This is a genomic window from Pseudomonas saxonica (assembly GCF_007858365.1).
Classification (GTDB): Bacteria; Pseudomonadota; Gammaproteobacteria; order Pseudomonadales; family Pseudomonadaceae; genus Aquipseudomonas; species Aquipseudomonas saxonica.
The window spans coordinates 741,418-855,335 of sequence record NZ_VFIO01000001.1 but is presented as its reverse complement, the minus strand read 5'-3'; the positions used below and the strand labels follow the sequence as shown (position 1 = coordinate 855,335).

Annotated in this window: 100 protein-coding genes, 4 tRNA genes, 1 pseudogene and 1 riboswitch (1 of these 106 running past the window's edge); of the genes and pseudogenes, 64 read left to right on the top strand and 41 right to left on the bottom strand. The window is 55.9% G+C overall.

Going from position 1 to position 113,918, the window contains the following annotated elements; all coding sequences use genetic code 11:
- Positions 1-180 precede the first annotated feature (180 nt).
- Positions 181-783, bottom strand: a complete 603-nt coding sequence (locus FJD38_RS03990) for a LysE/ArgO family amino acid transporter (protein WP_122784672.1) — start codon at positions 781-783, stop codon at positions 181-183.
- A 109-nt stretch (positions 784-892) separates the two neighbouring features.
- Here FJD38_RS03990 and FJD38_RS03985 point away from each other — a divergent pair, with 109 nt between their 5' ends.
- From FJD38_RS03985 to FJD38_RS03975, 3 genes are read left to right on the top strand one after another with little or no spacing between them, the layout of a single operon-like run.
- Positions 893-1,786, top strand: coding sequence for a LysR family transcriptional regulator ArgP (locus FJD38_RS03985; protein WP_146384017.1), 894 nt, complete (start codon positions 893-895; stop codon positions 1,784-1,786).
- Between the two features lie 51 nt (positions 1,787-1,837).
- Positions 1,838-2,836, top strand: coding sequence for an NAD-dependent epimerase/dehydratase family protein (locus FJD38_RS03980; RefSeq protein WP_146384015.1), 999 nt, complete (start codon positions 1,838-1,840; stop codon positions 2,834-2,836).
- 32 nt (positions 2,837-2,868) lie between these two features.
- Positions 2,869-3,684: an ATPase gene (locus tag FJD38_RS03975; RefSeq protein WP_146384013.1), complete on the top strand. Its 816-nt coding sequence runs from the start codon at positions 2,869-2,871 to the stop codon at positions 3,682-3,684.
- Between the two features lie 274 nt (positions 3,685-3,958).
- Here the strand turns inward: FJD38_RS03975 and FJD38_RS03970 are convergent, their stop codons facing one another.
- Positions 3,959-5,488: an MDR family MFS transporter gene (locus FJD38_RS03970; protein WP_146384011.1), complete on the bottom strand. Its 1,530-nt coding sequence runs from the start codon at positions 5,486-5,488 to the stop codon at positions 3,959-3,961.
- Between the two features lie 516 nt (positions 5,489-6,004).
- Here FJD38_RS03970 and FJD38_RS03965 point away from each other — a divergent pair.
- Positions 6,005-6,889 carry an MBL fold metallo-hydrolase gene (locus tag FJD38_RS03965; protein ID WP_122784667.1) on the top strand — a complete coding sequence of 295 codons (885 nt, stop codon included), beginning with the start codon at positions 6,005-6,007 and terminating at the stop codon, positions 6,887-6,889.
- A gap of 13 nt (positions 6,890-6,902) precedes the next feature.
- On the opposite strand, the gene FJD38_RS03960 is transcribed toward FJD38_RS03965, so the two are convergent.
- Positions 6,903-7,799 carry a LysR substrate-binding domain-containing protein gene (locus FJD38_RS03960; RefSeq protein ID WP_146384009.1) on the bottom strand — a complete coding sequence of 299 codons (897 nt, stop codon included), beginning with the start codon at positions 7,797-7,799 and terminating at the stop codon, positions 6,903-6,905.
- Between the two features lie 112 nt (positions 7,800-7,911).
- Between FJD38_RS03960 and FJD38_RS03955 the strand changes: the two genes are divergently transcribed.
- Positions 7,912-9,534 (top strand): 5-guanidino-2-oxopentanoate decarboxylase, encoded by a 1,623-nt coding sequence (locus FJD38_RS03955; RefSeq protein WP_146384007.1) that lies wholly within the window; start codon positions 7,912-7,914, stop codon positions 9,532-9,534.
- A gap of 62 nt (positions 9,535-9,596) precedes the next feature.
- Here the strand turns inward: FJD38_RS03955 and FJD38_RS03950 are convergent, their stop codons facing one another.
- The gene (locus FJD38_RS03950; protein WP_146384005.1) at positions 9,597-10,526 is read right to left on the bottom strand and encodes an AraC family transcriptional regulator; all 930 of its coding nucleotides are present in this window, start codon (positions 10,524-10,526) and stop codon (positions 9,597-9,599) included.
- 312 nt (positions 10,527-10,838) lie between these two features.
- Between FJD38_RS03950 and FJD38_RS03945 the strand changes: the two genes are divergently transcribed.
- Both FJD38_RS03945 and FJD38_RS03940 read left to right on the top strand, forming a co-directional pair.
- Positions 10,839-11,168 carry a putative quinol monooxygenase gene (locus FJD38_RS03945; RefSeq protein ID WP_122784892.1) on the top strand — a complete coding sequence of 110 codons (330 nt, stop codon included), beginning with the start codon at positions 10,839-10,841 and terminating at the stop codon, positions 11,166-11,168.
- A gap of 40 nt (positions 11,169-11,208) precedes the next feature.
- On the top strand, positions 11,209-11,442 hold the full coding sequence (locus FJD38_RS03940) for a hypothetical protein (protein WP_146384003.1): 234 nt from the start codon (positions 11,209-11,211) through the stop codon (positions 11,440-11,442).
- On the opposite strand, the gene FJD38_RS03935 is transcribed toward FJD38_RS03940, so the two are convergent.
- Together FJD38_RS03935 and FJD38_RS03930 are read right to left on the bottom strand one after the other, a co-directional pair.
- Positions 11,443-12,063 (bottom strand): flavin reductase family protein, encoded by a 621-nt coding sequence (locus FJD38_RS03935; protein ID WP_122784662.1) that lies wholly within the window; start codon positions 12,061-12,063, stop codon positions 11,443-11,445.
- A 228-nt stretch (positions 12,064-12,291) separates the two neighbouring features.
- Positions 12,292-12,549 (bottom strand): hypothetical protein, encoded by a 258-nt coding sequence (locus FJD38_RS03930; protein ID WP_122784661.1) that lies wholly within the window; start codon positions 12,547-12,549, stop codon positions 12,292-12,294.
- 375 nt (positions 12,550-12,924) lie between these two features.
- Here FJD38_RS03930 and FJD38_RS03925 point away from each other — a divergent pair, with 375 nt between their 5' ends.
- Positions 12,925-13,680, top strand: coding sequence for a COG4705 family protein (locus FJD38_RS03925; RefSeq protein ID WP_146384001.1), 756 nt, complete (start codon positions 12,925-12,927; stop codon positions 13,678-13,680).
- Between the two features lie 50 nt (positions 13,681-13,730).
- Here the strand turns inward: FJD38_RS03925 and FJD38_RS03920 are convergent, their stop codons facing one another.
- The 4 genes from FJD38_RS03920 to FJD38_RS03905 all read right to left on the bottom strand — a co-directional run bounded on the left by FJD38_RS03920 (position 13,731) and on the right by FJD38_RS03905 (position 19,368).
- Positions 13,731-15,053: an MFS transporter gene (locus FJD38_RS03920; RefSeq protein ID WP_122784659.1), complete on the bottom strand. Its 1,323-nt coding sequence runs from the start codon at positions 15,051-15,053 to the stop codon at positions 13,731-13,733.
- Between the two features lie 312 nt (positions 15,054-15,365).
- Entirely contained in the window at positions 15,366-16,700 is a 1,335-nt protein-coding gene (locus FJD38_RS03915; RefSeq protein WP_146383999.1) for a sigma-54-dependent transcriptional regulator, read from the bottom strand.
- Positions 16,701-16,703: 3 nt separating this feature from the next.
- Positions 16,704-18,458, bottom strand: coding sequence for an ATP-binding protein (locus tag FJD38_RS03910; protein WP_146383997.1), 1,755 nt, complete (start codon positions 18,456-18,458; stop codon positions 16,704-16,706).
- 175 nt (positions 18,459-18,633) lie between these two features.
- Positions 18,634-19,368, bottom strand: a complete 735-nt coding sequence (locus tag FJD38_RS03905; RefSeq protein ID WP_122784891.1) for a 4'-phosphopantetheinyl transferase family protein — start codon at positions 19,366-19,368, stop codon at positions 18,634-18,636.
- Between the two features lie 149 nt (positions 19,369-19,517).
- On the opposite strand from FJD38_RS03905, the gene FJD38_RS03900 reads away from it, so the two are divergent.
- From FJD38_RS03900 to FJD38_RS03890, 3 genes are all read left to right on the top strand, one after another.
- Positions 19,518-20,195 (top strand): response regulator, encoded by a 678-nt coding sequence (locus FJD38_RS03900; protein ID WP_122784656.1) that lies wholly within the window; start codon positions 19,518-19,520, stop codon positions 20,193-20,195.
- Complete coding sequence (locus FJD38_RS03895; protein WP_146383995.1) at positions 20,192-21,541, top strand: ATP-binding protein; 1,350 nt, start codon at positions 20,192-20,194, stop codon at positions 21,539-21,541. Before FJD38_RS03900 ends, FJD38_RS03895 begins: the two co-directional genes overlap by 4 nt.
- Before the next feature lie 340 nt (positions 21,542-21,881).
- The gene (locus tag FJD38_RS03890; RefSeq protein WP_146383993.1) at positions 21,882-23,216 is read left to right on the top strand and encodes a dicarboxylate/amino acid:cation symporter; all 1,335 of its coding nucleotides are present in this window, start codon (positions 21,882-21,884) and stop codon (positions 23,214-23,216) included.
- A gap of 49 nt (positions 23,217-23,265) precedes the next feature.
- Here FJD38_RS03890 and FJD38_RS03885 read toward each other — a convergent pair whose 3' ends face one another.
- The gene (locus tag FJD38_RS03885; RefSeq protein ID WP_146383991.1) at positions 23,266-23,760 is read right to left on the bottom strand and encodes a SprT family zinc-dependent metalloprotease; all 495 of its coding nucleotides are present in this window, start codon (positions 23,758-23,760) and stop codon (positions 23,266-23,268) included.
- Between the two features lie 73 nt (positions 23,761-23,833).
- On the bottom strand, positions 23,834-24,436 hold the full coding sequence (locus FJD38_RS03880) for a Yip1 family protein (RefSeq protein WP_122784652.1): 603 nt from the start codon (positions 24,434-24,436) through the stop codon (positions 23,834-23,836).
- 243 nt (positions 24,437-24,679) lie between these two features.
- On the opposite strand from FJD38_RS03880, the gene ttcA reads away from it, so the two are divergent.
- Together ttcA and FJD38_RS03870 are read left to right on the top strand one after the other, a co-directional pair.
- On the top strand, positions 24,680-25,507 hold the full coding sequence (ttcA, locus tag FJD38_RS03875; protein WP_122784651.1) for a tRNA 2-thiocytidine(32) synthetase TtcA: 828 nt from the start codon (positions 24,680-24,682) through the stop codon (positions 25,505-25,507).
- A gap of 16 nt (positions 25,508-25,523) precedes the next feature.
- Positions 25,524-26,195, top strand: a complete 672-nt coding sequence (locus tag FJD38_RS03870) for a DNA-3-methyladenine glycosylase I (RefSeq protein WP_122784650.1) — start codon at positions 25,524-25,526, stop codon at positions 26,193-26,195.
- Here the strand turns inward: FJD38_RS03870 and FJD38_RS03865 are convergent.
- From FJD38_RS03865 to arsC, 3 genes are read right to left on the bottom strand one after another with little or no spacing between them, the layout of a single operon-like run.
- Positions 26,179-26,610, bottom strand: a complete 432-nt coding sequence (locus FJD38_RS03865; protein ID WP_146383989.1) for a DUF2069 domain-containing protein — start codon at positions 26,608-26,610, stop codon at positions 26,179-26,181. The genes FJD38_RS03870 and FJD38_RS03865 overlap by 17 nt on opposite strands.
- Positions 26,603-27,208 carry an NAD(P)H:quinone oxidoreductase gene (gene wrbA / locus FJD38_RS03860; RefSeq protein ID WP_122784648.1) on the bottom strand — a complete coding sequence of 202 codons (606 nt, stop codon included), beginning with the start codon at positions 27,206-27,208 and terminating at the stop codon, positions 26,603-26,605. The genes FJD38_RS03865 and wrbA overlap by 8 nt, the downstream gene beginning before the upstream one ends.
- A complete protein-coding gene (arsC, locus tag FJD38_RS03855; RefSeq protein WP_146383987.1) occupies positions 27,205-27,558 on the bottom strand; it encodes an arsenate reductase (glutaredoxin) in 354 nt (117 codons plus the stop codon). Before arsC ends, wrbA begins: the two co-directional genes overlap by 4 nt.
- Positions 27,559-27,684: 126 nt before the next feature.
- Here arsC and FJD38_RS03850 point away from each other — a divergent pair, with 126 nt between their 5' ends.
- Positions 27,685-28,149, top strand: a complete 465-nt coding sequence (locus FJD38_RS03850; RefSeq protein WP_122784646.1) for a TlpA disulfide reductase family protein — start codon at positions 27,685-27,687, stop codon at positions 28,147-28,149.
- Positions 28,150-28,412: 263 nt separating this feature from the next.
- On the opposite strand, the gene FJD38_RS03845 is transcribed toward FJD38_RS03850, so the two are convergent.
- From FJD38_RS03845 to FJD38_RS03830, 4 genes are all read right to left on the bottom strand, one after another.
- Positions 28,413-28,811, bottom strand: a complete 399-nt coding sequence (locus FJD38_RS03845) for an META domain-containing protein (protein WP_122784645.1) — start codon at positions 28,809-28,811, stop codon at positions 28,413-28,415.
- Positions 28,808-29,245, bottom strand: coding sequence for a hypothetical protein (locus FJD38_RS03840; protein WP_122784644.1), 438 nt, complete (start codon positions 29,243-29,245; stop codon positions 28,808-28,810). Before FJD38_RS03840 ends, FJD38_RS03845 begins: the two co-directional genes overlap by 4 nt.
- Before the next feature lie 50 nt (positions 29,246-29,295).
- Positions 29,296-30,285, bottom strand: a complete 990-nt coding sequence (locus FJD38_RS03835; protein ID WP_146383985.1) for a 2-hydroxyacid dehydrogenase — start codon at positions 30,283-30,285, stop codon at positions 29,296-29,298.
- 62 nt (positions 30,286-30,347) lie between these two features.
- Positions 30,348-33,113 carry a response regulator gene (locus FJD38_RS03830; RefSeq protein ID WP_146383983.1) on the bottom strand — a complete coding sequence of 922 codons (2,766 nt, stop codon included), beginning with the start codon at positions 33,111-33,113 and terminating at the stop codon, positions 30,348-30,350.
- Between the two features lie 211 nt (positions 33,114-33,324).
- Between FJD38_RS03830 and FJD38_RS03825 the strand changes: the two genes are divergently transcribed.
- From FJD38_RS03825 to FJD38_RS03795, 7 genes are all read left to right on the top strand, one after another.
- A complete protein-coding gene (locus FJD38_RS03825; RefSeq protein ID WP_146383981.1) occupies positions 33,325-34,053 on the top strand; it encodes a response regulator transcription factor in 729 nt (242 codons plus the stop codon).
- Positions 34,043-35,398 carry a sensor histidine kinase gene (locus FJD38_RS03820; RefSeq protein ID WP_146383979.1) on the top strand — a complete coding sequence of 452 codons (1,356 nt, stop codon included), beginning with the start codon at positions 34,043-34,045 and terminating at the stop codon, positions 35,396-35,398. The genes FJD38_RS03825 and FJD38_RS03820 overlap by 11 nt, the downstream gene beginning before the upstream one ends.
- Positions 35,399-35,663: 265 nt before the next feature.
- A complete protein-coding gene (gene cysM / locus FJD38_RS03815) occupies positions 35,664-36,569 on the top strand; it encodes a cysteine synthase CysM (RefSeq protein ID WP_122784639.1) in 906 nt (301 codons plus the stop codon).
- Complete coding sequence (gene rlmD / locus FJD38_RS03810) at positions 36,569-37,921, top strand: 23S rRNA (uracil(1939)-C(5))-methyltransferase RlmD (protein ID WP_122784638.1); 1,353 nt, start codon at positions 36,569-36,571, stop codon at positions 37,919-37,921. The genes cysM and rlmD overlap by 1 nt, the downstream gene beginning before the upstream one ends.
- A 117-nt stretch (positions 37,922-38,038) precedes the next feature.
- Entirely contained in the window at positions 38,039-40,294 is a 2,256-nt protein-coding gene (gene relA, locus FJD38_RS03805) for a GTP diphosphokinase (protein ID WP_146383977.1), read from the top strand.
- 159 nt (positions 40,295-40,453) lie between these two features.
- Positions 40,454-41,287 (top strand): nucleoside triphosphate pyrophosphohydrolase, encoded by an 834-nt coding sequence (mazG, locus tag FJD38_RS03800; RefSeq protein WP_146383974.1) that lies wholly within the window; start codon positions 40,454-40,456, stop codon positions 41,285-41,287.
- 22 nt (positions 41,288-41,309) lie between these two features.
- The gene (locus FJD38_RS03795; RefSeq protein ID WP_016779855.1) at positions 41,310-41,855 is read left to right on the top strand and encodes a DUF2058 domain-containing protein; all 546 of its coding nucleotides are present in this window, start codon (positions 41,310-41,312) and stop codon (positions 41,853-41,855) included.
- 143 nt (positions 41,856-41,998) lie between these two features.
- Here FJD38_RS03795 and FJD38_RS03790 read toward each other — a convergent pair whose 3' ends face one another.
- The 4 genes from FJD38_RS03790 to purM all read right to left on the bottom strand — a co-directional run bounded on the left by FJD38_RS03790 (position 41,999) and on the right by purM (position 44,875).
- Positions 41,999-42,181, bottom strand: coding sequence for a hypothetical protein (locus FJD38_RS03790; RefSeq protein ID WP_019827733.1), 183 nt, complete (start codon positions 42,179-42,181; stop codon positions 41,999-42,001).
- A gap of 263 nt (positions 42,182-42,444) precedes the next feature.
- Positions 42,445-43,158, bottom strand: coding sequence for a DUF3108 domain-containing protein (locus tag FJD38_RS03785; protein ID WP_146383972.1), 714 nt, complete (start codon positions 43,156-43,158; stop codon positions 42,445-42,447).
- Positions 43,159-43,166: 8 nt separating this feature from the next.
- Positions 43,167-43,817 (bottom strand): phosphoribosylglycinamide formyltransferase, encoded by a 651-nt coding sequence (gene purN / locus FJD38_RS03780; protein ID WP_122784634.1) that lies wholly within the window; start codon positions 43,815-43,817, stop codon positions 43,167-43,169.
- Positions 43,817-44,875 (bottom strand): phosphoribosylformylglycinamidine cyclo-ligase, encoded by a 1,059-nt coding sequence (gene purM / locus FJD38_RS03775; protein ID WP_122784633.1) that lies wholly within the window; start codon positions 44,873-44,875, stop codon positions 43,817-43,819. Before purM ends, purN begins: the two co-directional genes overlap by 1 nt.
- 374 nt (positions 44,876-45,249) lie before the next feature.
- On the opposite strand from purM, the gene FJD38_RS03770 reads away from it, so the two are divergent.
- From FJD38_RS03770 to FJD38_RS03750, 5 genes are all read left to right on the top strand, one after another.
- Entirely contained in the window at positions 45,250-46,284 is a 1,035-nt protein-coding gene (locus FJD38_RS03770) for a DUF2066 domain-containing protein (protein WP_146383970.1), read from the top strand.
- Between the two features lie 30 nt (positions 46,285-46,314).
- Positions 46,315-47,388, top strand: a complete 1,074-nt coding sequence (locus FJD38_RS03765; protein WP_122784631.1) for an AI-2E family transporter — start codon at positions 46,315-46,317, stop codon at positions 47,386-47,388.
- A 221-nt stretch (positions 47,389-47,609) separates the two neighbouring features.
- Positions 47,610-48,314, top strand: coding sequence for a DnaA regulatory inactivator Hda (hda, locus tag FJD38_RS03760; RefSeq protein WP_122784630.1), 705 nt, complete (start codon positions 47,610-47,612; stop codon positions 48,312-48,314).
- Between the two features lie 203 nt (positions 48,315-48,517).
- Entirely contained in the window at positions 48,518-49,150 is a 633-nt protein-coding gene (locus tag FJD38_RS03755; RefSeq protein ID WP_146383968.1) for a C40 family peptidase, read from the top strand.
- Positions 49,151-49,293: 143 nt separating this feature from the next.
- The gene (locus tag FJD38_RS03750; protein WP_122784628.1) at positions 49,294-49,833 is read left to right on the top strand and encodes a C40 family peptidase; all 540 of its coding nucleotides are present in this window, start codon (positions 49,294-49,296) and stop codon (positions 49,831-49,833) included.
- 60 nt (positions 49,834-49,893) lie between these two features.
- Here the strand turns inward: FJD38_RS03750 and FJD38_RS03745 are convergent, their stop codons facing one another.
- Both FJD38_RS03745 and FJD38_RS03740 read right to left on the bottom strand, forming a co-directional pair.
- Positions 49,894-51,201 carry a PQQ-dependent sugar dehydrogenase gene (locus FJD38_RS03745; RefSeq protein WP_146383966.1) on the bottom strand — a complete coding sequence of 436 codons (1,308 nt, stop codon included), beginning with the start codon at positions 51,199-51,201 and terminating at the stop codon, positions 49,894-49,896.
- A 198-nt stretch (positions 51,202-51,399) separates the two neighbouring features.
- Complete coding sequence (locus FJD38_RS03740; RefSeq protein ID WP_146383963.1) at positions 51,400-58,365, bottom strand: hypothetical protein; 6,966 nt, start codon at positions 58,363-58,365, stop codon at positions 51,400-51,402.
- Between the two features lie 214 nt (positions 58,366-58,579).
- Positions 58,580-58,824, top strand: a riboswitch (cobalamin riboswitch).
- An 82-nt stretch (positions 58,825-58,906) separates the two neighbouring features.
- Here FJD38_RS03740 and cobO point away from each other — a divergent pair.
- The 14 genes from cobO to FJD38_RS03675 all read left to right on the top strand — a co-directional run bounded on the left by cobO (position 58,907) and on the right by FJD38_RS03675 (position 70,415).
- Positions 58,907-59,518 (top strand): cob(I)yrinic acid a,c-diamide adenosyltransferase, encoded by a 612-nt coding sequence (cobO, locus tag FJD38_RS03735; protein WP_122784625.1) that lies wholly within the window; start codon positions 58,907-58,909, stop codon positions 59,516-59,518.
- A 10-nt stretch (positions 59,519-59,528) separates the two neighbouring features.
- On the top strand, positions 59,529-60,842 hold the full coding sequence (locus FJD38_RS03730; protein WP_146383961.1) for a cobyrinic acid a,c-diamide synthase CobB: 1,314 nt from the start codon (positions 59,529-59,531) through the stop codon (positions 60,840-60,842).
- Positions 60,839-61,489, top strand: coding sequence for a 5,6-dimethylbenzimidazole synthase (gene bluB / locus FJD38_RS03725; RefSeq protein ID WP_146383959.1), 651 nt, complete (start codon positions 60,839-60,841; stop codon positions 61,487-61,489). Before FJD38_RS03730 ends, bluB begins: the two co-directional genes overlap by 4 nt.
- On the top strand, positions 61,486-62,394 hold the full coding sequence (cbiB, locus tag FJD38_RS03720) for an adenosylcobinamide-phosphate synthase CbiB (protein ID WP_146383957.1): 909 nt from the start codon (positions 61,486-61,488) through the stop codon (positions 62,392-62,394). Before bluB ends, cbiB begins: the two co-directional genes overlap by 4 nt.
- Positions 62,387-63,379, top strand: coding sequence for a threonine-phosphate decarboxylase CobD (gene cobD, locus FJD38_RS03715; protein ID WP_122784621.1), 993 nt, complete (start codon positions 62,387-62,389; stop codon positions 63,377-63,379). Before cbiB ends, cobD begins: the two co-directional genes overlap by 8 nt.
- The gene (locus FJD38_RS03710; protein WP_146383955.1) at positions 63,376-64,842 is read left to right on the top strand and encodes a cobyric acid synthase; all 1,467 of its coding nucleotides are present in this window, start codon (positions 63,376-63,378) and stop codon (positions 64,840-64,842) included. Before cobD ends, FJD38_RS03710 begins: the two co-directional genes overlap by 4 nt.
- 139 nt (positions 64,843-64,981) lie before the next feature.
- Positions 64,982-65,503: a bifunctional adenosylcobinamide kinase/adenosylcobinamide-phosphate guanylyltransferase gene (gene cobU / locus FJD38_RS03705; RefSeq protein WP_146383953.1), complete on the top strand. Its 522-nt coding sequence runs from the start codon at positions 64,982-64,984 to the stop codon at positions 65,501-65,503.
- The gene (gene cobT, locus FJD38_RS03700; protein WP_146383951.1) at positions 65,500-66,555 is read left to right on the top strand and encodes a nicotinate-nucleotide--dimethylbenzimidazole phosphoribosyltransferase; all 1,056 of its coding nucleotides are present in this window, start codon (positions 65,500-65,502) and stop codon (positions 66,553-66,555) included. Before cobU ends, cobT begins: the two co-directional genes overlap by 4 nt.
- The gene (gene cobC / locus FJD38_RS03695; protein WP_146383949.1) at positions 66,552-67,127 is read left to right on the top strand and encodes an alpha-ribazole phosphatase family protein; all 576 of its coding nucleotides are present in this window, start codon (positions 66,552-66,554) and stop codon (positions 67,125-67,127) included. Before cobT ends, cobC begins: the two co-directional genes overlap by 4 nt.
- A 1-nt stretch (position 67,128) precedes the next feature.
- On the top strand, positions 67,129-67,857 hold the full coding sequence (locus FJD38_RS03690) for an adenosylcobinamide-GDP ribazoletransferase (RefSeq protein ID WP_146383948.1): 729 nt from the start codon (positions 67,129-67,131) through the stop codon (positions 67,855-67,857).
- Between the two features lie 58 nt (positions 67,858-67,915).
- Positions 67,916-68,329: a MarR family winged helix-turn-helix transcriptional regulator gene (locus tag FJD38_RS03685; protein WP_122784615.1), complete on the top strand. Its 414-nt coding sequence runs from the start codon at positions 67,916-67,918 to the stop codon at positions 68,327-68,329.
- 53 nt (positions 68,330-68,382) lie between these two features.
- A complete protein-coding gene (locus FJD38_RS03680; protein ID WP_122784614.1) occupies positions 68,383-69,591 on the top strand; it encodes an MFS transporter in 1,209 nt (402 codons plus the stop codon).
- Entirely contained in the window at positions 69,588-69,710 is a 123-nt protein-coding gene (locus tag FJD38_RS24965) for a hypothetical protein (protein WP_267904032.1), read from the top strand. The genes FJD38_RS03680 and FJD38_RS24965 overlap by 4 nt, the downstream gene beginning before the upstream one ends.
- Before the next feature lie 153 nt (positions 69,711-69,863).
- Positions 69,864-70,415 carry a glutathione peroxidase gene (locus tag FJD38_RS03675; protein ID WP_146383945.1) on the top strand — a complete coding sequence of 184 codons (552 nt, stop codon included), beginning with the start codon at positions 69,864-69,866 and terminating at the stop codon, positions 70,413-70,415.
- A gap of 83 nt (positions 70,416-70,498) precedes the next feature.
- Here FJD38_RS03675 and FJD38_RS03670 read toward each other — a convergent pair whose 3' ends face one another.
- From FJD38_RS03670 to FJD38_RS03660, 3 genes are all read right to left on the bottom strand, one after another.
- A complete protein-coding gene (locus tag FJD38_RS03670; protein ID WP_122784612.1) occupies positions 70,499-71,779 on the bottom strand; it encodes an OmpP1/FadL family transporter in 1,281 nt (426 codons plus the stop codon).
- Positions 71,780-71,925: 146 nt separating this feature from the next.
- Positions 71,926-72,405 carry a hypothetical protein gene (locus FJD38_RS03665; RefSeq protein ID WP_122784611.1) on the bottom strand — a complete coding sequence of 160 codons (480 nt, stop codon included), beginning with the start codon at positions 72,403-72,405 and terminating at the stop codon, positions 71,926-71,928.
- A gap of 266 nt (positions 72,406-72,671) precedes the next feature.
- Positions 72,672-72,896: a hypothetical protein gene (locus FJD38_RS03660; protein ID WP_003214941.1), complete on the bottom strand. Its 225-nt coding sequence runs from the start codon at positions 72,894-72,896 to the stop codon at positions 72,672-72,674.
- A 976-nt stretch (positions 72,897-73,872) separates the two neighbouring features.
- Between FJD38_RS03660 and FJD38_RS03655 the strand changes: the two genes are divergently transcribed.
- Together FJD38_RS03655 and FJD38_RS03650 are read left to right on the top strand one after the other, a co-directional pair.
- Entirely contained in the window at positions 73,873-74,196 is a 324-nt protein-coding gene (locus tag FJD38_RS03655; RefSeq protein WP_122784610.1) for an SEL1-like repeat protein, read from the top strand.
- 172 nt (positions 74,197-74,368) lie between these two features.
- Positions 74,369-75,733 (top strand): DNA recombination protein RmuC, encoded by a 1,365-nt coding sequence (locus tag FJD38_RS03650; RefSeq protein ID WP_167654244.1) that lies wholly within the window; start codon positions 74,369-74,371, stop codon positions 75,731-75,733.
- Positions 75,734-75,794: 61 nt separating this feature from the next.
- On the opposite strand, the gene FJD38_RS03645 is transcribed toward FJD38_RS03650, so the two are convergent.
- The gene (locus FJD38_RS03645; RefSeq protein ID WP_122784608.1) at positions 75,795-79,265 is read right to left on the bottom strand and encodes a hybrid sensor histidine kinase/response regulator; all 3,471 of its coding nucleotides are present in this window, start codon (positions 79,263-79,265) and stop codon (positions 75,795-75,797) included.
- A 238-nt stretch (positions 79,266-79,503) separates the two neighbouring features.
- Here FJD38_RS03645 and FJD38_RS03640 point away from each other — a divergent pair, with 238 nt between their 5' ends.
- Together FJD38_RS03640 and FJD38_RS03635 are read left to right on the top strand one after the other, a co-directional pair.
- Complete coding sequence (locus FJD38_RS03640) at positions 79,504-80,655, top strand: TDT family transporter (RefSeq protein ID WP_122784607.1); 1,152 nt, start codon at positions 79,504-79,506, stop codon at positions 80,653-80,655.
- A 133-nt stretch (positions 80,656-80,788) separates the two neighbouring features.
- A complete protein-coding gene (locus tag FJD38_RS03635; RefSeq protein ID WP_146384610.1) occupies positions 80,789-82,663 on the top strand; it encodes an MFS transporter in 1,875 nt (624 codons plus the stop codon).
- A 97-nt stretch (positions 82,664-82,760) separates the two neighbouring features.
- On the opposite strand, the gene sugE is transcribed toward FJD38_RS03635, so the two are convergent.
- The 3 genes from sugE to rdgC all read right to left on the bottom strand — a co-directional run bounded on the left by sugE (position 82,761) and on the right by rdgC (position 85,224).
- Positions 82,761-83,075: a quaternary ammonium compound efflux SMR transporter SugE gene (sugE, locus tag FJD38_RS03630; protein WP_122784606.1), complete on the bottom strand. Its 315-nt coding sequence runs from the start codon at positions 83,073-83,075 to the stop codon at positions 82,761-82,763.
- 116 nt (positions 83,076-83,191) lie between these two features.
- On the bottom strand, positions 83,192-84,157 hold the full coding sequence (locus FJD38_RS03625) for a bile acid:sodium symporter family protein (RefSeq protein ID WP_146383941.1): 966 nt from the start codon (positions 84,155-84,157) through the stop codon (positions 83,192-83,194).
- Between the two features lie 146 nt (positions 84,158-84,303).
- A complete protein-coding gene (gene rdgC, locus FJD38_RS03620; RefSeq protein ID WP_122784604.1) occupies positions 84,304-85,224 on the bottom strand; it encodes a recombination-associated protein RdgC in 921 nt (306 codons plus the stop codon).
- 160 nt (positions 85,225-85,384) lie between these two features.
- Here rdgC and FJD38_RS03615 point away from each other — a divergent pair.
- The 4 genes from FJD38_RS03615 to FJD38_RS03600 all read left to right on the top strand — a co-directional run bounded on the left by FJD38_RS03615 (position 85,385) and on the right by FJD38_RS03600 (position 85,946).
- A tRNA-Val gene (locus FJD38_RS03615) sits at positions 85,385-85,460 on the top strand.
- Positions 85,461-85,479: 19 nt separating this feature from the next.
- Positions 85,480-85,556, top strand: a tRNA-Asp gene (locus tag FJD38_RS03610).
- Positions 85,557-85,774: 218 nt separating this feature from the next.
- Positions 85,775-85,850: transfer RNA gene (locus FJD38_RS03605), tRNA-Val, on the top strand.
- A 19-nt stretch (positions 85,851-85,869) separates the two neighbouring features.
- Positions 85,870-85,946 (top strand) — tRNA-Asp (locus tag FJD38_RS03600).
- A 175-nt stretch (positions 85,947-86,121) separates the two neighbouring features.
- Here the strand turns inward: FJD38_RS03600 and FJD38_RS03595 are convergent.
- The 8 genes from FJD38_RS03595 to rloA all read right to left on the bottom strand — a co-directional run bounded on the left by FJD38_RS03595 (position 86,122) and on the right by rloA (position 95,638).
- Positions 86,122-88,560, bottom strand: coding sequence for a TonB-dependent siderophore receptor (locus FJD38_RS03595; protein ID WP_146383939.1), 2,439 nt, complete (start codon positions 88,558-88,560; stop codon positions 86,122-86,124).
- 76 nt (positions 88,561-88,636) lie between these two features.
- Positions 88,637-89,614 carry a FecR family protein gene (locus tag FJD38_RS03590; protein ID WP_146383937.1) on the bottom strand — a complete coding sequence of 326 codons (978 nt, stop codon included), beginning with the start codon at positions 89,612-89,614 and terminating at the stop codon, positions 88,637-88,639.
- Positions 89,614-90,132 carry a sigma-70 family RNA polymerase sigma factor gene (locus tag FJD38_RS03585; protein WP_122784601.1) on the bottom strand — a complete coding sequence of 173 codons (519 nt, stop codon included), beginning with the start codon at positions 90,130-90,132 and terminating at the stop codon, positions 89,614-89,616. The genes FJD38_RS03590 and FJD38_RS03585 overlap by 1 nt, the downstream gene beginning before the upstream one ends.
- Positions 90,133-90,222: 90 nt before the next feature.
- Positions 90,223-90,957, bottom strand: coding sequence for a phosphoadenylyl-sulfate reductase (locus FJD38_RS03580; RefSeq protein ID WP_146383935.1), 735 nt, complete (start codon positions 90,955-90,957; stop codon positions 90,223-90,225).
- Between the two features lie 69 nt (positions 90,958-91,026).
- A complete protein-coding gene (gene pabB / locus FJD38_RS03575) occupies positions 91,027-92,370 on the bottom strand; it encodes an aminodeoxychorismate synthase component I (protein ID WP_146383934.1) in 1,344 nt (447 codons plus the stop codon).
- Between the two features lie 210 nt (positions 92,371-92,580).
- Entirely contained in the window at positions 92,581-93,564 is a 984-nt protein-coding gene (locus FJD38_RS03570) for an alpha-L-glutamate ligase-like protein (RefSeq protein ID WP_122784599.1), read from the bottom strand.
- Complete coding sequence (gene rloB / locus FJD38_RS03565) at positions 93,564-95,096, bottom strand: osmotic stress tolerance membrane protein RloB (protein ID WP_122784598.1); 1,533 nt, start codon at positions 95,094-95,096, stop codon at positions 93,564-93,566. The genes FJD38_RS03570 and rloB overlap by 1 nt, the downstream gene beginning before the upstream one ends.
- 5 nt (positions 95,097-95,101) lie before the next feature.
- On the bottom strand, positions 95,102-95,638 hold the full coding sequence (gene rloA, locus FJD38_RS03560) for a retropepsin-like aspartic peptidase RloA (RefSeq protein ID WP_122784597.1): 537 nt from the start codon (positions 95,636-95,638) through the stop codon (positions 95,102-95,104).
- 283 nt (positions 95,639-95,921) lie between these two features.
- On the opposite strand from rloA, the gene FJD38_RS03555 reads away from it, so the two are divergent.
- The 6 genes from FJD38_RS03555 (at position 95,922) to prpD (ending at position 104,532) form a co-directional block, all read left to right on the top strand.
- The gene (locus FJD38_RS03555; protein ID WP_122784596.1) at positions 95,922-96,644 is read left to right on the top strand and encodes a GntR family transcriptional regulator; all 723 of its coding nucleotides are present in this window, start codon (positions 95,922-95,924) and stop codon (positions 96,642-96,644) included.
- Positions 96,641-97,528, top strand: coding sequence for a methylisocitrate lyase (gene prpB, locus FJD38_RS03550; RefSeq protein ID WP_122784595.1), 888 nt, complete (start codon positions 96,641-96,643; stop codon positions 97,526-97,528). Before FJD38_RS03555 ends, prpB begins: the two co-directional genes overlap by 4 nt.
- Positions 97,529-97,737: 209 nt before the next feature.
- Entirely contained in the window at positions 97,738-98,865 is a 1,128-nt protein-coding gene (prpC, locus tag FJD38_RS03545; RefSeq protein WP_146383932.1) for a bifunctional 2-methylcitrate synthase/citrate synthase, read from the top strand.
- 70 nt (positions 98,866-98,935) lie between these two features.
- Positions 98,936-101,527 carry a Fe/S-dependent 2-methylisocitrate dehydratase AcnD gene (acnD, locus tag FJD38_RS03540; protein ID WP_122784593.1) on the top strand — a complete coding sequence of 864 codons (2,592 nt, stop codon included), beginning with the start codon at positions 98,936-98,938 and terminating at the stop codon, positions 101,525-101,527.
- A 45-nt stretch (positions 101,528-101,572) separates the two neighbouring features.
- On the top strand, positions 101,573-102,763 hold the full coding sequence (prpF, locus tag FJD38_RS03535; protein WP_122784592.1) for a 2-methylaconitate cis-trans isomerase PrpF: 1,191 nt from the start codon (positions 101,573-101,575) through the stop codon (positions 102,761-102,763).
- A gap of 284 nt (positions 102,764-103,047) precedes the next feature.
- Entirely contained in the window at positions 103,048-104,532 is a 1,485-nt protein-coding gene (gene prpD, locus FJD38_RS03530; protein WP_146383930.1) for a 2-methylcitrate dehydratase, read from the top strand.
- A gap of 84 nt (positions 104,533-104,616) precedes the next feature.
- Here prpD and ppsR read toward each other — a convergent pair whose 3' ends face one another.
- Complete coding sequence (gene ppsR / locus FJD38_RS03525; protein WP_122784590.1) at positions 104,617-105,435, bottom strand: posphoenolpyruvate synthetase regulatory kinase/phosphorylase PpsR; 819 nt, start codon at positions 105,433-105,435, stop codon at positions 104,617-104,619.
- A 176-nt stretch (positions 105,436-105,611) separates the two neighbouring features.
- On the opposite strand from ppsR, the gene ppsA reads away from it, so the two are divergent.
- From ppsA to FJD38_RS03480, 10 genes and pseudogenes are all read left to right on the top strand, one after another.
- Positions 105,612-107,987 (top strand): phosphoenolpyruvate synthase, encoded by a 2,376-nt coding sequence (gene ppsA / locus FJD38_RS03520; protein ID WP_122784589.1) that lies wholly within the window; start codon positions 105,612-105,614, stop codon positions 107,985-107,987.
- A gap of 105 nt (positions 107,988-108,092) precedes the next feature.
- Complete coding sequence (locus tag FJD38_RS03515) at positions 108,093-109,037, top strand: alpha/beta fold hydrolase (RefSeq protein WP_146383928.1); 945 nt, start codon at positions 108,093-108,095, stop codon at positions 109,035-109,037.
- Between the two features lie 254 nt (positions 109,038-109,291).
- Positions 109,292-109,783, top strand: coding sequence for a ribonuclease E activity regulator RraA (gene rraA, locus FJD38_RS03510; protein WP_122784587.1), 492 nt, complete (start codon positions 109,292-109,294; stop codon positions 109,781-109,783).
- Positions 109,784-109,807: 24 nt separating this feature from the next.
- Complete coding sequence (locus FJD38_RS03505) at positions 109,808-110,803, top strand: CorA family divalent cation transporter (RefSeq protein ID WP_122784586.1); 996 nt, start codon at positions 109,808-109,810, stop codon at positions 110,801-110,803.
- A 63-nt stretch (positions 110,804-110,866) separates the two neighbouring features.
- Positions 110,867-111,112 (top strand): CrfX protein, encoded by a 246-nt coding sequence (locus FJD38_RS03500; RefSeq protein ID WP_122784585.1) that lies wholly within the window; start codon positions 110,867-110,869, stop codon positions 111,110-111,112.
- A 2-nt stretch (positions 111,113-111,114) separates the two neighbouring features.
- On the top strand, positions 111,115-111,939 hold the full coding sequence (locus FJD38_RS03495; RefSeq protein ID WP_122784584.1) for a mechanosensitive ion channel family protein: 825 nt from the start codon (positions 111,115-111,117) through the stop codon (positions 111,937-111,939).
- A 90-nt stretch (positions 111,940-112,029) separates the two neighbouring features.
- Complete coding sequence (gene sigX / locus FJD38_RS03490; RefSeq protein ID WP_122784583.1) at positions 112,030-112,620, top strand: RNA polymerase sigma factor SigX; 591 nt, start codon at positions 112,030-112,032, stop codon at positions 112,618-112,620.
- Between the two features lie 106 nt (positions 112,621-112,726).
- Positions 112,727-113,266: pseudogene (locus tag FJD38_RS25110) on the top strand (OmpA family protein); the annotation flags it as partial.
- Positions 113,261-113,704, top strand: coding sequence for an OmpA family protein (locus FJD38_RS25105; protein ID WP_425281165.1), 444 nt, complete (start codon positions 113,261-113,263; stop codon positions 113,702-113,704). The pseudogene FJD38_RS25110 and the gene FJD38_RS25105, both read left to right, overlap by 6 nt.
- A 120-nt stretch (positions 113,705-113,824) precedes the next feature.
- Positions 113,825-113,918: the 5' end (the start) of a quinone-dependent dihydroorotate dehydrogenase gene (locus FJD38_RS03480; protein WP_122784581.1), read on the top strand. 932 nt of this gene lie beyond the right edge of the window; the window shows 94 of its 1,026 coding nt (coding positions 1-94); it begins with the start codon at positions 113,825-113,827; the stop codon falls past the right edge of the window.

Sequence of the window (113,918 nt, the reverse complement as noted above, 5' to 3'; positions counted from 1 at the left end):
CCGATCACGGGCGGCCAAACACGCGCCAGGGAGTTTTTACTCTTTGCGGCGCAGGCCAAGATCATAGCACCGGGGTGGCGGCATAACCACGCGACAACTGTGTGGAATAGACGTTTCAGCCGGGTTGATAAAAAATTGAGCGGTACGCGGCAGGTTATAAGCGTGAAGCTTGAAGCCATCTCATCCTGCCAGAATCAACTGTATTGCCACCGCATACATCATCACTGCCACTAACATATCCAGAATGCGCCATGTAGAGGGTCTTGCCAGCCAAGGCGCCAACCAAGCGGCTCCAATTGCCAGCGTAAAAAACCACAACAATGACGCACTGGCTGCACCCACCACATATGCGCCGGGAACACTTTGTTGCGCCCCAAGGGAGCCAATCAGCAACACGGTATCGAGATAGACATGCGGGTTGAGCAACGTCACCGCTAGTGCACTGAGCATGACGGCTTTGAGTGAACGCGCTGTCTGCCCGGCCGTCTGCTCAAGGCTTGAACTGGAAAATGCTCGACGCAGCGCCTGTGTGCCGTACCACAACAAAAATACCGCGCCACCCCAGCGTGCCGCACTGAGCAGCAGCGGGTTTTGCGCCAGAACAGTGGCCAGGCCAAAAACACCGGCAGCGACGAGCAATGCATCGCACACCACGCAAAATGCCGCCACTGGCAGGTGATGTTCCCGACGCAAGCTTTGCGCCAGTACGAAGGCATTCTGAGTGCCGATGGCCATGATCAGACCGAACGCGACCAACAGACCATTAAGATAGCTTTGCCACATAAAATTCACTCGTTGTACTGCAGCCGGAAAGAAGTTTGCTGCTGGCTATTGTCCTGTTCTTGGCTGTATAAGAAAAACCAATACTACTGATCGCTCATTAGGAAAACTGATGTTCGACTATAAATTGCTTTCTGCGCTGGCCGCAGTGGTAGAACAAGCGGGGTTTGAGCGGGCTGCGCAGGTATTGGGTCTGTCGCAATCGGCCGTTTCCCAACGCATCAAATTGCTCGAGGCGCGTATTGGCCAACCGGTGCTGATTCGCGCAACGCCGCCGAGCCCGACTGAGATAGGTCGACGCTTGCTTAACCATGTTCAGCAAGTGCGCTTGCTTGAGCGCGATTTGCAAAGTGCCGTACCGGCGCTGGATGACGAGGGGATGCCCGAGCGTCTGCGCATTGCCTTGAATGCAGACAGCCTGGCCACTTGGTGGGCGACGGCGGTCAGTGACTTCTGTGCCGAACAGCACCTGCTATTGGACTTGGTGGTAGAGGATCAGACGGTGGGGCTCAAACGCATGCGGGCAGGGGAAGTCGCCGCGTGCTTATGTGCCAGCGAACGCCCGGTAGCGGGTGCGCGCAGTGTTTTACTGGGGGCCATGCGTTATCGGGCACTCGCCAGCCCTGCGTTCGTTGCACGGCATTTTCCTGGTGGTGTTCGCGCCGAATTACTCCCTAAAACCCCCGCGCTGGTGTTCGGCCCGGATGATTTTCTGCAACACCGTTACTTGGCCGCCTTGGGTGTCGATGGCAGTTTCGAGCATCATCTGTGCCCGTCTTCCGAAGGTTTTATCCGCCTGACCGAAGCCGGACTGGGATGGGGGCTTGTACCGGAGTTACAGGTGCGTGAGCAGCTGGCAAATGGCGTATTAGTCGAGTTGCTGCCAGATAAACCCATCGACGTGCCACTGTACTGGCATCATTGGCGTAATGGTGGACAATTGCTGGGCCAGCTAACCGAACATTTATCGCGTTCGGCGCAGCGCTGGTTAGTGCCTTTGTTGTGACAAGTAGCGTTTAAACAGCAAGCAACAAGAATTACAGCATTGGAGCGATTGATGAAGATTCTGGTCACCGGCGCGAGCGGCTTTATTGGCGGACGCTTTGCGCGCTTTGCCTTGGAGCAGGGCTTTGACGTGCGGGTCAGCGGACGACGAGCCGAGGGTGTTGAACACCTGGTACGTCGTGGTGCTGAATTTATCCCGGGTGATTTGACCGATGGTCTGTTGGTGCGCGACTTGTGCGTCGATATCGATGCCGTGGTGCATTGTGCGGGCCACCGAGGTACTTGGGGTCGTTATCAGGACTTCCAGCGCGACAATGTGCTGGTCACCGAAAACGTGGTTGAAGCCTGTTTGAAACAGCGCGTTCGGCGGTTGGTGCATCTCTCGTCTGCCGCACTTTACTTCGACGGGCGCTCTCATGTCGGGCTGACAGAAGAGCAGGTGCCTCGACGATTTCGGCACCCTTATGCGGCTACCAAAAATCTGGCCGAGCAAAAGGTCTTTGGCGCCCAGGAGTTCGGGCTCGAAGTGATTGCCCTGCGCCCACGATGTGTAACCGGCGCGGGGGATATGAGTGTGTTTCCGCGCTTATTGAAAATGCAGCGCAAAGGTCGGTTGGCGATCGTCGGCAACGGTTTGAACAAGGTTGATTTCACCAGTGTGCAAAACCTCAGTGATGCGCTGCTGAGCAGCCTGCTGGCGAGCGGTTCTGCATTGGGCAAGGCCTACAACATCAGTAATGGGGCGCCGATTCCGTTGTGGGATGTGATTAATTATGTGATGCGTCAGATGAATATTGCGCAAGTGACCCGTCACCGTAGCTATGGTCTCGCTTACAGTATGGGGGCCTTGAGCGAGTTGGCGTGCAAGCTGTGGCCGGGCCAGCCAGAGCCTTCGCAATCACGTTTGGGGGCACAGTTCATGAGTAGGGACTTCACACTCGACATCAGCCGTGCCCGGCACTATCTCGACTACGACCCCAAAGTCACACTGTGGGCCGCGCTGGACGAATTTTGCGGTTGGTGGAAGGCTCAGCAATCGCCGTACCGTTAACACTCACCTCCAGGTTTTTATAAGGTTTTTTCATGCGTAACGATGCTCGCGATGATTTTGACTCTGTTCCCACCCTGCATGCCATCGAGGAGGATGACGGAGTGCAAAGTGCCGGTGCCCGCGAACGCACCACGGTGTATTCGCGCACGGCACCTGTGATTAAGGTGGACGCGCCACACACTGGCCCTTTGTGGGCGTTTATCGGCGCACTGCTGTTGGCTATTGCGGGGTTGGCGTGGTGGAGTTTTCAGCAGATTTCATTGATGGAGCAGCAGTTAGTAGCGACGCAAGAAAGCTTTGCGCGCATCAGTGAAGAAGCCGCAGGGCGATTGCAGGCTATATCCGGCAAAGTGGTGGCCAGCGAGTCGAGCCTTAACACGGGCAGTGAAGCCTTGAAACTTCAGATCAAACAACTTGAAGAGCAACTGCTTGAACAGAGCAAGCGCCAGCAGGGTGCGGTTGAAGGGCAGAAAGGCGAGTTGGATGCCCGGTTTGAGAAAATCAATACGGCGTTGCTGGCGCAGGTGACGGCTGAGCAAGAGGCTCAAACCAAATTTGATACTCAGATAAAAGGTTTGACGGCCGAGGTTTCGGCCCTCAAAGGCAGCTTTGACCAGCAGGCAGCGGATGTCGCGGCCTTGAAGAAGCAAGGTAATCCAAGCGCTGCCATTGAGCGTCTGGAGCAGGATTTACTGGTGCTCAAAAGTGAACTGGAAAATCGTCCGGTGCCTGCCAAAGGTGCCAATGCTGCTGAATTTGACGTGTTTCGCGCTCAAGTGACGCGCAACATCAACACATTGCAAAGTCAGATTCAAAACTTGCAAAAGCAGATTAGTGCCAAGCCTTGAAATTAGCGGTGTGGCTGGCCCTCACCCCGACCCTCTCCCGGAGGGAGAGGGGGCTGATTGGTGGCGTTGCGCAAATCAGCTTTTGCTCGGGAGAGGGTTAGGGTGAGGGGCTTTTGACCTTGTCGCCCCGCCCGCGAAGTAGTTGATTGGGCATGGCAATCGCCGCACTCAACCCCAACAGCGAAACCACCGCGCTGACAGTCAACAAATGGCTGATTGGTGGTGTTGCGCAAATCAGCCTCTGCTTTTAATCCCCTCTCCCTCCGGGAGAGGGTTAGGGTGAGGGGCTTTTGACCTTGTCGCCCCGCCCGCGAAGCAGTTGATTGGGCATGGCAATCGCCGCACTCAACCCCAGCAGTGAAACCACCGCGCTGACAGTCAACAAATGGCGGAATGTCTGCAGCAGCTCCAGCCGCAGGTCATCCAGCGCTGGCCCTTGCACGGCGTTTAAACCATCCAGCAGCACATTGCCCGAACTGCCTTCACCCAGCAGTGGCTGACCCGTAACAGGTGCCAGCAATGAGTCATGCAGCAGCGCGAGCAACAAGGCTGACATCAACGCCACGCCCATGGCGCCACCCAGTGAGCGAAACAGGTTCGTGGTGCTGGTGGCCACACCAATATCATGCTGTTGCACCGAGTTCTGCGCGCCCACCAGTGACGTCGGAAACTGCATGCCCGCGGCTATTCCGCTCAACAACATGAATACGCCACTCAACACCTCGGCACTCGGGGGGCTAAAGGCCATGCCCAAAATGCTAAATGGCATCAGTGCCGCACCTGTCAGAATCATCGGTTTGTAACGCCCGGTCACCGATGTCATGCGCCCGGCAAAGTAAGCGCCCATCGGTAAACCCATTGCCAGAGGCAGCAGGTGTAACGCCGCACTGTCTGCCCCGGCCCCGGTGATGCTTTGATACCGCAGTGGCATCAACACAATCAGCGAAATTGCCTGAAAACTGGTGAAGAACACCGTGCACCAGCACAACACGGCATTGCGATTGGCAAACAAGTGCATGGGCAGCAAGGGTTCTATAGTGCGGCGCTCGTGCCACACAAACAGTGCCAGAGCACTCACGGCAGCCACCAGCAGGCCCATCACCTGATCGCCATGCCAGCTGTAGCCTTGGCCGATAAAGGTGATACCCAGCAGCAATGACGTCAGGCCGATGATCATCAGGACTGTGCCGGCATAATCAATGATCGGTTTGCGTTGTGGGACGGGTAGCCCGATCAGCGTGCGATGGGAAATCCACAGCGCCGCAAGGCCAAGAGGCAAGTTGATCAAAAATACCCAGCGCCAGGATAGGAATTCAGTCATGTAGCCGCCCAGTACGGGGCCGGCAACGCTGGCCACGGCGTACATGCTGCTGAAGTAGCCCTGATAGCGACCGCGCTCACGGGGCGGCACGATGTCGCCGATAATCGCCTGACTGACTGAGATCATGCCGCCCGCGCCAATGCCCTGAATGATCCGGGCCAGCACCAGTTGTTCCATATTTTGCGCAAGCCCGCAAAACAGCGAGGCCAGGGTAAAAACACTCATGCCAAACAGCATCAAGCGCCGACGTCCGTATAAATCCCCCAGCTTGCCGTAAATCGGCACGGCCACTGTCATTGCCACCATGTAGCCGGAAATTACCCACGCCAATTGGCTGACGTCCTTGAATTGAGAGGAAATCGCGGGTATCGAAACGGCTACGATGGTCTGGTCGAGTGCACCCAGGAATATCGCCAGCATCAGGGCAATCAGAATGCTGCGAATGGAGGGTTTTGGCGAGGCGGGCTGATGCAAGCTGGTCACGAAGAATCCCTGGGGGGCAAATCTGATCAGTCTACTGGATAGACGTGCGCGCGAAAGCCCGGGAGGTACAGTCGTTCGTGATTAACTCAAACAGACCGAACTGAGATGATCAGTCCGGTCTGCGGGTATTACCTCAATGTGCTGAACATTGAGTTACAGTGCCCGCCATTGCAACTGACGGTAAATCCGGCTGCTTGACGCGTTTGTTCGGCGCGATAACACGCACTTGCAAACAGAGCAGCGGCAGCAAAAACGATAAACAGAGTCATGCATCTGGTTCTTGTTTTAGTGGTCATGGCGTTATCTCTCCTGCTTCATTCGGAGTCAGACCTAGACATCACACCTTTGAGGCTAGCTCAGACCCTGGTTCCTGCCATGTCAGTTGTACGAGTGGTCATGCGTAGGTTCATCCTTCAAATGGACTACCAGCGAGTCTTTGGATGAAGTGGCAGACGAAAGGCCAAGCGGTCACTAAGCTTGACCTAATGTTTACATCTATCCGCCGAGGAATGATTTATGTCGATAGTGCGAGTTTTACGACGTTTTTTCCTTAGCATGACTTTGCTGAGCCTCATGGCACAGGCCGTTGCAGCCACGGCGCCTTTGACCCTGGATGTTTACAACCCTGGAGATTCGGCAGCTTTTGCGGTGTCCTCAGTGCTGGTCAGCGGCGACAAAGAGGCCATTCTGATTGATGCCCAATTTGCCAAAACTCAGGCCCGGCAGGTGGTCGACAAGATTCGTAACAGTGGTAAAAACCTGACGACGATCTACATCAGCCACGGCGACCCAGATTACTACTTCGGCCTTGAAACCCTGGTCCAGGCCTTTCCGAATGCAAAGGTGGTTGCCTCGGGGCCGACCGTAGCTCATATCAATGAAACCAAAGACGCCAAACTGGCTTTTTGGGGGCCTCAAATGGGCGCGGATGTGCCCAGCCGCATCATTGTGCCCGAAGTGATGAAGGGCAATACCTTGACCCTTGAAGGCCATGAATTGGACGTCATGGGGCTTTCCGGCAGGCAACCGCAGCGCAGCTACGTGTGGATTCCGTCGCTCAAGGCAGTGGTAGGGGGTGTAGTGGTGGCAGACAAGCTGCATGTCTGGATGGCCGATACCCAAACGCCACAGTCACACAGGCAGTGGCTGGCGACCCTTAAACGCATCGAAAGTTTGCAGCCCGAGATTGTCGTACCCGGCCATTACCTGGGTGAAAACGACCGTTCTTTGGGCTCGGTTCACTTCACCCGCGACTACATCAAGGCCTTTGATGAAGAGACGCCCAAAGCCAGAAATTCAGCCGAGTTGATAGCTGCGATGAAAAAGCGTTATCCGAACCTGGGCGAAGAGTCTTCGCTGGAACTCAGCGCCAAAGTCGCCAAAGGCGAAGTGGAGTGGTGAGCCAGCGTGCCCTTTAACGAACGGGTCCTGGCGTTGAGTGAGCCTGAGTCAGCAACCACTCCATCAAGGCTCGCAACGGCGCCGAAGGTTCGCGCCGAGGCGGGCACACCAGGTAATAACCTGCGCCTGTCGCGACTTTGAAATCGAACGGCATCGCCAGATTGCCGGCCTGAAGGTCGTCGCCGATCAATGACAAGTCCCCAATCGCCACACCATTGCCTTGCGCCGCCACCGTCATGGCAAGGTCCAGGGTGTCAAAGTACTGGCTGTGGCGGATCAAAGACAGGTCGGCCCCCACTGCGTTTAGCCAGTTGTTCCAGTCCCGCTGGTCACGGCTGGGATGCAACAGCGTGTGGTATTCAAGGTCGGTCAGCGTGTTGATCGCAGCGCTGCCTTGTAACAAGTGCGGGGCGCACACGGGGGTGAGGTGCTCATCGAACAGGTGTTGGCCCTCGCGTTTAGGTCCGGGTACCGGACTGTAGACCACGGCGGCGTCGAAGGTTTCACGGCGAAAATCCACCCCGTGCTGAATGCTGCTGGTCAATTCCACCGGCACGTCGGGGCGTAGCATTTGCCACTGCTTGAGTTTGGGCAGCAGCCAGCGCTGCATGCAGGTCGGCGCCTTGATTTGCAATGGCGTGCGGCGTGTGCCGGTCTGCTCTATGGCTTCGCCAATCAAGTCGAATGCCTGTTCGATCCGAGGGTACAGCGCCTGACCTTGCTCAGTGAGGCTTAAGCCGCGTGCCAAACGATGAAAAAGCGAATAGCCCAGATGCTCTTCCAGCCCGGCAATCTGGCGGCTTACCGCACCTTGAGTGATATGCAGCTGCTCACCGGCGCGGGTGAAGTTGCAACATTGAGCCGTGATCATAAACGTGTGCAGCGCAGGGAGCGGCGGTAAGCGTTTCATTGGTGGGCAGCCATGAGTCCAGGACATGGCAAGTATGAGCAGGATTGCGTTGTGCGCGCCACACGTGCTCGCTTCAATAAAGGCTCAAAAGTAAATTAAAAAGGCAGGACACATGGCGACGTGCGGCGAAGTATTGGTCAAGTTGCTCGAGGCGTATGGTGTTGAGCAGGTGTTTGGCATCCCCGGTGTGCACACCGTTGAGTTATATCGCGGCCTTGCAGGTTCAACCATTCGTCACGTGACTCCCCGGCACGAGCAAGGTGCCGGGTTTATGGCTGATGGCTATGCGCGCACCAGCGGCAAACCGGGGGTGTGTTTCATCATCACCGGGCCGGGCATGACCAATATCACCACGGCGATGGGGCAAGCCTACGGCGACTCAATCCCGATGCTGGTGATTTCCAGTGTGCAGTCGCGCAGTCAGCTGGGCGGCGGGCGCGGCAAGCTGCATGAGTTGCCGAATCAGAGCGCAATGATGGCCGGCGTTGCCGCGTTTTCCCATACGCTTATGTCTGCGGCAGAGTTGCCGAGTGTGCTGGCGCGGGCGTTTGCCCTGTTTCAGGCGGGAAGGCCACGTCCGGTGCACATTGAAATCCCATTGGACGTACTGGTGGAAAATGCCGATGCATTACTCGCCAGTCATCCGGTCAGTGTTGCTCGTCCGGGCGCTGCGCCGGCGGCCATCGCCCAGATGAGCCAGCGCCTGGCCGACGCCCAACGTCCGCTGATACTGGCAGGCGGAGGGGCAATTGATGCCGCCGAGGCGCTCACGCGGTTGGCCGAACGACTCGGGGCGCCGGTAGCCTTGACCATTAACGCAAAGGGCATGTTGCCTTCCAGCCACCCCCTGTTGATTGGCTCTACCCAGTCATTGGTGGCGACCCGCGCGCTTGTGGCTGAAGCGGACGTGGTGCTGGCGATTGGCACGGAGCTGGCCGAGACCGATTACGACGTGACCTTCGCTGGCGGTTTCGAGATCCCGGGCGCGTTGTTGCGCATCGACATCGATCCGGATCAAACCGTGCGCAACTACCCGCCGACACTGGCGCTGGTGGCTGATGCCAAGCTGGCAGCGGAAGCCTTGCTGGCTGACCTCGAACATTTTTCACCACGCGATACCGATTGGGGCGCGGCGCGAGCCCAGCGTCTGCGCAGTGAGTTGGCCAGCAACTGGGATGCACCCACACGTGCGCAAACCCTCTTTTTGCAGACCGTTTTCGAGGTGTTGCCAGACGCTGTGTGTGTCGGTGACTCCACACAGCCGGTGTACACCGGCAATCTGACCTTCAACCCTGAACAACCACGGCGCTGGTTCAACTCATCAACCGGTTACGGCACGCTTGGTTATGCCTTGCCTGCCGCGGTGGGCGCTTGGCTGGGGCGTCGTGCTGATGGGCATGCGGGTGGTCCGGTGCTGTGCTTGATCGGCGATGGGGGTCTGCAATTTACCTTGAGCGAGCTGGCCAGTGCCGTCGAGGCGCGCACACCGATTATCGTGTTGCTTTGGAATAACCAGGGCTACGGGGAGATTAAAAAGTACATGCTCAACCGGGCCATTGAACCGGTGGGGGTGGATATTTATACCCCGGACTTTATAGCCGTGGCCAAAGCCCTGGGGTGTGCAGCGTTGACGGTTGAAGGACCCGCGCAGCTACGCACGGCCCTGGCCCGTGCCGGCGACCACGACGGCCCGACCCTTATCGAGGTCGATGAACAGCGTTGGCAACACGCCTAGAGTCGCGTATCAAATTTAGCCAGCGACGCGGCTTGCAATGATGCGGGAACAGACCCTGGGCACTATGAAGTCATACGCAGGCGCGCCAGATCCCGTACAGGCGGTGCGCCAAACTGACGGCTGTACTCGCGGCTGAACTGTGAGGGGCTCTCATAACCCACGCGATAGCCTGCGGCCGAAGCATCAAGCCCTTCACTGAGCATCAGCCGCCTCGCTTCGTTGAGTCGCAGTTGTTTTTGATACTGCAACGGGCTCATCGCGGTGACTGACTTGAACCGGTGGTGCAGGGTCGAGACGCTCAAGTTGGCTTCGCGGGCCAGATTGTCGATGCGCAGGGGTTGTTCAAAGTTGCCGTTGAGCCAGGAAATAGCCCGAGTGACGCGGTGTGCCTGGCTGTTTTCGCTGGCGATTTCATACAGGCGATAGCCCTGTGGGCTGCGCAACAGCCGGTACAGAATCTCGCGGCGGATCAAGGGGGCCAACATGGCGATGTCTTTCGGCGTGTCGAGCAGGCGCGTCAGTCGCAACAAGGCATCCAGCATCGGCTGATCGATAGGCTCGACGTACAGTCCACGCCCGGCCGGTTTGGACGGTACGCCCATCGGGCCTGCATCGCTGATCAGTGTAGATATCTCCAGTGGGTCAATGTCCAGACGCAATGCCAGTACGGGACGTTCAGAGGACACTTCCAGCACACGGCCACTGATCGGCATCGACACCGAGACCACCAGGTAATTAAGCGGGTCATAGGCGAAGTGCTCATCTCCCAGTCTGACCTCTTTGCGGCCTTGAGCCATGATGCACAGCGCCGGTTTCGGCAAGCTGGGAGCGAAGTCGCTCGCGACGCTGTAGCGCGACACAAATAAGGCGTCGACCTGCGTTGTAAACGAACCATCCTGCGCCGCGTGACGGTGAATCAGGTCGGCCAGTTCCACGCGCTGTTTTTCAAGCGCAGGATCGAGCGCGGGGTGCGGCGGTTCCAGTAACGACATGCAGAACTTCCTCATTAAGACCGTAGAGACACAGCTTATGTTTGTGCAAGGAGCAGGGGTAGGCAATTTCTGCCGTAGTCTTGCCTGATCCTGTCGGAGTCAGTCGTTATTGCGCCAATACATCCACTGTGAGCCCTGAGTATTGCTCGAAATGGCGTAAGGCGCTGCTGCCATGGGCTCGGGCAATGTCGATCACGTCCTGTGTGCTTTTGCAGAATTGTGCAAGCCTTGGGCAGGAATTGACTAACGGCGCGGAGGGCTGGGCTTTAAGCTTTGAACCTTGCCACGGTCATTTTCAGTGTGGAGGCCACCATGCCCCAGTCCCATTGCGTCAGTCATACCACTCGGGTGCATGCCCGCGCCGGATGCTCGGTTCAAGTACAGGCGTGCCTCATGCGCGTGATAGAACCCACGTTGAAGACGCCGGGCTGCCTGCACTTTGCCTTGCAGCAATGCGACAGCGATCCGTTGTTGTGGCAAATTGCCGGCTATTGGCAAGACGAATGTGCCATGCAGGCTTACTTCAACTCCTCGGTGATGGAGGTCTACAGCGTACTGCTTAACGAGCAGATGATTGAACGCCTGGAGTTCCAGACGTTCACCGAAGAGGTTGCGGTCCCGATGCAGAAACACGCAGGTTAAGCGGGTAGAATGCCGACTTTAAATGGTCGGAATGTAAACCATGGCACGTAAAGAATTTGCACAGTTTGAAGCGGTAGCGGCGGTTGTCCCGGTAGAACCCGGTGTTTACCACGCCGCTATTGCAGTCAAAGCGCTGTACGAAGGTGGGGCACCGCGTTTTCATAAAATATTGCCTGACCAGACCTTCAAGACCGCCACTGCGGCCGATGCTGCCGCAACGCAACAGCTTGACGTGTTGCAAGGCGTCACTGAAGACGCCGAGCTGGTCTGGTAATCAACGTGGGCGGTGCATTTTGAACAATGCCTCGGGGCCCAGCTGGAAATAGTCCGCCGGGCCACCGCCACGCAAAATAGGCTCGGCAGCTGCCGTGTCGTAAATCCCGTCTTTAAGCAGGTGTTTGGCGATATGCACTGCCACCACCTCCCCCAAAATCAGCCAGCTAGGTACGAGTTCCTTATCGGCCCTTTGTAACTGAATGATCTGTGTGACCTTGCATTCAAACGATACGGGTGTCTCGGCGACACGTGGCACGCTCACGACACGTGAGGCGGCAGTGGTCAGTCCGGCCAGCTCGAACTCATTGATGTCAGGTGCAACCATTGCGCAGCTTTGGTTCATCGCCTCAGCCAGAGGACGTGTGGCCAGGTTCCAGACGAACTCGCCGGTTTGCTCAATGTTATTGAGGCTGTCTTTGCGGCCCACACTGCAAAACCCGATGATCGGCGGGATGTAGTTGAACGCGTTGAAAAAGCTGTAGGGCGCAAGATTCAAACGGCCTTCGGCGTCGTGCGACGAAATCCAGCCAATGGGGCGCGGCCCGACAATGGCATTGAACGGATCATGGGGCAGGCCGTGCCCCTGGGAAGGTTCGTAGAAATGGATATCGTCAGACATGGGCAGAATCCGCATACGCCGAAATAGAGGGCTCATATAGTGCGGGGCATTTCGCCCAATGACAAAGCCTGTCTTGACTCTGTAGCCGCTGGCGCAGGATGCGAAGGGGGAGCTCCCCGTGTCTCTCAACTCATTATTACGTTCACTGCGCAATCAGCGACACGCTTTCAGGTGCCCCAAAAATGACTAAGCCCGGCCGAAGCCGGGCTACTCAGCCTGCCGCAGGGGTTAGCTGAAGCGAGCGCCATTGGTGTTGTCATAGCCATCTTCTGCAAAAGAAGCTGAATGAGTGTGATCGTAGCCATCTTCAGCAAAGGTGGCGGAGTGCGTACGGTCATAACCGTCAGCAGCAACAGTGGCAGAACCGGTGCGGCTATAGCCATCTTCAGCAAAGCTCGAAGAGTGTGTGCGGTCATAACCATCAGCGGCAAAGGAATTGAACGCCAGAACCGACAGGGCAGCGGCGAGGATTAATTGAGTTTTCATGGTAAGGCTCCTTGGTTCAGTTGGGCGGTATGCCCTGGGTATGGGTTTAAGACTACGCCGAATAATTTGATTAAAAAGCGCAAAAAATCGCAGATAGTAATCAGTTAATTCGATGTGTTAGCCCGCGCTTTATCACGTGATGAATGCCTGTTAATGCCCTGGTGGGCCGTTCACAAGGCTGTCATAGGTGCGAGTGGGCTAAGGGTGAGGATGCGCTAGCAGTATTAACGGGCCATTAATTTGCACAAAAGCCTGCCCTGACGGGCTTTTCATCTGTGCATTACCTATTTTTCACTCCCTGAGCGCCAGTCTTCAGCCGTGCATATGTCGCTACTGGATGCGGCATTGCAACCCGCCAACTGGAGCCTTGAGCCTATGAATAAACTTCCCCAGATCACCCTTGCGTTTTGGGTGATGAAAATCTGCGCCACGACACTGGGTGAGACGGCAGGTGATTTGCTGTCGATGACCCTGAATGTAGGGTATGCCGTCAGTTCGCTGATCCTTATCAGTGTTTTTGTGCTGACCCTGCTGACTCAACTATTTTCCAGGACCTACAACCCTGTGCTGTATTGGCTGGTGATTCTGTCCACGAGTACAGCAGGTACAACGATGTCCGATTTTATGGACCGCTCGTTGGGGTTAGGTTACGCAACAGGCTCGTTGATTCTGGTATCGATTCTGGTGGCCATTTTTGCCGCGTGGAAATGGAGCGGGGAGTCGCTCAATGTCAGCAAGGTTCAATCGCGGCGTGGGGAGATGTTTTACTGGATGGCGATTTTGTTTTCCAACACCTTGGGAACGGCGCTGGGGGACTATCTGGCCGATGACTCAGGGCTAGGCTTTGCGGGCGGGGCGTTGTTTATAGGCGCGACCATTGCGGTCGTGGTGCTGGCGCGCTACTTCACCCAACTGTCTTCAGTGGTGCTGTTCTGGGTCGCGTTTGTACTGACACGTCCTTTTGGGGCTACTCTGGGCGACTTCCTGACCAAGCCACATGACAAAGGCGGACTGGACTTCGGCACGGTAGGTTCGTCAGTGGTACTGGCCGCTATATTGCTGGTGATGATTGCGGGTGCCGCTTATGCCAAAAATAAGCGCTCTCAGCCAGCCCTGGCTGAGTTGTCTTAGGCGATGACGCCCTGCAGGAACGACCGGTGGCGTTCCTGCAGGTAGTAGGTTTAATCGGTTTCGATGCGCGAGTGCTTGCGGGTGTCTTTCATGGTCACGTAGACCATCAGTGAGCAGGCAATACAGCCGGTGACGTACCAGTAGTAGCCAGTCTCCATGCCGGAACTTTTAAACCACAAGGCGATGTATTCGGCCGTACCGCCGAAAATCGACACGGTCAATGCATACGGCAGACCTACGCCCAGTGCACGAATTTCGGTCGGGAACAGCTCTGCTTTCACCACTGCGTTGATCGAGGTGTAACCGCTGACAATGATCAGCGCCGCCATAATCAGGAAGAACGCGCCCCACCAGGTGGTGATGGTGTGCAGCGTGGTCAGGATCGGGTAGGTGAAGAGTGTGCCCAGTACGCCAAAGGCAATCAGGATCGGACGACGGCCAATCTTGTCCGACAGCCCGCCCACCAATGGTTGTATGCACATGAACAGGAACAACGTGGCGGCCGAGATGGTGGTGGAGTCCGAGATGCTCATGCCCACCGTGTTCACCAGGTACTTCTGCATGTACGTGGTGTAGGTGTAAAACGCCAGCGTTCCGCCCATGGTCAGACCCACAACGGTCAACAGCTCTTTTGGATGCCGCATCAGGGTGCGCATGGCGCTTTCTTTAGGTTTGGTTTTGACCTTTTTGAATGATTCAGTCTCTTCCATGCCCCGTCGCAGGTACAAGGCAACCACAGCGCAGAGCGCGCCGATTACAAACGGAATACGCCAGCCCCAGCTGTAAAGCTGTTCTTCAGTCAGGGTTTGTTGCAGCACGATCAACACGCCCAGTGCGATGAGCTGACCCGAGATCAGCGTCACGTATTGGAAGCTTGAGAAGAAGCCGCGTCGCTCTTTGGTGGCCATTTCGCTCAGATAAGTGGCCGAGGTGCCGTATTCGCCACCCACTGACAAACCTTGCAGCAGACGGGCAAACACCAGCAGAACGGGTGCCCAGACGCCGATGGTTTCGTAACCGGGGGACAGTGCAATCAGCAGCGAGCCGAAGCACATCAGCAACACCGAAGCCATCAATGCAGCTTTGCGGCCTTTACGGTCTGCGTACAGGCCCATCAGCCAGCCGCCGATAGGGCGCATCAAAAAGCCCACGGCGAAGATGGCGGCGGTATTGAGCAACTGAGCGGTGGTGTCGCCTTTAGGGAAAAAGGCCTTGGCGAAGTACAGCGAGAAGGCGGCGTAGACGTACCAGTCGTACCACTCGACCATGTTGCCGACGGAGCCACTGAAGATGGATTTAATGCGGCTGGAAGTGGTTCTTACTTTTGGAGCCGCAGACGCGGCCCCGGCAGGCAGGGTGCTTGAATTGTCCATTGAATGGATCCTTTTTTTCTTGGTTTTGTTATAGCGCGACAAAACGCGAGCTTGCGGGGCTATAGCAGGAGTTGTGCCAAGGCTGTAAGGCCCTGTTTATTGGGGGATGGGTCAAGAAGTGAGCGGAAATCCGCTGGTTTTCGGCGGGTGATGAGCGGAAATCCGCCGAACATCATAAGCCCCTCACCCCAGCCCTCTCCCAGAGGGAGAGGGGGTTTGGAGAGGAGGGGTTCATTGAGGGGGGATTTTAAATTCGCGCGCGGTCAGTCCCCTCTCCCTCTGGGAGAGGGCTAGGGTGAGGGTTGCAGGGGGTTACTCGATCATCAAAAACGTCTCACGCACCAACCCATGGCGCTGCATTTTTTCATTCAGCGTGCGGCGCGGCAGTTGCAGTTCGTGTAACACCGCTTTGATATCGCCTTTGTGCCGCGTCAGCGCGGCCCGCAAACAATGCGCTTCAAAGGCTTCCTGCTGCGCAACCAGCGATTGGCTGGCGTCAATGTCATCGAACTGAGGGTCGTCCAGGCCCAGTACATGACGTTCGGCGACGTTAGCCAGTTCACGCACATTACCCGGCCAACTGTGGCTCAGCAGGTACGACAGTTGCCCCCCGGTCAAGGGCGCGGCACTGCGTTCCATGCGTTGCGCCGCATGCTGGGAAAAAAAGTCATAGAGCATGGGAATGTCTTCGCGACGCTCACGTAGCGGCGCCAAACGCAATTCAGCCACCGTCAGGCGATACGCCAGATCTTCACGAAAACGGCCAGCGCGGGCCTCGTCGAGAAGGTCGGGCTTGGTCGCTGCAACCACCCGCAAGTCGACATGGATGCTCTGGTTGGAACCCAGTCTTTCGAGTTTTTGTTCCTGTAGGACCCTCAGCAGTTTGGCTTGCTGAGCCAGTGGCATGCTTTCGATTTCGTCGAGAAACAATGTACCGCCGTCGGCGTATTCCAACTTGCCAATGCGCTTGCCCTGCGCGCCGGTGAATGCGCCGTTTTCATGGCCAAACAGCTCGGCCTCAAACAAGTGCTCAGGTATGGCCGCGCAGTTCAGGGCCACAAAAGGTTTGTCGGCACGCGGGCCAAAATCATGCAGGCAACGGGCAACCAACTCTTTGCCGCTGCCGGTTTCACCGCGGATCAGCACGTTTACCGGCAATGGTGCCAAATCAGTGATTTGCCTGCGCAGGGTCTGCAAGCTGCGCGAGACGCCGAGCAACCGCCCCTCTATCTGTTCGCGCCGGGCGGCCTGCTCGTGCAAACGGCGGTTTTCCAGCACCAGTTGGCGCTTTTCGAGGGCGCGGCGCAGGCTGCTTAACAACGCTTCAGGGCTGAAGGGTTTTTCGAGAAAGTCATAAGCGCCATCGCGCATGGCTTCAACGGCCATGGGCACATCGCCGTGCCCGGTCAGTAAAATGACTGGCAGATCCTGGTCAAACTGCTGCAAGCGCGACAATAGGGCCAACCCACCCATGCCCGGCATGCGTACATCACTGACAATCACTCCAGCAAAGTGCGCTGGCAATTGGTTGAGGCATTCTTCGGCACAGCTGAACAACTGAACTTCAAAGCCACTCAGGCTTAGCCATTGTTCAACCGCATTGCGAATGCTGGCCTCATCATCAATCACGATCACCGAGTTGAGCATGTTTCATGATTCCTGTGCGACAGGCAGCGTCAGCGTGAACTGCGCGCCATCGGCATGATTACAAGCGGTCAGACGACCACCGATTTCGTGAACAATGGCGTAAGACACGGCCAGGCCCAAGCCCAATCCTTCGCCTACAGGTTTGGTGGTGAAAAATGGATCGAAGACTTTACCCAAATGCTCATCACTCATCCCGCCACCGCTGTCGCTCACGGTCAAATACCACAGCTGTTGATCGGCCTTGATGCGGACTTCCAAATGTTTGCAGGGTTTGTCGCGCAGGGCATCCAGTGCGTTGCGCAGCAGGTTGATGAGCACTTGCTCCAGACGGATCGCGTCGCCGCGTACCCACGCCGGGCGTATCAGGTCAACCTTCAGGTCGATAGAATCTTCGTTCAATCGCGGCTCCAGCAAGTGCAAGGCTTGATCGACAACGCTCGCCAGATCCAGCCTTTCGCGTAAACCACTTGGGCTTTGCCGGGCGTACGTTTTTAGATGACCAGTGAGTGCGGCCATTCTGGTGAGCATCTGCTCCAGGGGGGCCAGAGCTTTGTAGGCGTCGTCGATACGGCCGTGATCCAGCAGCAGGCGCAGGGTTGCCAACTGCATGCGTTGGGCGGTCAGTGGTTGATTGATTTCGTGGGCCAATGCCGCCGACATTTGGCCTAATGCCGCGAGTTTGGCGGATTGCACAAGGCCATCTTGCGCGGTACGCAGATCGCGGGTTCGGGCCTGAACCAATTGCTCAAGTTCTTCGCGGTTGCGCTGGCGCAAACGATCGAGCCGCCAGCGTTGCAGTAAAAAAAGGGCCAAAAACACCAGCGCCAACCACAACCCGATGGCCGCCAGGGCCGCGTTGCGGCTGTCTTCGGACGCCAACTGCGGCTGACGCAGCAAGTGCAGAGTCCAGTCCTCTGGATTCAGCGCCTGGCTCTCCCACAAGTAGTCGGACGGCCCTGACGGGCTGTCAACGCGAGTCAGGTAGCTGTTATCGGCAAAACTGCGCAGAGTGTGAGTGGGCAGCAGTGTCAGAGGTTGTTTGTCGTATTGGCGCGTTTGAGTTATCTCGCTGAGATCACGGTCACTCAATTCACGCAGATGTCGGTAGCGCCAGCCCGGTTGGTTGGCAATAAACACAATGCCGCGCTTATCGGTCACAAGCAGCGTGTCGTTACCCTGGCTCCATTCGCGTTCCAGTTCCGGGAACTCCAGCTTGACCACCATCGCCCCCAGAAAACGACCGTCTGCAGCCCGTACCGCACTGGACATAAAGTAGCCCGGAATGCCGCTGGTTACGCCCACTGCATAGAAGCTGCCTGTGCCCTGATCGCGTGTCTGGCTGAAATAAGGGCGAAAGCCATAGTTGTGGCCGACATAACTGTTGGAGGTGTTCCAATTGCTGGCGGCTACGGCCAGGCCAGTGCTGTCGAGCAATTCAAGGGTCGAAGACTGTGCAGCACCGTTGATACGTTCCAGTTTTCGGTTGAGCTGCGCTTGTCCTGCAGGCGTGACGGGCTGTTCAAGTGCCGCAATCAGCTCGGGATCCAAGGCCAGCACGGCTGGCAATGCACGGTAGCGCTCGATCACTGTGTGCAACGAGTTGGCATACAAGTTGAGCTGTTCGGGGCCGCGGCTTACGCTTTGCTCCAGCGCATGCTGCCGTGCCTGGCTCCACGCCCATGTACCCGCGATGGCAGCACCGATCAAAATCAATGCGGTGTACAGGATTAAGCGGGAAAAACGCGACGGCATAGGCATGGTGACACTGTGCTCGATTAGGGGGCGCAAACCATAGCATGGCGCCGTGGCGGGCCAAAAAAGACATGAACCCCCACGGGTACAGTGCCCGTTGTGCCTGTTCGGGCATGCGCAATGATCGCTTGGGGGGCAGGCGATATGCGGCCTGATTCAAGCGCAGAGCCGCTAGGTGGGGTTAAACGGCGTTCGCCCTGATCGCCACGACACTCAGCAATTGCCCTTCAAATACGCAGAACTGGGCATCCAGCTCCCGCCCATTGGGCCATTCGGGTGACAAGTCAGTGAGCAGGCGCATGCGTACGTGACCCGCTGGGGTCCAGTTGAGTACTTCAGCGTGTTCAAAATAGAAGCGTTTTTGCACCAGCGGATAGAGGGCCTTGAACAGGCTTTCTTTGACCGAAAAGGTCAGCGTCACGACATGCCCCACGGATTGTGCGGGCGTGGATGCCATGCGGTGCAGTTCAGCCGGCGTGAGAATCTCTTTGGCGAGACGCTGGGCGCGTTCGTCAGTGAGTACGTTTTCGAGGTCGATACCCACGCTGGACCAGTCCCTTTTCAATGCAACCAGTGCGGCTGCACGGCCATTGCTGTGGGTGATTGATCCGCAAATATGCGCAGGCCACTGCGGCGCACGGTCTTCGCCAATGCCCGGTGTCGCGAGGGTGCCATCCAGTTGCAACAACGCTGCGCGGGCGCACAAGCGTCCAGCCAGATATTCGGCTTGGCGTTTGGTAACCGAGCGTTGAATACTGGCGGGCATTGCAACGGCTGTGCGTGCAAAATCATCGGCAGTGAGCTGTGCCGGGGTGAACTCAGTGCTTGCCCACACGCTGCCAGGCAGCGCTTGGGGCAATGGCCAGTCGGTGCGCAATGGGGTGCAACAGGCGGGCAGGGCGAAGGGTCGATTCATGGCGGGCATTTTGCCGGGTCTTGATCAGCCTGGGTAGCCTAAGATGACCTGTGCATGTTCAGAGTCTGTTCAGGGCCAACCCCGTATGGTGGCCCTGTGCAATGGGTGATGAGGCCTTAAGGGACTCGGATTTGGCTTGGGAGAGCGCGATGAAATTGTTGGTGGTTGAAGACGAGGCGCTGCTGCGCCATCACTTGCAAACCCGACTCAGCGAACGAGGTCATGTCGTGGAATCGGTGGCCAATGCCGAGGAGGCGTTGTACCAGAGTGAGCAGTTCAATCATGACCTGGCCATGATTGACCTCGGCTTGCCCGGTATGGGCGGGCTTGACCTGATTCGCCAACTGCGTGCCCGGGGCAAGACCTTTCCGATCCTGATTCTCACGGCCCGTGGCAACTGGCAAGACAAGGTGGAGGGGCTGGCTGCTGGCGCCGACGATTATGTGGTCAAGCCGTTTCAATTTGAAGAACTTGAAGCACGGCTCAATGCCTTGTTACGACGTTCCAGCGGCTTCACACAATCGACCATTGTGGCTGGCGAACTGGTGCTGGATATCAATCGCAAACAAGCGGTACTGGAAGGTGAGCCGTTGGCGCTGACGGCCTATGAGTACAGAATTCTCGAATACCTGATGCGTCATCACCAACAGGTGGTGGCCAAGGACCGACTGATGGAACAGCTCTACCCGGATGACGAGGAGCGTGATCCGAATGTGATCGAGGTGCTGGTCGGGCGCCTGCGACGCAAGCTTGAGGGGGCAAACGGCTTTAAGCCAATCGATACCGTGCGGGGGTTGGGGTACTTGTTCACTGAGCGCTGCCGATGATTCGTTCGCTTCGCGTTCGACTGATGCTGGCGGCCACGTTGCTGGCGGTGCTGTTTATGTTGGCTTTGTTACCGGCCATGCAAGGGGCGTTCAGTCTCGCACTCAAAGATGCTATCGAGCAGCGACTGGCATCGGACGTGACCACTTTGATCTCGGCGGCACGGGTCGAAAAAAACCAATTGAAAATGCCGGCGTTGCTCCCGGATGAGCAGTTCAACCTGCCGGACAGTCGCCTGCTCGGCTACATCTACGACCGTGAAGGCCATCTGGTGTGGCGCTCACGGGCTACCCAGGAAGAAAACATTAACTACACACCGCGTTACGACGGGCGCGGTAATGAGTTTGCGAGCATTCGCGAAGACAACGGTGAAGAATTTTTCGTCTATGACGTGGAGGTCAAGCTGCTGGGCGGCAAAAGCGCTGCCTTCAGCTTTGTAGCGCTGCAACCGATGCGCGAATACAACATGACGTTGGCCGGGCTGCGCGAAAACCTGTATCTGGGGTTTGGAGCAGCCTTGATTGTTTTGCTGGCGCTATTGTGGATTGGTTTGACCTGGGGGTTACGTGCCTTGCGACGCTTGAGTCAGGAGCTGGACCAGATAGAAAGCGGTGAGCGCGAAAGTCTCAGTGAGCAGCATCCTCGTGAGTTATTAAGACTTACCGGCTCCCTGAACCGCTTGTTGCAAAGCGAACGTGAACAGCGTGCGCGGTACAGAGACTCACTGGATGATTTGGCCCACAGCTTGAAAACCCCGTTGGCCGTCTTGCAAGGGGTCAGCGAAAGCATGGCCCAGCGGCCGCGAGATCGTGATCAGGCGTGGGTGCTGCAAACCCAGATTGAACGCATGAACCAGCAAATCAGCTACCAACTGCAACGGGCCAGTTTGCGTAAAAGCGGTTTAGTGCGCCATCAAGTCGAGCTGCTGCCGGTGGTAAAAAGCCTGTGCGATACGCTGGAGAAGGTGTATCGCGACAAACAAGTCAAAGTCAGTTACGACATACCGGAATTGAGTCACGTGCCCATCGAGCAGAATGCTCTGCTGGAACTGTTGGGTAACTTGCTGGAAAACGCCTATCGCCTGTGTCTTTGCCAAGTGCGCATCAGCCTGCATCAAAATGCCCATGGTGTTGAAATCTGCGTGGAAGACGACGGCCCGGGCGTACCACCGGATCAGCGGGCGCGTATTCTTCAGCGCGGCGAACGTCTGGATCGCCAGCACGCAGGGCAGGGTATTGGCCTGGCCGTGGTTAAAGACATTATCGAAAGCTACGACGCACAGCTGACCCTGGATGACTCAACACTGGGCGGGGCAGCGTTTCGGATTCATTTCCCCGCTGCGAACTGATTCTGCCCACTCTTCTTAAATTCCAACACCCGTAGTTGCTCCTGGTCAGCGACTACGAGGACACCCTGCCAAGGCGGAAATCCGCCATCTCACGCTTTCTTAAGCGCTCAAAGGGCGGAAATCCGCCAGCTCAATTCCTGCGTCTTGTAGATTTTCCCTGCAGGAGTAGCAGTATCAGCCCTTTTTCCATCTTGGCCCGCCGCTTGCAACAAGCGTAAGAGTTCTGCCGTTAGAGCAGCTCCACACAACAAATCCCTCCAAGTACAGGAGGGTTCGCGCTTTAGGCGTCGCCAGTCTCAGATGGAATGATGATTGAGTGATGCACTTGAGGAACTTTGCAATGACGACTCGTCAGCCACTGTACAAATCCCTGTATGTGCAAGTGATCGTAGCTATCGCTATTGGCATCTTGCTCGGTCATTTCTACCCGGAAACCGGCGTAGCACTCAAACCCTTGGGTGATGGCTTCATCAAGTTGATCAAGATGGTCATCGCACCCATCATTTTCTGTACGGTGGTGAGTGGCATCGCTGGTATGCAGAGCATGAAATCGGTCGGCAAGACCGGCGGTTATGCCTTGCTCTACTTTGAAGTGGTATCGACCATTGCGCTGCTGATCGGTCTGGTGGTTGTAAACGTGGTTCAACCGGGCGCTGGCATGCACATCGATGTGTCTACGCTGGACGCGACCAAGATTGCTGGCTACGTCACCGCCGGTGCTGATCAAAGCATTGTCGGCTTTATCCTCAACGTCATTCCGTCGACCATCGTGGGCGCGTTTGCCAACGGTGACATCCTGCAAGTGCTGATGTTCTCGGTCATGTTCGGCTTTGCCCTGCATCGCCTGGGTGCCTACGGCAAGCCGGTGCTGGACTTCATTGATCGTTTTGCCCATGTGATGTTCAACATCATCAACATGATCATGAAGCTGGCACCTCTCGGCGCGTTGGGCGCCATGGCTTTCACCATTGGCGCTTACGGCGTCGGTTCGCTGGTGCAGTTGGGCCAGTTGATGATCTGCTTCTACATCACATGTGTGCTGTTCGTGCTGCTGGTTCTGGGCAGCATTGCCCGCGCGCACGGTTTCAGCGTGATCAAGCTGATTCGTTATATCCGTGAAGAGCTGTTGATCGTGCTGGGCACCTCCTCGTCGGAATCGGCATTGCCTCGCATGCTGGTAAAGATGGAGCGTCTGGGTGCGAAGAAGTCGGTCGTGGGTCTGGTGATTCCAACCGGCTACTCGTTCAACCTCGACGGTACCTCGATCTACCTGACCATGGCGGCTGTGTTTATCGCCCAAGCGACTGACACGCACATGGACATTACGCATCAGATCACGCTCTTGCTGGTGCTGTTGCTGTCGTCCAAAGGGGCTGCAGGCGTGACCGGTAGCGGCTTTATCGTATTGGCAGCCACCCTGTCGGCGGTCGGCCACTTGCCGGTTGCCGGCCTGGCGCTGATTCTGGGTATCGACCGCTTTATGTCCGAAGCACGTGCCCTGACCAACCTGATCGGTAACGCGGTGGCCACGCTGGTGGTTGCCAAGTGGGTGAACGAGCTGGACGAAGACAAATTGCAAGTAGAGTTGGCCAGCGGCGGTAGCCCGCTGACTGATATGCGCCCGACTGACGATCTGGGTGTACCGGAAGGTCCGGCACCGTCGTTGCTGAAGTAAGTTTGGCCCTTTAAAAAAACCCATCTTCGGATGGGTTTTTTTTTGCTGTTTATTCGACCCGGGTTTCGCCGCTGAATACCAACGTGTTGCGACACCGTCGGCACAAGTACCCACGGCCTTGCTTGACCAGGCCGTGGCGCTGGGCAGAAAACGCGAAGTCGCTGTCCGGGCAAGGGCACCGATAGATATAGCGCGTCGCCGTGCGCCGCTTGATGGCGTATGTATGGCAACGGTTGGGCGGCAGTTCGTACACGCCCCGCATGATCAGCTGCCACTCCTCACCGTGGGCGCTGATTCGGTCACCAAATAGTTGGTGAGCGATCAAGTGGGCGACCTCATGGGCCACCGTTTGCTTGAGGAAGTCCTCGCTGTTTTCGCGGTACAGCTGCGGATTGAAACGCAGCAGGTTTTCATGCAAATGGGCGACGCCGGCTTTTTGTCCGCGCAGTTTGAAACTGACCACCGGGCGTTTGAAAGGACGTTTGAAAAACACTTCGGCCTGTTTGAAACAGTCTTCGACACGTGTATTGAGCAACTCGGGCATGCGGTTCGGTTCTCCAGAGGCGGTAATTATGCCGCAAGCCGCAAGGTTTCCGAACCTGTGAAGTGCCGAGTGGTCAGTTGGTGTACTCCGGCCCAACACCCATTCCCCAGACAATGACAGTGAATGCCAGAATCGACACCAGCACCACCAAGCCCACCGCCAGCACTGAACTTGAAAATAAAAACCCCTCGTCAGGGTCAATGTTCATAAACGTCGGCATCCCTATGTAGAGCAAATACACGGTGTAGCAAATTGCAGCGATACCCACGAGCATGCCAAACCATAGATGGGGATAGAGCGCAGCCAGACCGCCTATAAATAAAGGGGTTGCGGTGTACGTCGCGAACGCAACACAGCGCGCCATGCTCGGTAGTGCATCGTAGGTGCGGGCCATCCAATGAATAAAAGCGGCCATGACCCCTACGCCTGCGAGCATCGACAGGTATGACATCAACGTCATCCACAGTGCACTCTCGACCGTTAACATGACGGGGCCGTTATTGGCGATGACCCAGCCCACCTGGGTCGTGCCAATAAAAGCAGATATGGCTGGAATGGCCGCCAGAATCAGGGTGTGTGTGAGGTACAGATGGCCAATGCTTTCTTGCGCATCGCCGCGTATTTGTCGCCACTCCTGATCGGGGTGGGTAAACAATCCCACAACGTGATTGAGCATGACGGTCACTCCTGCATAAGACGCACCCCCCAATAGGGCGCGTATATCAGTGGGTTTTGCAGTCTCATTCGCAGTATAGGAAAGGTGGTACTCAATAATGCTGACCCTTAAGAGCATCTTGTACTGTCAGATACAGGCTTAATCGCGTTGCCCTCTTTAGAGGTAACGAGCGGGGCTTCGTGCATCGGGCATTTTTGGGTAAAATCACCGGCTTTTGGTCTTAACTCGCGGAATTGAAGCGCTATGGGCAGTCTTTCGGTCTCTCAAATCAAACTCCAGAAACGCCTGCGTCGATTGACCGGTGAGGCGGTGGCTGACTTCAACATGATCGAAGACGGCGACAAGGTGATGGTCTGCCTGTCGGGCGGCAAAGACAGTTACACGCTGTTGGATGTGTTGCTGCACCTGCAAAAGGTTGCGCCAATCTCGTTCGAAATTGTCGCCGTGAACATGGACCAAAAGCAGCCCGGCTTTCCAGAAGACGTACTGCCCGCCTACCTGAAGGCGTTGGGTGTGGCCTATCACATCGTCGAAAAAGATACCTATTCGGTGGTCAAGGAATTGATCCCGGAAGGCAAGACCACTTGCTCTCTGTGTTCACGGCTGCGTCGTGGCACCCTGTATACCTTTGCTGACGAGATTGGTGCGACCAAGATGGCGCTGGGGCATCATCGAGATGACATCGTTGAGACCTTTTTCCTCAATATGTTCTTCAATGGCAGCCTTAAGGCCATGCCGCCCAAATTGCTCTCAGATGATGGTCGCAATGTAGTGATCCGGCCGCTGGCGTACTGCAACGAGAAAGACATTCAGGCGTATTCGGACTTGCAGCAGTTCCCGATCATTCCCTGCAACCTGTGCGGTTCCCAGGAGAACCTGCAGCGTCAGGTGGTCAAGGACATGCTGCAGGAGTGGGACCGCAAGACGCCGGGCCGTACCGAGAGCATTTTCCGCAGCTTGCAGAACGTTAACCCGTCCCAGTTGGCGGACCGTAGCCTGTTTGATTTTGCCAGCCTGAAAATGGATGAAACGGCGACGCCGCGTTTCGTCAATCTGCTGAACCTGTCGTAATTCAAGAGGAGAGGGCATGCGCGACTACACATGGCTGCACGAATACTGTTTGAACCGCTTTGGTTCTGTAGCCGCTCTGGAAGCCGAATTGCCCGTACCGCGAACCCCCGCGCAATTACGGGCGATTCCCGACGACCGATATTTGTCGACCTTGGCGTTGCGCGTTTTTCGAGCCGGGCTCAAGCACAGCGTAGTTGATGCCAAGTGGCCGGTATTCGAAGAAGTCTTCTTTGGTTTTGATCCTGAAAAAGTGGTGTTGATGGGCGCTGAGCACCTTGAGCGACTGATGCAGGATGCGCGGATTATCCGCCATCTGGGCAAGCTCAAGAGCGTGCCACGCAATGCGCAAATGGTACTGGACATCGCCCATGAACACGGCAGCTTCGGCGCGTTTATCGCGCAGTGGCCAGTCACTGACATTGTGGGATTGTGGAAATACCTGAGCAAGCACGGGCATCAGCTCGGTGGGTTGTCGGCACCGCGCTTCTTGCGCATGGTGGGTAAAGACACCTTTGTGCCGAGCTATGACGTGGTCGCGGCGCTCAATGCCCAGAAGCTGGTCGACAAGGCGCCGACCAGCTTGAGGGATTTGGCCATTGTGCAGAATGCTTTCAACCAGTGGCACGCCGAAAGCGGTCGGCCGATGTGCCAGTTGTCACAGATGCTGGCATTTACGGTGAATCACTGACTGGGGTGCCTTCACCAGCCAGGCGCCGGTCTAACTGGTAGCGCCAGCGTACATACAACATGGCACTGATAAACACCGCCACGCTGACGGCCATTTCCAGTAAGCCGAAAAGTTGGCGGTTTGGGTCGAACGCCGCCAGCGCGCCTTTTATCAAGTACAGGTTGATCACGTAGCAGGTAAAGGAGTGGCCCCGTGTGCTGCCCAGCAACATGCCGGGCAACACAATCAGCAAGGGCACCAGTTCTATCAGCAGGATCACCCATGGGCGTGCGCCATGCAGGTTGGCGAATGCCAGGTAGTAAACGCAGAGCAACCCGATCAGGCTCAAAAAGCACACCAAACTCAAGACCCGCATTAGCCTCACCCGTGGCGCCAGCCATGCGATGGAGGGCAGCACCTTGGGCTTTTTAGCCACGGCTGTGATCCAGCTTGATGGCCGTCTCTGCCAAACGCTTGCCGAGCGCCCGGCACAGGGCTGTTTCATGGTCGTCCAGTTTGCGTTTGCCATCGGCGCCAGCGTGATGGCTTGGGCCGTAAGGCGTACCGCCGCCAGTGGTGTTGAGCAGTGCCGACTCACTGTATGGCAGGCCGGTGATTAGCATGCCGTGGTGCAGCAGCGGCATCATCATCGACAACAGGGTCGTTTCTTGCCCACCGTGCAGGCTGGCCGTTGAGGTGAAGACACCAGCCGGTTTGCCCACCAGTGCGCCGGTCAGCCACAGGTTGCTGGTGCCATCCAGAAAGTATTTGAGCGGGGCCGCCATATTGCCAAAACGGGTCGGGCTACCCAAGGCTAATCCTGAGCAGTGTTTCAAGTCATCCAGACTGGCATATACCGCGCCCTCGGCTGGAATGTCCGCCGCCACGGCTTCGCATTCGGTGGAAATGGCCGGGACCGTGCGCAGACGCGCTTCCATGCCTGCTTGTTCAATACCGCGAGCAATGTGCCGGGCCATTTCAGTGGTCGATCCATTGCGGCTGTAAAACAGCACCAGAATGTAGGGCGTGCTCATGGCAGGATCTCCAGGATTTTTTCCGGTGGGCGACCGATGACGGCTTTATCGCCCACGACCAGAATTGGCCTTTCGATCAGCTTGGGATGGGTGGCCATTGCCTCGATCAATTGGGCTTCGCTGAGGCTGTCGTCGGCCAGATTGAGGATTTTGTAGTCCTCTTCGCCTGTACGTAACAACTGACGTGCGCTGATGTTCAATTTGCGCAGCAGGTCGGTCAGTTGTGCGGCTGTCAGCGGCGTGTCCAGGTAACGTACTACCGTGGGCGTCAGGCCTCGGGCTTCGAGAAGCTCCAGCGCACCGCGCGATTTCGAGCAGCGCGGATTGTGATAAAGCGTCAGATCGGTCATGTGCGGGTCGCTTCTTGCGTAAGGTGGCGGCTATTCTACCCGTCTGAGGTGTCTGCCTGAACCGTGCGCGGCTATTCAGCGTTGTCACTTGGCTTTTTGAGCGAATTTACTGAGAAGGATCAACAGATGTTTAAGCGAGTCATGGTGGTAGTTGCTGTCGCCGCTACTTTACTGCTAGCCGGTTGTGGCAATGATTACGGGGTCGATCAGCATGGCGAGAAGATCCCCTCTGAACGTTTGGACAAACAGTGGAAGGTGATCAACTACTGGGCCGAGTGGTGTGGGCCGTGCCGCATTGAAATCCCGGAACTGAATAAGCTTGAGCAGCAATTGCAGGGGCAATCTGTGGGTGTGTTCGGGGTTAATTTCGACGGTTTGCAGGGCAAGGAGCTGAGTGATGCCAGCGCGACGATGGGCATTAACTTCACCGTACTGGCGCAGGATCCGGCGGAGCACTTTGATTTGCCGCGCAGTGAAGCGTTGCCGGTGACTTACATCATTGATGAGAAGGGCAAGGTTCGCGCACAAATGATGGGTGAGCAGACCGCGGCCGGGGTGTTGGCCAAGATCAAGGAGCTTAAGGGGCAGTAAAAGTCTGCCTCAAGAGCCCCTCACCCTAACCCTCTCCCAAAGGGAGAGGGGACTTGAACGGTGGTGTTGCACAGACCTGCGTTTGACCTTAGCCCTCTCTCCCAAAGGGAGAGGGGACTTGAACGGTGGTGTTGCACAGACCTGCGTTTGACTTTAGCCCCCCCTCCCAAAGGGAGAGGGGGCTTGTACGGTGGTGTTGCACAGATCTGCGTTTGACTTTAGCCCCCTCTCCCTCCGGGAGAGGGCTGGGGTGAGGGGGGGCTTTATTCAGGCCATAGCCGCAACGGCTTGCCTTCAGCCGGCCAGAACCGCACTTGCTCGATAGGCGAAATGTCCCAGCGCTGAACAGTTTGCAGGGCTTCGAAAAAGCGATGCTCCTGTTCCATCAGCGCGGGTGCGCAGGCCTTGCGCGTGCTGCCCACACCGCCAAAGGACAGCTTGTCACCGTCCAGCGTGTAGGGCGCGAACCAATGATTGCAGCCACCGCTGCCATAGGCCCGTCCGCCTTCGTCAAACGTCACGGTCAGGTGGCTGTTGTCAATCAAGGGCCGTTCGCCAATCCACTCCACCACGTAGGTGTGGTTGTGTTGCAGCTGCACCGGGTCACCTGCACACCCCACCAGGCTTGCGCCCAGCACAGCCATCAGGATCAGATGTTTCATTGCGCGGCCTTTTGGCATTGTGGGCACAGGTGCTTGCTGCCTTCAGTGCTCCAGCCCAATTCGGCGATTCGCGCACTGGCCGCAGGCTTTTGCGCTTTGACGCCCAGCTTTGCATCGACTGCGAACTCGAACTTCAGTTCTTTGGCGCAAGCGTCGCAGTTAACCTGCCACTGATGAATGGCCAATTCGCCGAAAGCCGGCCCTTTGGTCACGGCAACCCACTGACCGCGTGGGTTGATCAGGTGGCGTACTTTGTCGACACTCAAGCGCATGGACAAATCCTTGCTGCCTTTAAGCGTCACAATCAGCACGTCGCCAGATTGAATCGAACCCCCGTTGCCGGTGACTTGATACAGACCTGGCGCCAACGCGCGGCATTCAATCAGGGTGTGCTGCGGGTTCAGCAGGCTGAAGCGGAAATCGTGTTCGACCATGGGTCCTCCAAATAGGCCGCTATGCTATCACGCGCCTGAGCTCTGGCCTTTCAACCTTCGATCAGGTTGTGCGGTGTACCGTTTTTCCAGGCAACAATATTGTCCAGCGTGGTGCAGGCAATCGCACTCAATGCCTCACGGGTCAGAAAGGCCTGATGGGCGGTAATGATCACATTGGGGAAGGTCAGCAAGCGTGCCAGCACATCGTCTTGCAAAGGCAAGTCGGAGCGGTCTTCGAAGAAGATCTGGGCTTCTTCTTCATAAACGTCCAGCCCCAGATAACCTAATTGGCCAGTTTTAAGGGCTTCAATCAGCGCCGGTGTCTCGACCAGAGCGCCGCGTCCCGTGTTGATCAGCATGGCGCCCTGTTTAAGGGTGGCCAGCGACTCGCTGTTGATCAGGTGTTTGTTGTCGGCTGTCAGCGGGCAATGGAGGCTGATGATGTGAGAACCGGACAGCAGCTCGGGCAAACTCACGTAATGCGCACCCAGGGCCAGCAGTTCGGGATTTGAATACGGGTCAAAGCACAGTAATTTGCAACCGAATCCTGCCATGATTTTGGCAAACGTGGCGCCGATCTGGCCTGTACCGACCACGCCGACGGTCTTGCCCACCAGGTCAAAGCCGGTCAGGCCGTGCAGCGTAAAATCGCCGTCGCGGGTGCGGTTGTAGGCGCGGTGCAAATGGCGGTTAAGTGCCAAAATCAAGGCCACGGCATGTTCAGCCACGGCGTGGGGTGAGTACGCAGGCACGCGTACTACGCTCAAACCCAGGCGTTTGGCGGCAGGCAGGTCGATGTGATTGAAACCGGCTGAGCGCAGGGCGATCAAACGTGTACCGCCAGCAGCCAGTCGCTCCAGCACCGGGGCACTTAAATCGTCATTGATAAACGCACAAACCACGTCGTAATCATGGGCAATGGCGGCCGTTTCAAGACTCAGGCGCGCCGGTTGAAAGTGCAACTCGATACCGTCCGGCTGTTGAGCAGCGCTAAAACTGTCGCGGTCGTAGGTCTGGCAACTGAAAAGAATCGTGCGCATGAGTCTTCCTTGAGGGTGGGCGAGTGGGGTCGCCGGGTTCATTGTAGTGAATGGCACGCGTTTTACGGAGTGTTGCGCGCCTCTTCATTCAGGCGGGACATGGCTTCATCGAGTTCATCCAGGGCAGAACTCGCGTGGGCACTTCCTTGTTTGAGCAGGGTTTCACTGCGCTGACAGGCGGCACGCAATTGCGGAACGCCGCAGTAACGCGTTGCACCGTGCAGCCGGTGAACACGCTCGATCAGTGCATTGTTGTCATTGGCCTGGCGCGCTTGCTGGATCGCTTCACGGTCTGCGTCCAGTGAAGCCAGGAGCATGGCGAGCATGTCGATGGCCAGATCGGGCTTGCCTGCCGCCAGGCGCAAACCTTCTTCATGGTCGAGTACGGCCAGTTGGTTACCGCGCTGAATAAGCTCGTGAGTGTTGTCGATCACTTGATTGCGCAGGGCCAGCCCCGTCCACTTCAACACCACTTGGGCCAACTGCCGTTCACTGATGGGCTTGGTCAGGTAGTCATCCATGCCACTGTGGAGCAGGGCGCGTTTTTCATTGGCCATCGCATGGGCGGTCAGCGCAACGATCGGCAGCGGCGTCAAATGTTGTTCACTTTCCCACTGGCGTATGACTTCGGTGGTTTCACGTCCGTCCATGCCGGGCATTTGGACGTCCATCAGAACCAGATCAAAATCGTGGGACTTGACCGTTTTAACGGCTGTGTAGCCGCTGTCTACCGCGATCACTTGAGCGCCCATGTCTTCCAGCAGGGTTTGCACCAGCAGCAGGTTGGCCGGGTTGTCATCTACGCACAAAATTCGCGGTGCGCGGCTGGCCATCGGCTCGCCCGGTTCGTGACGTACCTGCTGCGGATTGATCAAGTCAGCCAGTGCCCGACGCAATTTTCGGGTGCAAGCGGGCTTGGCTTGCAATTGGCTGTGAGGGTTAGGGACCGATGCATTAAACAGGGCTTGCTCGGTAGTCGGGCACAGTACCAAGACTTTGCAGTCCAGGTGCTCGAGATCCCATATGTGCTGGTTGAGGCGTTCGGGCGGCATTTCATGGGCGGTGACACCCAGCACCACCAAATGGATAGCGAGTGCGGTCTGGTGGGCGCTCGTCACACAATTGGTCAGGTTTTCGAGGCTGGTGAAGGGAGTGACTTCCAGCCCGCAATCTTCCAGTTGATGTTGCAGGGCCTGACGGGCCAGGTCGTGTTTTTCCAGCACGGCTACGCGGCGACCCAGTAACGGCGCACTCGGCAAGTCTTCGGCATCGTCGCGGGCTTTGGGCAGTTTCACGCTGATCCAGAATACCGAGCCTTCACCGGGGGTACTCTCTACCCCAATTTCGCCGCCCATTTGTTCAACCAGACGCTTGGAAATCACCAAGCCCAGGCCGGTGCCGCCGGGTTGGCGAGACAGTGAGTTATCGGCCTGGCTAAAGGCCTGGAACAATCCCCTCACATCCTGGCTGGTCAGGCCAATGCCGGTGTCCTGAACACTGATGCGCAACTGGACGAAGCCTTCGGGGGTGTTGTCATCTTCGTCTTCCAGCATGGCCCGGACCGCAATGGTGCCCTCACGGGTGAACTTGACGGCATTGTTGACCAGGTTGGTGAGAATTTGTTTGAGCCGCAACGGGTCACCGATCAATGACAGCGGCGTGTCGCGGTAGACCAGACTGACCAGCTCCAGATTTTTCTCATGGGCTGCCGGGGCCAAAATGGTCAGGGTGTCTTGTAGCAAGTCCCGCAGGTTGAACGGAATTGTGTCGAGCACCAGTTTGCCGGCCTCGATCTTCGAGAAATCGAGAATCTCGTTAATGATGCCGAGCAGGTTATCGGCCGATTTTTCGATCGTGCCCAAATAGTCGAATTGGCGGGGTGTCAGCTCGCTTTTTTGCAGGAGATGGGTAAACCCCAGAATGCCATTGAGCGGGGTGCGTATTTCATGGCTCATATTGGCCAAAAACTCGGATTTGATGCGACTCGCCTCCAGCGCTTCCTTGCGGGCGAGGTCGAGTTCGAGGTTCTGGATTTCAATGGTCTCAAGGTTCTGACGCACATCTTCAGTGGCTTGGTCGACGCTGTGCTGCAGTTCTTCCTGAGCATTTTGCAGGGTTTCAGCCATGCGGTTGATGCCCGAGGCCAATTCATCCAGTTCATGGCTGCCCAGCGGCGGCAATCGGGTTTGTAACTGGCCGTCCTTGAGTTGGGCCACGGCTTGTTTGATTCGGTCCAGCGGGTCATTGATGGTGCGGCTCATGCGTAATGCCAGCAAGGTGGTAAACACCAGCCCCGCGCCGATCAGTAACAAACTGGCAAACAGACTGCGATACCCGCGCAGCAACATATTGTTGTGCGACAGTTCAAGCTCGACCCAGCCCAGTAAACGATGAGCTTCGTTGGGGATTACATCCCCTGCGAGGTTGCGATGACGACCAAACACGGGCAGTAAATAGCGAGTGGCGTCGACATCCGAACGCTGCAGTAACTGGCTGCTGTTACCCAAGGGCGGAGGGTTAAGCATGCTCGGGCCAGCATGAACGAGGGGTTGATGATTGGCACTCAGAAACGCCACCGCCCGAACATCGGGTTGTTCAAGGGCTTCGGTAGCGATTCGGTTCAGTAGAGCGGTGTCATTGCGGCCCATCGCGGGCGCTACCAAAGGCGCTAGCTGTTCGGCGATCATTTCACCGCGTTGCAGCAGTTGGGATTCCAGTTCTGACTGCTGCAACCACGTGAAGTAGCCTCCCAGAACCATTGCCATCAAGGAGACGGGCACTAACGTGAGCAACAACACACGGCCTTTGATACCCAAGTTTTTAAGCACGCAATTCTCCAGCCCGACATTCTTTTTAAGCGTTTCCTGAGCATCCCGCACAGGTTCGCCCGCAGTGTAGCCATTTGCGACAGGGCAAATCTTCGAAAACTTACTATTGCGTGCAGGTGTGTGACCTCAATCAGCCTTTGTTTAGCATGGCGGTTGCGAGCATGGGCTCAATCTTGAAAAATCGCCGATTGAGAATGACTTGCAGACGCAAATGAATCCCGTAGATGTCACTCCCTCCCGGCTTTTGGCCATTGAAGACGACCTTGTATTAGGCGCCTATCTGCATGAGCAATTGGGGCGTTGCGGGTTCGACGTGGTGTGGTGCCAGAATGGCATGGAGGGGTTGGCACATGCCCGCCAAGGGCAATTTGATGTGGTCTTGATGGACATTCTGCTGCCTGGCATGAACGGCTTGCAGGTGCTCACGCAGTTGCGACAGACCCACAGCCTGCCGGTGATTTTAATGTCTGCACTGGGGGCCGAAGCGGATCGCATCAGCGGCTTTCAACTGGGCGCCGATGACTATTTGCCCAAGCCGTTCAGCCTGGCCGAATTGCGGGTGCGGATTCAGGCCATCCTGCGCCGTGTTGCGCTGGATCGCATGCCCCCGCTTAAGCCGGCGGTGCAGCCTTTAATCAGCGACAACGAGCTGCTGTTCGACGAAATCAGGTCAGACGTGAGTTTTGCTCAGCAATGGGCGGGCCTGACGCGCAGTGAATACCGCCTTTTGGATACCTTGCAGCGCAATCCTGATGAAGTGCTGAGCAAGGCGTTCCTTTATCAGCAGGTGCTGCAGCGCGGTTATGCGGCCCATGATCGCAGCCTGGACATGCATATCAGCCAAATCCGCCGAAAACTCAAAGTCATGGGCTACCACGCCCGCGAAGTGCGTACGGTGTGGGGCCGGGGTTATGTATTGAGTGCCAGCGATGGGTTTTAACCTTCCCGGCAAACATTCAGTGTTCTGGAAGTTGGCGTGTTTGCTGGTTGTCTTTTGTTTGCTGATGATCTGGCTGAGTTGGTCATGGGGGCGCTATATGGACAAGCGCACTGCCTATCTGACCGAAGAGGCGCGCAGCACCTTGCTGCGTTACGCAGGTGAAGCCGAGCAGGCCTGGCAGACGGGCCAGCAAGCCGGTATCGATCACTGGATCTATACCATGGGGCCCAAAGAGCCGGGCTGGATCGGCGTGGTCGGTCCGGGACTGCAGTCGTTGAGCAGTTACCCTCTGAGTGAGTCGGAAAGTCAGCACTTGACGTTTTTACGCGGCCTGGACTGGCCCATCAGCCATCTCAAGTCGACACGGCCGTGGATGAAAATACCGTTTCCCGGTGATCGCGCCGCAGGGACTCTGATCATCGAGCTTCCCCAGCGTTTTATGCCGGGGTATTCACAGCGAATTTGGCGGGTGGTGACTAATGGCTTGATTCCGGGCTTGCTGACCTTATTGCTGTGCGTGGGCCTGTACCGTGTTCTGATCATGCCGCTCAACCAACTGCGGGCACAGGCCAATGCCTGGCGTGCGGATCAGTTGCACACGCGCCTGTCGAGCCAGACCACCAGTCGTCAGGATGAGTTGGGAGAGTTGGGGCGGGCGTTTGATCAGATGTCCGAACGCTTGCAAACCACGGTCAACCAACAGCAGCAACTGTTGCGCGATTTGTCCCATGAGTTGCGTACGCCCTTGAGTCGATTGCGTGTGGCCTGCGAGAGCGAGCAGGGCGTTGACGCGCTGCGTCAGCGCTTGAGCCGTGAAGTAGACGGCATGCAGCGACTGGTAGATGACACCTTGCAGTTGGCCTGGCTGGACGCAGAGCGCGCAATGTTGCCGGTCGAAGACATTCAGGTGCAGGCGCTATGGGAAATATTGACTGAAAATGCTCGCTTTGAGAGTGGTTGGCCTTCATCCCGATTGCCCTGTTTGGTGGGGGCCGACTGCTGGGTGCAAGGGCACCTCAATAGCTTGGCGCAGGCGATGGAAAACATCTTGCGCAATGCCATTCGTCATTCGCCGACTGACGGTACGGTCAGTCTGAGCGGGCAGCGTGAAGGTGATCAATGGCATTTGTGGATTGATGATCAAGGTGGCGGTGTTGCGCCTGAAGAACTGGAACGGATTTTCGCACCGTTTATCCGGCTGGATGGATCGCGTCCGGGGGATGGCGGTTTTGGTCTGGGGCTGAGTATTGCGCGTAATGCATTGCGCCTGCAGGGCGGCAGTTTATGGGCCGAAAATGTCGGTCAGGGGCTGCGTGTACACCTGCGCTTGCCTGCGCGTGTGTAAAAGCCCTCACCCTAACCCTCTCCCAGAGGGAGAGGGGACTGATTGGGGTGATTTCTGAAAGTGTTGTTCAATCCATAATCGCCGCTAAGGTTCAGGTTTGAGACGCTCGTCAGACACTGCTGTCTGTCCCCTCTCCCTTTGGGAGAGGGCTAGGGTGAGGGTTTGCTTATAGCCTTTGACCATAAGCACCGCACTTTGCGTGATATGGGCTGTCGGCGTTTGTCGGTATGATGTGCGCCCCCGCAGTCTGGATTGCGAATACGCCATGACATTGCAGTACCCCACTATCGCCGATTGCGTCGGCAACACTCCGTTGGTGCGCTTGCAGCGCCTGGCAGGAGATACCACCAATACCTTGCTGCTCAAGCTCGAAGGGAACAACCCTGCGGGCTCGGTCAAGGACCGTCCGGCCCTGTCAATGATCAGCCGCGCCGAAGCGCGTGGGCAGATCCAGGCGGGCGACACCCTGATCGAAGCCACCTCGGGTAATACCGGGATTGCGCTGGCGATGGCTGCGGCCATCAAGGGCTACAAGATGATCCTTATCATGCCCGACAACTCCAGCGCCGAGCGCAAGGCGGCCATGACGGCTTATGGTGCCGAGCTGATTTTGGTCAGTCAGGAAGAGGGCATGGAAGGCGCCCGCGACCTGGCCGACAAGATGCAGGCCGAAGGCCGCGGCAAGGTGCTCGATCAGTTCGCCAACGGCGACAATCCCGAGGCGCACTACACCAGCACCGGCCCTGAAATCTGGCGTCAGACAGAAGGCACGATCACTCACTTCGTCAGCTCGATGGGCACCACGGGCACCATCATGGGTGTTTCGCGCTACCTCAAAGAGCAAAACCCTAACGTGCAGATCGTCGGTTTGCAGCCGATGGAAGGCGCCGCCATACCAGGCATTCGCCGCTGGCCTACTGAGTATCTGCCAAAGATCTATCAGTCCAGCCGGGTTGACCGCATCGTTGACATGGCCCAGCGCGAGGCCGAGGACGTGATGCGTCGTCTGGCCCGTGAGGAAGGCATTTTCTGTGGCGTCTCCTCGGGCGGTGCGGTGGCAGCGATGCTGCGCCTGTCACAAGAAGTCGAAAATGCAGTACTGGTCGCGATCATTTGCGACCGCGGCGACCGTTACCTGTCGACCGGAATCTACGATGAGCCGACTAACTGATGGCTAAGCAAGAAAGGGGTCTGCGCTTCCAGCCCGCTGGCGGCACCAAGGCCCCGCAAGTGCCCGTGGGCAAGAAACAGCGTTTGAGCATCGAACGTCTGGCCAACGATGGGCGCGGTATTGCGTTTATTGAGGGTCGCACCTGGTTTGTGTCCGGTGCATTGGCCGGCGAAGACGTAGAAGCGCGTGTGCTGGGTGCACACGGCAAAGTGGTCGAAGCGCGTACCGAACGTGTTTTCAAGGCCAGCGAGATGCGTCGCGAAGCGCCTTGCGTGCTGGCTGGAAAGTGTGGCGGTTGCAGCGTGCAACATATGCCCCATACCGAGCAGCTTGCCCTTAAACAGCGCATGCTCGCCGAGCAACTGTCCCGTGTGGCCGGGGTCGAACCTCTAGAGTGGGCGCCAGCGCTGACCGGGCCTGAGTTTGGCTATCGCCGCCGGGCGCGCATTGCTGTGCGTTGGGATGCGCGGGCCAAGCGGCTGGACGTTGGTTTTCGGGCTGCGGGCAGTCAGGACATCGTCGCAATCGATCACTGTTTAGTGCTGGTACAGGCTTTGCAACCTATCATGAGTGGGTTGCCCGCGATGTTGCGGCAACTGAGCAATCCGAAGGCCCTGGGCCATGTCGAATTGTTCAGTGGCTCGGCAATCGCTGTTTTATTGCGCCATATGGCGCCGCTTAACGAAGCAGACATGAACGTGCTGCAGACTTTTTGTCAGACCCATAACGCCCAATTGTGGCTGCATGGCGAAGATCAGCCCCAGCCGCTCGATGAGCGTCAGGGGTTGGGCTACCGTTTAGAGCAGTGGGGATTGGAACTGGCGTATCGTCCCGGCGACTTTGTACAAGTCAATGCGGGCGTTAACGAAGCGATGGTGGCGCAGGCACTGGAATGGCTGGCACCGCAAGCCGACGAGCGGGTTCTTGACTTGTTTTGTGGGCTGGGTAACTTCGCATTACCGTTGGCGCGCCAGGCGCGTGAAGTTGTCGCGGTTGAAGGCGTTGCGACCATGGTCGAACGCGCCGCGCAGAATGCAGTGAGCAATAACCTGCATAATGTGGCGTTTTATCAGGCGGATTTGTCGCAGCCGCTGGAGAGTGCAGAGTGGGCCAAAGACGGCTTTGCTGCTGTCTTGCTCGATCCGCCTCGCGATGGCGCCTATGAGGTGGTGCGCAAGCTGTCCAGCCTGGGGGCCAAACGTTTGGTCTATGTGTCGTGTAATCCGGCCACGCTGGCACGCGACACCGTTGAGTTGATGAAACAGGGTTATCGGTTAAAGCGTGCCGCAATCCTCGATATGTTCCCGCAAACCGCGCATGTCGAGGCGATGGCGTTATTTGAAGCAGACTAGGATGTCTGTCTATTTCGACGGGCCCGCAACCCGCGCTACTGGCCCTGTAGCGTGCGGTTGGGATTAGGGCCGGTGATTTCGGCGCACTGATCGTGCGCTGTAGGGAAGGTAAGCAAGATGGTACAGGTCAGAGCACACCAGCCGATCAACACCGACGGCAGTCTCAACCTCGAGGCATGGCTAGATCATGCGGTGAGTGTCGATGTGGCGCTGGACCGCGAAGCCTTGAAAGAAGCGTGCGAATACGCACGTGAGGCTGAGCAACAAGCCAATGCAGCGAAAAACCTGTGGACCGAGGGCACTTCTAGCTTTCGCACCGGGTTGGAAATTGCTGAAATTCTCGCTGATCTCAAGCTGGATCAGGATTCTCTGGTCGCGGCGATTTTGTACCGTGGCGTGCGTGAGGGGCAAATTCAGCTCCCGGCAGTGAGTCAACGTTTTGGTCCGGTGGTGACCAAGCTGATTGACGGCGTATTACGTATGGCGGCCATCAGCGCCAGCCTCAGTCCACGTCAATCGATGGTGCTGGGCTCTCAGGGCCAGGTTGAAAATCTGCGCAAGATGCTGGTGGCAATGGTTGATGACGTGCGCGTAGCACTGATCAAACTTGCTGAGCGCACCTGCGCGATTCGTGCCGTTAAAAATGCCCCCGACGAAAAGCGCAATCGCGTGGCCCGCGAGGTCTTCGATATCTATGCGCCGCTGGCGCACCGCTTGGGCATCGGCCATATCAAGTGGGAGCTGGAAGACTTGTCCTTCCGCTACCTTGAGCCTGAACAGTACAAACAAATTGCCACCTTGCTGCATGAGCGCCGCCTTGATCGCGAGCGCTTTATCAGTGACGTGATGAACCAGTTGCGCACCGAACTGGAAGCCACTGGTGTGACGGACGCTGACATCAGCGGCCGAGCCAAGCACATCTATTCCATTTGGCGAAAAATGCAACGCAAGGGTCTGGCCTTCAGTCAGATCTACGACGTGCGTGCGGTACGGGTGCTGGTTCCGGAAATGCGCGACTGCTACACCGCGCTGGGCATCGTCCACACCCTGTGGCGGCACATTCCCAAAGAGTTCGATGACTATATCGCCAACCCTAAAGAGAACGGTTACCGGTCGTTGCACACCGCGGTTATCGGGCCTGAGGGCAAAGTGCTGGAAGTCCAGATCCGAACCCATGCCATGCATGAAGAGGCTGAGCTTGGGGTGTGCGCGCACTGGCGCTACAAGGGCACCGACGTCAAGGCCGGTTCCAACCAGTACGAAGAGAAAATATCCTGGTTGCGTCAGGTGCTGGAGTGGCACGAAGAGCTGGGTGATATCGGTGGTTTGGCCGAACAACTGCGGGTCGATATTGAGCCTGATCGGGTCTACATCTTCACCCCTGACGGTCATGCCATTGACTTGCCCAAGGGCGCGACACCGCTGGATTTCGCCTACCGGGTACACACCGAAATCGGCCATAACTGCCGTGGCGCCAAAATCAACGGGCGAATTGTCCCGCTCAACTACACCCTGCAAACCGGCGAGCAAGTCGAGATCATCACCAGCAAACACGGCACGCCGAGCCGCGACTGGTTGAACCCGAACCTGGGCTACATCACCACATCGCGGGCGCGGGCCAAGATTGTTCACTGGTACAAGCTGCAAGCCCGTGATCAGAACGTGGCTGCGGGTAAGACCTTGCTTGAGCGCGAGTTGGGGCGTTTAGGCTTGCCGGGCGTGGATTACGAAAAACTCGCCGACAAAGCCAACATGAAAACCGCCGAGGACATGTACGCGGCTCTCGGAGCCGGCGATCTACGGTTGGCGCAACTGATCAATCTGGCGCAGCAACTGGTCGAGCCTGAGCGCGGCAGCGAGCAGATGGAGCTGATTCCGCGTAAAGCCACGGGCTACAAGCCGGGCAAACGTGGCGATATTCAGATCGAAGGTGTGGGCAACTTGCTGACCCAAATGGCCGGCTGCTGCCAGCCGCTGCCCGGTGATGCGATTGTCGGTTACATCACTCAGGGTCGTGGTGTGAGCATTCACCGTCAGGATTGCGCCTCGGTGCTGCAACTGGGCAGCCGTGAGCCGGAGCGGATCATCCAGGTCAACTGGGGGCCGATCCCGGTGTCGACCTATCCGGTCGATATCGAAATCCGCGCCTACGACCGTTCGGGGTTACTGCGAGACGTGTCGCAAGTGCTGCTAAACGAGCGGATCAACGTATTGGCGGTCAACACCCGCTCGAACAAAGAGGACAACACCGCGTTGATGTCTTTGACCATCGAGATCCCGGGGCTGGATGCATTGGGGCGTTTGCTGGGGCGTATTTCGCAACTGCCAAACATCATCGAAACCCGCCGAATCGGGCGTAGTGAGCCGCGTTAACGCGTAGCAGCCGCAGGCTGCGTCCGGCGGCGCAGTCGTCGTAAGTTCAGGTATCGCGGTGTGTCAGTTACGGCGCGTTATCAGGGTTTGCAATTGCTGCGCAATCGGACGTCGCCTTTGGCAACGGCTACACAGTATGCGTACAGATAGAGAATATTCATGTACACACTCGACGACCTGCTTCACCTCATGGCCCGCCTGCGCGACCCGCAGTACGGCTGCCCGTGGGATATCAAGCAAACTTACGCCAGCCTTGTGCCTTTCACCCTTGAGGAAGCTTACGAGGTGGCCGATGCGATCGAACAGGGCGACTTCGAGCATTTGCAGGGTGAACTGGGGGACTTGCTCTTCCAGGTGGTCTATTACAGTCAACTGGCCCGCGAAGAAGGGCGCTTCGAGTTCGCCGGGGTCATTGACAGCATTACTCGCAAATTGATCCGCCGTCATCCTCACGTCTTTCCAACCGGCGATCTGTATGCCCCGCTGGATGTGCCGCGCCTGAGTGAAGAGCAGGTCAAGCAACGCTGGGATGAGATCAAGGCGCAGGAGCGCGCCGAGAAGTCTGCTGCCCCTCAGCAGTTGTCCTTGCTTGATGATGTGCCGGTGGCGCTGCCGGCCTTGTCCCGTGCGGCCAAATTACAAAAGCGTGCCGCTCAGGTCGGTTTCGACTGGCCCGGCGCCTTGCCAGTGCTGGACAAAGTGCGTGAAGAACTGGATGAAGTGCTCGAGGCGATGGCTGACAACGATTCGGCAGCCATCAGTGACGAGGTGGGCGACTTGCTGTTTTCAGTGGTGAACCTTGCACGTCACCTCAAAGTTGACCCCGAAACTGCCTTGCGCGGTGCAAATGCCAAATTTGACCGACGTTTCCGGTTTATCGAGCAGGCATTGCGCGATACCCTGCGTCCCATTGAAGATTGCACCCTTGAAGACCTGGACGCCCTGTGGGGTGAAGCCAAGCGCCAGGAAAAGAATTTGCCCAGCTGCGGCTGAGCTTGCCTAAGTGAGTAGATAGATGAGCATTTCCCTACGCGATCAGTTGCTCAAAGCCGGACTGGTCAACGAAAAGCAGGCCAAACAGGCCGGTAAAGAAAAGCAGAAGCAGCAACGTCTGGCCCACAAAGGTCAGATCGAGCTGGACGACACCCAGCAGCGTCTGGCGGCAGAAGCCAAGGCCGAAAAGGTTAAACGCGATCAGGAGCTCAACCGCCAGCAACAGGAAAAGGTCGAGCAAAAGGCCCGCGCTGCCCAGATCAAACAGTTGATCGAAGTTTCACGTCTACCCAAGCTGAACACTGAGGACTACTACAACTTCGTGGATGACAAAAAGGTCAAGCGCCTGTCGGTCAACACCTTGATGCGCAACAAGTTGGCCAATGGTTCGCTGGCCATCGTGCAGCACCAGGGCGGCTACGAAGTGATCCCCCGTGAAGCAGCCCTGAAAATTCAGGAGCGTGATCCGCGTCGTATTGTGCAGCTCAATATCCTCGTCGAGCCGAAAACGCCGGAAGAGGATGATCCGTACGCGGCGTACCAGATTCCTGATGACTTGATGTGGTAACCGGCTAATTTTGATATCAACGAAAAACGCCGCCTGACGCAGCCTCGTTGCTTCGCCAGCGGCTACACGAACCTCTAGAGTTCGGAAACGACAAACCCCGCTTCGGCGGGGTTTGTGTTTTTCAAGACAGTAGTTTCAGTGATTCATGCCTGGCGTTTCTGCGCTTCCAGCTTTTCCAGCTCGGCTTTATAGCTGTGAGCGTCGCTTTCGCGGTGGAACATACCGACCAATACGTCTTCTTGATGAACATCCCACAGGTGAACACCGTGGGCTACCAGTTGGTGGAACATACGTGAATCGTCGCGCTCAGTTACTTTGATAGTCATCTGCTTGCTCCAAATTCTAAAGAAGGCCTGCGGCAAGGCGTCGCAGGTCTTCTTTATAGAATCTGTTAGCTCCCTAAGTAAATAGCCTACTGTATGGCTGTCATGTTGCGCAAAAACGCTGAATCGCTACAGCCCTTTGTTTTCGGGGTGTTTATGGATTTGAGCGATAGTTTTATGACAAATGTTTCATGTTGCGATTGCTTCAGGCGAAAAAAAACCTCGCCGAAGCGAGGTTTTTTCAGGTTGACGCTAGGTGCAGGAAATTAATCGCCTTTGACGGCTTTTCCACCCACCGTGCCGTCCAGCAGCATGATGTTGTATTCCTTACCGTCGGTTTCGACCTGTTGCAGGCGAACCAGCAGCGCATCCCATTTAGGGGCAAACCACATCACGGTCGTGCGTTTGTTCTTGGTCGGATCGCGGACACGTTCTACCTTGATGGCATCAATGGAGCCAGCCTTGGTTTTGACCTTTTCCGGGCCGAGAACGCGGAAGTCATACGTATCGACTTTATCTCCTTCAGCCACCTGGTAGCTCATACTTTTTTTGCCGGCAGCCACATCACGCTGCAAGGCCAGCTGATAAGTGGACTTGTCGAGCATGCCGGAAATCAGCGGCAGTTTGACCGGGTCATTGTTATCCATACCGGTCACCATTTTGGTGGCCCAGTCAAAGTCCAGATTGACCTTTTTAGTCTTGCCCAAGCCGCCACGCTCAAAGGTATACGTCAACGGCAGCAAGGTATTGTTCTCAACCTTGAAGGTGCTGGTTTCGGTCAGGCTGGCAAGCATCATGGAAGCCTTGAAGTTCAAGACCCAGTCGCCTTTGTCACCTTTGCTCAGGCTACGCTCGGCAGAACCGCTCATGGGTAACTGTTTCCAGTCGGCGGTGTAGCTGGCGGTGAAGGGCTGAAGATCGGCCGCCTGCACTGCTGGAATAGCCAGCAGGCTGAGGGCGAGGAGCAGGGCACGACGCATAATGTCTCCTAGGTTCGTATCAAGTGGCCGCTGGCCGCAAGTAATTGACCGTCTAATAATGCGCCCTGTTCGTCAAGTGACAAACGCCCTTCGGCAAACCAGCGCACTGCAAGAGGATAGATCCTGTGTTCCTGTGCGTGAACCCGTTGGGCCAGGCTGTGCGCGGAGTCGTCAGACTCTACCGGTACCACTGCCTGTACGACCAGAGGTCCGCCATCGAGTTCCTCGGTGACGAAGTGAACACTGCACCCGTGTTCGCGATCACCGGCATCCAGCGCGCGCTGGTGGGTGTGCAGCCCTTTGTATTTGGGCAGCAGCGAAGGGTGGATATTGAGCAGTCGCCCCTGGTAGTGACGCACAAAATCAGCGCTGAGGATGCGCATGAATCCGGCCAGAATCACCAGTTGCGGTTTGAATGTGTCGATGACTTCGATCAGTGCAGCATCGAAGGCCTCGCGGCCCTCGAAGGCTGTGTGATCCAGTACGCGGGTGTCGATACCCGCGTCTTTGGCGCGTTGCAGGCCGTAGGCGTCGGCGCGGTTGGAAATCACCGCGCGCAGAGTGGCCGGGCTGCCCTTGACGTCATCGCTGTCGATCAAGGCCTGCAAGTTGCTGCCGGTGCCGGAAAGCAGCACCACCACATCACAGGTATCAGGCATTAGTGCGCCTTGATATTTTGCAGCTCAACTTGCGCAGCGCCTTCAGCGGCGGTTGCGATCTGGCCGATGACCCAAGGCTGCTCGCCGGCTTCACGCAGTACGTTCAACGCGGTTTCAACATCGGCCTGAGCCACGCAGATGACCATGCCAACACCGCAGTTCAGCACGCGGTGCATTTCGTGTTCGTCCACATTGCCTTGTGCCTGGAGCCAGTCGAAAACAGCCGGGCGCTGCCAGCTGGCGACGTCAACCACGGCTTGGGCGCCTTTTGGCAGAACGCGCGGGATGTTGTCCAGCAGGCCGCCACCGGTGATGTGGGCCATGGCTTTAACAACACCGGTTTCTTTGATCAGCTTGAGCAACGGCTTGACGTAGATGCGGGTTGGCGCCATCAGCAGGTCGGTCAGTGGCTTGCCGTCGAGCTGGATGTTTTCGATGTCGGCACCCGACACTTCGATGATCTTGCGGATCAGCGAGTAACCGTTGGAGTGCGGGCCAGAAGACGGCAAGGCGAGCAGGGCGTCGCCAGTTGCTACTTTAGAGCCGTCGATGATTTCGGATTTCTCGACCACGCCTACGCAGAAACCGGCCAGGTCATAGTCTTCGCCTTCGTACATGCCAGGCATCTCTGCGGTTTCGCCGCCTACCAGCGAGCAACCGGACAACTCACAGCCAGCGCCGATACCGGTTACCACTTGGGTGGCGGTTTCTACGTTGAGCTTGCCAGTGGCGTAGTAGTCGAGGAAGAACAGAGGCTCTGCGCCGCAAACGATCAAGTCGTTAACGCACATGGCCACCAGGTCGATACCGATGCTGTCGTGTTTGTTCAGGTTCAGCGCCAGACGCAGCTTGGTGCCTACACCATCGGTGCCAGAAACCAGAACAGGCTGCTTGTAGCCAGCCGGGATTTCGCAGAGGGCGCCAAAACCGCCGAGGCCGCCCATCACTTCCGGGCGTGCAGTGCGCTTGGCCACGCTCTTGATGCGTTCGACCAATGCTTCACCGGCGTCGATGTCAACACCGGCGTCTTTGTAGCTCAGGGATGGTTGCTTGCTCATAATCCAGGCCTTTAGGGGGGATTCGGGGGTATCGACCGAGTTCAGAGGGCGGGCTTGCACAGGCTCAAGGTATGAAACAGAGCACTGGCAGGGCGCCCGGCTGTCGCCGGTCTGCGAAGGCGCGCGATTTTATCAGGCTTGAAGGGCAGCGGCCATCCTCGGGCCGACGGGCAGGGTCATATCTGTCGAAAAAAACCTTTTTTAACCCGTGTCAGGAAGCTTGTAATAAGGTATAGCCGCAGTGTTTTGATTTTTTATGACCGAATGAAAACGACGATGCGTCAGTGAATGATTCGGCCGTGGGCCTGTCTGACACCTTATCGAGTGTTTTTATATGGCTTTTCAATAGTGTTATTGGCCGTCAGGAATTTTTCATGCGTTTTCATCAATTTATCGCTGTGGGTTGTTTGTCTTTTTTCAGTTTGGCCAGTCACGCTGAAATCCTTACGGGGCTGTACCAAGTGCGCGAGCCGGTAAACAGTCAAACTCCTGAGGAACGTACCCAGGCCACGCAAAAAGCTTTGGAAACATTGGTGTTGCGCTTGACTGGGGATGCCAAGGCGCTGCAAAACCCGGCCTTGGATGCCGTCCGCAAAGACCCTCAGCAGATCATCAGCCAATACGGATATGACGCGGGCCCGCCCGAAAGCCTGCAAGTCGACTTTGACCCCGTGAGCACAGACCGTGTCTTGCGTCAGGCCGGGTTGTCGTTGTGGGGTAGCAATCGTCCAGCCTTGCTTGGTTGGTGGCTGAGCGACTCAGTAGAGGGCTCAAGCCTGGTGGGCGATGGTCAGTCAGCTGCAGAACCTTTGCGTCGTGCGGCCCAGCATCGCGGCCTGCCGCTGCGCTTGCCTTTAGCGGACTTGAGCGAGCAGTTGGTGGGCACTGCTGAAAATCTTGAGGGCAGCAACCCGGCGCCGCTGAAAGAGGCTTCCGAGCGTTACGGGGCTGATGCGCTACTGGCTGTTCACGCTCACGAAGACGATGGCAAGTGGACTGCCAAGTGGCGTTTGTGGGTGGGCGATCAGCAAGAGCAGGGCAGTGCCGAGGCGTCAGATCAACCCGCGCTGGCTGATGCAGTCATGCTTCAGGTGAGCCAGCGTCTGGCGCCGCGTTACGCGGTCAAACCGGGCGTAGCCACAGAGCAGGCACTGCAAGTTCAGGGCATGAATCTTGAGCACTATGCTCAAATGGGCCGCTTGCTGGAGCCGTTTGGCGGCCAGCTTCAGCGTATTGAAGGCGACCGCGCTGTTTACCGCGTCAACGGCAGCACCGAACAATTGCGCTCACAATTGGGGCTGGCTCAGTTGCGCGAAGTACCGGCTGATCAGGTCCCTGCTGTATCCACCGACGGGCAAGTGCCAGCACCCGCGGGTGAGTCGTCCGGCCAGTTGCGATTTAGCTGGTAGGGTTTTCTTCTATATAAAGGATGGTTGTTCATGACGGATTCGCGGCGATGGGTGTGGTGGGGCGTAGCGTTGGCTGCGATCCTTTTTGTCTATTTTTTGCATGCCATACTTACGCCGTTTCTGGTCGCGGTAGTACTGGCCTATATGTTCGACCCGGTTGTTGATCGGCTAGAAAAGTACGGTTTTTCAAGAACCTGGGGCGTTGTAACGGTTTTTACCCTGTTTACTGTCATTTTAGTGGCGTTGTTGCTGGTGCTCGTGCCATTGCTGGCCAAGCAGTTGATGAAGCTTTATCAATTGGCCCCGCTGGTACTCGATTGGCTGCAACATACCGCCATGCCTTGGGTGCAAGCCAAATTCGGCTTGGGTGATTCATTCTGGAACTTCGACAAGATCAAGGCCGCCATCACCGAGCATATCGGGCAGGCGGGTGACATTGTCGGTGCCGTGCTTTCACAGGCGACTACTTCAAGCCTTGCTCTGGTCGGTTTTTTGGCCAACCTGGTACTGATTCCTGTCGTGGCGTTTTACCTGCTACGCGATTGGGACATCATGCTGGCTAAAATCCGCAGCCTGTTACCCCGCGATCGCGCTGACAAGATTGTGTCGTTGGCTGAAGAGTGCCATGACGTGCTGGGGGCATTTCTGCGCGGTCAGTTACTGGTGATGCTGGCGTTAGGCGTGATCTATTCAGCTGGTCTGATGCTGTTGGGTCTGGATTTGGGCCTGATTATCGGCCTGATGGCGGGGTTGGCGGCTATCGTGCCCTATATGGGCTTTATCATCGGAATTGGCGCCGCGCTGATTGCAGGACTGTTCCAGTTCGGTGGTGATTTGTACCCGATGCTGGGCATCGTTGCGGTATTTATGGTCGGCCAGGCGCTTGAAGGCATGGTGCTCACCCCTTTGTTGGTGGGGGACCGAATCGGTCTGCATCCAGTTGCCGTCATATTTGCGATTTTGGCCGGTGGCGAGTTATTCGGTTTTACCGGCGTGCTGCTGGCGTTGCCAGTGGCTGCCGTGATCATGGTGCTCGTACGCCACATGCACGATATGTATAAGGATTCGCAAGCATTCAAAGGCGAAGAAGACCCTGAGTTGTAAAGAAACACGTGGTGATGAGGCGGGGTATTTTCGAGTGCCCCGCCTTTTTGTAGGTGCTCAAGCTCGCGCGGTGTCAGAAAAAACTCAATCATTCCAGACTGTTAACGCAAACCTTTGATTTTGTTCGTGGTCTGTTACATTGTGCGCCCGGCTACACGGGTATAAACTTTGCAAACTTTACACAGAGGCCACTAACGGTTCGCTTGAACTGTTCAGTCAGCATGAAACCGATTCAGCTGCCCCTAGGTGTGCGTCTGCGTGACGACGCTACCTTCATAAACTATTACCCAGGCGCCAATGCCGCTGCACTCGGCTATGTCGAGCGTCTGTGCGAAGCCGACGCCGGCTGGACAGAAAGTCTGATCTATCTTTGGGGTAAGCACGGGGTAGGTCGTACCCATTTGCTACAGGCCGCCTGCTTGCGGTTTGAACAGATGGGTGAACCTGCGGTGTACTTGCCGTTGGCTGAGTTGCTGGATCGCGGCATTGAAATCCTCGATAACCTTGAACAATACGAACTGGTTTGCCTGGATGACCTTCAGGCCGTCGCAGGTCGTGCTGACTGGGAAGAGGCGCTGTTTCACCTGTTCAATCGCTTGCGCGACAGTGGCCGCCGTCTGCTGATTGCTGCTTCTGCCTCCCCCCGCGAGTTACCGATCAAGCTGGCTGACCTCAAGAGTCGACTGACGCTGGCGCTGATCTTCCAGATGCGCCCCTTGTCCGACGAAGACAAATTGCGTGCCCTGCAATTGCGCGCATCGCGCCGGGGTCTGCACCTGACCGACGAAGTGGGGCATTTCATACTGACCCGCGGCACCCGCAGCATGAGCGCGCTGTTCGATCTCCTGGAGCGACTGGATCAGGCCTCCCTGCAAGCACAGCGCAAGCTGACCATTCCCTTCCTGAAAGAAACCCTCGGCTGGTAAAGCCACCTAAGCACTGCATGTCTGTCGGCTGTTAGAACCCCTGTGCTTCGGTGGGCGATATACGCAAAAGCTATTGGCAAGGGTTTTGACCCTCACATGTCACGATAAAACCGCGGAGTCACATTTTAATCGATTGAATTTGCAAATGAGGATCATAGAAGGCATAGTCGCGACTACTTTTCCCACAAGACACGGTCGTGCCCATGCTAAAGCGCTTTGCACCCCTCGTGCCCCTCGCACTGGTTACCCTATTGTTTGGCTGTGCAGCACACACACCTGTGTCGCAGCAAGTGGTTGAACAATCGGCTCAAAACACATCGGTATCGCAGACTTCCGCTCTTTATCAGGAAGAACTGGCGACCGAAAAAGAACTTGAACAGTTTTCCGAGAACAGCAAGCCTTACGAATTGCCGGCTTTGGCTGACAGCATTCTTGAGCGTGGCATGTCCTTGATCGGTACCCGTTACCGTTTTGGCGGCACCTCTGAGGCGGGCTTTGATTGCAGCGGTTTTATCGGTTACTTGTTCCGCGAAGAAGCTGGCATGCAATTGCCGCGTTCCACGCGTGAAATGATCAACGTTAATGCACCGTTGGTCGCACGAAACAACCTCAAGCCAGGTGACTTGCTGTTCTTCAGCACCAATGGCCGTGGCCGCGTCAGCCATGCCGGGATTTACCTGGGCGATGACCAGTTTATCCACTCCAGCAGCCGCCGCAGCGGTGGTGTGCGGATTGATAATCTCGGGGATTCCTACTGGAGCAAGACGTTTATCGAGGCCAAGCGGGCCTTGGCAATGGCACCCGGTAATCCAGCGAGCGTAGTTGCCCGCAAGTAAAGTTAAAGTCTTACTTGAAGTTTGGCCTCTAAGGGCTAGAATTCGGTCGCAATGTTAAATTCTTGAAGCCGCCAGGTACTCCCTTTCGCGGCTTTGGGTTTCGCGGCCACAGTTGCCGTATCCAGAATCAGGAAGTTCTGTTTATGTCGACCATGGCCCGCGCATCTCTTTTGACTCTAGCAGCACTGCTCAGTGCCTGCGCCAGCCACACACCGCCGCCGCCCCCTGTGGTCACCCCGGTTGTGTTCTCCACTGCTCCTGAAGAAATATCGCCGATTGCCGCCGATGTGCTCTTTCGTGCGTTCAGTTTGGTGGGCACGCCCTATCGTTGGGGTGGCAACACCCCTGATTCCGGGTTTGATTGCAGCGGGTTGATCAAGTACGTCTATAACGACATGGCGGGAATATCGCTGCCACGCACGACGCGCGAGATGATCGTGATGAGGGCGCAGAATGTCGGCAAGGATAAGTTGCAAACCGGAGATCTGCTGTTCTTCGCCACTAACGGTGGTTCACAGGTCAGCCATGCCGGTATCTATGTGGGTGAGGGCCGCTTCGTCCATGCACCTGCTACCGGCGGCACAGTCAAACTGGACAGCCTGTCCAAAGCCTATTGGCAAAAAGCCTATCTAAACGCCAAGCGCGTGCTGCCGACCGAGCAGCACCTGGCGCGTCTTCCATAGAAGTTTAAAACCTCTGAGCCCAACCCTCTCCCATTGGGCTAGGGTTGGCTTGCAGAACGCCTACTTCGGTGAAACACGCCACACGGTATTGCCCACATCATCGGCAACCAGCAAGTCCCCTCGTTTATCAACCACCACTCCTACCGGCCGACCCTGGGCCTTCTCGTCCGCATTCACAAAGCCGGTCAGCACATCCACCGGCATGCCACTCGGTTTGCCTTGTGCAAACGGCACAAAAATCACCTTGTAGCCACTGAGCGGTTTACGGTTCCAGGAGCCGTGCTGGCCTACAAATGCGCCCTCTTTAAACTCGGGTAAATGACTGCCTTCGGCAAAGGTCAAGCCCAAGGAGGCTGTATGGGGGCCCAAAGCGTAATCTGGAGCAATGGCTTTAGCGACCAACTCCGGATTTTGCGGATTGACTCGACTGTCCACATGTTGCCCGTAATAGCTGAAAGGCCAGCCGTAGAATCCGCCGTCCTGCACCGATGTCATGTAATCGGGCACAAGATCGCTACCGATTTCGTCACGCTCATTGACCGCAGTCCAGAGTTTGCCAGTCTTGGGTTCCCAGGCCATGCCATTGGGGTTACGCAACCCGGACGCAAAAATTCGATGGCTGCCAGTGGTCCGATCAACTTCCCAGATCGCAGCTCGACCTTCTTCCTTGTCCAGACCGTTCTCGCCAACGTTACTGTTAGAGCCCACGCTCACATACAGAGTTTTACCGTCCGGGCTGGCGATAACGTTTTTGGTCCAGTGATGGTTAAGCGGGCCACCAGGAAGTTCGACCACCGTGACCGGCTTAGCACTAATGGACTGTTCACCCTCCTGGTAGGGGAAGCGCAACAGCTTATCCGAGTCAGCGACATACAAGTCGTTACCCACCAGGGTCATCCCGAATGGAGAGTTAAGGTTTTCGATAAACACCGAGCGGGTGTCGGCAATACCGTCATGGTCTGTATCGCGCAACAATGTAATCCGGTTCGCGCTCGGTACAGCAGCCCCCGCACGACCCATGACTTTCTCCATAACCCAGCCTCGAATGCCTTTGCTGTCGTCAGGCTTTGGCGGGGCATTGGTTTCGGCCACCAACACATCGCCATTTGGAAGGACGTAAAGCCAACGGGGGTGATCGAGATTCTCGGCGAATGCAGCAACCTTCAAGCCTTGAGCGGCGACAGGTGTAGCACCGGCAGGCCAACCGATGGCAGGAGCAATATTGACAGTCGGTATCAAAGTCTTATTGGGCTCAGGCAGTTTCGGGGAGGGCCCACTGCCGTCACTCACCTGTAAAGTAGAACTTTCACCACAGGCAGCTAAACCAACCGCCAAAAAAACGACCACAGCGTTTGCTAATTGGGGCATGAGAAATATCCATCCAGTTGAGGGGTACAATTAATAGAGATGTAGAGCGGATAAATAGTTCAGCAGGGCATTGCGGTATTCAAAAAAAGCTTAAAATTATATTCAGCAAAAAATGGAGAGTAAACTAGATAGCGCTCAAGGGACGCCTGATGAGTTTTGTTAATAAGGAATGAGCCGTTGATTGATTAGGCGGTTTTATCAAATCGCCTTTTTGTTTTTATAAAGGATAAGCAGCATCGATTCGGAAAATACGGGAGAGAAACCTTTTTGGCTGGTCATTGTAATTAAGTCTGTATTGAATTTTTGCAGATCTAGAGTGCTAGGGCTCAGCGTGTCGTGATCAAGTTCAAAGCTGTTCTCAGACGTTAAGGTATTCGCTAATTTTCCTAGGAAATTGGATAAGCCTTGTTTGGAAAATGGCGATTTATTCATTCCCTCAGGGGGGAAGCAACCTGCAGATATCATTATCTCATTCAATATCCCTGCGATCGTTCGGCTGCTGATGATTTTTTCATATTTTTCTTTCATGTGCGCAACGTTGTATATGTATTCATACTGGGAGTCAGGGTTGTCGTTTTGATGGAAAGTGATCAGGAAATTAAAGAAGTCACTTTCGCTAGACAGGTTAATGGTGGTTTTGCCTTTTGCATAATTATCGACTGCAGCAGTCCATTGCTCCTGGCTTAACCCATTCAAAGTGTTGTCCCAATAACCATTCGTTTCGGGCAACGGTTTGTCAAGCACGTGCGGGCTATGTTCAAAGGACACTGAGTGCGCAAAATTTTCTAGATAGCCTGCTTCTTTGAATCCATTAGGCAGTGTGACTTCATACGCTAAATGATTGTCTTGGCAGTTCTCTAATAAAGTTTCAAAGTTGACCAGAATATCACCCAGGGAGTCGCTTTCAATAAAGCTGATGTCACTGGATTGGAGTAGCTCAGGCGACCAGTCGATTCTCCAGCGTATACTTTCATCCGAAGTCGTACAGTTGACTGTAATAGTTTGAGATAGACGATTTTTTATTCTGAGCACGCTCGATCCATCGTGGGTCTCGAATGTATCGAAAGCAGTGCGGTTTTGCCAAAGTGCTTTATCACCAAAGCGGCCGTGGTATTGTTTGCTAGGGATATAAAGCGCTGAAGTTGGTTTCTCAGGTTCTACCTCATCGTCTTTAGGCGTTAACACTCGAATCGTCAACGGTGTAGTTTCTGAAACGTCGTCGGCGTTAGCTATGCCGCGTTCACTTAGTTTGATCAGCTCTTCAGCCGTGAGAATTAGCTTTTCACTGCTCAATGTGGGGTCCAGCACATCGTTACCTGCACCGCTGAAAAGGCCATCGCCTATGCATACCATGACGTGTTTAACCTTTGGCACTTCATTTTGAGGGGTTGTTCCGGGTGTAGCTATAAACACAATGAGATCCCCTTTTTTGGCGACAAAGGGGCTACTTTGGACTGTACTCACATGAGCGGTGAGTAACGCCGTACTGATCCGATCAGCTGTGTTTGGTATAAGATTCATATCGTTGTCGTATTTTGGGAAGGTGAATGAGGTACTTAATGATTTAGCTGTTTTATATTTTGTTTTACCTATCAAGGCTAGGTCGTGAGTCACATCTATCCAAGAGTTTAATTTTGTAGCTTTCAGGCTGGAAGATTCGAATAGGTTGGCAGTCTTCTTGATCGCCTGGAAAGAATTAGAGAGAAACGGAATGCCACTTTTGATGAATTTTTTAATAGAGGGTTTTAACGCAAAGTCAAGTTTGTAATCAATAGCAGCGTTAATAAAAGCCATCCAGAAAATTTCACGTGATTCCTGAGCGCTGTCTGAGATCAGTAATTCCGCAAATGGAACGGCAGCCAATCCTAATCCTACGCCATATCCAATAGCACCGCTCAAAAAGGAAGTGGCCCCAGCCAAATATGGCCCCGCGTCGGTAACGGCTTGAAAGAATGCATGGCCGATAAGTTCAGCATTGGATTTGGTTATTGCGTCAGCATCAGCGAGAAGCTGATCAAAACAAAGGGTAAACAAGGTGCTTGCAAAGTCTTCGGCATTTTGGCCTAAAGAATGCATGTCAGACGGGTACTTTGGCTCTGCAAGTTCTAGGGTGGGAACATAGGGAAGAGCACTTTGCACGACGGCCGCTTCTTTTTGATCTTCAGACATGTGCGGTGTCAGCCATGAATAAAATTCTTTATCCTGCTGCCCAGGTTGCAGAGATGGACTCAGCGTATCCACGGGGTTTAAATATTTAGACGATTCATAACCCATGTTAAAAGCCGCTATCATATTTCCAGCGTCGCGGAATTCAAAATGGGTATTATTCAGCAGTGAACGTAACTCAAATCTACCGTTGGGTTTGCTGACTGCGTAAACACCCGCAATAGGCCTATCGTTGTAGATCACAGTGTGGAAAGGTTTCTCTGAAAAACTGGTTTTGATATGTTGGTAAAGAATCGGAGCGATGACAGTTTTCCAGTTTTTAAAAAATTCGGGATCATCTTTCAGCTGTTGGTATATATCCTCGAGATGGACTTGCCAATCGGTGGTGGCCAGTTTGCTCAACACGTTCAGGTCATACACGCTGTCAGGGTCAAAATAAATGTTCTTATACGAATTAGCAATAGCGTGTCGGATGTGTTTTTTCTGCATAATTTCAAAGATTGTAAATTCTTTAGTTTCTTTTATTGCTTCTGGAAGGACTCCTGTTTTACCTAAGACGAACCTTATATTGCCTCCTATATCGGCTGGCTCATATTTCCAAGTTTCCGTGTAGTTGATTTTTATCGTGTCTGTCAATTTTGGATGTTTGAAAAAGTCGGTGCCCGTTTGTTTATCAATAACAGCGTTATCCAATTCCTCTTGTAGAATGCTTAAAGGGTGAGGTATTTTTATCTTTTGTGCAGCTGCAGTAACCTCGTAGAGGTGAGCTACGACTTTGCGAGCGGCAACGTTCGTTTTAATCATGTCTTCCAACAGCGGATCATCGAGCGTTAGTCCAGGGGGATCAGTGATGAGAGTGTAGTCTGAGTTTTTGATGAACTGATGGCCCTCCGTAATAAATTCCAGGAATGTCATAGACGTTTGTTTCTTAACGCCAAAGCGATATTCCTCAAAGGTAATAATTGAATCTGGGGTCATAGCTTTCAATTGCGGATGGGCGCTAATACGGTTGCTGAAATCTTCGTGCCCCCACATTTTAGTGGCCAAGGCCTTCACGGCATTACTGAGGGTGGGTATTGAAGTGGCAGCTGTTTTAATGGCCGTATCGCCACGCATGTAATCATCATGAAACTCTGGTGTGGCCAAAGACTTTTGCCAACTTTCAGTGTAGTGAGTTGGCCATGTCACTTCGGGCTTAGTATTCAAGCCAGAGGATTTTTCTGACTCTGTCAGGTAGCGTCGGCGGATGTAGTCGTCGAGGGGAATTTTTTTGTACTTGAAAGTGGTTGCATCTGTATAAACTTTAACGGTAACCACATCCGTTGATTTCGGGCGGATAAGATCTTTGGATTTATCATCTGGTGTCACAAGGCTATTCAACGCTTTATTTTTGCTCCATTGGCCTGGCGTGTAATCGCCACTGCCACTGTTTAGTTCGTTGACGACTTCAGCTGTGCGTGCCTGTGATCCTTCGAAAATGAAGGGGTCGACACAATTTAAACTGATCATTCGCTGCTTTGCTCTTCCATTAAAGAAGTCAATTAGATCAGCCTGGCCTCTGTAAGTTATACGCTTGCTTGGATTGTCAGGGTCAATCTTGGAAAAAGAGAAATTAATTTTTTGGTAAGGATCGAAATTATTCCAGACGCGGTTCACAGCTTTAGGATAATAGGCCTTCATTTCTTCTAATTTATTAAGTGCATAGAGATTGGCTTTAATATACTCACGCTTCGTTTCAATAACGAGCTCCGTCGGAAGGCTATTACTGAATGATACGAATTGCTGTTCAATACGATGTAATTCCTTTTGTTTTTTATCGATTTCAGATTCAGGGGCTTCTTCCTCTTTTATACGGGATATGTCTTTTTTTATTTTATCTATAGACCTCATGAGCAGAGTAAGTCGGTTTCGGTTTTGGTTTCGATCTTGAGTGAGTGGCTCAGTCTTTGTGTCGTCATCATTAGCGCGTACATCAGTATTGCCAGTGGGGTTTACCGATCTTTTTGTACGAGGAGTTCTGTCTGTATTGGCTGCAGGTGACGATGAAGAATCCTCATCCGTATCAGTTTCTAGGGGCTGAGCATCGGTGTCTTCAATCTTCACATCCATGTCGTTGGCAAGGTCATCAATTGCCTGTATATCGAACGAAGGCGTATTTGATGACTCAGGTATGTTTTCAACGGGAGAGAAATATTGTTGGGTTTGAGCTAAATAGTGCGTTTTAAGCAGCATAAAAGGCTGTTCAATACCTGCCGAAACTAAGTTTAATTTCGTTCTTTTTTTAGCTTGCTCAAGGTATTCTTCGTTAAATTTTCCGCCCTTATAAAAGCCACTCAAAGTTAAAGCTCCCGACAAGGCGGTAATGGCTGCGGAAGGGAGTACACTGGTGAACAACCTGAAGGCTAATTTTCCGGCTTCACGTTTGAGGAATTTTTTGATAGCCGATTGTGGGTTTTCACCGACTCGGGTGGCTTGTCCAAGACCCCGTATAACTAAGCCGATGGTCAAAGGCGCCAGTAAGACTTTTAAATAAGCCATACGGGGGCTCAACAGATTTCTATTGGGGTGTATTGAGACTAAACGTTCCAGTGTGCGGGCACTGTCTTGCGCCGTAGCCGATACCATGCCGAGAAGTAAATTATAGTTAAACTTCTTAGCGCCCCATTCATGCAAATATTGTTTTATTTTAGGGTGTTGATTCAAGATGGCTTCGAGGGATGCAGGCCATGATATGTCGTCGTTCTCTGCGTCCTTTACAGCCATTTTAATCCATTTGCCGAGCACTTTCCCTTGGCTGTCTTCAGGGGTAGTCAGGTCTGATTGTAATTTGCTAAGCATCTGCTCTACTGCGCCATCAATATCCGAATCTGTACCAGGATTGTTTTTCAAATAGGCGGCTTTCTCTGAAGCAATAAATTCACCAATGTCTTTCGCCAGAAGCCCTCGGTGTGAATAATTATGCAGTGCAGAACCTGTCATTTGAGTCAGCGCAAGTTTTATTGTGGCCTTAACGTCGCGGGTTTTATTCTCCACATTCTTAAGCGCTGAAATCATCACCTCTAGTTGAGTTTCTTTTTCAGTTGGCAGCTTTGCAGTATTCATAAGGTCTGTCGCGGCTTCGAATAAGAGCTTCGCGGCGGGTTTGATAGTGTTTGAAAGTGAAATCAGTTTGCGCTCGGCCCCACGCTTGTATCGTGGGTCTATATCCGCCAGCGTAGCATCCATTAAAGCCTTGAACGCTTCATCAGACGTGTGCGTCTGTACGTGCGGTGCTACACGCAGCGCTGCTGTTTTAGCCTCTTCCAGCGTTGAAATACTCTTCTCTTTGTCCTTGAGTTTAGAATCTGATTCGAGGCTTTTTTTCGTTAAGGCCTCTCTTTCTATTTCCATGACGGCTTGAATAGCGTGCTGAGTCAAAACGTTAAGTTGTTGTTCTAGTGGCGTGGCCAATTTAAAGTCCCGACTTAGTGTGTCGGGAAGTTTTTTTATCTCGCTGTCTGTGGGCTCTTGTTTTTTTTCTAAGGCTTTTACTGTTTTACTCGCTTCATGCGCGGAGGCCAGCATTTTCTGTGTGACCACAAGAAGATCTTGTGTCGCGGCCAGTATCTCGAGTGGCGTGACACTCAGTGTTGCATCAAAATTAATACTGTCTTCACTTGAGGGGATTACTGATTCCCCCCAGTTTTTTAATGCACTTAGTCCTAATATCTGAAGGCTGTAAACGCCCCTTTTTGCCAGTGAAGGCAGCTTGGTGCGTGTGTAGTCAAGCGTATCGTGGGAGGCATCTCCTACCGTGGATATCACTCTTTCTACGATACCTTCCTCCATCAGTTCAATGGTTGATTTTAATAGTGAGCCGGTTTTTTTACCCATTGTATACGCGGCTCTTATCATTTTATTGGTGGTGCTTTCAGGTTTTTTTAGTGCGTATTGGGCCTTGTAAAAGTCCGCAGCAGCGCTTTTCAATGCACGGCCCGATTCTGAAAATAGTTCCGGAATAATGTATTGTATTGCTCGCGAGCTTTGTGTTTTTTCTTTGAGTGTTGGAAGTTTGTGCAGTGAGTAATTAAATGCTTTTTGTGCAGCTTTAGTGGCCTGCTTTGACTTTTCTTCTAAGGTGGTAAAGCGTTCTGATTTGTGACGCTTCACTTTTTTCAGCAGCAGGGTGTCGAGTTCATTATTAAATGCCACAGTCCCATTCTTGAAGGCGTGCTCAACGGATGCGTCTACCTTTTCGGAAAACGCAGTATCAGCTTTGTCCAGTGAGCCCAGCATGTGTTCTATTATTAGAACAGCCGATGTCTTTTTGAGGGTTTCAAGTTGGTCATGTTCATATTCCTCCCAATAAGCCAATGTGTCATTGTGTGTGGTTTGCAGCGACTTTGCTGCCTGTTCAAGGGCGTTAATGGTTTTATTCAAAGCCGTTAACGTCTCATTCATCGATGCCTCTTGAACTGACTTCCATTCTTGCTCGGAAATAACGGCTATCCGATTGGCGAAGTGTAAGATGTCAAGCAGAGTAGGGTGCCCATGGAAAATGGATAATGCTGTAGTGACGGTTTGAATAAGTGCCTCAACTTTAGAGCGCTTGATAATGGCTTCGTCGGGGATCTTGTTTTTATTGATTTTGTTGTATTCGCGCCACTGTTCTAATTTTGGCTTAATGTTTTCTTCGAGGTGCGCCGCAAAGGTTGATGTTGTAGGTGTTTGAGGCGCTTGCAGGGCAGGCATTTCGTTTTGCGTTGTATCTATCTCATTCGCGAAGTCTGGATCTTCAGTGAATACCTCTGTGGGGCCAGGTACTGCGGCATGTGAATGGGGTGTCATCGCTAACACATTAACCGGATAGATTCCTGTTGTCGGACCCGTTCTCTTAGATCCTTCAGTCAACAGGGGGGTGTCCAACGACTGGCCTAAATCTGTTAAGGTTTTGAAACGCTTTAAGGTTGAGCCCTCGGAAGAGTTTTCATTATTAGAGCTAACCTTCGAGTCTTTCATTGGTGATCCTCTTGATCATCAATGCAAGCGACGATCACGGGAGATAAGGATTCCGGGTCAACTTCCTCTGACATAGGCTTGATCTAAGAGATAATTCCTACGTTCTTTTTAAACTGTAGCTGACAACTAATCTGGCGCGTGTATTACGTCGGAAATCTCGTTTTAGGTTGGGGTGTCCATGGCTTCAATTGACGCTCCACCCCCAACCCTCTAACCTTCGCGGCTTGTTTCAGGTGCTCTGCAACCCTTGGTTGGCCGAGTGAAACAGGGAAGCCGGTGAAGGTGACTGTGAAAGCCACAGCCATCACGATCCCGGCGCTGCCCCCGCAACGGTAAATGAGTGAAAACTGCACAAAGTGCCACTGTGAACAGTCACGGGAAGGCGTGCGGTCAAGGGTTGTTCTATTAATGAGCGACCCGCTTGTGAGCCCGGAGACCGGCCTGATTCATCCAGCACTCTCGCGGCGGGCGATGCAGTGTGATTTGTGACGAATTTCCCCCGCCTCCCGTTTGCTTAATTCAGCCCCAACGGAGAGCTGCCATGAATGAATCCCCTGAACGTGATGAACGTCATCTGGCGCGTATGCTGCGCAAAAAAGCAGTTATGGATGAGCGCATTGCCAGCTCGCCAAACGAATGCGGCTTGCTGCTGGTATTGACCGGCAATGGCAAAGGTAAAAGCAGCTCAGCATTTGGCATGCTGGCTCGGGCTATGGGTCACGGGATGCAGTGCGGCGTGGTGCAGTTCATCAAGGGCCGCAACAGCACCGGCGAGGAAATTTTCTTCCGCCGCTTCCCTGAGCAAGTGCGGTATCACGTTATGGGCGAAGGTTTTACCTGGGAAACCCAGGACCGCCAGCGTGACATCGCTGCCGCCGAGGCTGCGTGGGAAGTGTCCCGCGAAATGCTGCGCAATCCGGCCATCGGCCTGGTGGTGCTGGATGAACTGAATATTGCGCTCAAGCACGGTTATCTCGACCTTGAGCAAGTATTGAGCGACCTGCAAGCCCGGCCGCCGATGCAGCATGTACTGGTCACAGGCCGTGGCGCTAAACCTGAACTGATTGATCTGGCCGATACAGTGACTGAAATGGGCGTGATCAAACACGCTTTTCAGTCCGGTATCAAAGCCCAGAAAGGCATCGAATTGTGAGTGTTGAAGCATGAGAGAGTCGCGTCATTGCCCGGCGGTATTGATCGCCGCACCGGCTTCCGGTCAGGGCAAGACCACCGTTACCGCCGCCTTGGCCCGTTTGCATCGCAATCAGGGGCGTAAGGTTCGAGTATTTAAATGTGGCCCGGATTTTCTCGACCCGATGATCCTCGAGCGTGCCAGTGGTGCGCCGGTGTATCAGGTGGATTTGTGGATGGTGGGTGCAGAGGAAAGCCGCCGTCTGTTATGGGAAGCCGCTGGTGAGGCCGACTTGATCCTGATCGAAGGCGTGATGGGGCTGTTCGACGGCACGCCTTCAAGTGCCGATCTGGCCCGGCATTTCGGGGTGCCGGTGTTGGGTGTGATTGATGGTACGGCCATGGCCCAGACCTTTGGGGCTTTGGCTTTGGGGCTGGCGCGTTATCAACCTGACTTGCCTTTTGCCGGGGTGCTGGCCAACCGGGTGGGTACGGTGCGCCATGCGCAATTGCTGGAAGGCAGTTTGACTGAGGGGCTGCGCTGGTATGGCGCGCTGTCCCGAGAGACCGGCATTGAATTGCCTAGTCGTCATTTGGGCTTGGTACAAGCCAGCGAGCTGAATGACCTGGATGCCCGCCTTGACGCGGCGGCCAATGCCTTGGCCAGTACCTGCGAGGTAGCGCTGCCACCCGCGGTGACGTTTGACGCGCCTGAACCTGTTGTTGTTGAGCCTCTGTTGGCGGGTGTGCGTATTGCGATAGCCCGTGACGAAGCATTTGCCTTCACTTATGGCGCAAGCTTGGCGTTATTGCGAGAGATGGGCGCTCAATTGCTGTTCTTCTCACCGATTCGCGATACTCAATTGCCGGAAGCGGACAGTCTGTATTTACCCGGCGGCTATCCCGAGTTGCATCACCTTGAGCTGTCGCGCAATCACCCGATGCTGGAAGCCATTCGGGCCCACCATGCCAGCGGCAAGCCTTTGCTGGCTGAATGCGGTGGCATGCTTTATCTGCTCAATGCCCTGACCGACGTAGAGGGCCAGCGTGCTGAGCTGGTGGGGTTGCTGGCCGGTGAGGCAACCATGCAAAAACGTCTGGCGGCGTTGGCATTGCAAGCCGTCGAACTGCCTGAAGGGCTGCTGCGTGGTCATACCTACCATCACTCGCTGACCAGTACCGAACTTGAACCCATTGCCCGGGGCTTGAGCCCCAATGGCGGGCGCGGCGCTGAAGCGGTGTATCGCGATGGGCGCATGACTGCGTCTTATGTGCACTTTTACTTTCCGTCCAATCCCCAGGCCATTGCCGCGTTGTTTGCGCCATGCGCCGTGAAGGTGTCATGAGCAACAATGCATTTAGCCCCCTAGAGCGGGCTGCTGTTTACCGAGCCATTGCCGAGCGCCGCGATATGCGCCACTTCATTGGCGGCAGTGTGGCACCTGAACTGCTGTCGCGTTTACTTGAAGCGGCGCATCAGGCCCCGAGCGTAGGGCTGATGCAGCCCTGGCGGTTTATCCGCATCACCGATCGACCTTTGCGCGGCAAGATTCAAGCGTTGGTCGAGGAGGAGCGAGTGCGTACCGCTGAGGCGTTGGGAGAGCGTTCCGATGAGTTCATGACGCTCAAGGTGGAAGGCATCAACGATTGCGCCGAGATCTTGGTGGCTGCGTTGATGGATGACCGCGACAAACATATTTTTGGCCGCCGTACCTTGCCGGAAATGGACATGGCGTCGTTGTCGTGCGCCATTCAAAACCTGTGGCTGGCGGCCCGCGTCGAAGGGCTGGGCATGGGCTGGGTCTCTTTGTTCGAGCCTCAAGCGCTGGCGGACCTGCTGGGTCTACCCGCAGGTGCCAAGCCTCTGGCTGTGCTCTGCCTGGGGCCTGTCGAAGCGTTTTACCCGGCGCCGATGCTGGTGCTGGAAGGGTGGGCGCAAGCACGTCCACTCAGCGAGTTGGTGTATGAGAATTATTGGGGAGTCAGTGCATGAGTGTGGCCTTGCTGTGCGTGGCCGGGGTGGCGATGGATGCGCTGCTCGGAGAACCCAGGCGCTGGCATCCGCTGGTTGCGTTTGGCCGTATGTGCGAGCGCATTGAACGGCGCTTCAACTCCGGCGGACGTGGCTGGCGCAGTCATGGCGTAACGGCTTGGGTGCTGGCGGTGCTGCCTTTGACGGTGCTGGCAACCGCCTTTTCATGGCTGCCTTACATCGGTTGGTTGGTGGATATTGTGGCGCTGTATTGCGCGCTGGGTCTGCGCAGCCTCGGTGAGCACGTGCAACCGGTGGCTCAGGCATTGCGCAGCCATGATCTGGAGGAAGCGCGCACGCGAGTTGGCTACTTGGTCAGTCGCCAGACCAGTGAGCTGGACGCCACCGAGGTGGCTCGTGCAGCCACTGAGTCGGTGCTTGAAAACGGCAGCGATGCAGTGTTCGCAGCGTTGTTCTGGTTTGTCGTGGCCGGTGCGCCGGGTGTGGTGCTCTATCGTCTAAGCAACACGCTGGATGCCATGTGGGGCTATCGCAATGAGCGCTTTGAACGTTTTGGTTGGGCGGCGGCGCGTATTGACGATCTCCTGAACTATATTCCTGCGAGGTTAGTGGCGTTGACCTACGCCGTATTGGGTAATACCAGGCTCGCCATCAAGTGCTGGCGTACACAAGCGCCCAAATGGGACAGCCCAAACGCTGGCCCGGTTATGGCTGCGGGCGCGGGTGCCTTGGCGGTTGAACTGGGCGGCGCCGCGATTTACCACGGTGAGCTGCATGAGCGCCCGCAACTGGGTGAAGGCGCGCCTGCCGACGCCGACGCCATTGACCGGGGCTGGCAACTGGTGCAGCGCGGCGTGTGGTTATGGTTATTGATTCTGTGCGTGGGGAGTGAATTCTATGCTTGAACACGGTGGCCGTTTACGTCAGGCAGTCCTTCATTACGGCATTGCCGAGTCGGACTGGCTGGACTTGTCCAGCGGTCTGGCTCCCTGGCCATTTGCCGTGCCCGACATTCCCGAACGTGCCTGGGCGCGCTTGCCAGAAACCGATGACGGTCTGGAGCACGCCGCCTGTGCTTACTACGGCGCGCCGAACGTGCTGCCCGTGCCAGGTTCACAATGTGCGATACAACTGCTGCCGCGTCTGCGCCGCAGTGGCAAGGTTGGCGTGCTGTCGCCGTGCTACGCCGAACACGCTGAAGCGTGGCGGCGCAGCGGGCACATCGTGCGGGAAATCACGGAAGAAGAAGTCGATTTCTATCTTGAAACACTGGATGTGCTGGTGGTGGTCAACCCCAACAATCCCACCGGTTTGCAGTTGTCGCCCGAGCGTTTGCTTGAGTGGCATGCGCGGCTGGCACAGCGCGGGGGCTGGCTGGTGGTTGACGAGGCTTTTATGGATAACACGCCTGATCTGAGCCTGGCGACCCATAGCTGGCGAACCGGGCTGATTGTGCTGTGTTCATTTGGAAAGTTTTTTGGTCTGGCCGGCGTTCGGCTGGGCTTTGTGCTGGCCGAACTCAAACTGCTCAAGTTGCTGGCCGAGCAGGTTGGACCCTGGGCGGTCAGTGGGCCGACGCGTATTGTCGGCAAGGCATGCCTGCTCGACACGCAAGCCCAGCAACGTCAGCGTGAGCGCAGCGAACTGGCTGGCGGGCGTCTGGCGCGCTTGCTCAGTGCGCACGACTTGCAGCCGCAAGGCGGCTGTGCGCTCTTCCAGTGGTTAATCACGCCCCATGCTGACCGGCTTTACGAATTTATGGCGCAACGCGGAATTTTGCTGCGTCTGTTTCCCCACAATAGCAGTGTGCGTTTTGGCTTGCCCGCAACCGAAGGCGATTGGCTGAGGCTGGAGCAGGCGTTGTTGGCGTTCACCAAGGAAATTCCATGAGCACATTGATGGTGCAGGGCACCACTTCCGATGCCGGTAAAAGCACGCTGGTCACGGCATTGTGCCGCTGGCTGACACGTCAAGACGTGCGCGTGGTGCCGTTCAAACCCCAGAACATGGCGCTGAACAGTGCCGTGACCGCAGAGGGCGGTGAGATTGGTCGCGCACAGGCCGTGCAAGCACAGGCGGCCGGGCTGGCACCGCACACAGACATGAACCCGGTATTGCTCAAGCCCAACAGCGACACAGGCGCGCAGGTGATTATCCATGGCCGTGCGGTGACCAGCATGAATGCCGTGGCGTATCACGATTACAAAGCCATCGCCATGCAAGCGGTGCTGGCCTCGCACCAGCGTTTGAGTGAGCAATACCCTGTGGTGATGGTTGAAGGCGCAGGATCACCGGCAGAGATCAACCTGCGAGCCGGTGATATTGCCAATATGGGCTTTGCCGAAGCGGTCGACTGTCCGGTGATTCTGATCGCTGACATCAACCGTGGCGGGGTGTTTGCGCATCTGGTCGGAACCCTTGAACTGCTGTCCCCCACGGAACAGGCTCGGGTCAAAGGTTTCATCATCAATCGTTTTCGAGGCGACATTGCCTTGTTGCAGCCGGGACTCGACTGGCTGGAGCAGCGTACCGGCAAGCCAGTGATTGGCGTGTTGCCGTATGTGATGGACCTGCACCTTGAGGCCGAAGACGGTATAGATCAGCGTCAAACCGACAAGGTGGAGCAGGTGCTGAATGTGGTCGTGCCGGTGCTGCCGCGAATCAGCAATCACACCGATTTCGACCCGTTGCGTTTGCACCCGCAAGTGAACTTGCAGTTTGTCGGGCCGGGCCAGCCCATTCCGCCTGCGGATTTGATCATCCTTCCGGGCTCCAAAAGCGTGCGCAGTGATCTTGCCTATTTGCGCGCCAATGGTTGGGACACGGCCATCCGCCGTCACTTGCGATACGGCGGCAAAGTTCTGGGCATTTGCGGCGGTCTGCAGATGCTCGGTGAGCAGGTGCACGACCCGCTTGGGCTTGAAGGGCCTGCGGGTTCGAGCGATGGGCTGGGCTTGCTGGCCTTCAGTACCGAGCTGGCAGCCGAGAAACAGCTGCGCAATGTGCGCGGGCATTTGACGTTGGAAAACGCAGCGGTCAGCGGTTATGAAATTCATGCGGGCGTGACAACAGGCGCAGGGCTGGAGTTGCCAGCGGTGCACTTGCAGGACGGTCGTTGTGATGGCGCACAAAGTCTGGACGGGCACGTGCTTGGCACCTATTTGCACGGCTTGTTTGAATCACCCGCTGCGTGCAGTGCACTGCTGCGTTGGGCCGGCTTGCAGGATGTGCAGGAGGTGGATTATCACGCTTTGCGCGAGCGCGATATTGAGCGCCTGGCAGATCTGGTTGAGAACCATCTGGACACGGCGTATCTGCGTGAGTTGTGCGGTGTTGCACTGCATGTCTCGTAGCGGCTGCCGAAGGCTGCGTGCCGTGGCGTAGCCGCCGCACATCAGGCGTTGCATTCCTTCGGGGGCATCACGGTTCAACTATTTACGATCGCTGCGCTATCGGACGTCGCCTTCGGCAACTGCTACGGGGATTTAATACATGCTGCAACTGATTTTGGGCGGTGCCCGCTCCGGTAAAAGTCGGCTGGCCGAAAAGCTTGCTGCTGAATCGGGCTTCGCTGTCACTTACATTGCCACCAGCCAACCGCTGGACGGCGAGATGAACGAGCGCGTGCGCCATCATCGGGAGCGTCGCCCCGGGCATTGGGCGCTGATCGAGGAGCCGCTCGAGCTGGCCCGAGTGCTGCGCGAGAGCGCGCGCGAGGACACTTTTATCCTGGTTGATTGCTTGACGCTCTGGCTGACTAACTTGCTGATGCTGGAAAGCCCGCAGCGTTTGAATGCCGAGCGTGATGCACTGCTGGCGTGCCTGGCTGAACTGCCGGGGCAAATTGTTTTTGTCAGTAACGAAACTGGAATGGGCGTCATACCGATGGGCGAGTTGACGCGTCGTTATGTCGATGAAGCCGGTTGGTTGCATCAAGCCTTGGCCGAGCGTTGCCAGCGCGTGGTGCTGACAGTCGCGGGCCTGCCCCTGACATTGAAAGGAACTGCATTATGAGTACTCCGTGGTGGCTGCAACCGTGCCAGTCGGTTGACCTGCAACAAACGGCGGCGGCTGTCGCGCGACAGCAACAACTGACCAAACCGGCGGGGTCACTGGGCCAGCTGGAAGCGCTGGCCGTGCAACTGGCTGGCCTGCAAGGTTGCTTGAAACCCCGTGCCGACAAACTCTGGATTGCCATTTTCGCGGGTGATCACGGCGTGGTGGCGGAGGGCGTTTCGGCCTACCCGCAAGCGGTCACCGGGCAAATGCTGCATAACTTTGTCAACGGCGGTGCGGCAATCAGCGTGTTGGCGCGTCAGTTGGGTGCGCAACTGGATGTGGTGGATTTGGGCACTGTCACGCCGATGCTTAATCTTGCAGGTGTACGTCACTTGCAACTGGGTGCTGGCACCGCCAATTTTGCCCACGGCCCGGCGATGTCTGACGGCCAAGGGCTAAAAGCATTGCAGGCAGGACGGGACAGTGTGCTCCGTGCACGTGAGGTCAACAGCGAACTGTTTATCGGCGGCGAAATGGGCATCGGCAATACAGCGTCTGCCAGCGCCGTGGCCAGTGCGTTACTGGACTGTCCTGCATCGCACTTGACCGGGCCGGGCACAGGTCTGGATGCAGCGGGTGTGAGCCATAAAGCCCGTGTCATAGATCGCGCGCTCGCGTTTCACGAGGGCTACCTGGACGATCCATTACAGACGTTGTTCCGCTTGGGTGGTTTTGAAATTGCTGCACTGGTGGGGGCTTATGTGGCCTGCGCTCAGGAAGGCATCGTTGCCTTGGTTGACGGTTTCATTTGCACGGTCGCCGCGATGGTCGCAGTGCGTTTGAATCCCGAGTGCCGTCAGTGGATGATCTTCAGTCATCGTGGGGCCGAGCAGGGCCATCGTCATGTTCTTGAAAGTTTGCAGGCACAGCCCTTGCTCGATTTGGGCTTGCGTTTGGGCGAAGGCAGTGGCGCTGCTTTGGCCGTGCCGTTGATCCGCCTGGCCTGTGACCTGCATGGCCAAATGGCGACCTTCGCTGAAGCGGCTGTGGCGGATCGCCCGGCATGACGGTGCAGCTGGATTTGCTTCGTCACGGTGAAACGGAACTGGGTGGTGGCTTGCGTGGCAGTCTTGACGATGCGCTGACAGCCCGGGGCTGGGAGCAAATGCGAGCAGCCGTCAAAGGCCAAGGCCCATGGCAGCGCATAGTCAGTTCACCGCTGCAGCGATGTGCGTTCTTCGCCCGCGAGCTGGCAGAACAACTGGACGTGCCGTTGACCTTCGAGAAAGACCTGCAAGAACTGCATTTTGGCGAGTGGGAAGGGCGCACCGCGGCTGCGCTGATGGAAACAGACGCTGAGGCGCTGGGCCGTTTCTGGTCAGATCCTTACGCATTTACTCCGCCAGGTGCTGAGCCGGTCATAGCGTTTGCCACTCGAGTACTGACCGCCGCCGGGCGTTTGCAGCAGCGCTATGAGGGTGAGCGGGTGTTGGTCGTCTGCCACGGTGGTGTCATGAAGTTGCTGTTGGCGCAGGCACGTGGTTTGCCCCGTGAACAGCTGTTGCAGATACCTGTGGTCAATGGCGCTCTGTTTTCATTGCACGTTCGCGCTGGCGGCTTGTTGAGCGAGGCAGGCTGACATGTTGCCTTTCTGGATCGCCTTACAGTTCTTGAGCAGTTTGCCCATTACTTTGCCGGGCATGCCAAAACCTCAAGAGCTGGGACGTTCGCTGCTGTTTTACCCGTTGGTGGGCGTGCTCTTCGGCGGGGTGTTATGGGGCGTCAGCGCGCTGTTGGCGGGTATACCGCTGATGTTGCACGCAGCCTTGCTGCTGACTGTTTGGGTGCTGCTCAGTGGCGGGCTTCATCTGGATGGGCTGGCTGACAGTGCCGATGCCTGGCTAGGCGGTTTTGGTGATCGTGAGCGCACGTTAACCATCATGAAAGACCCGCGTAGTGGTCCGATTGCCGTGGTTGTCTTGGTGTTGGTGCTGCTGTTGAAGTTCTGTGCCTTGCTGGCGTTGATCGAGCACCATCAGGCGATGGTTTTGGTGATTGTGCCCGTGATTGGTCGCAGCGCTTTGCTGGGTGTGTTTCTGACAACACCTTATGTGCGGGCAGGCGGTTTGGGCCAAGCACTGGCGGATCATTTGCCACGCAAGGCGGGGTGGTGGGTATTGGCGGGAAGTGCGTTTGTGTGCGTGGCGCTGGCCGGGTATGCAGGGCTGTGGGCTCTAGCGTTGGCAACTCTGGGATTCGTCTGGTTGCGCCACGTGATGATGCGCCGTCTGGCAGGCACCACGGGCGATACAGCCGGAGCGTTGCTGGAGTTGCTTGAAGTGTTGGTGTTGGTAGGGTTGGCGTTATAAAGGGTATTTGTGACGCTTAAATCTTGATTCTCCATTATTGCGGGTATATACATACAATATGTTACCAACCCAGTGTTTATGCACCAACCTGCGGCGTGCCTCGCGAGGCATCAGCAGGCATTACGACGGCGCCCTTGATGGCTTTGGGATCAACGTTGCGCAGTTTTCCTTGATGACTAACCTCAAGCGCCTCGACCAGCCGAGCATTTCCAGTCTGGCTGAAGCGATGGGGTTGGACCGCAGCACTTTGGGACGCAATTTGCGCGTTCTCGAAGGTGTCGGCCTGGTGAAGCTGGCAGAGGGCGAAGATCAACGCAACCGGCTGGTGTGCCTGACCGAAGAGGGAGAGAGGCGTCTCACGGCAGCCACGCCTGCATGGGAAGCCGCGCAGCAGCGTCTTGTCGACCGTCTGGGTGAAGAGCGTCGCGAACAATTGTTGCAGCTGTTGGATGAATTGGCGGGTTCCGAATGAGGCGCCTGTTACACGATTAAACATGGGTATATACCCGCGCTTGGAGAATAATAATGACAACGGTGTGGCGTAACAGTGCCTGGGTGCTCTTGGGCAGTGCGTTGATTTTGGCACTGTCCTTGGGGGTGAGGCACGGGTTCGGGCTGTTCTTGCCACCCATGAGTGCGCAATTTGGCTGGGGGCGCGAGGTGTTCGCGTTTGCCATTGCCTTGCAGAATCTGATCTGGGGTTTGGCACAGCCTTTTACCGGCGCGTTGGCTGATCGGTTTGGCGCGGCCAAAGTGGTCATTATTGGCGGTGTTCTGTACGCCGTTGGCCTTGTGTTGATGGGGTTGTCGGACTCGCTGCTGTCGTTGTCGCTAAGTGCCGGCTTGTTGATTGGCATCGGACTTTCAGGCACGTCTTTTTCGGTGATTTTGGGCGTCGTGGGGCGCGCCTTGCCTCCTGAAAAACGCAGCATGGGCATGGGTATTGCCAGTGCTGCAGGGTCTTTCGGTCAGTTTGCGATGTTGCCGGGAACCCTGGGCCTTATTGGCTGGTTAGGCTGGTCATCTGCCTTGCTGGTGCTGGGGCTGCTGGTGGCGCTGATCATACCGCTGGTCTCCCTGCTCAAAGACCGGCCCATGCCCAACCTGGGGGGTGAGCAAACGCTTAAACAAGCACTCAGTGAAGCTTGCTCGCACTCGGGGTTCTGGTTGTTGGCCTTCGGATTTTTTGTCTGCGGCTTTCAGGTCGTCTTTATCGGTATCCATCTGCCGGCTTATCTGGTGGATCAGCATTTGCCTGCCACGGTCGGCACAACGGTGTTGGCGCTGATTGGTCTGTTCAACATATTTGGCACCTATACGGCGGGATGGCTCGGTGGGCGTATGTCCAAACCTCGTTTGCTGACCGGGTTATATCTGGCGCGGGCGGTGGTGATCGTATTGTTTCTTTGGGCGCCGGTAACACACATCAGCGCGTATCTGTTTGGTATGGCCATGGGCTTCTTGTGGCTCTCCACTGTGCCGTTGACCAATGGCACCGTCGCTACCATGTTCGGGGTGCGTAATCTGTCCATGCTGGGCGGAATCGTGTTTCTCTTTCATCAGTTGGGCGCTTTCCTCGGAGGCTGGCTGGGCGGCGTGGTCTATGATCAGACCGGCAGCTACGACATCATCTGGCAGGTCTCGATTGTATTGAGCCTGCTGGCAGCAGCCTTGAACTGGCCAGTGCGCGAGCGTCCAGTGGCACGGTTGCAGGCCCAAGGGAGTCTGGCATGAATAGGACATGGTTAGGGGTGGTTGCTGTGAGTGCCGGTTTTGTCTTGCTGGCACTGACGTGGTGGGGTTGGCACCAAGGTGGGCTGGCTATGATGCAATTGGGTATGGGCACTTGCTAGGCGCTCTACGAAATCAATCTGCGCTCGGTTATGCGTCGTTGAAAACCGGCTCGTGCGCGAGTCCGGCTGTTCCTCGCCTGTTTTCGCTTTGCTTAACCTTCGCGCGAAAACATTTCGTACAGACCCTAAGCTTCTTGATTAAGGAAAACCATAATGTTTAAGCGCTGGGTTGCGATGCCTGTATTGCTGTTGGCCTGTGCCGGTTCGGTCTGGGCCGCTGACTGTCCGCCACTGCTGGAGGGCTCGCTGCCCAAGTTACGGGCAAAGGAATCAATCGACCTGTGTGAGCGATTTGCCGGCAAGCCTTTATTGATCGTCAATACTGCGAGTTTTTGCGGTTTTGCTCCGCAATTCAAAGGGTTGGAAGCGCTGAACAAGCGATTTAATTCGCAAGGCCTTGAGTTGATTGGAGTGCCTTCGGATGACTTTAAACAAGAAGCCAAGGACGGCGAAGAGACCGCCAAGGTCTGCTATGTCAATTATGGCGTCACGTTTACCATGATCGATCCGCAAAAAGTGCGAGGAGATGATGCAACGCATATGTTTAAAGTGTTGGCAGAACAGAGCAGTGCACCAAAGTGGAACTTCTACAAGTATGTCGTTGATCGAAAAGGCAATGTCATTGCCAATTTTTCAAGTCTGACCAAACCGGATGATCCAGAACTGATTGAGGCGATCAATAAAGCCATCGCTTCTAAGTCCTGACCGTTCTCCATTGAAAAGCCCCGCCTCTAAAAGAGAGCGGGGCTTTTTTAACTCAGTGGGCAATGAATCATGCGCACAGTGAATTAGAACTTGTAGGTTGCACCTACTGCGAAACCGTTAGCACTGTTTTCATACTTGGCGCTGTAAGAGTTGAGTTGGTTCGAGTCATGAACTTTCACCGATTCTTCTTTCAGGTACGAATACGCGGCGTCGATGGTCAGGTTTTCATTGACGGCATAACCGGCACCCAAGCTGAAAATCGTACGGTCGCCAGTAGGAATGCGCGGCGAACGGTTTTCGTTATTGGTCGGCGACTGATCCCATGACAGGCCGGTGCGCAGGATCCACTGTTTGTTCAACTGGTAGGACGTACCGATAGCGTATGCCCAGGTATCATGCCAGTTCTGTTCTTCCTTGATGGTGCCCAATAGTGCAGCACCGATACCACCTGAGTTAACCGGGCTGACACCGTCGTTTTTCACGGTGATATCTTTCAGGCGACTCCAGCGCGTCCAGGTAGTACCCGCATAGACTCTCCATGCATCACTCAGTTCTTGAGTGACGGAAAGGTCATAGGATTCTGGGGTATCAATCGACAGCGAAGCGTCGTAACGATTGCTCTTCATCAGCTGTGCCGGGGTGCCGGCTGCAGCGGAAACTTTGGTATGCCCATCAAGATCGTAGCTGACCTTGGAGTGATAAGTCAGGCCGACGCGAGTTGTGTCGGTTGCCTGAACCAGCACGCCGATGTTGAAACCCAGAGCGGTATCGGTGCCCTTGATTTCTACGTTGGTGTCACCAAACGCCGGGTTGAGGGTAAGGTCAGATTCGAGCGTGCCGGAAATGTGGTTAATGGTCGGGCCGAAACCCACCGACACGCGATCATTGAAGGCATAACTGACAGTTGGCTGGAGCGTTATAACTTTGACTTCGCTCTTCTTGCCGAACGCGCGACCCTGGAAACCGCTTTCATAATCGGTCACCAGGCCGAAAGGTGCGTATACCCCAAAACCGACCGCCCATTGGTCATTCAGTTTGTTGGTATAAAAACCCATCGGGACGCCAGTAAAGGGAACCATGTCACCTTTATTGGTACCAGGGTATCTACCTGAAGCATCTTTAATGTCGGTCGACGCGTCAATTACAGCGATGCCGCCAGTAATTTGCTGGCCGCTAAGGCGGGACATACCGGCAGGGTTGCCAAACACGGTACTTGCATCGTCGGCAATAGACGAGCGACCTGCGAAACCGGTCCCCATGCCGCTAATGCTTTGTTCGTTAAGTGCGAAGCCACTTGCGAAAATCTGACTGGAAGCCAAAGTGACGGCGAGGCTAAGTGTGGTCTTGAGCATTACTTTTTTCATTATTAGAACTCCTTTTGATCACCGGACGAAAGCTACCAACATTTTTAATTAAGCGCTATAGGCTAATTCGCAGAAGTTAACGTTGTTTTGTAGGACAATCCGTACGGTTTTAGATCTTTTTTATAATAGTGTGCGTGGTTGAAAATTTAAGCCACTTGGTTGAGGGGTGTAACACAGCTGCGCCATGCATTAGCAAAATCGCGCAAACGTCCTTGTGGTTCAAAGGCTTGGCGCCAGACTCTTGCCATGCCTTGTATGTCATCCGCGGCTGGGATCGACACATGAAGCTGTTCTATCAGCAGCCAGGCAATAGCCGTGGCGTACCGTAAATTAACGGTGAGTTCGAGGTGAGGGTTGCCTAAAAAGGCATGCTGACTGGCCAGTCCGCGAACCAGGCTCGCCAGGTCAGGCGTTTGGGCAAGGTAGTTATCCCAAAGCGCGGCATGCCGAGGTTCGCGAATACAGTACAGGCCATGGCCCCGACGGTCGTGCAGGGCAGCCCCTAAATTTGACTGGCTGGCGGCAATACCCAGTAACAAGGTTTCTGCATTTGGATTGTTCTGACCCAGATACGCAAGCGTGGGTCTTATGACGTACAGACTCAACTCTTTGGCAGCGATACCCATAATGTCCTCGACGCCTGTAAATGGCCGGCGACCCACAAGGGCTTGGCAGCAATGAGTCGGAAGGGGTCGCCGGAAGCGGGTGATACCGCTTAACTTGAAGTCTAGTGTCATATATCAGCTGTAAAGGACTGTTTTTAAAACATTTACAGCATCGAGGGGTTCGCTATATATCTGCAAGTACTTAAGCGCTACCGGATATTTCTTAAATGGCAGGCAATAAAAAGCCCCGCTGATAGGGCAGGGCTTTTGGAGTGACGCTCAGGTTTTCAGGCGACCAGCGCCTGACGAGTACGGTCGATCACAGCTTGCAGGGGTTCTGCGCTGGAATATTGATCGGGGTACAGGCGTTCGCTGTGACGTGCGATACCGTGTTCGTTGACCAGAGTGAAGCTGAAGCATCCTTTGCGAGCGGCCATAATCAGGCAGTTCATTGGGGCAAAGGCGTTGGTTAGGGTGCGAATGGCATCCTGAGTATGGATTTGAGTCGACATAGTTATTAGGTGTTCCTACAAATGACACGGATATGATCCGTGCTGCGTTAAAACGTTCCAGTAACGTCGAGCTATCTTTGGCTTGACGAAGAACCTGACTGGAACAAAGCCGCCAGTTGTAGCGCATAAATTATGTGGCGCTTGGGCTGGCAGGTAGGTACTTAGGAGGGCAGGCAATCACAACGGGAGCTAAGGTTCCATGCTCGGGGTGAAGATCCTGATCAATTTGCAGGTTGGTTCGGTCAGAATAAAGTGCTTCGCGCTACCCTTTGGTTTTCAAAGGCCGTAGCGTCACAAGATTTACCTGGAAACCATCGAGGGGGTCGATCCTGTTTTTCAGCGTTTCTTCGACTTTATGGAAGATGGCGTAAGGATTTGTTCGGCCCGAATTGACTTTCAGCTTGGTACTAACGCTGCGGATAGTAACCAGTTGAAAATTTAAATGCAAGTGTGCTAGTGAAAATACTTTCTGTAGGGGGTCGATTAGGACTGATTGCCTTAGGGGGAATTTTGGGGGGCTTTAGTCCATTTTTAGCGTAGTTGCGGTAGTGGCTTAATGGACTGTAGTCATTTGAAAGGGCGGCCTGACTGCGGTCCACGCCAGAGCGTTGCCTACAAGATTGAGCTTTTTTTTGCCCCGGTTTGTGCAGCGCAAATGGACTTGTGCACATTAATGGCGCGGCGCGAAAAATGGCTTGGCAGGCAAGGGTGCGGGCTCGCCTAGCCTGTTTGGCAAATTTAAGTCAATGAAAAACATCGTTTTTTATAGTTGGTGAAAAAATCGTCAGTTTGACCCTAGGCCGCATGGGATGGGCGTTTGCGAGGGTTTCTGTAGGGTTGTCCACTGACTTATCCACAGGATCTGTGGATTGTCCCGTGCGCTTGCTCTAGATCGCGGGTATAGACCTTTTTGGGCTTTACCAAGATGAAAAAAGGAGTAGAGTGGCGCGCCTTCTGTTCTGCCCTACAGTATTTTATGAAGTTTCGCACAACTACTGCTTCCGCAGCTCGCCCGACCACGCCCTCTGATGCCCCCAAGCGCTTTTCGCTGCGGGTTGCTATCTGGCTGCTGGATAACCCTCGTCTGGGCGCTAACCCCAGCGTCAAGCATGTTGCAGGCCACTTGCTGAAACAACCTGCCCGCCAAGGTGTGGTATTGGCGCAAAGCCGTTTAGGGCAATTGATGTGCCGTGACTGTGGAAGCGCCCGCGACCGGCGAATCGGCCACGAGCTTTTGCGTCAGGCCGCACGTGCTGGAGACCGCGTAGCGCAGCAAGAACTGAGCAAAAACGAAGGCTGAGCTGTCTTCGGCCTTGCAGCTTGGTTAACCTTGCTCTTTTAGCGCGTGCGGAGGGGTTATGACCCTGGACTTGAACAGCTTTTTGCTGGGCCTTTTGGTGTCAGGTGTGCCGCTGTTGGCGCTCCTCTGGCAGTTACAGCGCCGTTACAGTGCTCATCCCGCTGAATTGGCAATGCTTAATGAACGCCTGAATTTGGCGCTGTTGGCGCAAGAGGAGCTTAGCGCTCAGCTGGATGCCGGCCGTGATGAGATCAGTGATCTGGGGCAGGCCAACTCTGCCAAGCAAGCCGAGCTTGCCGCGCTGCGTCGAGAGGTTGAGCTGTCGCAGGTGGAGCGCGATAACTCACGTGATGCTGCTCATGCCTGGAGTGTCGAACGCAGCCTCAAGGAAACTGAGTTGCGCCGCCTGGACGCTCACGCCGCCGCGCTGGCCGCCGAATTGCGCGAACAGCAAGACAGCCATCAGCAACGACTCAATGACCTGCAAGGTTCACGCGATGAGTTGCGGGCGCAATTTGCTGAGCTGGCGGGCAAAATTTTCGATGAGCGCGAGCAGCGTTTCGCCGAGACCAGCAATGAACGCCTGGGTCAGTTGCTTGATCCGCTGAAAGAGCGCATCCAATCATTCGAGAAGCGGGTAGAAGAAAGCTACCAGCAAGAAGCGCGTGAAAGATTCTCCCTGGCCAAAGAGCTTGAGCGTTTGCAGCAGCTCAATTTGCGCCTGAGCGATGAAGCCACCAACCTGACTCGGGCCCTTAAAGGGCAGAAAACCCAAGGCAACTGGGGCGAGCTGATTCTTGAGCGCGTACTGGAGCATGCCGGGCTGGAGAAGGGGCGTGAGTATCAAACTCAGGTCAGCCTCAAAGGGCCCGATGGCGAGCGCTTTCAGCCTGACGTTTTGATCATGCTGCCGGGTGACAAGCAAGTGGTGGTCGACTCCAAGGTGAGCCTGACGGCGTATCAACAATATGTCAGTGCCGATGACGACGTGATCGGGCAGGCCGCGCTTAAACAGCATGTACTGTCACTGCGTAATCATGTGAAGGGCTTGGCCGGTAAAGACTATAAGCGTCTTGAGGGGCTGCACAGCCTGGACTTCGTCCTGTTGTTTGTACCCATCGAAGCGGCTTTTTCAGCTGCCCTGCAAGCTGAGCCTAATCTGTTTCAGGAAGCCTTCGATCGCAACATTGTGATTGTCAGTCCAACCACCTTGCTCGCGACCTTGCGGGTGATCGACAGTCTCTGGAAGCAGGAACGTCAGAGCCAGAATGCTCGAGAAATCGCTGAGCGTGCGGGTTGGCTGTATGACAAGTTCGTGCTCTTTATTCAGGATCTGGATGAGGTCGGCAATCGGCTGCAACAACTGGATAAAGCCTATGCAGCGGCTCGCAACAAATTGACAGACGGGCGCGGCAATCTGGTCAGCCGCAGTGAGCAGTTGAAATTGTTGGGGGCGCGAGCCAGCAAAAGTTTGCCGACAGAACTGCTGGAACGCGCGATGGCTGATGTTGATGGCGTCGCTCACCCCGCCGAGTAAAGCATGGTTGACCGTAGGAGCCTTCGTCCCTCGTCAGCGACTATCAGGAGGGACGGCGTTTCTACAGCGGCACATGCCGGCTGAGCAGCGCTCGGAGCGCCGCCGGCTTGACCGGCTTGGGCAAGTACTCAAGCCCTGCCGCATGAACCTGAGCAATCATCTCAGGCCGACCGTCAGCGCTGATGACAACGCCTGGCACAGGTTCGCCCAGCTCGGCTCGCAACCAGCGCATCAGGTCGGTGCCTACTTCACCCTCATCCAGGTGGTAGTCCACCAGCACCAACTGCGGACGAACCCCTTCATTAAGCAGTGCGGCGCATTCCTCGCGATTGCGCGCGGTCCAAACTCGGCAGCCCCATCGCGTCAGCAAGCTCTGCATGCCGATCAGAATGCTGTCTTCGTTGTCGACACACAGTATTTGAGCGCCTTTTGCGGTTTGGCCGTTTTGCTCGGGAACGTTCGGTTGTGGTGCTGTCTGGCTTTTGGCCAGTGGCACACGCACGCTGAATACACTGCCTTTTCCCTGCCATGAGCGCACTTCCAGGCTATGCCCGAGCACTTGGCACAAGCCGTCCGCAATGGCCAAGCCAAGCCCCAGGCCTTTCTCTGCCCGGGTCTGGTGACTGTCCAGGCGTTTGAATTCTTCAAAAATGACCTTGAGTTTGTCCTCGGGAATTCCGGGCCCTCGGTCCCACACTTCAAGAGAAAGCTCATTACCGCGTCGACGCACCCCCAATAGCACCGGCCCTTTGGCATAGCGGAAGGCATTGGTCAGAAAGTTTTGCAAGATACGGCGCAACAATTTGATGTCGCTGTTCACGCGCAGTCGACTGCCTCGCACTCTGAAACTCAAGCCTTGTTCCTTGGCCTGCGCCGTGAACTCGTTCCCCAGAGTGTCGAACAGGTCATTGATGGCGAAAGGCTTGATGTCGGGGGTGATTTTTCCGTTTTCCAGACGTGAAATATCCAGCAAGTCACTGATCAAGTCTTCGGCAGAGCGTAATGAACTGTCCAGATGTTGCACCAGCTTCTTCGCCTCCGGGCTCAGTTCCTCTTCCTGGTGAGAGAGCGCTGAAGAGAAGAGCCGGGCGGCATTCATCGGCTGCATCAGGTCATGGCTGACGGCTGCAAGGAAGCGGGTTTTTGACTGGTTGGCCGCTTCCGCTACGCCTTTGGCTTCGGTCAGCGCCTGATTGAGTTGTGACAGCTCATGGGTACGCTCAGCGACCCGCTGTTCAAGCCCTTCATTGGCTTCGGTAAGGGCTTGTTCGGCCTCGCGGAACGCAGTGATGTCGGTAAAACTCATCACGAAGCCGCCGCCTGGCATGGGGTTGCCGATCAGTTCGATCACCCTGCCATTGGGGAACAACCGCTCGGAAGTGTGTGCCCGCCCTTGACGCATCCAATGCAGGCGCCGGGCCACGTGTACTTCGGCTTCGCCGGGGCCGCACAAACCGCGTTCGGCATTGTGCCTAATGATGTCGGCAATCGGGCGGCCGACACTGATCAGTCCTTCGGGATAGTTGAAAAGCTCAAGGTAGCGACGGTTCCACGCCACCAGTCGCAGTGACTGATCGACCACACTGATGCCTTGAGTGATGTTTTCAATGGCGCCCTGTAGCAGGGCGCGGTTGAACTGCAAGACTTCCGAGGCTTCGTCCGCAATTCGCACAACATCCTCAAGCTGCATCTCCCGGCCTTCAATGGCCGCCTTGACCACCGCACGGGTAGATGACGCACCCAAGACCCCGGCCAGTAACCGTTCGGTATGAGCGATCCACTCACCGTCAGCATTTTGATTGGGGTTAAAGCCTTTGCCCTGACGATAGGCGAAGCGGATAAAGCTCTGGCGCGCCCGCTCTTCGCCTACAAAACGCGCAGCCAATGTCAGCAAGTCATTGATCTGCACTGACAGCATCGAACGCCCGCTGGGATGGCTGCTGATTTCCTGGCCGATAAAACGACCGGCCTGCCAGTGTTCCGAGACGCGGGTGCGCGACAGCACGGACACCCAGGCAAACAGTGTGAAGTTGCCGGCCAGTGACAGCACCACGCCCTGGGTCAGCGGAGTGATCGGCAAGCCAAGAGGGTTGCCGTGCAGCCACGCCAGCCCGGGGAAATGACTCAGGTGCCAGCCCAGGCTGTGGGCAATCAGCGGTAGCACCAAGGTGTAGAACCAGATAAAGGTTCCCGCTGCGAGCCCGGCGAAGACGCCTCGGCGGTTAGCTTGTTTCCAGTAGAGCGCGCCCAGCATGGCGGGTGCCAGTTGAGTCACGGCGGCAAAGGAAATTTGCCCGATGGTGGCCAGACTTGCTGTTGATCCCAATAAACGGTAGCTGACATAAGCCAGCAGCAAGATCACCAGAATCGACACGCGACGCACCGAGAGCATCCAGTGGCGGAAAACTTCAAAAGGGCGCTCGGCATTTTTATGGCGCAACAACCAGGGCAGCAGCATGTCATTGGACACCATGGTCGACAGCGCCACGCTGGCCACAATCACCATGCCGGTAGCAGCAGAAGCGCCGCCGATAAAGGCCAGCATGGCAAGTGCAGGGTGTGCTTGCGCCAAAGGCAGGCTGATCACGAATGAGTCGGGCAAAACCGAACTGGGCAAGAGCATTTGCCCGGCCAGTGCGATAGGCACAACGAACAGTGCGGCCAGAATCAGATAAGCGGGGAACACCCACTTGGCCAGACGCAGGTCCTGCGGTTCGATGTTTTCGACCACGGTCACATGGAATTGGCGCGGCAGGCAGATGATCGCCATCATCGCCACACCCGTTTGAACCACCATTGATGGCCAGTTGATGGTTTCTTTCCAATACTCCTCAAGGCGGGGTGCCAGCATGGCTTGATCGAACAAGTCCTCAAAGCCGTCATACAAGCCATAGGTCACAAAGGCACCCACGGCGAGAAAAGCGAACAATTTGACCAGTGCCTCAAAGGCTATCGCCAGCACCATGCCCCGGTGGTGCTCGGTTGAGTCGAGATTGCGAGTACCGAAGACGATGGTAAACAGCGCCAGAACCAGCGACACGATAAGTGCCGTGTCCTGAGCGCGAGTGCCGGTAGCGTCTGCGCCGGCGCCAATCAACAGGTTGACCCCCAGCACAATGCCTTTGAGTTGCAGGGCGATATAGGGCAGCACGCCCACCAGGCAGATCAACGCCACCACAATCGCCAGCGACTGGGATTTGCCGTAGCGGGCTGCAATAAAGTCGGCAATAGAGGTGATGTTCTCCTGTTTGCTGATCATCACCATCTTTTGCAGCACCCAGGGTGCGCACACTAATAAAAGCACCGGGCCTAGATAGATGGGTAAAAACGCCCACAATTGCTCGGCGGCCTGCCCGACGGCGCCGAAGAATGTCCAACTGGTGCAATACACCGCCAGCGACAAGCTATACACCCATGCGCGAACCCGCGGCGGCAGCGGTTTGCTGCGCCGGTCACCATAAAAGGCAATGGCGAACATGATGGCCATATAGGCCAGAGCAACGGCGGCGATGAGCCCGCTGGACAACGACATGGACACTCCTGAAGGTAAAAGACCGCTGCAATCCGGCGACGGCAGGCTAGTCTCGCATGATGCTTGATTAACGTCAGCGTCGACCAAGGTCTGAGCGTGGCGTGGGGTCGCAGGGTTGAAAGTGGAAGGCTGTATTCATATCTGCAAAATAGATAACAGTTAGAGAAATTACCCGTTTTATAGATATTCGATTTGGTTCTAGTCTTACGGCACCTCATACGAGGAACAGGAGGAACCCATGACTTACCCAAACAAAGCCAAAACAGTGTTGCGGCCATTTAGCCAACTGCAGCACCCACGTGAGGTGATCCGTCAGTTCACTCCGAACTGGTTCGCCGCCACCATGGGCACGGGGGTTTTGGCGCTGGCATTGGCTCAACTGCCTGTGCAGCTACCGGGTGTGCGCATGTTTGCCGAAGGGTTATGGCTCTTCAATATAGGTTTGTTCGTTCTGTTCAGTGCGCTGTATGGCGCGCGCTGGGTGCTTTTTTTTGATGAGGCGAGGCGCATTTTCGGCCACTCCACGGTATCGATGTTTTTCGGCACCATTCCGATGGGGCTGGCGACCATCATCAATGGTTTTTTGGTGTTCGGTGTACCGCGTTGGGGTGACGCCATGGTGCAGGTGGCCGAGGTGCTGTGGTGGATCGATGTGGCGATGGCGCTGGGATTTGGGGTAATCATTCCTTACCTGATGTTCACCCGTCAGGACCATACGATTGATCAGATGACCGCTGTGTGGCTGTTGCCGGTCGTGGCGGCAGAGGTGGCGGCGGCCAGTGGCGGACTGTTGGCACCCTACCTGACAGACACCGTCATGCAGTTCCACGTGCTGATTACCAGCTATGTGTTGTGGGCGTTTTCGGTACCGGTAGCCTTCAGTATTTTGACCATTCTGATTCTGCGTATGGCATTGCATAAGTTGCCCCATGAAAGCATGGCCGCTTCAAGCTGGCTGGCCCTGGGGCCCATCGGTACAGGAGCACTGGGCTTGCTGCTGCTGGGGGCTGATGCACCGGCGATTTTTGCCGCCAATGGCTTGGCGGGCATTGGTGAAATTGTCGAAGGCCTGGGGCTTATTTCAGGCGTGATTTTGTGGGGTGTGGGTTTGTGGTGGATCGTGATGGCCGCGATGATCACCGTGCGCTACTTCCGCTCAGGTATCCCGTTCAACCTCGGGTGGTGGGGCTTCACCTTCCCGCTGGGTGTGTATTCACTGGCCACTTTGCGCCTGGGCAGCGTTCTGCACCTGACCTTCTTCAATGTCGCCGGGTGTGTGCTGGTGCTGGCGCTGGCACTGATGTGGCTGGTGGTGGGCAAGCGCACGCTGGTCGGGGCTTATCGCGGAGAGTTGTTTGTTTCGCCCTGCATTGCTGGGCTTAAAAAGTAGGACGTATGCTCAGGTTCTGTATGAAAGTGCCTAACGTGGCATTTTGCGCGCAGAACCTGAGTAAGGTTGTGCCTTGAGTGTTACAACAGCACTCCAAAGAGAAAGCCTTCGGCGCAACGTGAGTACATGGATGATGAGTCACCCCTCGCAGTTCAGTTTGCTAAAGAAGCGTCGCTTCCTGCCGTTTTTCGTCACCCAGTCCTTGGGTGCACTCAATGACAACTTGTTCAAGCAGTCGCTGATTCTCGCCATTCTTTATAAGTTGAGCATCGAAGGTGATCGTGGCATTTGGGTCAATCTGTGCGCGCTGCTGTTTATAGTGCCTTTCTTTCTGTTCTCGGCGCTGGCCGGGCAGTTTGGCGAAAAATACGCGAAGGATCGATTGATTCGCCTGATCAAGCTGGGTGAAATCGCCATTATGGTGGTGGGTGCCATTGGCTTCGCTTTTGATCATCTCGCGTTGATGCTGGTGGCATTGTTTGCAATGGGCACACATTCGGCACTCTTTGGGCCCGTCAAGTATTCGATCCTGCCGCAAACCTTGCATGAGGATGAGCTGGTAGGGGGGAACGGCCTGGTTGAAACGGGCACCTTTTTGTCGATTCTGGCGGGAACCATCGGTGCTGGCATCATGCTCTCGTCGAGCAATTACACCGCGGTGGTTTCAGTGGTGATTGTCAGTGTCGCGGTGTTGGGTTATCTGGCCAGCCGCTCGATCCCGTCGGCACCTGCCGATACGCCGCACATACGTCTGAACTGGAACATTTTCAGTGCGTCATGGGCAACCTTGCGCATGGGGCTGAATCAGACGCCGGCGGTATCACGCTCCGTAGTGGGTAACTCATGGTTCTGGTTTGTCGGTGCGATTTACCTGACGCAGATTCCGGCTTACGCCAAAGACTGGCTCTACGGTGATGAAACCGTAGTCACCCTGATTCTTACCGTGTTTTCGGTGGGGATCGCCTTGGGATCCATGCTGTGCGAGAAGCTGTCGGGGCGTAAGGTCGAAATCGGGCTGGTGCCCTTTGGCTCCTTTGGCCTGACTGTTTTTGGTCTTCTGCTGTGGTGGCATTCAGGGCAGATGCCACAGAATATCCAGGCAAATGACTGGCTGGGTGTGCTGGGTTTTAGCCAGGCGTGGTGGGTGCTGCTGGATATTCTCGGGCTGGGCGTATTTGGCGGGTTTTACATCGTGCCGCTGTATGCGTTGATTCAATCGCGCACGGCTGAAAACGAACGTGCGCGGGTGATTGCCGCCAACAACATTCTCAACGCCCTGTTTATGGTGGTGTCAGCCATCGTCACCATTGTGTTGCTCAGTGTCGCCAAGTTGACGATTCCCGAGTTGTTCCTCGTGGTGTCGCTGATGAACATTGCGGTCAATGCTTACATCTTCAAAATCGTGCCTGAATTCAGCATGCGCTTTTTGATTTGGCTGCTGAGTCACTCCTTGTACCGGGTCGAACACAAAGGGTTGGACTCGATACCCGATGAGGGAGCTGCGTTATTGGTGTGTAATCACGTGTCGTTTGTGGATGCGCTCTTGATTGGCGGTGCAGTGCGGCGACCCATTCGCTTTGTGATGTATTACAAGATCTACAACTTGCCGGTACTCAACTTTATCTTCCGCACCGCCGGAACCATTCCGATTGCCGGGCGTGCTGAAGATGCCGCGATTTACGAGCAGGCCTTCAGCAAGATTGCCAAGTACCTCAATGAGGGGGAGCTGGTGTGTATCTTCCCGGAAGGCAAGTTGACCACCGATGGTCAGATCAACGAGTTCAAGGCCGGAGTAAGGCTGATCCTGGAACGCACCCCTGTGCCGGTGATACCCATGGCGTTGCGGGGGTTGTGGGGGAGCTTCTTCAGTCGCGACCCTAACAAGGGCGTGTTTCGACGGTTGTGGTCGCGGGTGACGTTGGTCGCGGGTGCGCCACTGACGCCAGAAGAAGCTACGCAAAAAGTATTGCGTGAACGGGTGATTGAGCTGCGGGGGCAGAGCCTGTAGTTGTTGCCGCAGGCTGCGAAAGGGTGTGAGGCGATCTTGAGACAGCAGATCGCTTCGCACCCTTTCGCAACCTTTGGCAGCGACTAAAGCCCGTTGTTTACGCGCTCATCTTGAGGCCGATCAAGCCGGCAATGATGAGGGCAACACTGGCCAGACGAAACAGCGCCATCGACTCGCCAAACAGGATGATCCCTGCGATTACTGTGCCGACGGCACCGACGCCGGTCCAGATCGCGTAGGCCGTGCCCAGCGGCAGCTCTTTCATCGCCAGCCCGAGCAAACCTAGGCTGACGGCCATGGCGGCGATCGTCAGAGCGGTCGGTAGCGGCCGGCTGAAGCCATCGGTGTATTTCAGGCCGACGGCCCAGCCAACTTCAAACAGGCCGGCGAAAAACAGAATAATCCAAGACATGGTGCCTCCATCAATTGATGGGGTCGTCCCCAGAATAATCACTCGATGAGTCGCGAGGTCGTCCTCGCAGTGGGCAAAATATGCCCGTAATTAATCTGACAGACAACCTCGGACTTTCATTCGGCAGCCCGGCGTTCCGCTACCAGGCGATCTTCCTTTTCACTCATGCGACGGAAATACGTCGACAGCAGTGCACCCGAAATGTTGTGCCACACGCTGAACAGGGCGCTGGGAACAGCGGCCAAGGGTGAAAAGTGTGCGCTGGCGAGTGCGGCGCCCAAGCCTGAGTTCTGCATGCCAACTTCCTGTGCCAGAGACTTGCGCTGGGCCAGTGGCAGCTTGAACAGGCGGCCCGTAAAGAACCCCAGCAAATAGCCAAAGCTGTTATGCAGCATCACCACGGCCATGATCAGTAAACCCGACTCAGCGATCTGTGCCTGGCTGGCGGCCACCACGGCAGCCACGATAATCACAATGCTGACGACCGAGACCAGTGGCAGTACATCGACCGCGAAACGCACACGCGCACCGAGCAGGCGCTGGGCCAGTACCCCGAGCACGATAGGCAGCAATACAACCTGCAAGATCGACCAGAACAGATCCATAAATGAAACTGGCAACCAGGCCGACGCCAGCAGCCAGATCAGAGCTGGCGTCAGTAGCGGGGCGAGTAGGGTGGTAACTGCGGCAATGGCCACCGACAGGGCAAGATCGCCCCGGGCCAGCCAGGTCATGACGTTGGATGAGGTGCCGCTAGGGCAGCAGCCGACGAGTATCACGCCCACGGCGATTTCCGGGGGCAGGTGAAACAATTGGCAGAGTAACCACGCCACGCCGGGCATGATCACGAAATGAGCAACCACGCCCAGTGCCACTCGCCATGGATGACGGGCGACTTCGGCGAAGTCTTCGAGTTTGAGGGTCAGGCCCATGCCGAACATCACCAAACCCAGTAGCGGGACGATGTAGCCTTTAAGGCCGACGAACCAACCGGGTTCGAAAAACGCCAACACCGCGAAAATCAGTACCCAGTAAGCGAAGGTATTGCCGACAAAGCGGCTTAGAGCGGCCAGTGCGCGCATGGTGGTCCTTTATTGTGATTATTGTGGGTGTAGCGACTGCCGCAGGCTGCGAAGGGGATGGGGAAGGCCCCTTGCGGCCGAAAAAGAAGCGAAGGCCCTGCGGACCTTATCGCAGCCTGCGGCAACGGCTACAACAGCGTGAGCCGTTAGATCCCTTGCGGGGTTTCTTCGCCGCCCAGCGCTTCAAACAGCTGCGGCAAGAATTCGCCGAAGGTCAGCATCATCAGCGTGAAGCTGGCATCCTGCTGGCCCAGATCGTCGTCGCCGCCGTCCTGTTCAGCCTGATCTTGCAGCAGGTCTTCAAACTTGAGGCGTTTGACCACCAGTTTGTCGTCCAACACGAACGACAACTTGTCTTGCCAGGCCAGGGACAGTTGAGTCACGACTTTGCCAGTGCTCAAGTGCAACTGGATTTCGTCGCTGGTCAGGTCCTGACGTTTGCAGCGAATGATGCCGCCATCTTCGTGGGTGTCGCGCAGTTCGCATTCGTCGAGGACGAAGAAGTTGTCGGCGGCTTTTTGCGTCTTGACCCATTCAGTCATCACCGCGCTCGGCGCAGTTTTCACCGCCAGCGGACGAACCGGCAAGGAGCCGATCACTTCACGCAGCGTCGACAGCAAGTCTTCTGCGCGTTTCGGGCTGGAGGCGTTAACCAGAATCAGACCTTGTTTCGGTGCAATGGCGGCAAAGGTTGCCGAGCGACGAATAAAGGCGCGTGGCAAGAAGGCCTGGATAATTTCATCCTTGAGCTGATCACGCTCCTTCTTATAGACCTTGCGCATTTGTTCGGCTTCGATCTCTTCGACCTTCTCCTTTAATGCATCACGTACAACGCTGCCTGGCAGGATGCGTTCTTCTTTGCGGGCGGCGATCAGCAGGAAGTCCTGGCTGACGTGAACCAGCGGTGCGTCTTCGCCTTTACCGAATGGAGCAACGAAGCCATAGGTGGCTACTTCCTGGCTTGAACACGGGCGGGCCGGTTTGGTGGCCAGTGCCGTTTCCAGCACCTGCGCATCAAAAGGCAGATCTTGGGTCAGGCGATAGATAAGCAGGTTTTTGAACCACATGGGGTGAATCACTCCTATATACAAAGGTGCATTATTCGCTTGATAGCCTTAATAGGCCAACCCTGCGCTAAGCCTTTGTCATCGTTAGAAAAATTATTTTAAAAAGTGCTTGCCAGACTATAGGTCGCTACGTAGAATGCGCGCCACACCGAGAGTGAAAGGGTGATTAGCTCAGCTGGGAGAGCATCTGCCTTACAAGCAGAGGGTCGGCGGTTCGATCCCGTCATCACCCACCATTCGCTCACAGTGTTACGCGCAGCGGTAGTTCAGTCGGTTAGAATACCGGCCTGTCACGCCGGGGGTCGCGGGTTCGAGTCCCGTCCGCTGCGCCATTTTTGTTACCACAAGCCCCTTGAACGCTTGTGGTTGGGGAAGCCCGCTGAATGCAGGCTTTTTCCTGAAAGGCTTCGATTCTGCAGTTCGCTGCGGAATCAAAGAGTGGGGCGTTGGAAACGGTAGTTTTAGAGAGTTTTGAAAAAAAACTCAAATAAAACAACCACTTACACAAAAAGTGTGAGAGAATGCGCCCCGCATCGAGAGTGAAGTGAAAGGGTGATTAGCTCAGCTGGGAGAGCATCTGCCTTACAAGCAGAGGGTCGGCGGTTCGATCCCGTCATCACCCACCATTCGCTTTCAATGTTACGCGCAGCGGTAGTTCAGTCGGTTAGAATACCGGCCTGTCACGCCGGGGGTCGCGGGTTCGAGTCCCGTCCGCTGCGCCATATTAGAGTCACAAGCCCCTTGAACGCTTGTGACACGCAATAAAGCCTGCCTTGTGCAGGCTTTTTTGTGCGCGTGTGTTTTATATGTGGGCAATCTGTAGTCGCTGCGAAGGGTTGCTCCCGGAGAGCGCCGACGACTGCTTTGAAGCCTTCGGCAGCGTCTCCAGGTGAATTTTCAGAAATCCCAGCGTGTGCTCACCATCACATTGCGTGGATCACCGTAGTACGACGAGTTGTAAAAGCCGATATTGGTGTAATACGATTTGTCGAACACGTTGTTAAGGTTGACGGTGGCCGACAGGTTTTTCGAAATCTGGTAGCGCGCCATCAAATCAACCAGCCAGTAGGGATCTTGGGAAAACTTTTCTTGGGTGCCACCTTTGTTCCAGTTGGTCAGCACTTGCCAGCCTGTGCTCTGCCAGCGCACGCCGCCGCCCAAGGTCAATTTGTCGAGATCACCCGTCAATTTGTAGCTCGTGTACAGATTGATTTGATCCTCGGGCTCCCAGGTCGAGACCTTTTTACCGCTTTGATCACGGCTGACTTTGTGCGTATAGCCCGCTTGCAGCTGCCAGCCGGGCAGTAGCTCACCCGATATTTCAGCTTCGTAGCCCTTGGTTGTGGCTTTGATGCCTTTGTAGGCGTATTCAATGTCGGGGTTGGTCGGGTTGCCGTTGTAAGAAGTGTCTGCCTCTGGTCGGTTATCTTGGTGTACTTCAAAGTACGCAAGGCTTGAATTCAGACGACCGTCATAGAATTCACCTTTTAAACCCAGCTCATAGTTCGTGCCTTCATCGGGCTCAAGCATCTTGTTGTCGCGATCACGGTAATAGGATTGCGGCAGGAAAATTTCCGTATAGCTGGCGTAGGCAGAAATATTCTCGGTGAGATCGTAAATAACCCCGGCATAAGGCAGCACTTTGCCGGTGTCTTTGGCCTGGCTGGTGCCGGTCAGGGTGTAATCGGCAACCCGGGTTCCCAGCAATAGGGTCAAGTCGTCTGTCAGGCTAAAGCGCCCGGTCATATAGGTGCCGGTCTGGCGCGTGGTTTCATCGTTGTAAGACGTGACTGCGCCCCAGTCTGGCTCAAGCGCGTCGCCTTTCCAGTTGTAGTAGTCATAGGCGTTGTCGACCATCTTGGCGTTGGTGTAATCCTTGCCCGTCCAGTGAGATTTGGCCACCGAAGCGCCAATCACTAATTCATGTTCACGTCCCAGCAAGCTGAACGGCCCCGTGGCAAACAGATCGCCGCTGTCGCTGACGTATTCGCCGGTATATTTGCGGGCGAGAATAGGGGCCAGGCCGGTGGTTACATCCGGGTCGAGCAAGGCCCCCAAGGGGGCGTTATAGCCATTGATTTGATGGTTGTACTGGCCTTTGACGACCCAGCCGTTTTCGAAGTTGTGTTCCAGGGTGGAGAACACGGTGCGCGTGTATTGCTTCCAGCTGCTCCATTTAGTGCCGTTATTGAAGGAGCGCGGGGTGCTGATGCGTTCACCTGCGGAGTTGAACAACGAGGCGCTGCCTGACCAGCTGGAACCTTTTGGGTTGTTGTCCTGATAGTCGGCGCCCAGGGTCAGCAGCGTGTCAGGGGTCAGGTCGATCTCAAGAATGCCGTAGTAAACCTCGCTGTCGCGCGAGTAGTGATCCATGAACGAGTGCTTGTCCTGATACGCCGCAACCGCGCGGCCGCGCACATTGCCACTTTCTGTCAGCGGGCCGCTGACATCGATTTCCGAGCGGTAGTTGTCCCAGGAACCGGCCCCAAGATCCACGTGAGCCTTGAACTCGCGGGTCGGTTTTTTGCGCACCATATTGATCGTCCCGCCCGGCCCGCCCGCGCCAGTGAGCAAGCCTGTGGCACCCTTGATAACTTCAACCCGGTCATAAATCGCAGTGTCGGTCAGGGTGTGCCCAGCAGAATATTGCGCGTCTTGCAGTATCGGGATGCCATCGTATTGGAAGTTTTTGATCGCAAAACCACGGGAATAGTAGCTGGTGCGGTCGCTGTCATAGGTGGCTACGGTAATCCCAGGGGTGTGGCGCATCACATCATCAATCGAGTTGAGGCCGAAGTCGTCCATTGCCTGGCGCGTGACCACCGAGATGGACTGCGGGGTTTCGCGCGGTGTCAGCACCATCCGCGTCGCCGTGGCGATACTGCCAGGTGTGTAGGAGCCTGTACCTTCGGTAATTGTCCCCAACTGATTGGCGCTGACCTCGGTTGCGCCTAATTCCAATGCGCCGGCCACAGGCAATGGATCGAGCCGGTAGCCATTGGGCGTGTTGACAGCGGTAAAACCGGTACCGCGCAACAGTGCTTCGAAGCCGCCTTGCTCGCTGTACGTGCCATGCAGGCCGGGCGTCGTCAGATCTTGAAGGGTGTTGGACGGCACGATAATGGCGACCCCGGCCTGTTGCGCAAAGCGGTTGATCGCGCTGCTCAAAGGCCCGGCAGGAATGTCATAGGTTTGCACGGCCATGCTGGATTGTGCCTGGGCGTATGCAGGGCTCAGTACACTGGCAGTCGAAACAATAGCCATGTGAATGACCAGGGTCAGTGGTTTGCAGGAGTCGGGATTAAAGCGTCTGCGGAGGAGGGGGGAGGTCAACATGAAGAGCGCAATCCTTGATGGGTCTTTGTACCTTCCTTGACGGCTGACGCGAAAAAAGCGGAACGAATGCGAATTATTATTTTTTAGGTGGCGACTTTTGGCTGACCACAGTGAGCCACGGTGTGTAGGTATGAATAGTCAACGACAGGGTGTCTGCGACCAGTTGCAGGGCTCTGTCGGTATCGTCCAGCGGTAATACGGCGGACACACGCAAGTCGGAAAGTGCGGCACGGTCAAACTGAATATGGCCACGTCGATGGCGTGAAATCTCATCCAGAACGTGTGGCAGCGGCTGGTTTTCCACCACCAGTTGGTGGTGCAGCCAGGCCTTGTTAATGCTGGCCGGGTCAATGTCACCTGCGAGTTCGACAGCGTTGCGGCGGATCAGCGCTTGTGAGCCTGCGCCCACTTCCAATGTGCGTTGTTCGTCGGCGCTTTGTGCCGCGACACGCGATTGCAGCATGCTTAGCACAGTAGTGTCCGGCAAGTGTTTGACCACAAAACGTGTGCCTAGAGCGCGCATGCTGCCCTGTTCGGTGTGCACGATAAAAGGCCGGGTGTTGTCGTGCGCCACTTCAATCAGTATTTCGCCCTGCAACAAGTCGATGCGTCGCAAGGTGCCATCGAAGTGCAGATTGACTGCGCTGGTGCCGCTGAGGGTAATCGTGGAGTTGTCAGGCAAGCGCAAGGTTTTCCAGTCATTGGGGCCGGTGCTGATGTCGGCCATCCACTGCTCGGGGTAGTGGCTGCGCATCAGCAGGGTCAGCGGTAATGCCAGTGCAAACGCTAATAGAAGTGCCCTCAGTGTGTACTTATAGGGTTTCTTGGTGCTGAACGCTGCGTTCAGTGCCGCCTTGGCCGGTGCTGACTGCCCGCGCAGCGCCTGTAAACGGTTGATCACATGCTGCATGCGCAAGGCTGCAGCCTGATGCTTAGGGCTTTGTTGCTGCCAGCGGTCGAACTCAAGACGCAATGGTTCGCTGAAACCTTCTTCGTGCAGACGAAGGATCCACTCTGCAGCTTCTTCATCAATGGTTGGCTGTGAAGAGGGCATTACGTGTCCAGGCTATGGCTGCAATGCAACAAGGCCTGAATCAGATACTTGCGCACTGTACGGTCAGAAAGGCCCAGTTGGCGGGCGATCTCGCACTGGGTCATGCCGTCCAGGTAATACAGCACGAAAGCCTGTCGTGCCTTTTCGTGCATCCCTTCGAGAATAAACGCGATCTGTTCGAGTGCTTCGAGGGTGGTCAGAATTTGCTCGGGAGACTGGAAGCCTTCAAGGGCTTGGGCTGTAAGTGCCAGCTCTTGAAGGTAGGCGTTTTCAATTTTTTTGCGTCGAGACTGATCGATGATCAGGCGCCGCGCGGTGGTGCTCAAAAATGCGCGGGGTTCACGCAGGGTCGCGACTGATTCGCGAGCATTAAGTATCCGGGCGAAGGTGTCTTGTGCCAGATCGGCGGCATTGTGTGCGCAGCCCAGCTTGCGTCGCAGCCAGCCAAACAGCCAGCTGTGGTGCTCGCTGTAGAGCGCTGAAATGGCAGACTGAAACGCAGGTTCGCCCGAGGACATAAGGTGTGACTCAAACGTTATTGAGAATAATTACCAATTCTCAACGAAAGTGTCAGGTAAACGCAAGTCGTGCGAGCGGGATGCTGGCTACTAGTTTTTGGCGATCAGGTTGCCAGCGTGCAGCCCACATTCCTTTTGCGTGGCTTCTTCCCACCACCAACGCCCCTCGCGCTCGTGCTGGTTGGGCAATACCGGGCGGGTGCAAGGTTCGCAGCCAATGCTGATGAATCCCCGTTCGTGCAGGCTGTTATAAGGCAGTTCCAGCATGCGGATGTAACCCCAGACTTCCTCGCTGGTCATTTGAGCCAGTGGGTTGAATTTGTACAGGGGGCGCTCGGGTGTGGAGAATGCGCCGTCGATTTCCAGTGCGGCGACCTGGCTGCGAGTGCCTGGGCTCTGGTCGCGACGCTGGCCGGTTGCCCAGGCTTTGACCGTCGACAACTTGCGACGCAGCGGTGCGATTTTGCGGATGCCGCAGCACTCGCCGTGACCGTCCTTGTAGAAGCTGAACAGGCCTTTTTCTTTGACGAACGGTTCCAGTTTGGTGTGATCCGGTGAGATCAGCTCAATCTGGATGTTGTAGTGCTCGCGCACTTGGTCAATAAAACGATAGGTCTCAGGGTGCAGGCGACCGGTGTCGAGGCTGAACACCTTGACGTTTTTATTGATCTTCCAGGCCATGTCCACCAGCACCACGTCTTCGGCGCCGCTAAAGGAGATCCAGAGTTCGTCGCCGAAGTGTTCAAAGGCGAGTTTAAGAATGTCTTGCGGTGATTTGCTGGCGTATGTCGCGGCGGTCTGTGCGACGTCGAACGGATGGCTCATCAGGCGGCTTCCTACAGTGAATGGCGCTGGGCGCTCTCTAGTGGGCGAGATGTTAGCAAAAACCGCGGGCTACAGGGTTCGCAGCGTATCGAGCAATACCTTCACCTTAGTGATGGATTCCTGATATTCGTCTTGCCAGTGGGAGTCGGCCACAATGCCGCCGCCGCCCCAGCAGCGTGCATGGCCATCCTTGACCAGCACGGTACGGATAGCGATAGAGCTGTCCATTTCGCCGCGCACATCCAGATACAACAAGGAGCCGCAGTAGATGCTGCGCCGTGTGGGTTCCAGTTCGTCGATGATCTGCATGGCGCGGATTTTCGGGGCACCGGTAATCGAGCCGCCGGGAAAGCTGTCGCCGATCAGGTCCAGAGCATCCTTGCCGTCCGCCAGTTCCCCGGTAACGCTGCTCACCAAGTGATGAACGTTGGGATAGCTTTCGAGGTTAAACAACTCTGGCACTTTGACTGAGCCCGTACGGCAGGTGCGTCCCAGATCATTGCGCAGCAAATCAACAATCATTAAGTTTTCTGCACGATCCTTGGGGCTAGCCAGAAGCTCGGCTGCGTTGGCAGCATCTTCGGCGCTGTCTTTGCCTCGCGGGCGGGTGCCTTTGATCGGGCGGGTTTCAACTTGATTGTGGCTGACACGAACAAAGCGCTCAGGCGACAGGCTCAAGATCGCGTCGTCGCCAGTCAGGCTTATAAACCCGGAAAACGGCGTCGGGCATGCCTTGCGCAGAGCACGGTATGCCGCCCATGCGTCACCCTCGCAGGGGGCACTGAAGCGCTGGGTGTAGTTGACTTGGTAGCAGTCGCCCGCCTTGATGTAGTGATGGATCTGCGTCAGCGCTTGCTCGTAGTGGTGGGCACTGATATCGGCCTGCATGGGTTGTTTCAATGAAAAAGGGCGGTGGTGCGCGGCTGCTGGCTGGCTGAACAGGAGCGTCAGGCGTTCGCGCTCAGTCATCTCAACGCTGGGGTGAAATACCAATTGGCTGGTGGCCGCGTGATGGTCGCTGATCAGTGCCCAGGCATATAGGCCCAGTTGTGCGTCGGGCAGGTGCACATCGTCATGTGAGTGCGCGGGCAACTGCTCCAGTTGACGGCCGAAATCGTAGCTCAGGTAGCCGATCAAGCCGCCCGCAAAGGGCAGTTCGAGCCCGGTCGGCAGCGTGGCATTGCCGAGGTGCTTGAGGCTGTCGCGCAAGCGTTGCAGAAAATCGCGCCCTGACTCCTGCGGGCGTACGGCCAGTTCTTCGAGCGGCCAGGCACTCATCAGATCATAACGGCCACGGTCGGCAGTGGGCCGGCCGCTGTCCAGCAGCACAGCGCCGGATGCATGGCGAATGGCTGCAAAATAATCGGCAGGGTTGGCGCAGTAGGGCAGCGGGTGTACGGAGCAGGTCAACATGTGAGGCAGATCAGCCATCGGAGCGGGGGGCGGATTGTAGTCCTGAGTGCCAGGGCAACGCTAATCCCGTAGCAGCTGCCGAAGGCGGCGTTCGATTGCGAAGCGATCGTAAAACCTGAGAGCAGAGTTTAACTGATACACCGCAGCATCTGATTTTGCGACGACTGCGTCGTCGGACGCAGCCTTCGGCAGCTGCTACGGTTTTTAGTGTCAGTCTTTCGGGTGGATATGCCCAAACAACTCCTGAGCAAAGCGCACGCGCTCTTCCGGGGTTTCCTTGATGCCTTTTGCAGCCAGTTCTTCAAGGTGGGCTTCGACGGCGTGAGTGCGCAGCGTCAGGCCACAGTCGTTGGCAATCTGGATGTTCAGGCCGGGACGCGCGTTGAGTTCCAGAATCAGCGGGCCTTTCTCCTGATCGAGCACCATGTCTACGCCAATATAGCCAAGACCGCACAATTCATAGCAGCCCGCCGCCAGCTTCATGAAGCCGTCCCAGTTGGGCAGTTGCACGCCGTCTACTGCGTTGGTGGTGTCAGGGTGCTTGCTGATGATGTTGTTCAGCCATGTACCGCGCAGGGTCAGGCCTGTGGCCAGGTCGACGCCCACACCGATTGCGCCCTGGTGCAAATTGGCTTTGCCGCCCGATTGGCGGGTGGGCAAGCGCAACATGGCCATCACCGGGTAGCCCATCAGCACAATGATGCGAATATCCGGCACGCCTTCGTAGCTGATGCTTTTGAAGATCTGGTCCGGAATCACCCGGTACTCGATCAGCGCACGGTCACGGTGGCCGCCCAAGGAATAGAGGCCGGTCAAAATGCTCGAAATTTGATGTTCGATTTCTTCGTGGCTGATGATCTTGCCCGACACCGTTCGAAAGCGGTCTTCGAAGCGATCGGCAATGACCAGAATGCCGTCGCCGCCAGCGCCTTGCGCCGGCTTGATCACGAAGTCGGTCCGGCCCCCGATGATGTCGTCGAGTTTCTCGATGCCTTTCTCGGTGGAGATCACGCCGTACATCTCCGGCACGTGAATGCCGGCTTCGAGGGCGCGTTCTTTGGTGATGATCTTGTCATCCACAATCGGGTACAGACTGCGTTTGTTGTACTTGAGTACGTAGTCCGCATTGCGCCGGTTGATGCCCATGATGCCCCGGGCTTCCAGGGCCTTCCATGTCTTCCAGAGGCCAAACATCAGGAGTCAGCCTTCAGAAAGGCTTTGAAGCGCACCAGCTCGGTCAGGCGGTAGCCGCGATAACGACCCATGGCCAACATAAAGCCCACGAGAATAAGCAGCACGGCCGGGAACGTGAACACGAAGTACACCAGTTCCGGGATGCTCATGACCAGATACGCCAAGGTGGCGGCAAACAGGGTGCCGATGGCGACTTTCATGGCGTGTCCGCCACCGCGCTCTTCCCACGTGATCGACAGACGCTCAATGGTCATGGTCAAAATCACCATTGGGAACAGAGCGACAGAGAGCCCGCGTTCAAGGCCCAGCTTGTGGCTGAACAGGCTGATGGCGGCGATTAGTATCACCACGAAGGTCAGCACGACTGAAAGTCGAGGCAGCATCTGCAGCTTCAAGTGCTCAAGATAAGACCGCAACATCAACCCGAGCGCCGTTATCACCGTAAACAGGATGATGCCAAACTCCAGTTGGGTTTCGCGGAACGCCAATGCAATCAGCACCGGGGTGAACGTGCCCAGGGTTTGCAGGCCGATCAGGTTGCGCAACACCAGAATCACCAACACGCCGATCGGGATCATGACCATGATCATGAACGTTTGCTGGGTTTGCAGCGGCAAGCCATACAGCGAGTATTCAAGGAAGTTGGCGTCCGTGTTCTCGTCGGTCAGCTTGGCCAGGCGAATGGCGTTCATTTCGCTGTTGCTCAGGCTGAACGTCACGTTGGCTTTCTTGCCGCCATCCACAGTGACCATTGGCTCATCGCCTGTCCACCACAGCAAGCGGTCAGCCGGCAGGCCTTGTTCGCCGGTTTCCGGGTTGAAATACAGCCAGTCGTTACCGTTGAAGCTGCGCAGCCACAGCTCTGGGGTTTGAGGCTGATCGGCGACCAGGCGGATGGTGTGCACTTTTTCCATCGGCACGTGGGCAATCGACAGCAGCAACTCAATGACTTGAGCTTTATGTGCGGTGGAAGGGTCGCCCGCCAGCAGCAGTTTTACGTTGTCATCGCTGGGGTTGTTGACCCGTTTGATGGTCTCGCTGATAAAGGTTTCAACATCGGCCGAGTGCTGGCGAATCGGTGCCAACAACGCTTCGGCGGCGATTTTTTCAGGGCCCTCGACAGCGATGCTGTCACGAAAGACGGGACCTTTGACCTTGGTTTTGTCGCCCGAGTAGCGCTTAGTCAGCACCAGGCGGTAATACAGGGTTTGCTTGCCACTGACCCGGCGAGCGGACCAGGTGACTTTGCGGTTGCCATCTACCCGGTTAACGCTCACTCCGTAATTATTGGAGATAAAGCTTTCATTGAGGCTCACGTAGTCGCGGTTAAGCGGCGGCACGAACATTTGAACCTTGACCGGATCTTTTGAGCTGGCGACGAACTCGACCTTGGCATCGATGTTCCACAGGTCGTCGGTAGCGTCTTCGGTCACAGGAATGCCGAGGGCGAAAATCTGGTAAGCAGTGATCGAAATCCCGAGTACCACCAGGATGGTGATCAAGATTTTCAAGTGAAGGGTTAGCGCACGCATTTCAATTACTCTGCGGTTTGAGCGTTGGCGACACAGGCAGGTTTGCCAGCAGCATATTTAAGACTTGGGTCGACCAGCGCATCAAAGCGTTTAAGCGCCTCGGAGCCGATCAGCAGCGGGTATTGGAACGCACTTCTGTCAGTCAAGTTCACTTCTATCGTACGTAAAGCTTTGCCCATACAAATTTCCAGATTGATCACCGGGCGCGACGTGTAGTTTTTGTCGGCTTGCGGGTCATAGTCACCTGAGCGGCGCTTGATCTTGCTGACGCGGGCCAGCGGGCGTTCTATGGGGTGCGAGTGGGCGTCATCGATGGCCAGATAAAAGCGTACCCAGCTCTCGCCATCGCGCTTGAAGCGTTTGATGTCGCGTGCGCTGAGTGAGGCGGTTTTAGCGCCTGTGTCGAGTTTGGCGGCTACTTGCAGGTCGATGCCCGCCAGTTCGGCGTATTCGTTGAGGCCGTATACGGTCTTTTCGCCACCTAGGCTCAAGCCCGATACGCACAGCAGGGAAAGAAGGGTCGGCAGGGTGAGAAATTTCATAAATCGGGGCGTGGTCTCTTGCAATCTTCAGTTCAAGGCGACTGGCAGGAGCGCAAGTGTCCTCGTGCGGCTGCCCTCTATAAAGAAGGTCAGGGCGGATGCGGCCGGCATTCTAGCATGATGGTTTTATGGCGCCAGCGTTGAGGCGGCTTGCGGGGCACGTGGGGCTTGTCGATACAACTAAGGTCGAACGATTGGATTGTCGACAATATCTATTTATGCTTTGACTATTACCGCCTTAATCGCTAGTTTTGGCGTTATTGATTTTCAAGGTGTCGACAATATGCTGCAAGCACTGGATTCTGAGCTGAACGTTCAGGACGATTCGGAAACCCTCTCCGAGAACGTCTTTCGGCGTATTCAGGCCGCTATTGTCAAAGGCGAAATTGCCCCCGGCAGCAAAATCTCAGAACCCGAACTTGCGCGTACCTATGGCATCAGCCGAGGCCCGCTACGCGAAGCCATTCACCGGCTAGAAGGGCAGCGCCTGCTGGTTCGCGTCCCCCACGTTGGCGCGCGAGTTGTGTCCTTGAGCCACGCCGAGCTGATCGAACTGTACGAAATCCGTGAGTCCCTTGAAGGCATGGCGTGCCGCCTGGCCGCCGAGCGCATGAGCGACGAAGACATTGCCGAGTTGCGCCGCGTGCTCGAAACCCATGAGCGCGATGAGGCGTTTCGAGCGGGTGTCGGTTACTACCAGCAGGAAGGGGACTTCGATTTTCATTACAAGATTATTCAAGGCAGCGGCAACCGCACGCTGACCCAAATGCTCTGCGGCGAGTTGTATCAACTGGTGCGCATGTACCGCATCCAGTTCTCGACCACGCCCAACCGCCCGCATCAGGCGTTTGCCGAGCATCACCGCATTCTCGATGCCATTGCCGATCGCGACGGTGAACTGGCCGAGTTATTGATGCGCCGCCACATAGGTGCTTCTAAACGCAATATTGCGCGTCATTACCAAGACAGCGCCCAGCAGACAGCCACTCCACGAGGTGAGTCATGAGTAATAAAAACAGTCCAGGCCAACGTTTCCGTGATGCAGTCGCCAGTGAACATCCCCTTCAAGTGGTCGGCGCGATCAACGCCAACCATGCGCTTTTAGCCAAGCGCGCCGGCTTCAAGGCGATTTACCTGTCGGGTGGCGGGGTGGCGGCGGGGTCTTTGGGCGTGCCGGATCTGGGCATCACCGGTCTTGATGATGTACTGACCGATGTTCGACGCATTACCGACGTGTGCGACCTGCCACTGCTGGTCGACGTGGACACTGGTTTTGGCTCCTCGTTTTTCAACGTGTCGCGCACCGTCAAATCGATGATCAAGTTCGGCGCGGCGGCGATTCACATTGAAGACCAGGTGGGCGCCAAGCGCTGCGGTCATCGTCCGAATAAAGAAATCGTCTCGCTGCAAGAAATGGTCGACCGCATCAAGGCTGCGGTGGATGCACGCACTGATGACAGCTTTGTGATCATGGCGCGCACCGATGCGCTGGCGGTGGAAGGTCTGGAGTCGGCGCTTGAGCGTGCGGCGGCGTGTGTGGAAGCGGGCGCAGACATGGTGTTCCCTGAAGCCATCACTGAGCTTGAGATGTACAAACTGTTCGCCAACCGGGTGAAGGCGCCAATTCTGGCCAATATCACCGAGTTCGGCGCGACGCCGTTGTACACCACCGAGCAATTGGCCAGCGCCGACGTATCGTTGGCGCTGTACCCGTTGTCGGCGTTCCGTGCCATGAACAAAGCGGCGGAAAACGTCTACGGCGCGATCCGACGCGACGGCACTCAGCAAAACGTCATCGACACCATGCAAACCCGCATGGAACTGTACGACGCCATCAACTACCACGCATTCGAGCAAAAGCTCGACGCGGTATTTGCCGGGAAGAAATAACTTGTCTTTCTCGTAGCAGTTGACGAGCTTTGCGAGGCTACGTCCGGCTGCGAAGCAGTCGTAAAACCGTAAGATTCACTATGCCTGAATGAACACGTTGTCTGGCTTGCGACCGCTGCGCGCTCGGACGTAGCCTCGCAAAGCTCGTCAACTGCTACGAACTACAAAAATTTGCCTTATCCCTAACAAATTCAAGATTGGAGAGCGCAATGGCCGAAGCAAAAGTATTGAGTGGTGCCGGATTACGCGGCCAGGTGGCCGGTCAAACGGCGCTGTCGACCGTAGGTCAGGAAGGCGCCGGGCTCACTTATCGAGGGTATGACGTCCGTGAGCTGGCAGCCGATGCCCAGTTTGAAGAAGTGGCTTACCTGCTGCTGTACGGCGAACTGCCTACCAAGGCCGAGCTGGCTGACTACACGGCCAAGCTCAAAACCCTGCGTGATTTGCCCCAGGCGTTGAAAGAAGTACTGGAGCGCATTCCTGCTGACGCGCATCCGATGGATGTGATGCGTACCGGTTGTTCGTTCCTGGGCAACCTGGAGCCAGAGAAAGACTTCTCCGAGCAACTGGACAAGACCAACCGCCTGCTGGCTACCTTCCCGGCGATCATGTGCTACTGGTATCGCTTCAGCCACGATGGCAAGCGCATTAGCTGCTTGAGCGACGAAGACTCGATTGGTGGCCACTTCCTGCACTTGCTGCACGGTAAAAAGCCGAGTGAGTTGCACGTCAAAGTGATGAACGTGTCACTCATCCTTTATGCAGAGCATGAGTTCAACGCCTCCACGTTCACTGCGCGTGTCTGTGCATCGACCCTGTCTGACCTGTACTCATGCATTACGGCGGCGATCGGCTCGCTGCGCGGCCCGCTGCATGGTGGTGCCAACGAAGCGGCGATGGAAATGATCGAGCGTTTCGGTTCGGCAGAAGACGCCGTTCAGGGCACCCTCGGCATGCTGGCGCGCAAAGACAAGATCATGGGCTTTGGTCATGCCATCTATAAGGACAGTGATCCGCGTAATGAAGTGATCAAGCAATGGTCGAAAAAGCTGGCTGATCAAGTCGGTGACACGGTGTTGTTTCCGGTGTCCGAGGCCATTGATAAAACCATGTGGGAACAGAAAAAATTGTTCCCGAATGCCGACTTCTACCATGCCTCGGCGTACCACTTCATGGGTATTCCGACCAAGTTGTTCACCCCTATATTCGTGTGCTCACGCCTGACAGGTTGGGCTGCCCACGTGTTCGAGCAACGAGCCAACAATCGCATCATCCGCCCGAGCGCCGAATACACCGGCGTCGAACAGCGCAAGTTCGTACTAATCGAACGTCGCTGACCAGCAGGGCGCCTCGTCACGCCTCAACGGCGGTGCGCCCTCAGACCTAACCGTGATCGAGCCCTACGCCATGAACACTGAATTTCGCAAAACACTACCGGGCACCCGCCTGGATTATTTCGACACCCGCGCGGCAGTCGATGCGATCAAGCCCGGGGCTTATGACACGCTTCCTTATACCTCCCGCGTGCTGGCCGAAAACCTGGTGCGGCGCTGTGACCCCGCGACCCTGAATGCCTCGTTGAGCCAGTTGATTGAACGCAAGCGCGACCTCGACTTTCCGTGGTTTCCGGCCCGCGTGGTGTGTCACGACATTCTGGGGCAAACCGCGCTGGTTGACCTCGCGGGTCTGCGCGATGCCATCGCGCAGCAAGGCGGCGACCCGGCACAAGTGAACCCGGTGGTACCGACCCAACTGATCGTCGATCACTCGCTGGCTGTGGAATGTGGCGGGAATGATCCCGAGGCGTTTGAAAAAAACCGCGCCATCGAAGACCGTCGCAACGAAGACCGCTTTCACTTTATCGAGTGGACCAAAAAGGCCTTTAAAAACGTCGACGTGATCCCGCCCGGCAACGGCATCATGCACCAGATCAACCTGGAGAAAATGTCCCCGGTGATTCAAGTGCGTGACGGTGTGGCCTTCCCCGACACCTGCGTGGGCACCGACAGTCACACCCCCCACGTCGATTCGCTGGGTGTGATAGCCATTGGCGTCGGTGGTCTTGAGGCCGAAAGCGTGATGCTCGGTCGGGCCTCATGGATGCGCCTGCCAGAAATTGTTGGCGTAGAGCTGACCGGCAAGCTGCAACCGGGTATTACCGCGACGGACATGGTCCTGGCGCTGACCGAGTTTCTGCGCAAACAAAAAGTTGTCGGTGCCTGGCTCGAGTTCTATGGCGAAGGCGCTGCGGCCCTGACATTGGGCGACCGTGCGACCATTTCCAACATGGCCCCGGAATACGGCGCCACAGCGGCAATGTTCTATATCGACCAACAAACCATCGATTACCTCAAGCTCACGGGCCGCGAAGACCAGCAAGTTCAACTGGTCGAAAATTATGCCAAGGTCAGTGGCCTGTGGGGCGACAGCCTCAAGGGCGCGCAATACGAGCGCAACCTGAGCTTTGATCTGTCATCCGTGGTGCGCAACATGGCCGGCCCGAGCAACCCTCACGCCCGTGTAGCCACCAGCGATCTGGCAGCCAAGGGCATTGCCGGTCAGTGGGACAATGTGCCGGGGCAAATGCCGGATGGCGCCGTGATCATCGCGGCCATCACCAGCTGCACCAACACCAGTAACCCGCGTAACGTGATTGCCGCCGGTTTGATCGCCCGTAACGCCAACAAACTGGGGTTAGCCCGCAAGCCGTGGGTTAAATCGTCGCTGGCGCCGGGTTCGAAAACCGTGGCCCTGTACCTGGACGAGGCGGGGCTGACCGATGAGCTGGAGCAGTTAGGCTTTGGTGTCGTCGGGTTTGCCTGCACCACCTGCAATGGCATGTCGGGGGCGCTGGACCCGAAGATTCAGCAGGAAATCATCGACCGCGACCTTTACGCCACTGCGGTGCTGTCGGGTAATCGCAACTTTGACGGCCGTATCCACCCTTATGCCAAACAGGCCTTTTTGGCTTCGCCGCCATTGGTCGTGGCCTATGCTATCGCCGGCACCATCCGTTTCGATATCGAAAAAGACGTGTTGGGACTCGATGCTCATGGCAATGAAATCCGTCTGAAGGACATCTGGCCGAGCGACGAAGAAATCGACGCCGTGGTTAAGGCAGCCGTTAAGCCTGAGCAGTTCCGTCAGGTCTATATCCCGATGTTTGCGATTCACGAAGACACCGGCCCCAAAGTTGAGCCGCTGTACGACTGGCGCCCACAAAGTACCTATATCCGTCGTCCGCCTTATTGGGAAGGCGCCTTGGCCGGTGCGCGTCCGCTCAAAGGCATGCGCCCGCTGGCGGTGTTGCCGGACAACATCACCACTGACCATTTGTCGCCGTCCAACGCGATCATGCTCGACAGTGCGGCTGGTGAGTACCTGGCGAAAATGGGCCTGCCCGAGGTCGACTTCAACTCATACGCGACGCATCGGGGCGATCACCTGACGGCCCAGCGTGCGACCTTTGCCAACCCCAAATTGTTCAATGAAATGGTCATCGAAGACGGCAAGGTCAAGCAGGGTTCTCTGACCCGCCTGGAGCCGGAAGGCCAAGTGGTGCGTATGTGGGAGGCCATCGAGACCTACATGGATCGCAAACAGCCGCTGATCATCATTGCCGGTGCCGACTATGGGCAAGGCTCGTCCCGCGACTGGGCGGCCAAAGGCGTGCGTCTGGCCGGTGTGGAAGCTATCGCCGCCGAAGGTTTCGAGCGCATTCACCGCACCAACTTGGTGGGCATGGGTGTGTTGCCGCTGGAGTTCATGCCGGGCACTGACCGTAAAACGCTGCAAATAGACGGCAGCGAAACCTACGATGTTATTGGTGAGCGCACGCCACGTGCCACGCTGACGCTGGTGATTACCCGTAAAAACGGTGAACGCGTCGAGGTGCCGGTGACGTGCCGCCTGGATACAGCTGAAGAAGTGTCGATCTATGAAGCCGGTGGCGTGTTGCAACGCTTTGCTCAGGACTTCCTGGAATCGGCCACGGCTTAATTGCAGTGCCGGGGCCAAGTGCCCCGGCCTATAAAGGATTTTTTTATGGCCTACGCAGCACAAATTAAAATCCCCGCCACCTATATGCGTGGCGGCACCAGCAAAGGCGTTTTTTTCAGCCTGCTCGATTTGCCGGCTGTTGCTCAGGTGCCGGGTGCCGCCCGCGATGCCTTGCTGATGCGCGTCATCGGCAGCCCCGACCCGTATGAAAAGCAGATCGACGGCATGGGTGCGGCGACCTCCAGCACCAGCAAAACCGTGATCGTTAGCAAAAGTGCCCATGCGGATCACGATGTGGACTACCTGTTTGGGCAGGTCGCCATCGACAAGCCGTTTGTGGACTGGAGCGGCAACTGCGGAAACCTCTCGGCAGCGGTCGGTTCGTTTGCCATTAGCAGCGGTCTGGTGGACCCGGCGCGTATCCCGCATAACGGCACGGCTGTGGTGCGAATCTGGCAAGCCAACATCAGTAAAACCATTATTGCTCATGTGCCGATTACCGATGGCGCGGTTCAGGAAACCGGTGACTTTGAGCTTGATGGCGTGACTTTTCCGGCCGCTGAAGTGCAGCTTGAGTTTCTGAACCCGGCGGCGGACGAAGAGGGGGCAGGCGGTTCGATGTTTCCGACCGGCAATCTGGTGGATGACCTCGAAGTGCCAGGCGTGGGCACCTTGAACGTGACCCTGATCAATGCCGGTATTCCAACCATCTTCGTCAATGCACGGGATGTGGGGTACACCGGAGCTGAACTGCAAAACGACATCAACAGCGACCCGAAAGCGCTGGCCATGTTCGAAAACATCCGCGCCCACGGTGCGTTGCGCATGGGTTTGATTGACCGGCTTGAAGATGCCGCCAAGCGTCAGCACACCCCGAAAGTGGCGTTTGTTGCCGGGCCTTTGGATTACGTGTCATCCAGCGGCAAGCCAGTCAGTGCGCAGAGCATTGACCTGCTGGTGCGTGCGTTGTCGATGGGCAAGTTGCACCACGCGATGATGGGCACGGCGGCGGTGGCCATTGGTACGGCGGCGGCGATTCCCGGCACGCTGGTCAACCTTGCTGCGGGCGGTGAACCGCGCAGCGCCGTGCGTTTCGGGCATCCGTCTGGGACATTGCGCGTGGGTGCACAAGCGCAGCGAGTGAACGGTGAATGGACGGTCACTAAAGCGATCATGAGCCGCAGTGCGCGGGTCTTGATGGAAGGTTGGGTGCGGGTGCCCGGCGATTCGTTTTGATGGCGTAAAACCTTCACCCAACCCTCTCCCAGAGGGAGAGGGGGCTGATGGGTGGTGTTGCGCCGATTCGCTCTTGCCTTTAATCCCCTCTCCCAGAGGGAGAGGGGGTTGATGGGTGGTATTGCGCCGATTTGCTTTTGCCTTTAGTCCCCTCTCCCTCTGGGAGAGGGCTAGGGTGAGGGAATGCTTCAACACTGATATTAAGCGGGCACTCCAGACCCGCCTGTTAACGACCTGACTGAGGATTAACCCACGTTTCAATAATGCTTGCTGGAGACTGCCCCATGAGCGCCAACGTCGACCTCAACAACCGTCCTGACTATGACCAGGTTTTGCAGGACATTGCCGACTATGTTCTGACTTACACCATCACTTCCCCCGAAGCCCTCGACACCGCCCGTAACTGCCTGATGGATACATTGGGATGCGGTTTGCTGGCGCTACGTTTTCCTGAATGCACCAAGCACTTGGGGCCCATTGTGGCAGGTACCGTGGTGCCGTTCGGGGCGCGTGTCCCCGGTACCTCCTTTCGCCTCGACCCGGTCAAAGCCGCGTGGGACATCGGCTGCATCGTGCGCTGGCTGGATTACAACGACACGTGGCTGGCGGCGGAGTGGGGCCATCCCTCGGACAATCTGGGCGGTATTTTGGCGGTGGCCGATCACCTCTCACAAAAACGTGTGGCGAATGGCGAAAAACCACTGACCGTGCGGACAGTCCTTGACGCGATGATCATGGCCCATGAGATTCAGGGGGTAATTGCCCTCGAAAACTCATTCAACCGTGTAGGCCTTGATCATGTGCTGTTGGTCAAAGTCGCGTCCACCGCGGTCTGTGCCAAGTTGATGGGCGGGAACCGCGAGCAGTTATTGTCGGCGTTGTCCCATGCCTTTGTTGATGGCCAAGCCCTGCGCACCTACCGCCATGCGCCGAATGCGGGGTCGCGTAAATCCTGGGCAGCAGGGGATGCTTCAAGTCGTGGCGTGCGCCTGGCAGACATTGCCATGCGTGGCGAAATGGGCGTGCCGGGTGTGCTCACCGCACCGCAGTGGGGCTTTTACGATGTGCTGTTCAGTCACACCAACAAGGATTTGGCGCTCAAGCCTGAAAACCAGCGCCACTTCAGTTTGTCGCAGCCTTACGGCACCTATGTAATGGAAAACGTGCTGTTCAAGATCAGCTTCCCGGCCGAATTTCATGCGCAAACTGCCTGCGAGGCGGCCGTGACCTTACACCCGGAGGTCAAGGATCGCCTGCACGAAATCGCCAAAATAGTAATTACAACCCACGAATCAGCGATTCGAATCATTTCCAAGCAAGGCAAATTGGCCAACGCGGCAGACCGTGATCACTGTCTTCAATACATGACTGCCGTGCCACTGGCGTTTGGCAATCTGGTGGCGGAACACTACGAAGATGAGTTTCATGCGGCACATCCGATCATTGATGAGCTGCGCGAGAAGATGGAGATCGTGGAAGACCCTCGGTTTACCCGTGAATACCTGGAGGCGGATAAACGCTCGATAGCCAACGCCATTCAGGTGTTTTTCACCGATGGCACCTGCACCGGGCAAGTAGTCGTGCAATACCCAATAGGCCATCGCCGTCGTCGGGCACAAGGCATTCCATTGCTGGAGGCCAAGTTCAAGGCCAACCTGGCGACACGATTTGTCGGGCAGCGTTGCACCGAGATTTTTGAGCTGTGCAAGGATCAGGCAAGGCTTGAGGCGATGCCTGTTCATACGTTTGTAGGGCTCTTTGAGCAGTGAAAACAGCGGCAAGCGACACGTCATACAGGCGTGCGCAATCTGGTTTTCAACTGCCAACTTGTGGCTAAAAGCTGGCAGCTCGCTTTATTTGAAACGCCGCTCTACACCTTTTTCGACCAGAATCTTGGCCGAGATTTCTTCGACCGAGAAATGAGTGGAGTTGATATGCGGGATGTTTTCACGCTGGAACAAGCGCTCAACTTCGCGCACTTCAAATTCGCACTGGGCGTAGCTGGAGTATTGGCTATTGGGCTTGCGCTCGTTGCGAATGGCGGTCAAGCGATCAGGGTCGATGGTCAGGCCAAACAACTTGTGCTTGTGCGCCTTTAATGCCGGAGGAAGCTTGAGACTTTCCATATCGTCATCAGTCAGCGGATAGTTGGCCGCGCGTATACCGAATTGCATGGCCATATAAAGGCAGGTTGGCGTTTTACCGCAGCGTGAGACACCTACCAGGATCAGATCGGCCTTGTCGTATTTATGCGTACGTGCCCCGTCGTCATTGTCGAGGGCAAAGTTAACCGCCTCGATACGCTCCATGTAGTTGGAGTTATGGCCGATGGAGTGCGATTTGCCTACTGAATAGGAAGAATGTTCTGCCAGTTCTTGCTCCAGCGGGGCAAGGAAGCTGGAGAAAATATCAATCATGAAACCATTGGAAGTTGCGAGGATCTCACGGATGTCCTGATTGACGATCGTGTCGAAAATGATAGGCCGAAGCCCGTCTTTTTCGGCGGCATTGTTGATTTGTTGTACCATTGCCCGCGCTTTTTCAGCGTTGTCGATGTACGGACGGGTGAACTTGCTGAAGGTCACATTTTCAAATTGTGCCAACAAACTCTGGCCCAAGGTCTCGGCGGTAATGCCGGTTCCATCGGAGATAAAGAAAGCAGATCGTTTCATTTGCGCTTGGGCCTTAAGCTGGTGACGAATCTTGGATATGATAGGTAAGATTTTGTTGCACTACATAACAGGCAGTTTCACTTATTTTCCAGGTCCAGGCCACAATCGCTGCGATGCTCCCTAGATGAGCATTCAGCGCCCTGAGCTTTTCCAACACAGTTAGTGGAGAGATCACCTTGGTAGAGTACGTAGTTTCCCTCGATAAGCTCGGCGCCCATGACGTAGAGCACGTAGGGGGCAAGAACGCATCCCTCGGCGAGATGATCAGCAATCTTGCAGGCGCTGGTGTTTCGGTTCCCGGTGGTTTTGCCACAACCTCCCAGGCCTACCGTGATTTTCTTGAACTGAGCGGCTTGAACGATCAGATCCATGCGGCGCTCGACGCGCTGGATGTCGATGACGTCAACGCATTGGCCAAAACCGGCGCGCAGATCCGTCAATGGATCATGGAAGCCGAGTTCCCCGAGCAACTTAACGAAGCCATTCGTACGGCGTTCGCTACCTTGTCCAACGGCAACCCTGATATGGCGGTGGCTGTACGCTCGTCGGCAACGGCCGAAGACTTGCCGGACGCGTCCTTCGCCGGTCAGCAAGAAACCTTTCTGAACATCCGTGGCGTTGAAAACGTGATTCGTGCGACCAAAGAGGTGTTTGCCTCCTTGTTCAACGATCGGGCGATTTCCTACCGTGTGCATCAGGGCTTTGACCACAAACTGGTCGCCCTGTCGGCGGGTGTGCAGCGCATGGTGCGCTCCGAAACCGGCACCGCCGGCGTAATGTTCACCCTGGACACCGAGTCGGGCTTTCGTGATGTAGTGTTCATCACCGGCGCCTACGGGCTGGGCGAAACCGTCGTACAAGGCGCGGTAAACCCGGACGAGTTCTACGTTCACAAGCAAACCCTGGAAGCGGGTCGTCCTGCCATTTTGCGCCGCAACCTGGGCAGCAAAGCGATCAAGATGATTTACGGCGCCGAAGCCAGCGCCGGCAAGTCAGTCAAGGTGATCGACGTTGATCAGGCCGATCGTGCGCGCTTCTGCCTCACTGACGCCGAAGTCAGCGAACTGGCCAAGCAAGCCATGATCATCGAAAAGCACTACAAGTGCCCGATGGACATCGAGTGGGCCAAAGATGGCGATGACGGCAAGCTGTACATCGTTCAAGCGCGCCCTGAAACCGTGAAAAGCCGCAGTGCCGGCAATGTGATGGAGCGCTACCTGCTCAAAGAAACCGGCACCGTGCTGGTTGAAGGTCGCGCCATTGGCCAGCGTATTGGTGCGGGCAAAGTGCGCATCATTAAAGACGTGTCCGAAATGGACAAAGTGCAGCCGGGCGATGTACTGGTTTCCGACATGACCGACCCGGACTGGGAACCGGTGATGAAGCGCGCCAGTGCCATTGTCACCAACCGTGGCGGGCGCACTTGTCATGCGGCGATCATCGCCCGTGAACTGGGTATTCCGGCCGTTGTCGGTTGCGGCAACGCCACCCAACTGTTGAAAGACGGTCAGGGTGTGACAGTGTCCTGCGCTGAAGGCGACACCGGGTTTATCTTCGAAGGCGAACTGGGCTTTGATATCAAGAAAAACTCCGTCGACGCCATGCCGGAACTGCCGTTCAAAATCATGATGAACGTTGGCAACCCAGACCGTGCCTTTGACTTCGCGCAGCTACCGAACGCGGGTGTGGGCCTGGCTCGTCTGGAATTCATCATCAACCGCATGATCGGTGTGCACCCTAAAGCGCTTCTGAACTACGACGGTCTGCCGCCGGAAATCAAGAACAGCGTCGACAAACGTATCGCGGGTTACGACGATCCGGTTGGTTTCTACGTCGAAAAACTGGTTGAAGGCATCAGCACTCTGGCGGCTGCGTTTACCCCGAAAAAAGTCATCGTGCGCCTGTCGGACTTCAAGTCCAACGAGTACGCCAACTTGATCGGCGGCAAATTGTACGAGCCGGAAGAGGAAAACCCGATGTTGGGCTTCCGTGGTGCTTCGCGTTACATCAGCGAAAACTTCCGTGATTGCTTCGAACTTGAATGCCGCGCGCTCAAGCGCGTGCGTGAAGAGATGGGCTTCACCAACGTCGAGATCATGGTGCCGTTCGTGCGCACGTTGGGTGAGGCGAGCCAGGTGATCGACTTGCTGGCCGAAAACGGCCTCAAGCGCGGCGAGAACGGTCTGCGCATCATCATGATGTGTGAACTGCCGTCCAACGCGATTCTGGCCGAAGAGTTCCTGGAGTTCTTCGACGGTTTCTCCATCGGCTCCAACGACCTGACTCAGCTGACGCTAGGCCTGGATCGTGACTCCGGTGTGATTGCGCACTTGTTTGATGAGCGTAACCCAGCGGTTAAAAAGCTGCTGTCCAATGCTATTCAGGCGTGCAACAAAGCTGGCAAGTACATCGGTATTTGCGGTCAGGGCCCTTCCGATCACCCGGATCTGGCGCGCTGGCTGATGGATCAAGGCATTGAAAGCGTGTCGTTGAACCCCGATACCGTGCTGGAAACCTGGTTCTTCCTGGCAGAAGGTCAGGCGCAAGCTTGAGTCGTTGAGAGAAGGGCGGGGGGCGCTGATGGCGTTCCCTGCTCTTTATAAGCAGTTCTAGGGCGAGTTCCTGTGTGGAGTCGCCCTTTTTTGTGCAAGAGCATTATGCAAAGCAGCAGTCATCTTTTTCCCGTTGCCCTGATCAGCGCTGAGCGTCGGGGCGATCTGAGCGAAGACGTTTATCGCTTGAAACCCGCCAACAGCCCCGATATTTCCGTTGAGCTGGTGGCCACGCGTCTTGGGCTGGCAGACGGCGATAGCGCGCGCGGCGTACCGGTCATTTTGTTGCATGGCGGCTTTTCCAACCGACGCTTCTGGTATTCGCCCAAAGGGGTGGGGCTTGGCGCTTTTTTGGCGCGTGCCGGTTTTGATGTGTGGCTACCCGAGATGCGCGGTCACGGTTTGTCGGCTCGCAATATTCACTGGAACAAGAACCGTGTAGCTGACTATGCCCGTTACGATTTACCCGCAATAGGTGCTTTTGTCAGAGAGATAAGTGGGCAAACGCCACACTGGATCGGCCATTCTCAGGGTGGCATCAGCCTTGCGGCGGCGCTTGGCGGTCAGTATCTCAACGATGACCTGGTGGCATCGGCGGCGTTTTTTGGTACCCAGATCAATCGCCGTTACGGCTGGCTGAAAATCCCGCCGGTGCAGTGGTGTGCTTATTTGCTGCTCAAGCGCTTCAGGTATCTGTCGGGCGTGCGTCTAAAGCGCGGGCCAGAGGATGAGCCTGTCAGTATCGCGCTGGAAGCCCTGCGCTGGAATGGCTTTTTGGGGCGTTTCAAGGACACCGAGCGTGACTGGTGGGCAGGCCTGGCCGAAGTTCAGGTGCCAGTGCTGGCGGTCGCCGCGACAGGTGACAAGCTGACGCCCGAGTGGGCGTGCCGAAAACTCTACGATCAGTTGGGCTCCTCGCAGCGCACCTTCGTGGCGCTGGGGCGCGAGCACGGTTTTAGTACCGATTTCAGTCACGTTGAAATGCTCGTCAGTCAGCCTGCTCAAAAAGAGGTGTGGCCGCTGGTGCGCGATTGGTTGCGTGATTGCTAAAAGCTGGGCCTGCGCGCAGCCCATCGCAACCTCGTACCTCGACAGCGGCTACGGGTGCAATATGGGCTGCCTTCAAAGTACGCATTAGTGGCTAGGATGTGACGCGGCGCGCGCTTTTGGTCATTTTCAGCGTGCAAGGGGTTAATGAGTTCTCGACAAGGAATAGCCGCGACGGGTAAAACCTGTCTTCACCAGACCGTCTATACCTTAACCCTAGTGTGTTGCTTGCTGTCCTTCCCAACAGGAGCTTTCCCGTGAATCACTACTGCACTCCCGATCTGTGTGATGCCTACCCTGAGCTGGTGCAAGTGCTTGAGCCCATGTTCAGCAACTTTGGCGGTCATGATTCTTTCGGCGGAGAGATCGTAACCGTCAAATGCTTTGAAGATAATTCCCTGGTCAAAGAGCAGGCTGAGCTCAATGGCGCAGGGAAAGTATTGGTAGTAGATGGTGGCGGTTCACTACGCAGGGCGTTATTGGGCGACATGATCGCAGAGAAAGCGGCGAAAAATGGTTGGGAAGGGATGGTGATCTACGGCTGTATTCGCGACGTGGATGTGATTGCCCAAACCGATCTAGGCGTGCAGGCATTGGCCAGCCACCCGATGAAAACCGACAAGCGCGGCATCGGTGATTTGAATGTGGTTGTGACCTTTGCGGGCGTTACATTTCGCCCCGGTGAATTCATTTATGCCGATAACAATGGCATTATCGTTTCGCCATCAGCCTTGAAGATGCCGGGCTAAACGCATTTCCACTAAGGATCACGGATGTTCGAGGACGAAAACGCGCAATGGGGCCTGGTGCACGCCCTGGTGCTGGACGGTGAAGGTGGGGCGCGCTCTATTGCCCGCACCGAGCTGGACGATCTGCAACTGCAACCTCACGAGAGTATCTGGTTGCATTGGGATCGCAGCCACCCGCAGACCCAGAGCTGGTTGCGCGATTCCAGCGGCCTTAGCGATTTCAGCTGTGATTTGCTCCTCGAGGAAAATACCCGTCCGCGGTTGTTGACGCTGCCCAACAACGAATTCCTGTTGTTTTTGCGCGGGGTCAATCTGAACCCCGGTGCAGAACCTGAAGACATGGTCTCGCTGCGTATTTTTGGCAGTGCGCAGCGGGTTATATCGCTGCGTATGCGTCCGTTACGCGCCACCGATGAACTGCTCGGGGAGTTTTCCCAAGGTGAAGGGCCGAATAATCCCTCTGAATTGATTCTTTATCTGGCCCAGCACCTGACATTAAAAGTGCAGGACTTGATCGGCGAGCTATCAGAAATCGTCGATGACGAAGAAGATAAAATAGATGCCGACGAACGGTATACGCCTGAGCACGGCTCCATTTTGCAGATCCGTCGCAGGGCGGCTGCCTTGCGTCGATTCCTAGCTCCGCAACGGGATATTTTCGGTCAGCTGACCCGTACCAAATTACCGTGGTTCAGTCCGGATGATGCCGATTACTGGAACGAACTGAACAACAGCCTCACCCGCTATCTTGAGGAGCTGGAACTCACGCGCGAGCGCGTGGGGCTGGTTCTGGAGGCCGAGGACCGGCGCTTGAATGTGCGCATGAGCCGCATCATGTACCGCTTTGGCGTGCTGACCGGAATCTTCTTGCCGATCACCTTTATCACCGGTTTGCTGGGCATTAACGTGGGCGGGGTGCCGTTCTCAAATGATTCCTACGGGTTCGCGGTGACCTGTCTTTTAATGCTGGTGATTGGTGTGGGCCAATGGTGGTTTTACCGTCGGTTGCAGTGGCTATGAGCGGGGCAAATGTGACGCCGTCAAAGTTGCTCGCGTCTTTTACTGACATATCGAGAGGTGCTTATGCACGATCCGTTTGAACAATCGCTACGTGACATGCTCAAGGCGCCCGCGTCTACCCGTGACGATGACGCGTGCCTGGGTCGAGTACTGAAAACCGCTAACCGCCAGGTCGGTGCGGGTGATCTTTTCAGCTTGCTGGGGCGTTGGGTACAGGCACTGATGATTGCTTTGAATAGCGGTTCAGCTCATATTGCGCCCGTTTCGCGGCGCAAACCTGCTGCTCGCCCTGCTGATAAGGCTGATTGAACATGGAACTTGATCTCTGGACCCAGAGCCTGGTCACGGCAATGACTGCCTTGTGGACCAAAATTGCCAACTTTATTCCGAACCTTTTCGGGGCGTTGGTGGTCGTACTGCTGGGTTTCGTGGTTGCCAAACTGCTTGATGCCCTGTTGTCCAAATTGCTTGCCAAGTTGGGTCTTGATCGCTTGATGGGCGGAACAGGACTGACTAAAATTCTCGGCCGTGCCGGTATCAAAGTGCCTATTTCCACTTTGATTGGCAAAATTGTCTACTGGTTCATACTTCTGATATTTCTTGTTTCGGCGGCTCAGTCTCTGGGGCTCGAACGAGTTTCAGCTACGCTGGATATCTTTACGCTGTATTTGCCAAAAGTATTCGGTGCCATTTTAGTGTTGCTGGCTGGCGTATTGTTGGCGCAACTGCTTAATGGCCTGGTACGCGGCGCTGCCGAGAGTGTCGGTTTTGATTACGCTGCAGGCTTGGGGCGGGTTGCCCAAGGGCTTGTGATCATCATCAGTATTTCGGTGGCGATCAGTCAGTTGGAGGTCAAAACCGACCTTCTGAACCACGTGATTGTGATTGTATTGATCACGGTAGGCCTGGCAGTTGCATTGGCCATGGGGCTGGGTAGTCGAGAAATTGCCGGGCAGATTCTTGCCGGGATCTATGTGCGTGAGCTGTATCAGGTTGGGCAGGACATTCGAGTGGGGGCGGTAGAAGGTCAGATAGAGGAAATCGGTACGGTTAAAACCACGTTGCTGACTGATGAGGGTGAGCTAGTCTCCCTCTCTAATCGGACTTTGCTTGAGCAGCACGTGACGCGCCGCTAATGCGGTAAACCCTGATACTGTATGCCGCCGCGTTACTGCCTGCTTGTCAGGCTGCGGCGGACATTGACCTGACTGTCGGCACGACTCGTTTTGAATAAAGCACAACCGCTGTCCATGCGCTACGATCCCCGCGAGCTCTCTGATGAGGAGTTGGTGGCGCGCGCGCATGATGAGTTGTTCCACGTCACGCGGGCCTACGAAGAGCTGATGCGGCGTTATCAACGCACTTTGTTCAACGTATGTTCAAGGTATTTAGGGAACGATAGAGACGCAGATGATGTCTGTCAGGAAGTCATGCTCAAGGTGCTGTATGGTCTAAAGAATTTCGAAGGCAAATCGAAATTCAAGACATGGCTCTATAGCATCACTTACAACGAATGCATTACACAGTATCGAAAGGAACGGCGAAAGCGTCGCTTGATGGACGCATTAAGTATTGATCCCCTCGAGGAAGCGTCTGAAGAAAAGGCGCCGAAACCTGAGGAAAAGGGCGGACTTGATCGCTGGCTGGTGCACGTGAATCCGATTGATCGCGAAATTTTAGTGCTGCGTTTCGTCGCAGAACTGGAATTTCAGGAAATCGCAGACATAATGCATATGGGTTTGAGCGCGACGAAGATGCGGTACAAGCGTGCTCTTGACAAATTACGTGAGAAATTTGCGGATAATGCTGAAACTTAGTTCAGTGCAAATGGATCTACGTGTAGGCAAGGTCTGATAGACTTGTCGCCGAGTTGTCCCCCGGTATGTGGGACTGCTTTACAATCACCAGATGGGGATTTAACGGATGAAACTGAAAAACACCTTGGGCATTGCCATTGGTTCCTTTGTAGCCGCAACTTCGTTCGGTGCCCTGGCACAAGGCCAAGGCGCGGTCGAGGGTGAACTGTTCTACAAAAAACAGTACAACGACAGCGTCGACCACGTTGAAGACGGTTACAACCCAGGCGCATCGATCGGTTACTTCATTACCGACGACGTCTCGTTGAACCTGACCTACGACAAGACCAACCACACCCGTTCGAATGACGGCACTGGCCACCAGAAAATCAAAGGCGACAACTTTGGTCTGAACGCTCAGTACCACTTCCGTGACGTTGGCGACGCTCTGCGTCCATACGTTTCCGGTGGTGTTGCTCACAAGAGCATGACCAACGTAGAAGATGACGGTCACAGCGGTCGTGACAAGTCGACTTTCCTGACTGCTGGCGCTGGTGTTAAGTGGTACATCACTAACAACATCTTCGCTCGTGCAGGCGTTGAAGCTGACTACAAACTGGACAACGGCAAGTGGGACTACGCTCCTACCGTTGGCCTGGGTGTGAACTTCGGCGGCAACGGCGGTAAAGTTGCACCGGCTCCAGTTCCAGCTCCAGCACCAATCGCTGAGCCAGAACCAGAAGCTCCGATTGCTGAAGTTGTTCGCGTTGAACTGGACGTGAAATTCGACTTCGACAAGGCTAACGTTAAGTCGCAGTACATGCCTGACATCAACAACGTTGCTGATTTCATGAAGCAGTACCCATCGACCACCACGACTGTTGCTGGTTACACCGACAGCGTTGGTACCGATGCCTACAACCTGAAACTGTCGCAACGTCGTGCAGACGCCGTTCGTACAGCTCTGGTTAACCAAGGTGTTGCTTCTAACCGTGTAGACGCTGTTGGTCACGGTAAAGCAAACCCAGTTGCTACTAACGCAACTGCTGAAGGCCGTGCTCTGAACCGTCGCGTAGAAGCTACCGTTCAAGCTGAAGCTAAGTAATTTTTAGCTAGGCTGTTCAGAAAAACCCGGCTCAGGCCGGGTTTTTCTTTGCCTGTGATTTGCCGTACAGCGCAGCTATAATTGCGCCCTCTTTCTGTCAGCCTCGAGACCATTGAACCCATGTATAACCTGGCCCGCCAGTTGCTCTTCAAACTGTCCCCCGAAACCTCTCACGACCTGTCTCTGGACTTGATCGGTGCGGGTGGCCGGCTGG

Bases quoted from the DNA above. Each gene is read 5' to 3' on its own strand.
- rlmD (WP_122784638.1), top strand. From the start codon at position 36,569: ATGGCTAAGCAAGAAAGGGGTCTGCGCTTCCAGCCCGCTGGCGGCACC.
- FJD38_RS03950 (WP_146384005.1), bottom strand. From the start codon at position 10,526: ATGTCGTTACTGGAACCGCCGCACCCCGCGCTCGATCCTGCGCTTGAA.
- FJD38_RS03955 (WP_146384007.1), top strand. From the start codon at position 7,912: ATGGCGACGTGCGGCGAAGTATTGGTCAAGTTGCTCGAGGCGTATGGT.
- FJD38_RS03685 (WP_122784615.1), top strand. From the start codon at position 67,916: ATGTTACCAACCCAGTGTTTATGCACCAACCTGCGGCGTGCCTCGCGA.
- cobU (WP_146383953.1), top strand. From the start codon at position 64,982: ATGCTGCAACTGATTTTGGGCGGTGCCCGCTCCGGTAAAAGTCGGCTG.
- prpD (WP_146383930.1), top strand. From the start codon at position 103,048: ATGAGCGCCAACGTCGACCTCAACAACCGTCCTGACTATGACCAGGTT.
- prpB (WP_122784595.1), top strand. From the start codon at position 96,641: ATGAGTAATAAAAACAGTCCAGGCCAACGTTTCCGTGATGCAGTCGCC.
- FJD38_RS03570 (WP_122784599.1), bottom strand. From the start codon at position 93,564: ATGTTTGGCCTCTGGAAGACATGGAAGGCCCTGGAAGCCCGGGGCATC.
- mazG (WP_146383974.1), top strand. From the start codon at position 40,454: ATGTACACACTCGACGACCTGCTTCACCTCATGGCCCGCCTGCGCGAC.
- FJD38_RS03880 (WP_122784652.1), bottom strand. From the start codon at position 24,436: ATGCTCAATCACGTTGTGGGATTGTTTACCCACCCCGATCAGGAGTGG.
- FJD38_RS03625 (WP_146383941.1), bottom strand. From the start codon at position 84,157: ATGCGCGCACTGGCCGCTCTAAGCCGCTTTGTCGGCAATACCTTCGCT.
- FJD38_RS03555 (WP_122784596.1), top strand. From the start codon at position 95,922: ATGCTGCAAGCACTGGATTCTGAGCTGAACGTTCAGGACGATTCGGAA.
- FJD38_RS03650 (WP_167654244.1), top strand. From the start codon at position 74,369: ATGCTTAATGAACGCCTGAATTTGGCGCTGTTGGCGCAAGAGGAGCTT.
- FJD38_RS03885 (WP_146383991.1), bottom strand. From the start codon at position 23,760: ATGCCCGAGTTGCTCAATACACGTGTCGAAGACTGTTTCAAACAGGCC.
- ttcA (WP_122784651.1), top strand. From the start codon at position 24,680: ATGGGCAGTCTTTCGGTCTCTCAAATCAAACTCCAGAAACGCCTGCGT.
- prpC (WP_146383932.1), top strand. From the start codon at position 97,738: ATGGCCGAAGCAAAAGTATTGAGTGGTGCCGGATTACGCGGCCAGGTG.
- FJD38_RS03495 (WP_122784584.1), top strand. From the start codon at position 111,115: ATGGAACTTGATCTCTGGACCCAGAGCCTGGTCACGGCAATGACTGCC.
- FJD38_RS03790 (WP_019827733.1), bottom strand. From the start codon at position 42,181: ATGACTATCAAAGTAACTGAGCGCGACGATTCACGTATGTTCCACCAA.
- FJD38_RS03870 (WP_122784650.1), top strand. From the start codon at position 25,524: ATGCGCGACTACACATGGCTGCACGAATACTGTTTGAACCGCTTTGGT.
- FJD38_RS03835 (WP_146383985.1), bottom strand. From the start codon at position 30,285: ATGCGCACGATTCTTTTCAGTTGCCAGACCTACGACCGCGACAGTTTT.
- FJD38_RS03740 (WP_146383963.1), bottom strand. From the start codon at position 58,365: ATGAAAGACTCGAAGGTTAGCTCTAATAATGAAAACTCTTCCGAGGGC.
- rloA (WP_122784597.1), bottom strand. From the start codon at position 95,638: ATGAAATTTCTCACCCTGCCGACCCTTCTTTCCCTGCTGTGCGTATCG.
- cysM (WP_122784639.1), top strand. From the start codon at position 35,664: ATGACATTGCAGTACCCCACTATCGCCGATTGCGTCGGCAACACTCCG.
- FJD38_RS03925 (WP_146384001.1), top strand. From the start codon at position 12,925: ATGAATAAACTTCCCCAGATCACCCTTGCGTTTTGGGTGATGAAAATC.
- acnD (WP_122784593.1), top strand. From the start codon at position 98,936: ATGAACACTGAATTTCGCAAAACACTACCGGGCACCCGCCTGGATTAT.
- rloB (WP_122784598.1), bottom strand. From the start codon at position 95,096: ATGCGTGCGCTAACCCTTCACTTGAAAATCTTGATCACCATCCTGGTG.
- pabB (WP_146383934.1), bottom strand. From the start codon at position 92,370: ATGTTGACCTGCTCCGTACACCCGCTGCCCTACTGCGCCAACCCTGCC.
- sugE (WP_122784606.1), bottom strand. From the start codon at position 83,075: ATGTCTTGGATTATTCTGTTTTTCGCCGGCCTGTTTGAAGTTGGCTGG.
- FJD38_RS03920 (WP_122784659.1), bottom strand. From the start codon at position 15,053: ATGGACAATTCAAGCACCCTGCCTGCCGGGGCCGCGTCTGCGGCTCCA.
- FJD38_RS03965 (WP_122784667.1), top strand. From the start codon at position 6,005: ATGTCGATAGTGCGAGTTTTACGACGTTTTTTCCTTAGCATGACTTTG.
- FJD38_RS03665 (WP_122784611.1), bottom strand. From the start codon at position 72,405: ATGGGTATCGCTGCCAAAGAGTTGAGTCTGTACGTCATAAGACCCACG.
- FJD38_RS03755 (WP_146383968.1), top strand. From the start codon at position 48,518: ATGCTAAAGCGCTTTGCACCCCTCGTGCCCCTCGCACTGGTTACCCTA.
- arsC (WP_146383987.1), bottom strand. From the start codon at position 27,558: ATGACCGATCTGACGCTTTATCACAATCCGCGCTGCTCGAAATCGCGC.
- FJD38_RS03635 (WP_146384610.1), top strand. From the start codon at position 80,789: ATGAGTCACCCCTCGCAGTTCAGTTTGCTAAAGAAGCGTCGCTTCCTG.
- FJD38_RS03940 (WP_146384003.1), top strand. From the start codon at position 11,209: ATGGCACGTAAAGAATTTGCACAGTTTGAAGCGGTAGCGGCGGTTGTC.
- FJD38_RS03675 (WP_146383945.1), top strand. From the start codon at position 69,864: ATGTTTAAGCGCTGGGTTGCGATGCCTGTATTGCTGTTGGCCTGTGCC.
- wrbA (WP_122784648.1), bottom strand. From the start codon at position 27,208: ATGAGCACGCCCTACATTCTGGTGCTGTTTTACAGCCGCAATGGATCG.
- FJD38_RS03750 (WP_122784628.1), top strand. From the start codon at position 49,294: ATGTCGACCATGGCCCGCGCATCTCTTTTGACTCTAGCAGCACTGCTC.
- FJD38_RS03845 (WP_122784645.1), bottom strand. From the start codon at position 28,811: ATGAAACATCTGATCCTGATGGCTGTGCTGGGCGCAAGCCTGGTGGGG.
- FJD38_RS03910 (WP_146383997.1), bottom strand. From the start codon at position 18,458: ATGCCTATGCCGTCGCGTTTTTCCCGCTTAATCCTGTACACCGCATTG.
- FJD38_RS03980 (WP_146384015.1), top strand. From the start codon at position 1,838: ATGAAGATTCTGGTCACCGGCGCGAGCGGCTTTATTGGCGGACGCTTT.
- cobO (WP_122784625.1), top strand. From the start codon at position 58,907: ATGAATGAATCCCCTGAACGTGATGAACGTCATCTGGCGCGTATGCTG.
- FJD38_RS03585 (WP_122784601.1), bottom strand. From the start codon at position 90,132: ATGTCCTCGGGCGAACCTGCGTTTCAGTCTGCCATTTCAGCGCTCTAC.
- FJD38_RS03930 (WP_122784661.1), bottom strand. From the start codon at position 12,549: ATGAAAACTCAATTAATCCTCGCCGCTGCCCTGTCGGTTCTGGCGTTC.
- FJD38_RS03905 (WP_122784891.1), bottom strand. From the start codon at position 19,368: ATGAATCGACCCTTCGCCCTGCCCGCCTGTTGCACCCCATTGCGCACC.
- FJD38_RS03895 (WP_146383995.1), top strand. From the start codon at position 20,192: ATGATTCGTTCGCTTCGCGTTCGACTGATGCTGGCGGCCACGTTGCTG.
- FJD38_RS03985 (WP_146384017.1), top strand. From the start codon at position 893: ATGTTCGACTATAAATTGCTTTCTGCGCTGGCCGCAGTGGTAGAACAA.
- FJD38_RS03990 (WP_122784672.1), bottom strand. From the start codon at position 783: ATGTGGCAAAGCTATCTTAATGGTCTGTTGGTCGCGTTCGGTCTGATC.
- FJD38_RS03825 (WP_146383981.1), top strand. From the start codon at position 33,325: ATGAATCCCGTAGATGTCACTCCCTCCCGGCTTTTGGCCATTGAAGAC.
- FJD38_RS03975 (WP_146384013.1), top strand. From the start codon at position 2,869: ATGCGTAACGATGCTCGCGATGATTTTGACTCTGTTCCCACCCTGCAT.
- FJD38_RS03670 (WP_122784612.1), bottom strand. From the start codon at position 71,779: ATGAAAAAAGTAATGCTCAAGACCACACTTAGCCTCGCCGTCACTTTG.
- FJD38_RS03785 (WP_146383972.1), bottom strand. From the start codon at position 43,158: ATGCGTCGTGCCCTGCTCCTCGCCCTCAGCCTGCTGGCTATTCCAGCA.
- FJD38_RS03660 (WP_003214941.1), bottom strand. From the start codon at position 72,896: ATGTCGACTCAAATCCATACTCAGGATGCCATTCGCACCCTAACCAAC.
- cobT (WP_146383951.1), top strand. From the start codon at position 65,500: ATGAGTACTCCGTGGTGGCTGCAACCGTGCCAGTCGGTTGACCTGCAA.
- purN (WP_122784634.1), bottom strand. From the start codon at position 43,817: ATGCCTGATACCTGTGATGTGGTGGTGCTGCTTTCCGGCACCGGCAGC.
- FJD38_RS03500 (WP_122784585.1), top strand. From the start codon at position 110,867: ATGCACGATCCGTTTGAACAATCGCTACGTGACATGCTCAAGGCGCCC.
- cobC (WP_146383949.1), top strand. From the start codon at position 66,552: ATGACGGTGCAGCTGGATTTGCTTCGTCACGGTGAAACGGAACTGGGT.
- FJD38_RS03645 (WP_122784608.1), bottom strand. From the start codon at position 79,265: ATGTCGTTGTCCAGCGGGCTCATCGCCGCCGTTGCTCTGGCCTATATG.
- FJD38_RS03795 (WP_016779855.1), top strand. From the start codon at position 41,310: ATGAGCATTTCCCTACGCGATCAGTTGCTCAAAGCCGGACTGGTCAAC.
- cobD (WP_122784621.1), top strand. From the start codon at position 62,387: ATGCTTGAACACGGTGGCCGTTTACGTCAGGCAGTCCTTCATTACGGC.
- rdgC (WP_122784604.1), bottom strand. From the start codon at position 85,224: ATGTGGTTCAAAAACCTGCTTATCTATCGCCTGACCCAAGATCTGCCT.
- FJD38_RS03945 (WP_122784892.1), top strand. From the start codon at position 10,839: ATGCCCCAGTCCCATTGCGTCAGTCATACCACTCGGGTGCATGCCCGC.
- FJD38_RS03505 (WP_122784586.1), top strand. From the start codon at position 109,808: ATGTTCGAGGACGAAAACGCGCAATGGGGCCTGGTGCACGCCCTGGTG.
- FJD38_RS03745 (WP_146383966.1), bottom strand. From the start codon at position 51,201: ATGCCCCAATTAGCAAACGCTGTGGTCGTTTTTTTGGCGGTTGGTTTA.
- FJD38_RS03840 (WP_122784644.1), bottom strand. From the start codon at position 29,245: ATGGTCGAACACGATTTCCGCTTCAGCCTGCTGAACCCGCAGCACACC.
- FJD38_RS03935 (WP_122784662.1), bottom strand. From the start codon at position 12,063: ATGTCTGACGATATCCATTTCTACGAACCTTCCCAGGGGCACGGCCTG.
- FJD38_RS03730 (WP_146383961.1), top strand. From the start codon at position 59,529: ATGAGAGAGTCGCGTCATTGCCCGGCGGTATTGATCGCCGCACCGGCT.
- hda (WP_122784630.1), top strand. From the start codon at position 47,610: ATGAAACCGATTCAGCTGCCCCTAGGTGTGCGTCTGCGTGACGACGCT.
- FJD38_RS03890 (WP_146383993.1), top strand. From the start codon at position 21,882: ATGACGACTCGTCAGCCACTGTACAAATCCCTGTATGTGCAAGTGATC.
- cbiB (WP_146383957.1), top strand. From the start codon at position 61,486: ATGAGTGTGGCCTTGCTGTGCGTGGCCGGGGTGGCGATGGATGCGCTG.
- FJD38_RS03640 (WP_122784607.1), top strand. From the start codon at position 79,504: ATGACTTACCCAAACAAAGCCAAAACAGTGTTGCGGCCATTTAGCCAA.
- FJD38_RS03515 (WP_146383928.1), top strand. From the start codon at position 108,093: ATGCAAAGCAGCAGTCATCTTTTTCCCGTTGCCCTGATCAGCGCTGAG.
- FJD38_RS03595 (WP_146383939.1), bottom strand. From the start codon at position 88,560: ATGTTGACCTCCCCCCTCCTCCGCAGACGCTTTAATCCCGACTCCTGC.
- FJD38_RS03900 (WP_122784656.1), top strand. From the start codon at position 19,518: ATGAAATTGTTGGTGGTTGAAGACGAGGCGCTGCTGCGCCATCACTTG.
- relA (WP_146383977.1), top strand. From the start codon at position 38,039: ATGGTACAGGTCAGAGCACACCAGCCGATCAACACCGACGGCAGTCTC.
- FJD38_RS03820 (WP_146383979.1), top strand. From the start codon at position 34,043: ATGGGTTTTAACCTTCCCGGCAAACATTCAGTGTTCTGGAAGTTGGCG.
- FJD38_RS03915 (WP_146383999.1), bottom strand. From the start codon at position 16,700: ATGCTCAACTCGGTGATCGTGATTGATGATGAGGCCAGCATTCGCAAT.
- FJD38_RS03770 (WP_146383970.1), top strand. From the start codon at position 45,250: ATGCGTTTTCATCAATTTATCGCTGTGGGTTGTTTGTCTTTTTTCAGT.
- FJD38_RS03590 (WP_146383937.1), bottom strand. From the start codon at position 89,614: ATGCCCTCTTCACAGCCAACCATTGATGAAGAAGCTGCAGAGTGGATC.
- FJD38_RS03655 (WP_122784610.1), top strand. From the start codon at position 73,873: ATGAAGTTTCGCACAACTACTGCTTCCGCAGCTCGCCCGACCACGCCC.
- FJD38_RS03765 (WP_122784631.1), top strand. From the start codon at position 46,315: ATGACGGATTCGCGGCGATGGGTGTGGTGGGGCGTAGCGTTGGCTGCG.
- FJD38_RS03690 (WP_146383948.1), top strand. From the start codon at position 67,129: ATGTTGCCTTTCTGGATCGCCTTACAGTTCTTGAGCAGTTTGCCCATT.
- FJD38_RS03580 (WP_146383935.1), bottom strand. From the start codon at position 90,957: ATGAGCCATCCGTTCGACGTCGCACAGACCGCCGCGACATACGCCAGC.
- FJD38_RS03680 (WP_122784614.1), top strand. From the start codon at position 68,383: ATGACAACGGTGTGGCGTAACAGTGCCTGGGTGCTCTTGGGCAGTGCG.
- ppsR (WP_122784590.1), bottom strand. From the start codon at position 105,435: ATGAAACGATCTGCTTTCTTTATCTCCGATGGAACCGGCATTACCGCC.
- prpF (WP_122784592.1), top strand. From the start codon at position 101,573: ATGGCCTACGCAGCACAAATTAAAATCCCCGCCACCTATATGCGTGGC.
- FJD38_RS03850 (WP_122784646.1), top strand. From the start codon at position 27,685: ATGTTTAAGCGAGTCATGGTGGTAGTTGCTGTCGCCGCTACTTTACTG.
- FJD38_RS03960 (WP_146384009.1), bottom strand. From the start codon at position 7,799: ATGAAACGCTTACCGCCGCTCCCTGCGCTGCACACGTTTATGATCACG.
- purM (WP_122784633.1), bottom strand. From the start codon at position 44,875: ATGAGCAAGCAACCATCCCTGAGCTACAAAGACGCCGGTGTTGACATC.
- bluB (WP_146383959.1), top strand. From the start codon at position 60,839: ATGAGCAACAATGCATTTAGCCCCCTAGAGCGGGCTGCTGTTTACCGA.
- FJD38_RS03710 (WP_146383955.1), top strand. From the start codon at position 63,376: ATGAGCACATTGATGGTGCAGGGCACCACTTCCGATGCCGGTAAAAGC.
- FJD38_RS24965 (WP_267904032.1), top strand. From the start codon at position 69,588: ATGAATAGGACATGGTTAGGGGTGGTTGCTGTGAGTGCCGGTTTTGTC.